Raw genomic sequence first — 112,404 nt, forward strand, 5'->3', positions numbered from 1 at the left:
GCCTGCGGCACCACCGGGCAACCGGCGGCTCCGAAAGCACCGCGAGAGTCGTGGTCAATGCGTCGCTGGAAGTCCGGGGCCCCATCGTTTACGCAACGCTGATCATCGTGGCCGCCACGGTTCCGATCTTCTTCCTTGACGGGCTCACGGGCGCGTTCTTCCGGCCGCTGGCCACCGCCTACACACTGGCGGTCTTCGCGTCCATGCTCGTGGCGCTGACCGTCACCCCCGCCTTGGCCTACATCTTCCTCCGGAATGCCAAGCTGGAGGACAGGGATCCGCCCGTGGTCAGGGTCCTGAAGCGCTGGTACAGCAAGGCGCTCAGGCCAATCGTGCGCCGGCCTGTTCCCGGTTACCTCTCCTTGGCCGCGTTGGGCGTGGTGGGCATAGTGGCGGCGCCGCTGCTGGGCCAGTCGCTGCTCCCGTCCTTCAAGGAGCGCGATTTCCTGATGCACTGGCTCACGCAGCCCGGCACGTCCAACGCCGAAGAGGTCCGCGTCAGCCAGCTGGCCTGCAAGGAACTCATGACCATCCAGGGCGTGAACAACTGCGGGTCCCACACGGGGCAGGCGTTCAACGCCGATGAGGTGGTGGGCGTCTACTTCGGTGAGAACTGGATCAGTGTAGACCCAGGCGTGGACTACGACGCCACGCTGAAATCCGTGGAGTCGGTGGTTGCAGGCTACCCAGGCATCCAGCGCGACGTGCAGACCTACCTCAAGGAACGCATCCGTGAGGTACTCACCGGAACCGGCTATGCCGTCGTCGTCCGTGTCTATGGCGACGACCTTTCAATACTTCGCCAGGAAGCCGACAAGATCAAAGAGATCCTCGGCGGCATTGACGGAGCCATCGGTGCCAAGGTTGCGCTTCAGGCCAACATTCCGCAGATCGACGTGGAAGTGAACCTGGAGGCAGCCAACCGCTACGGCCTGAAGCCGGGCGACGTCCGTCGCGCAGCGGCCACCATGGTGGCCGGCGAAGAAGTGGGCGACATCTACCGGGACGGTAAGGCCTACGACGTCCAGGTGTGGAGCCCGCCGGAGGTCCGGACGAGTGTCACCAGCATAGAGAACCTCGTGCTGGACACGCCGTCGGGGCAGAAGATCCGGCTGGCCGATGTAGCGGCGGTTTCGGTCAAGCCCACGCCCAACGTGATTGAGCGTTCCGAGGGATCGAGGCGCATTGATGTCAGCGCCAACGTCAAGGAAGGCGACCTGGCCAAGGTAGTGGAGAAGCTGCAGAACGGCATGGAATCAATCCAGTTCCCGGTCGGCTACAGCGCAGTTGTCCTGGGTGAATATGCCGAACGGCAGGCCGCATCCCAGCGCCTGCTGCTGTACTCCATCGTCGCGGTCATTGTGGTCTACCTTCTGCTGCAGGCTGCTTTCCGGAGTTGGCGGTTGGCCACCCTGGCCATCCTGACCCTGCCGGTGGCGCTCGTGGGCGGGATTATCGCGGCACACCTCAGCGGTGGAGTCCTGTCCTTGGGTTCCCTGGTCGGCTTCCTCACCCTCATGGGGATCGCGGCCCGCAACGGCATCCTGCTCATCAACCATTGCCAGCACCTTGAACAGTTCGAGGGCGTCCCCTTCGGACCGGAGCTGGTGCTCCGCGGGGCTGCAGAGCGGTTGTCGCCGATCCTGATGACCACGCTGGCCACCGCGCTGGCCCTGGTGCCGCTCGTGGTGATGGGAAACATCCCCGGCCACGAGATCGAGCATCCCATGGCAGTGGTGATCCTGGGCGGCCTGGTCACGTCAACGCTGGTCAACCTGTTCATCGTCCCCTCGCTGTACCTGCGTTTCGCCAAGAATGGCCGCGGACGGCGCAGGACCACCGAACTGCAACCGGCCCCTGCGGTGTAATCCGTTTCCAACCAGCATGAAAGGCACTGAGATGACGCTTCTGGCACGCCGGCTCACAGCATACGGGTCCGCGCTGCTGCTGGCCTTCGGGACGCTGACAGTGATGTCAGCACCATCAACGGCGGCAGCGCCGGCCGAAGAGCTCTGTGGTCCGGGGTCTGCGATCAATTTCGACCGGTCCGCTTTCCCGGAATCTCCGCGGATCGACAACAAGTGGTTCCCGCTCAAGCCGGGCATGCAGTACACCACACTGGGCACCGTGACCTCCGCTGACGGCGTCCACGAGCACAAGGTGGTCCACACGGTCACCGGACTGACGAAGGTGATCGACGGCGTCACCACCCGCGTGATGTGGGACCGTGACTATGCGGACGGCGAACTGGTCGAATCCGAACTCGCCTTCTTCGCGCAGACCCGCGGTGGGACTGTCTGGCTGTTCGGCGAATACCCGGAGGAATACGAAAACGGCGAGTTCGTGGGTGCCCCGAGCACCTTCATCAGCGGACTGGCCAAGGCGCAGGCGGGCATCGCCATGCCCGCGAGGCCCAAGACCGACACGCCGTCCTACGTCCAGGCATACGCACCCAAGGTCGATTTCCTCGACTGCGGGACGGTGTTCCAGAAAAACCAGGAAGTCTGCGTCCCCACCGGATGCTACGACGACGTCCTGGTGATCGACGAATACAACCCCCTGGAACCGCCTGAGGCCGGACACCAGCAGAAGTTCTATTCAGCCGGAACAGGGCTGATAAAAGTGACTGCCGTGGGAGGTGCGGACCAGGAGTTCATGGATCTGGTCAAAGTGCGGAGACTGAATGCCGAGCAGTTCGCGGCCGTCAACGAGCAGGCACTGGAACTGGACGAACGGGGCTATGAGGTCAGCCGGAGCGTCTACGCCAAGACGCCGCGGGCCGAACTCGACGACTGAGGTAAAGCACACGTCCCTCGCCGGTACATGAAGCGGGGATACAAAGAAGGAGGGCGGCACCCCTGCCGCCCTCCTTCTTTACTGTCCGGTCTCCGGTAACGGCGTCTTAGCGCACGTCCTCGTCAACCCAGTCCATGGACTTGGTGACGGCCTTCTTCCAGAGCCTCATCTGGCGGTCCTGCTCCGCCTGGTCCAGCTGCGGTTCCCAGCGCTTGTCCTCGGACCAGTTGGCCGAGCACTCCCCCAGGTCCTTCCAGAAACCTACCGCAAGCCCGGCCGCATAGGCCGCACCCAGGGCGGTGGTTTCCACGACCTTTGGCCGGATGACGGGGACGCCCAGGATGTCCGCCTGGAACTGCATCAGCGCGTCGTTGGCCACCATGCCGCCGTCGACTTTCAGCTCGGTCAGCGGAACGCCGGAGTCCGCATTGACGGCGTCCAGCACTTCCCGCGTCTGGAAGGCGGTGGCCTCCAGCGCGGCGCGGGCGATGTGGTTCCGGTTCACGAACCTGGTCAGCCCCACGATGGCGCCGCGGGCATCCGACCGCCAGTAGGGCGCGAAGAGGCCGGAGAAGGCCGGAACGATATACACGCCGCCGTTGTCCTTCACGGACGCCGCCAGCGTTTCCACCTCGGGTGCGCTGCTGATCATGCCCAGGTTGTCACGCAGCCACTGGATGAGCGAGCCGGTGACGGCGATGGAACCTTCCAGGGCGTAGTGCGGCGCCGCGTCGCCGAGCTTGTAGCCCACGGTGGTGAGCAGCCCGTTCTTGGAGTGGACGATCTCCTCACCGGTGTTGAAGATCAGGAAGCAGCCGGTGCCATACGTGTTCTTGGCCTCCCCCGCCTCGAAGGCCGCCTGGCCGAACGTGGCGGCCTGCTGGTCACCGAGGATGCCGGCTACGGGCACCTCGCGCAGGAGCTGGGAGGTGTGCACGGTGCCGTACACCTCCGAGGAGGACTTGATCTCTGGCATCATGGTCCGGGGAACACCAAAGATGCCAAGGATCTCGTCGTCCCACTGAAGGGTTTCCAGGTCCATGAACAGCGTGCGGGATGCGTTGGTGACATCCGTGACATGGGCTCCGCCGTCCACGCCGCCGGTCAGGTTCCACAGGACCCAGGAATCGGTGTTGCCGAACACCAGGTCACCGGCTTCGGCCCTGGCGCGGGCGCCGTCCACGTTATCGAGGATCCATTTGATCTTGGTCCCGGAGAAGTACGTGGCCAGCGGAAGGCCCACTTTTTGCTTGAAGCGGTCCGGCCCGCCGTCCCTGGCAAACTCGTCCACGATGTCCTGCGTGCGGGTGTCCTGCCAGACAATGGCGTTGTAGACGGCCTCACCGGTGGTCTTGTCCCACACGACGGCCGTCTCGCGCTGGTTGGTGATTCCGACGGCGGCAATGTCGTGCCTCGTCAGGTTCGCCTTCGAGAGGGCGGAAGCAATGACCTCACGGGTGTTGTTCCAGATTTCGGCAGGGTTGTGCTCCACCCAGCCGGCCTTCGGGAAGATCTGTTCGTGTTCCATCTGCCCGGAGGACACGATGCTCCCGCTGTGATCGAAGATGATGGCACGGGTGCTGGTGGTTCCCTGGTCGATGGCGATTACATACTGGTTCATGGTTGACGTCCTTGTCTGTAGTGGATTGGTGAGCAGTGGTGGGGTCAGGAGGCTGCGGTAACGATGATGGGGGCAACCCGGGCGACGAGGCCGCCCAGGGCGCCGCCGACCAGCGGGCCTACCACCGGAATCCAGGAGTAGCCCCAGTCACTCGAGCCCTTGCCCTTGATGGGCAGCAGGGCATGGGCAATGCGGGGACCGAGGTCGCGCGCGGGGTTGATGGCGTAACCGGTGGGGCCGCCCAGGGAGACGCCGATGCCGACGACGAGCAGCGCGACGGCCAGCGGGCCCAGCCCCGAGGGGGTCCCGCCCAAGGTGAGGATGACGAACACCAGGACAAAGGTGCCGATGATCTCAGTGGCCAGGTTCCAGGGGGTGGAGCGGATAGCCGGCCCGGTGGAGAAGACGCCGAGCTTGCTGGCAACTTCCTCTTCCGCGTCAAAGTGCTGCTTGTAGGCGAGCCAGCAGACCACCGCTCCAAGGAAGGCGCCGAGCATTTCGCCGCCGAAGTAGGTCAGGGTGGAGGCGACGTCGATCGGAACGTCAGGTGCATAGGGACGCTTGCCTTCGATCAGCAGACCCAGGGTCACGGCCGGATTCAGGTGCGCCCCGGACTTTGCGGCCACGAAGACGCCCGCGAAGACAGCGATGCCCCATCCCCAGGTGACCATCAGGAATCCGCCGCTGTTGCCCTTTGTCCCCCTCAGCGCAACGTTGGCGACGACGCCGCAACCCAGCAGGGTCAGCATCGCCGTTCCGAATACTTCGGAAAGGAAAACTATTCCAAGAGACATCTTTGACTCCTTTTATTTTTGATGGAGGTCCTTCGCGGGTTGAAGGACCGTGGGCCGGGGCGCGGTCCGCCCCGGCCGGCAGCCGGGCCTCAGGCGACCAGGCTGTGGGTTTCTACGCGGTGGAACCGCTGCAGGACATCCTGCGCATGCCTGATTTCTGCGGCCCGGGCTGCGGCGTTCCAGCCGAGTGGAGCCGACAAAACGTCTGCCACCTCATTGAGCAGCTCCCCCGTCACCAGGCCACGGAAGGCCAGGGAAGTCCGGCGGATGAGGACGTCCACCAGGTGTCCCACCTGCTCCTGTGCCGCCATGAACTCAAGTTCGCGGACGCTCAGTTCCCGGGTGGAATGCAGCATCCGGTCAGCGCCGGCGTCCAGGTACTCCATGACGGCTTCAGCCCGGGTGCCGTACCTGGTCAGCAGGCCCGCCGTACGGTCTGCATCACGGCCGGCGCCCATGTGGGCTTTGATCCATTTCTGGACTCCGGCCTCGTCGGCAGGGAACCCGGCGCCGCCGCCGATGGGCAGCTGCGCGGTGGAGACTTTGCGGTCCATTCCGATTTCGGCCAGGACATCGTTCGTCAGGTGTTCGGCCAACGCCCGGAATGTGGTCCATTTGCCGCCCACCAGGCTCAGTACTACAGCGCCCGTGCCGCTGTCTTTTCCGGGGCCGCGGCGCTCGATGCGGTAGTCGCGGGAAACAAAGCCGGGCTGGGTGGCATCGTGGCGGGGCAGGGGCCGCACTCCCGAGAACGTGTAAACGATCTGCTCGCGCGTGACCTCGATGTCGGGGAAAACGTGGCCGATCAGCTCAAAGAAGTACCCGATTTCCTCATCGGTGCAGACGGCATCCTCCGCCATGTCGGCGTCCACATCCGTGGTACCCACCAGGACCCGGTCCCCCATGGGATAGATCAGGACGATCCGGCCGTCGGTGTGCTCGAAGAAGATTTCCCGGCCCCGGCACGCTTCAAGCAGCCCAGGGTGGTCCAGGACGATGTGGGAACCCTTGGTGCCGCCCATGAAGGTGGAGGCCGCTCCCATTGCTTCGTTCGTGAGGTCCACCCAGGCGCCGGTGGTGTTGACGATGACGTCCGCGGTGAAGTCGAACTCCTCCCCCGTCAGTTCGTCCCGCAGCCGCACAGTGCTGCCCCGGCCGGTACCGGGATTGGGCTGTGCGGTCACGGACTGCAGCGAGACGTAGTTGCTGGCGCGTGCTGTGCTGCCCTGCCCGTTGCCTTCGCCTGTTGCGGCCAGGCCGGCCTTCTCCCCGTCCTGGAGGACGTCGAGCGTGAGCCGCTCCGGGTTGTGCACGGAAGCGTCGAAATAGGTTGCGGTGTATTTCACGTCGGGGCGGAGGCTGGGCAGTTCGGCAAGGGCACGCTTGCCAGTGAGGAACTGGTGGCGTGGGACGCTACCGCCGTCGCGGGAGAAGGAGTCGTACAGGCTGAGGCCGAGCTTGATGAGGAAGGCTCCACGTTCCTTGGGCCTGCCGTGCTGCTTGTGCGTCAGGAAGCGAAGGGGTGCCGAGAGGACCCCGGAGAAGGTGCTGAAAATCGGAATGGTGGTCTGCAGGGGCTTCACGTAATGCGGGGCGATACGGAGCAGCCGGTTGCGTTCCACCACTGATTCCTGGACCAGGCGGAATTCGCCGTTCTCCAGGTAGCGGATGCCGCCATGGATCATGTGCGAGGAGGCGCCGCTGGCCCCCTGGCAGTAGTCACCGCGCTCCACCAGGGCAACGTCCACGCCCTGCAGCGCGAGGTCCCGGAACGTGCCTACCCCGTTGATCCCGCCTCCCACCACCAGGACTTTCGCGTGCGGACGGCGCCGCAGGTGGTGCACGGAACTGCGCTCTACTCCTGGTTGCCCTGCTCCTGGCTTCGCCGCTGAAGCAAAAGGCTGGACGTTCAAATCCTTGGGTCCCAAAACAACTCCCTTGGGGCTTTGTGTGGCGCGGCCACACATGGGTTGGCCGCCGTTTCATAACTATTCTTTGGAGTAATGGAAAATGGAGTCAAGCACTATGCACAAACGTGCAGAAGGGAGCGGCAATGGACCCCTCACGTCACTCTGACGCACTGCGGGCTGCACAAATGTATTACCTCCAGGACCTCACCATGGACGCCATAGCACGGGAACTGAGGACGTCCCGGTCCACCGTTTCGCGGCTGTTGTCCTCCGCCCGTGAATCCGGCCTGGTCCAGATCCAGATCCGCAATCCCCTGGACACGGGCCCTGAGCTGGAAGGCAGGATCCGCCGCCGGTACGGCGTGGATGTCCACGTTGTCCCGGTCATGGAGATACTCAACGAGGCGGAGACGCTGGACCGCGTGGCCATGCAGGCGGCACGTACCATCGGACCGCTGGTGGACTCCAACGCGATCATCGGAGTGGCCTGGGGATCCACCCTGAGCGCGGTCAGCCGCCACCTCACCCGCAAGATCACCCATGACAGCGTCATCGTGCAGTTGAACGGCGCGGGCAACATGCACACCACCGGCATCACGTATGCCAGCGACATTATGCGGCGGTTCGGAAGTGCCTACGGAGCCAGGGTGGAACAGTTTCCGGTGCCGGCCTTCTTTGACCACGCAGCCACCAAGATTGCCATGTGGAATGAGCGCAGCGTGCAACGGATCCTCGAACTCCAGGCGAAGATGAGCATCGCAATTTTCGGCGTGGGCTCCGTGGACGCCGACTATCCCAGCCACGTCTACGCCGGCGGCTACCTCGACGAGGCTGACCTTAACACTTTGGCAACATCGGATGTGGTGGGCGACGTAGCCACCGTCTTCTTCCGCAGTGACGGGTCCTCCGACGGGATAGTCCTCAATGAACGGTCCACCGGACCGGCCCTCGCCGAGCTGCGGCAGGTCAGGCGAAGGATCTGCGTGGTGTCCGGCGTTTCCAAGATCAACGGGCTGCGCGGCGCCCTGGCGGCGGGCCTGGCCACGGACCTGATCCTCGACGAGGCCACCGCGCGCCGCCTGGTGGATTTTGAGGGCCTCGCCACCGCCGGTGGGTAGAGTCGTGGCTATGAGAACTTCACCGCGGCTCAGCCTGAACAACGGCGTGCTGATCCACCAGCTCGGATATGGGCTGTACAAGGTCCCGGCCCCCGACGCAGAATGCCTCGTCGCCACTGCCCTCGCGGCCGGATACCGCCACTTCGACACGGCGGCGATGTACGGCAACGAAACGGGCGTGGCGCGGGGCATCAGTTCGCAACTGGGCGGGGACCCGGGCAGCGGCGGCTCGGGCGAGCTGTTCCCATGGCTGTCCCGGGAAGATATCTTCCTCACCACCAAGGTGTGGAACAGCGACCACGGCTACGACGCCACGCTGCGTGCCTTTGACGAGTCCATGGTCAACCTCGGCCTGGACTACGTGGACATGTACCTCATCCACTGGCCCTGTGCCGCCCGCGGCCTTTTTCCAGAGACGTACCGTGCACTGGAAACCCTGTACCGGGAAGGGAAAGTCCGTGCCATCGGCGTCAGCAATTTCCAGCCCGCCCACCTCGACCGGCTGCTGCAGACAGCCGAGGTGGTCCCCGCCGTCAACCAGATTGAACTGCACCCGTGGCTGCAGCAGGCCGAACTCCGGGCAATGCACGACGGACTGGGCATCAGGACCGAAGCGTGGAGCCCCCTGGGCCGCGGCCAGGTCCTCGCCGACCCCGTCGTCCACGCCTGCGCCTCGGAACACGGCAAGACCCCGGCCCAGGTGATCCTCCGCTGGCACATCCAGCTGGGGAACATTGCCATCCCGAAGGCAAGCTCCGCGGCCCGGATCCGGGAGAACATGGACATCTTCGACTTCGAGCTCTCCGCCAGGGACATGGCGGCGCTCGCAGGGCTGGACCGCGGGTACCGCACGGGGTCCCACCCGGACAACGTCAACTAGGCAGGACACATGACTACAGCACAGCCCGGATCCGCCGCGCCTGCCTACTTCAGCGCCGACCTGGCGGCCCGCACCTCCGCCTCGACGATTGAGCTCGACGGCGGCAAGGTTGCCTACTGGACCTACGAGCCGCTGCCGGCTGGACCGGAAACGCGCACCATCCTGGTCATCCACGGCTTCCGCGGAGACCACCATGGGCTGCTGCGGGTGGCAGACCATCTTCCCGAGATGCGGATCATCATGCCGGACCTGCCCGCATTCGGGGATTCTGCAGCGTTCACGTCAGGGGCGCATTCCGTGGAGCGCTACGGCCGGTTCATCACGGCATTCATGGCCGCCCTGGGCCTCGGCCCGGACACGGTCCTCCTGGGCCACTCGTTCGGCTCCATCATTGCCGCACACTTTGTGGCCGACCACCCCGGAGCCGTGAACCCGCTCATTCTCATCAATCCCATCGCGGCACCGGCGCTGGAAGGGCCAAAGGGCGTCATGACCCGGCTGGCGATCCTGTATTACCGCCTTTCAGCCCGTCTCCCCCGCCCGGTGGGCCTTGCCCTGCTGCGGAATCCCCTGATTGTCCGGGTGATGAGTGAGACCATGGCCAAGACAGGCGACAGGGACCTCCGCCGGTTCATCCACGGTCAGCACCACGCCTACTTCAGCGCCTTCGCCAGCCGGGAGAGCCTCCTCGAGTCGTTTACCGCATCGGTCAGCAGCCATGTGGCAGAAGTGGCGGGCCGGCTGACGCTGCCAGTGTTGCTGATTGCGGGGGAAAAGGACGAGATCGCCGTCCTTGCCGACCAACACCGCCTGGCTGCCCTGCTGCCGGACGGGGAGCTGAAGGTGATTCCAGGCGTCGGCCATTTGATCCACTACGAAACGCCTGAACCGGCAGCAACTTTCATCCGCAGCTTCCTTAAGGACCATCCCGCGTGAAGATTGTCATCGACGCACGTTTTACCCGGACAGACCACCACGACGGCATCAGCCGCTACGGAGCCAGCCTGATCGCCGCCACGGCCAAAATCGCCGACGTCTCCATGCTGGTTTCCGACGTCCGGCAACTCGCCCTGCTCCCGGACGTTCCCTACACCCTCATTGGCAGCCCGCTCTCGCCGTCGGAAGTGTTTGTGGCTCGGACCATCAACAAACTGGGCGCCGACGTGGTGGTGTGCCCCATGCAGACGATGGGAACGTGGGGCCGCAAGTACGGACTGGTCCTGACCCTCCACGACCTGATCTACTATGAACACCCCGCCCCGCCCGGCTTCCTTCCGGCCCCGGTACGGGTGCTGTGGCGGCTGTACCACAAGGCGTTCTGGCCGCAGCGGCTCCTCCTCAACCGGGCAGATACCGTGGCCACCATCAGCAGGACCACCGAGGCGCTGATCGCGAAGTACCGCCTGACTCGCCGCCCTGTGCGGATCATCAGCAATGCCCCACAGCCGGAGCAGGAACCGCGGGAAGCCGGTGGGGGCGCTGAGCGGTCGCTGGTCTACATGGGGTCGTTCATGCCGTACAAGAACGTTGAAACCATGGTGGCCGGCATGGCTTCCCTGCCGGGCTACACGCTTCACCTGCTCAGCAGGATTACCCCGGAGCGCCGCGCCGAACTGGAAAAGCTCGTCCCGCCCGGGGCCCGTGTGGTGTTCCACAATGGCGTCACGGACGAGGAATATCACGCCCTCCTGCGCACCGCGACGGCACTGGTGAGCCTTTCCAGGGCTGAAGGCTACGGGCTTCCCTTGGTGGAGGCCATGTCCCTGGGCACGCCCGTCATTGCCAGCGACATCCCCATTTTCCGGGAAGTCGGCGGAGATGCTGCACTTTTTGTTGATCCTGGGTCCCCGGAGCAGTTTGCCGGCGCGGTCCACACCCTCCAGGACAACGGCCGCTGGGAGGACTTCTCACGGCGTTCGGTTGTCCGCGCCCGGGAGTTCAGCTGGGATGAGTCCGCCCGTCAGCTGGTGGACGTTGCCCACGACATCATGGTACGGCGGGGGCGCTAGCGGCCCCGCTAGAGGACGTCAACGCCGTCCAGCCGCAGCTGGAAGGGCTCAGCGGACCGCTTTGCCGCTGCCGCCGCCCTGGCGACCCGCAGTACACGGGTCACAGCGGCCGCCTGGCCATACGGGAAAAAGAGCAGTGTACGCACATCTTCCGCTGAACGGCGGGGCGACGGCGGCCCGTGGAGCACCAGGGGTGCCGGCCCGGCAGTCCGCAGTGTGATGCCTGCGGAGCCGAGCTCCGCGGCCACGGCAGCGGTGTATTGCTCGACAGCGGCCCTGGGCCCGGTCGCCGACGCGATGCGGACCGCAGGCGGAAGTTGCAGCTCGGTCCGCAGGGAGAGCTCCCGCTGCGCATACCCGGCAGGATCCCAGCGAAGCAGGGCGCCCACTGCGGCGGTGTCCGCAGCCGTCACCACCACCAGGCCGCCTTCCTGCGCAGGGCGCACCAGCGCAGCGGCGTTGAACCAGCGCCGGACGGTGTCCTCACCGGCCCGCAGGGTTTCGCGCCGCAGCAGCGAATCACCGTCCAACAGCAGGGCGGCCGCGTATCCGCCAGGTGCCACCGGCTCGGCACCCACGGTCGCGACCACCAGTGCATTGCCTGGACCCACTGCCGCTTTGACATGGTCGCCGGAAGACGTAATGACGGTTTTGCCCGGGAACGCGCGGCCAAGCTCCTCGGCAGTCCTGATGGCGCCGGTGGCGCCCTTGCGCAGCCGCCTGCCGCCGCAGTGCCCGCAGCGCCAGTCCGGTGCGGGGGTGGAGCACCACCGGCACTGGGGCATGGCTGAGGTGCCGGTGGCGCCCGCTACTGCCAAGGGTCCCTGGCAGTTGCCGCAGCGCGCCGGCTCACGGCACGTTTCACATGCCAGCGACGGCGCATAGCCGGCCCGGGCAACCTGCACCAGGACCGGCCCGCGTTCCAGCCCTTCCTTCGCGGCACGCCAGGCAGCGCCGGGAAGGCGGGCGATCCTGGCCAGCGGGTCCCGTTCCTGTTCGAAGCTGTCTGCCGTGTTGACCACCCGCGGAACCGTCCGCCGTACCTCGGGGCGGCCTGCCTCCACCGTCAGCGCCCAGCCTGCTTCCACCAGCCGTTGCGTTTCGGTGCTGCGGGCATGCCCCGCAAGGAGGCAGGCCGTGCCTTCCTGCTCGGCCCGCAGGAGCAGGACCTCGCGCGCATGCGCATAGGGGGCACGTTGCTCAATGTGGAGGTCGTCGCCGTCGTCCCAGCAGGCCACCAGGCCCAGGTCCTTGACGGGCGCAAAGGCGGCTGACCTGGTACCGATGGCCACCCGCGCGGTGCCCGCCAGAAGGTTCAGGAAGTTCCGGTACCTGGGGGTGGGGCCGTCGTCGGCGGTCAGCCGTGCTACCGCCCCCTCAGGCAGCAGGGGCAGCAGGGCATCCTCGAGGCGGTCCAGGTCGCGGTAGTCAGGCACCACCACCACCGCGCCCCGGCCGGCCGCGTAGGCAGCGGCAACCGCCTCCGCCAGCAGTTGCGGCCATCCCCCGGCACCAAATCCCTGGAGGGGATTCAGCACGGCCCTGGGCGAACCGCCGTCGGCAAGGTGCCGCAGGAAGGGCAGGCCGTTCCGGTAAGAGGCCCAGGCACTTGCCGCAGACCCGTCCGCCGCGGAACCGGAGGGCGGAACCGTACCTGCGGCCGGCCCCGCCGTGCCAACCGGCTCCGCAGCAGCAAACTCCTTTTCCAGCCGGGCCACGCGCGGTGGAACAGCGACCCGCAGGACATCGCTGGCCGTCCCCGCGTAGCGGGCCGCCACGGACATCACGAGTTCCCTGACAGCCGGGGTGAGGACAGGCACCGGGGAGACGATTTTCGCCAGCGGCACCAGGGTGTGTCCGGCGTCGGAGCCGGCCACGCGCTCCATGATGAACCCGCTGAGGTCCTGGCCGTTGAACTTGACCTTGACCCGGACGCCCGGCTTGGCGGATTCGTCCAGGGCCTCCGGAACGCCATAGTCGAAAAGCCTGTCCAGGTGCGGAAGGGAGGATTCCACCAGCACCTTGGCCACGGGCCTGTCCTTGGACAGCTGCGGCCCCGACGGCCGGGGCACGGAAGGAAAGCCCTGCAGGAGGGTAGGCTGCACAGCGCCCGGACGCACCGGGGAAGGCTGGAGGGCGCGTTCAGTAGCGATGGCGGTTACCTCCGTTCAGCTCCCTGGTGGACGTGCCCAGCCAACCACAGGGCAGCGACATTCCACGGAAGTCCATGATTCCGACGGCGAAGGAAGCAGGCCGGCCCGCCGGAGCCTAGGCGTTGAAGAACGCCTTCAGGTCATCAACGCGGTCCAGCCGCTCCCAGGTGAAGTCCGGCTCGTCGCGGCCGAAGTGGCCGTGCGCTGCGGTCTTGGCATAGATGGGACGCTTCAGGTCGAGTGCGTCGATGATGGCGCGGGGGCGCAGGTCGAAAATCTCGGCGATGGCCGCGCTGATCCTCGCGGGATCAACCGTTTCGGTGCCGAACGTTTCCACGTAGGTGCCCACGGGGCGGGCCTGGCCAATGGCGTAGGCAATCTGGATCTCGGCGCGTTTGGCCAGTCCGGCAGCCACCACGTTTTTGGCAACCCAGCGCATGGCGTAGGCAGCAGAGCGGTCCACCTTGGACGGGTCCTTGCCGGAGAAGGCGCCGCCGCCGTGCCGGGCCATGCCGCCGTAGGTGTCCACGATGATCTTGCGGCCGGTCAGGCCGGCGTCTCCCACGGGTCCGCCAATGACGAACTCACCGGCAGGGTTCAGGATATTGCGTACCCGGGACAGGTCCAGGTTGGCGCCTGCGAGCACCGGTTCGATGACGATCGATGCGAGATCGGCGCGGAGCTGGTCCAGGCTGGCGCCCTCGGCGTGCTGGCTTGAGATCACCACGGTTTCCACCGAGACCGGCACGTCCTTGTCGTATCCGACCGTCACCTGGGTCTTGCCGTCCGGACGGAGGTACGCCAGCTCCCCCGATTTGCGTACTTCGGTGAGGCGCTCGGACAACCGGTGCGCCAGCCAGATGGGCACGGGCATGTAGGAGGGGGTTTCATCGCTGGCATAGCCGAACATGAGGCCCTGGTCGCCTGCGCCCTGAAGGTCGTAATCGTCCTCCTGGCGCCCCTCGCGGGCCTCCAGGGAGTTGAACACGCCCCCGGCAATGTCGTTGGACTGCTGGCCGATGGACACGGACACTCCGCAGCGGGCGCCGTCGAATCCGTTGGCTGAGGAGTCGTAGCCGATGCCCAGGATGGTTTCGCGCACGATCTGCGGAATCTCCACGTAGGCGTCCGTGGTGACTTCGCCCGCTACGTGGACCAGGCCGGTGGTGGCCATCGTCTCCACCGCCACCCGGGATTCGGGGTCGGCAGCCAGCAGCGCGTCCAGGATGGCGTCACTGATCTGGTCGCAGATCTTGTCCGGGTGGCCCTCGGTAACCGACTCGGAGGTGAAGAGCCTGAGCGCGGTAGGCGTGGCCCCGGAAGTCTGGGGAAGGTGCAGCGGTAAAGTCACTCAACTACCTTACTGGTTGGAATGCGCGGGCCCCGCAGGAGACGCCGGGAGATGTCTCCGTACTAAGCAAACGTGGGCTGAAACACTCAAGCGCGGGGCGAAACGGCATTCAGTTCAAAGGCGATCCGGCTGATGATGGCCGCCGAAACCTCGGTCTTGGTTCCGGACGCCTCCTGCGGTTCGGAGCCGGACCGGGCAAGGATGACAACCGAATTCGTGTCCTGGCCAAAGACTTTGTCCGTACCCACATGGTTGACCACCAGCAGGTCGCAGCCCTTGCGCTGCAGCTTCGCTTCGGCGTAGGCCAGCACATCGCCATCGCTGTCGCCTGTCTCCGCCGCGAACCCGACAATCAGCTGGCGCTCCAGTGCCGCGCCCGTCCCATGGCTGCGGAGCTCCACGAGCTCATGCAGGATGTCCGGGTTGCGGACCAGCGTGATCACCGGATCGTCATGGTCGTCGCGCTTTTTGATTTTGGTGTTTGAGACCTCAGCCGGGCGGAAGTCCGCCACCGCCGCGGACATGATGACGACGTCGGAATCAGCGGACGCGGCCAGCGCCGCCTCACGCAGTTGCAGGGCCGTCTCCACCTGGACAACCTCGACGCCGGCCGGCGGCGGGACTTCCATGTGGGCTGCGAGCAACCGGACGGTTGCGCCCGCATTCCGCGCAGCTACGGCCAGGGCGACGCCCTGCTTGCCGGAGGACCTGTTGCCGAGGAACCGCACGGGATCCAGCGGCTCGCGGGTGCCGCCGGCGCTGATGGTGACGGTGCGGCCGGCCAGCGGGAGCTGGAAGTCCTGCTGCCCCTCCACCAGGGCCATGGCAGCGGCAAAAATGGCTTCCGGCTCGGGAAGCCTGCCGGGGCCCGAATCTGCGCCGGTAAGCCTTCCGGTGGCCGGCTCCAGGACAGCGGCTCCGCGCCCACGGAGGGTTTCCACGTTCGCGCGGGTGGCCGCGTGCTGCCACATTTCGGTGTGCATGGCGGGGGCGAACAGCACCGGGCCGTGGGCCATCAGCAGCGTGTTCGTGAGGAGGTCGCCGGCCTGTCCGGTGGCAGCCTTCGCGAGGAGGTCTGCCGTGGCCGGCGCGACCACCACAAGGTCAGCCTCGTGGCCAAGGCGGACGTGGTTGACCTGGTGAACGTCGTCGAAGACGCTGTTGCTGACCGGATTGCCCGACAGCGCCTCCCAGGTGGCGGTGCCCACGAACCGCGTGGACGCCTCCGTGGGGATCACGGTCACGTTGTGCCCGGCTTCAGTAAAAAGCCGGAGGAGCGACGCCACCTTGTAGGCGGCAATCCCTCCCCCGACTCCGAGGACTATGCGCACGTGACCTCCGTCAGCAGCACGTCAGGCGGCAGATTACTCTGCCGGCTGGATCGGCGTGGAAACCAGCTTGCCTTCGTTGATCTCGCGAAGCGCGATCGAGAGGGACTTCTCGTTCAGCTTGGTGTCAACCAGCGGGCCGACGTATTCGAAAAGGCCCTCGTGCAGCTGGGCGTAGTAAGCGTTGATCTGACGAGCACGCTTGGCACCGAAGATCACCAGGCCGTACTTGGAATCAGCCGCTTCGAGCAGCGAGTCGATCGGCGGGTTGATGATGCCTTCAAGGTTCGTGGACACGAATTCTCCAAAGTCTAGCGGGTTGACGGTTCCGGCAAACCGTGCGGATGCGGGGTCAGCCCCATGAGTGAAACAAGCTCGTCCGCTGCCCGGCGAACGTCGTCATTGATGACGGTATGGTCGAACTCCGGTTCAGCAGCAAGTTCCAGTTTAGCGGTTTCCAGGCGTCGCTGCTGTTCCTCGGGGGTTTCCGTGCCGCGGCCCACCAGCCGGCGGACCATTTCGTCCCAGCTGGGCGGGGCGAGGAACACGAACTGCGCGTCCGGGACAGCGGCCTTCACCTGGCGTGCACCCTGCAGATCGATTTCCAGGAGCACGGACCGGCCCTCGGCAATGGCCTGGTTCACCGTGCTCTTCAGGGTCCCGTAGGTGTTCTGTCCGTGGACCACTGCCCACTCCAGGAGTTCGCCGTCGGCGATGAGTTTTTCGAACTCTTCCTTGGATTTGAAAAAGTAGTGGACCCCGTCCTGCTCGCCGGGGCGGGGTGCCCGGGTGGTGGCCGATACGGACAGCCAGACCTCGGGATAGTTGTCCCGGATGTAAGTGGACACGGTGCCTTTGCCAACAGCCGTCGGACCAGCGAGGACTGTCAGTCCAGGTTTCTTGCTCACGTATTCCTTTGCCGGGGTTTGGGGTAAGGCAGGTTTTTTGGCCCGCCCTAGTTCTCGTCTATAAAATCTACCAGCGCCCGGCGCTGGTGGACGCCCAGGCCACGGACCCTGCGGGAAGTGGCAATCCCCAACTGGCCCATGATGGCCGCGGCCCGGACCTTGCCGATGCCCGGAAGGGCCTCAAGCAGTTCGGAAACCCTCATCCGGGCCAGCGCATCGTCCTGCTGAGCGGAGTCGATGATGTCCGCCGCGGATCTCTCGCCGTTCTTCAGGCTTTCCTTGGCCGCCGCGCGGGTGGCCCTGGCTGCTGCTGCCTTGTTCAGGGCGTCAGCCCGTTCCGATGCGGATAACGGTCGCAGGACCATGTGGACACCCCCGGATTCGGCGGACTTGGTCCAAGGGCGGCCGCCCTTGGACCTGTCCTGAAACTACCCTTTGGTGCTGTCCGAATCAATGCATCCGGTGAAACACGCCGCTATTCGCCGCGGAGGCCGTCCAGGGTCCGCTGCGCGGCGTCCCGCAGGCTGCGCAGGTCCGGCCCGGCGGACAGGATGTCCCGGCTCGACGTTCCGAGGACCTGCGGGTAGGCGGTACCGAAGGTGGCACGGAGGTCGGCGGGCGTGGCGCCCTGCGCCCCGAGTCCTGGCGCCAGGAGTGGACCCCGGACCGCGGCCAGGTCCAGGTCCAGTTCGGCGAGGGCCGAGCCCACGGTCGCGCCCACTACCAGGCCAACGGACCCCAAGTGTCCCCCGTAGCGCCGGTTTTCGGCAGCGGCGGCTTCCGTAATCCGGCGTGCCACCGAATCGGCTCCACCGACGTGCTGGACCGACGGGCCTTCGGGGTTGGACGTCAGTGCAAGGACAAAGACGCCGCGGCCGGTTTCGGCAGCGAGGTCCAGGGCGGGCCGCAGCGACTCAAAGCCGAGGTACGGGCTGAGCGTCACGGAATCGGCCGCCAGCGGGGATCCGTCCCGGAGCCAGGCGTCGGCATAGGCCGCCATGGTGGATCCGATATCCCCGCGCTTGGCGTCGGCGATGGTCAGCACCGACCCGTCCCGGGCCTCGGCGAGGAGCTCCTCCAGGACGGCCATGCCCGCGGAACCATGCCGCTCGTACAGTGCCACCTGCGGCTTGATGGCGGCAGCGAGCGAAGCCACCGCCTCCAATACCGTCAGGGAAAAGCGCCTCAGCCCGTCGGCGTCGTCGTCCAGTCCCCACGCCTTCAGCAGGGCAGGGTGCGGGTCGATGCCAACGCAGAGCGGGCCGCGCGCGGCCATGGCGGCGCCGAGCCGGGAGCCGAACGGCTCCCGGCCCTGCACTTCAGCGGATGCGGGTATCTGCTCAGGCATGCTGCAGGGCAGCCTTCTGGGACTCTGCCAGTGCGGCGGCATGTTCCTGCAGGCTGGTCACGGACCATTCGTAGGTCCGCATGGCCTCGATAGCCTGGACCGCGGCGTTGAACTCGGCCACCGTGGTGATGCAGGGGATGCCGATGGACGTGGCCGCGGCACGCAGTTCGTAGCCGTCGCTGCGGGCTTCGCCGCCCGAGGGCGTGTTGAAGACCATGTCGATCTCCCCGGCAATCACGAGGTCGGCGATGGTGCCTTCGCCTTCGGCGCTGCTGCCTTCAGCCACCTTGCGGACCGGGGTGGCCTGGATGCCATTGCGGCGCAGGACATCGGCGGTGCCGCCGGTGGAGACGATCTCGAAGCCGAGGTCGGAGAGCCGCTTGACGCCCATGATCACCGAGCGCTTGTCCCGGTTGGCCACCGAGACAAAGATCTTGCCCTCGGTGGGCAGTGCGTTGTTGGCGGCCGCCTGGCTCTTGGCGAACGCGGTGTCGAAGTGCTTGTCGATGCCCATGACCTCGCCGGTGGAGCGCATTTCCGGCCCGAGCAGGGAATCCACCACCTTGCCTTCGAGGGTACGGAACCGGCTGAACGGCAGGACAGCTTCCTTGACGGACACCGGGGCGTCCAGGGGAAGCGTGGAGCCGTCGCCCACCTCGGGCAGCATCTTGTAGGCGCTGCGGAGCTGGTTGATGGTCACGCCGGTGCCGATCAGCGCTGCCGCCTTGGCCATTTGCACACCGGTGGCCTTGGAGACGAACGGTACGGTGCGGGACGCACGCGGGTTGGCTTCCAGGACGTAGAGCACGTCCGAAGCGAGGGCGAACTGGATGTTGATCAGGCCGCGGACGCCCACGCCTTCGGCGATGGCGCGGGTTGCGGTGCGGACGCGTTCCAGGACGTTGGTGCCCAGCGTGATGGGCGGCAGGACGCAGGCGGAGTCGCCGGAGTGGATGCCGGCTTCCTCGATGTGCTCCATGATGCCGCCGAGGTACATGTCCGTGCCGTCGAAGAGCGCATCAACGTCGATTTCGACGGCGTCCTCCAGGAAGCGGTCGATCAGCACCGGGTGGTCCGGGGTGATTTCCGTGGCGTTGGCGATGTAGCGGGACAGGTTGGGTTCGTCGTAGACGATCTCCATGCCGCGGCCGCCCAACACGTAGGAAGGGCGGACCAGGACGGGGTAGCCGATCTCGTCGGCGATCTTCTTGGCGTCCTCGAAGGAGACAGCCGTGCCGTTCTTCGGGGAGATGAGTCCTGCCTTGTCCAGCACGCGGGAGAACATGCCGCGGTGCTCGGCGAGGTCGATCGCTTCCGGGGAGGTGCCGAGGATGGGGACACCGGCGTCGGCCAGCTGCTGGGCCAGCTTGAGGGGTGTCTGGCCGCCGAGCTGCACGAAGACGCCCATCACGCCGCCGGTGCGTTCCTCGGCCGCGATGACCTCCAGCACGTCCTCGAGCGTCAGCGGCTCGAAGTACAGCCGGGTGGAGATGTCATAGTCCGTGGAGACGGTCTCCGGGTTGCAGTTGACCATGACGGTCTCGTAGCCGGCCTTGCGCAGCGCCATGGAGGCGTGGACGCAGGAGTAGTCGAACTCGATGCCCTGGCCGATGCGGTTGGGGCCGGAGCCGAGGATCAGGATGGACGGCTTGGAGTGCAGCGCAACCTCGTCCTCCTCGTCATAGGCCGAGTAGTGGTACGGCGTGTACGCGGCGAACTCGGCGGCGCAGGTGTCCACGGTCTTATAGACGGGGCGGATGCCCAGGGCCTGGCGGACGCCGCGGACCACGGCCTCGGAGTTGTGGGTGAGGGCGCCGATCTGCTCATCGGAGAAGCCGTGGCGCTTGGCGCGCTTCAGCATGTCAACCGTGAGCGCTCCTGCCTGGCGGATTTCCCGGGAGATTTCGTTGAGGAGCTGGAGCTGGTCCAGGAACCAGGGGTCGATCTTGGTGGCTTCGAAGAGCTGTTCGACGGTGGCGCCGCCCAGGAGGGCGCGCTGCACCTGGTGCAGCCGGTCCGTCGTCGGGCGCTTTGCCTTTTCGATGAGCTCAGCCACTTCCCATTCCGGGACGGAACTGAAGTCCAGCTGCGAACCCTTCTGCTCCAGGGAGCGCAGCGCCTTCTGCAGGGCCTCGGTGAAGTTGCGGCCCATGGCCATGGCCTCGCCCACGGACTTCATGGTGGTGGTGAGGGTATTGTCCGCCGCCGGGAACTTCTCGAACGCGAAGCGCGGCACCTTGACCACAACGTAGTCGAGGGTGGGCTCAAAGGACGCGGGCGTCTTCTGCGTGATGTCGTTGGGGATCTCGTCCAGCGTGTAGCCGAGGGAGAGCTTGGTGGCGATCTTGGCGATCGCAAACCCCGTGGCCTTGGATGCCAGCGCCGAGGAGCGGGACACCCGGGGGTTCATCTCGATGACCACAACGCGGCCGGTGGCGGGGTCGATGGCGAACTGGATGTTGCAGCCGCCGGTGTCCACGCCAACCTCACGGATGACCGCGATGGAGATGTCGCGCAGCCGCTGGTATTCGCGGTCGGTGAGGGTGAGGGCGGGGGCCACGGTAATGGAGTCACCGGTGTGGACGCCTACGGGGTCGAAGTTCTCGATGGAGCACACCACCACGACGTTGTCGTTCTTGTCGCGCATCATCTCGAGCTCGTATTCCTTCCAGCCAAGGATGCTCTCTTCGAGCAGCACCTCGCTGGTGGGGCTGTACTGCAGGCCCTGGCCCACGATGCGGCGGAGGTCGTCCTCGTTGTAGGCGAGGCCCGAGCCCAGGCCGCCCATGGTGAAGGACGGCCGGACCACCATCGGGTAGCCAAGGTCATCCGCCGCCTTCAGTGCCTCGTCCATGCTGTGGATGATGTGGCTGCGGGCGGATTCGGCGCCGCAGCGCTCCACCACGCCCTTGAACTTTTCACGGTCCTCGCCGAGCTCGATGGCGGCGATGTTGGCGCCGATCAGCTCCACGTTGTACTTCTCCAGCACGCCGTTCTTGTCCAAGGCGATGGCCGTGTTCAGCGCGGTCTGGCCGCCCAGGGTGGGCAGTACGGCGTCGGGACGTTCCTTGGCGATGATCTTCTCCACCACCTCGGGGGTGATGGGCTCGACGTAGGTGGCATCGGCGAACTCGGGGTCCGTCATGATGGTGGCCGGGTTGGAGTTGACCAGGATGACCCGCAGGCCCTCCTCCTTCAGGACGCGCAGCGCCTGTGTGCCGGAGTAGTCGAACTCGGCGGCCTGGCCGATGACGATCGGGCCGGAACCAATGACGAGGACGCTTTTGAGGTCTGTACGTTTCGGCATTACTTCTTGTCCTCAGTCTTGTTGTCGTTTTTGTGTTCAGCGCCGGCGGAGTGTGCGGAGTCCACCGGGTCCTTGGACAGGTTGGCGGTGCGGCCGTCCCGGGTGCCTTCCATCAGGTCGATGAAGCGGTCGAAGAGGTAGGCGGCGTCGTGCGGTCCGGCCGCTGCTTCCGGGTGGTACTGCACGGAGAAAGCCGGGATATCCAGGCAGGCGAGGCCTTCCACGACGTCGTCGTTGAGGCTGACGTGGCTGACCTCCACCCGGCCGTACCGCGCCTCAGGGGCCTGGGTGGCGCCGTCGAGCGGTGCATCCACGGCAAAGCCGTGGTTCTGGGAGGTGATTTCCACCTTGCCGGTGCGGCGGTCCATCACGGGCTGGTTGATGCCGCGGTGGCCGTAGCGGAGCTTGTAGGTGCCGAAGCCCAAGGCGCGGCCCAGGATCTGGTTGCCGAAGCAGATGCCGAAGTAGGGCAGCTTTTCATCCAGGACGGAGCGGAGCAGTTTGACCTGGGCATCGGCGGTGGCGGGGTCGCCGGGGCCGTTGGACATAAAGAAGCCGTCCGGGTTGACGGCCTTGACGTCCGCCAGGGTGGCGGTGGCGGGCAGCACGTGGACGCGGACGCCGCGCTCGGCGAACCGGACGGGGGTCATGGCTTTGATGCCGAGGTCGACGGCGGCGATGCTGAAGCGGGGTTCGCCGTCCCAGCCGTGGTCCTTGGGTTCCACCACATAGGCTTCGTCCACACTGACTTCCTCGGCCAGCCGGGCACCTTCCATGGGGGCGCTGGCCAGCACGGCGTCGAGCAGTTCCTTGTCCGTGGCCTGCGCGGCGTCACCGGAGAAGATGCCGGCGCGCATGGTTTTGTGCTCGCGCAGGTGGCGGGTGATGGCGCGGGTGTCCACGCCCTGGATGCCAACGATGCCCTGGGTCACCAGCTCCTCGTCCAGCGAACGCTCGGAGCGCCAGTTGGAGGGGCGGCGGGCGGCGTCGCGGACGATGTAGCCGGCCACCCAGATGCGGCGGGACTCGGCGTCGTCATTGTTCACGCCGGTGTTGCCGATGTGCGGTGCGGTCTGCACCACCAGCTGGCGGGCGTAGGAGGGGTCCGTGATGGTTTCCTGGTAGCCGGTCATGCCGGTGGCGAAGACTGCTTCGCCCAGGGCCGTTCCGGTGGCGCCGTAGCTGCTTCCGCGGAAGATGCGGCCGTCTTCAAGCACCAGCGCAGCGGGAGCTGACACAGGAGCGGAAACTGGGGCGGATACTGCGGTGTTTGTTGTCACTGTCTTACTTTCCACTATTGGCATCAGCCGCGGGGGCCGAAGAAATCAATTCCTGAAGTGCCGGGATGAGCACGTTCCTGTCCTCTGCGCGCCTGGTCCGGAAGCCGGTGTCCAGCCTGTGGCTGCCGTGCGCCCACGCCAGCACCAGGAGGCCGTCCTTCTCCACGAACTTTCCGGCCATGCCGCTGTCCAGGCGGATGCCGGTCAGGGAGGCCGCCGGGATGTAGAGGGCCGGAGCCCCGGAACGGTCAAAGAGGACGCCGTGCTTGTAGACCTCGAGCGTGGCATTGGTGCGGATGCCCAGCGCATGCACGGCGATCCGGTCCAGCCAGTCACCGGCGGTGGTGGACGCGACATACTGGCCCTCGGCGGCGGCGAGCGGCTCCCCCGGCGCCTCCGGCACCACAGGCAACTGTTCGACGTCGGACTGGCGTCGAAGGCGGTTCCGCCAGCCCATCCAGATAAGGCCAAAGGCGATGGCGATGAGGCCCAGCGTGAGGACCAGAGAGAGCAGCCTGGTGTCCATCAGGCTGCGCCTGCCGCCGTGGCCGCCGCGTACGGGAACGGCGTGTTGAGCTTGCCGTTGAGGACGGTGGGGTGTCCCTTGAAGAACGTGGCCACCACCTTGCCGGGCAGCTCCATGCCCTTGAAGGGGGAGTTCCGTCCCATGGTGGCCATTTTGGCGGGCTCAACCGTCCAGCGCGCGGCCGGGTCCACCAGGGTGATGTTGGCGGGCTCCCCTGCCTCCAGCGGCCGGCCCTGGTCCTCGAGGCGGCCGATCGTGGCAGCCGCAGTGGAGGTGACCCGGGCGAAATCGGCCCAGGTGATGAGGCCGGTCTCGATCATGGTGTGCTGGACCACGGACAGGGCAGTTTCCAGCCCGGTCATTCCCATGGCCGCCTGCGCCCACTCGCACTCCTTGTGCTCGCTGGGGTGCGGGGCGTGGTCGGTGCCCACGACGTCGATGGTGCCGTCCGCGAGGCCGGCGCGCAGGGCCTGGACATCGGCGTCGGTGCGCAGCGGCGGGTTCACCTTGTAGACGGGGTCGTAGCTGCGGACCAGGTCGTCGGTCAGGAGCAGGTGGTGCGGGGTGACCTCCGCCGTGACGTTGATGCCGCGTTCCTTGGCCCAGCGGATGATTTCCACGGAGCCCGCAGTGGAGACGTGGCAGACGTGGAGCCGGGACCCAACGTGCCGGGCCAGCAGGACGTCGCGGGCAATGATGCTTTCCTCGGCCACCGCGGGCCAGCCGGCCAGCCCCAGCACGGCGGACACTTCGCCCTCGTTCATCTGGGCCCCGGCGGTGAGCCGAGGTTCCTGCGCGTGCTGGGCCACCACGCCGTCGAACGCCTTGACGTACTCCAGCGCACGGCGCATGAGGACGGGATCGTGGACGCAGATGCCGTCGTCCGAGAACATGCGGACCCGGGCACGGGAATCGGCCATGGCGCCCAGCTCGGCGAGCTGTTCCCCCGCCAGGCCCACGGTGACGGCGCCGACGGGCCGGACATCCACCCAGCCGGCAACCTGGCCGAGGGTGTAGACCTGCTCCACCACGCCGGCAGTGTCTGCCACGGGAGTGCTGTTGGCCATGGCATGGACAGCGGTGTAGCCGCCCAGCGCCGCGGCCCGTGTCCCGGTTTCGACGGTTTCGGCGTCCTCGCGGCCGGGTTCGCGGAGGTGGGTGTGGACGTCCACCATGCCGGGCAGGGCCACCAGGCCTGCAGCGTCAATGACGGTGGCACCGTCAGCGGACAGCTCCTTGCCCGTTTCGGCGATGAGCCCGCCGCGGATCAGCAGGTCCGCCGGTTCGCCGCCCAGGATCGAGGCGCCGCGGATCAGGTAGGTTCCGGTGTTGGCTGCCATCAGTTGCTCTCCTTGGTGGAATGGGTGCCGGCGTACGCCAGCGCGGGGGTGGCGGCTGGTCCGCGGGTGTCCCCGGAGAGCAGCAGGTAGAGTGCGGCCATCCGCACCGAGACGCCGTTGCGGACCTGGGCCAGCACGGTGGACCGCGGCGAGTCCGCGGCTGCCGCGGAAATTTCCAGGCCCCGGTTCATGGGGCCGGGGTGCATGATGATGGTGTCCTTCATGCCCAGTGTGTCCAGCGCCCGCAGGCGGTTGTCGTCAAACCCCCAGCGCCGGGAGTACTCACGGGTGCTGGGGAAGAAGGACGCGTTCATGCGTTCACCCTGGACGCGGAGCATCATGACGGCGTCAACGCCCTGCGCAAGGGTCTCATCCATGTTGTAGCTGACCTTGCAGGGCCACTTTTCGACGCCGATGGGCAGCAGGGTGGGCGGCGCCACGAGGGTGACGTCGGCACCAAGGGTACGCAGGAGCCAGACGTTGGAGCGCGCCACCCGGGAGTGGAGGACGTCCCCGGCGATGGCCACCCGCATGCCCTTGAGGTCGGCCCCCTCGGAGCCGGTGCCGGCCAGGCGGGTCCAGTGGCGGCGCATGGTGAAGGCGTCCAGCAGTGCCTGCGTGGGGTGTTCGTGGGTGCCGTCCCCGGCGTTGATGACGGCGGCGTCGATCCAGTCCGTCGCGGCCAGGCGGTGCGGCGCACCGGAGGCCCAGTGGCGGATGACGACGGCGTCCGCACCCATGGCGGATAGCGTCTGGGCGGTGTCCTTCAGGGACTCCCCCTTGGACACCGAGGATCCCTTGGCGGCGAAGTTGATAACGTCCGCAGAGAGCCGTTTGGCGGCGGCCTCGAAGGAGATCCGGGTGCGGGTGGAGTCCTCGAAGAACAGGTTCACCACGGTGCGGCCGCGGAGCGCCGGTAGCTTCTTGACCTCGCGGTCGCCCACCGCGGCCATTTCCTCGGCGGTATCGAGGATACGGATGGCGTTGGCAAGGCTGAGGTCCTCGGTGGAGAGCAGGTGCTTCATGAGCGGCCCTCGATGACTACTTCGTTCACAGGTGCGCCGCCGGGGGCGGTGTCCGTTTCCTCGAGCCGGACCCGTACCTTTTCCGCGGAAGACGTGGGCAGGTTCTTGCCGACGTGGTCCGCCCGGATGGGAAGCTCCCGGTGGCCCCGGTCGATCAGCACGGCAAGCCGGACAATGCGGGGACGGCCCAGGTCCACGAGGGCGTCCAGGGCGGCGCGGATGGTGCGGCCGGAGTAGAGGACGTCGTCGATCAGGACCACCACCTTGTTGTCGATGCCCGTGCGGGGCAGCTTGGTGGGATACGGGGGGCGGGTCCCCTGGTGGGAGAGGTCGTCACGGAACATGGTGACATCCAGTTGGCCGACGATGGCTGCGGCGTCCACAGTGGGATCCGCGGCGGCGATTTTGCCGGCGAGCCGTACAGCCAGCGGAAAACCGCGGCGCGGGATGCCCAACAGGACGAGGTCCTGGGATCCCTTGTTGGCCTCAAGGATCTCATGGGCGATACGAGTGAGGGCCCGGTCAATGTCCGCCTGGCTGAGGACAACCCTGGCTGGAACCGGTGCGCTGGTGACAGAAGTCAACGCTCGTCTCCCCTTTCCCCGCCTCACGGGACGGAATTAAAAAAGGATTATGTGCGCCTCAAAATTACCACAGCGGCTTCCGGAGGGTCGTGCCGGGAGGACGCGGTGATGGTCACACTCCGGCTGCCCATTCCGGCAGGCCCGCCGCGGTCCTAGGTGTCCGGGCCACTCGCACCTAGGCTTTCCGTTATGTCGATGCATCCGAGCCACCCTGCGTCCGGCCCGCCCGAAGATCCCTGGGAGCGGGGAACGGCGCCGCTGCCCAGCGAGGCCAATCCCAGCTGGATGGGGCACGTGCAGCCCGGGAACTACCGCCCGGCCCCCGGGCATCAGGGGGCACCCGTTGGGACTGTGGTGCCGCCGCAGGTCCAGCGAACCATGGTGAAGGCGGGCAGGTCCCGCAGCGGCCTGCTGGGTTTGACTGTCGGCGTCAGTGCCCTGGCCGCCCTGAGCCTTTTCCTGGTAGTGCCCTTCCTGCTGTCCAGCACAGGAGCGGCCGGGTTCGTTGTGGGGTTCCTGGCATCATTGATACCCCTGTCCGTGGTGCTGCTGGCCGTGCACATCATCGACAAGTGGGAGCCCGAGCCGAAGCGGCTCCTGTACTTCGCCTTCACCTGGGGTGCCGCAGTGTCCATTGCGGTGACCCTGCTCATCCAGCCGTTTTTTGTCCTGGCGTTCCAGTTTTCGGACGAGGCGGACCTTCAGGCCTACATGGCTACCGTGCAGGCTCCCATTGTGGAGGAGTTCGCCAAATCCCTGGGGCTGCTGGTGCTGCTCCTGCTGGCGAGGAAGCACTTTGACGGGCCGGTGGACGGCGTGGTCTTCGCGTTCACCATCGCCGGTGGCTTCGCCTTCACGGAGAACATCCTGTACTTCGGCCGGGCCATCGCGGAGTCGGCAGATCCCGCCGGGGACTTCGCCCAGGTCTTCTTCCTCCGCGGCGTCATGTCGCCCTTTGCCCACGCCATCTTCACGGGCACCACCGGACTGATCATGGGGTTCGCCGCACGGCGCTGGCATACCGGAGCCTCGGTGGCCGCTTTCGTGGTGGGGCTCCTGCCTGCGATGTTCCTGCACAACCGCTGGAACAGCATGGGCCAGGGCTTCCTGGTGGACTACATCCTGGTCCAGGTGCCCATCTTCTTCGTCGCGGTGGGCGGCATCGTCCTGCTGCGCGTCGCGGAGAAACGCCTGACCCGGCAGCGGCTGCTGGAGTACTCAGCGGCGGGCTGGTTTACTCCAGCGGAGGTGGAGCTCCTGGCCACGGTGGGCGGGCGGCGGACAGCATTGGACTGGGCCGGCCGCTATGGCAGGAAAAGGCAGATGAAGGAGTTCCTGAAAGCGGCAACCCATTTGGCGAACACCCGGCAGCGCATCCTGAGCGGCCGCGATGTCCAGCTGCACCAGGCAGAGGAGCGGCAGCAGCTGCAGCGCATCCTGGCCCTGCGGGCCGCCGTCGCAGGCTGACGCCCCCCGCCGCTCAGGAGGCCGCGCGCGCGGTGTCCTCCGCTGCCAGCGCCAGCGCCTCGTCCAGTACCTTCCCGAAGTTCGCCGCGTCGTGGGCAAAGCGGCCAAGGAAGAGCCCCGACGCCCCGTGGAGCCGGGGCAGGAGCCCGGGCTTCGCCGACCCGCCGTAAATGATTGGCAAGCCACCCGGCGGCCCGCCCGGTTCGGCGGCTTCCGCATCCAGCAGTGTGCGCAGGGACCGGAGGACGGCGGAAATGTATTCCGCCGCGGCCGGTTCTGCTGCCCCGATGGCCCAGACAGGTTCGTAGGCCACGATGAGCCGGGATGCCAGGCTCCAGTCACCGCCCACGGCGCCATGGATCTGGCGGTGGACAAAGGCGGCCGCAGCCATTGGTTCTTTTGACCCGTCCGGGGCTTCCTCCCCCACGCACAGCAGGGGCGTGATGCCCGCGTTGTCCGCGGCGCGGACCTTGCGGGCGATAACGGCGTTGTCCTCGCCGAAATGGCGCCGCCGCTCGGCGTGCCCGATCTCCACGAGGCCCACGCCCAGCTCTCCCAGGAGCGATGGCGACACCTCCCCTGTCCACGGTCCGTCCGCCCAGCCGCAGTTCTGGGCGCCGAGAAGGACGGCAGTCCCGTCGAGGATCCGGCTTGCGGCGGGCAATACCGGGAAGCTGGGGACCACAAACGGGACCACCCGTCCGGCCGCAAGGGCCGGACGGGTGTCCACTTCGTGCCGAATGCGGGCCAGCCACTCAAGGGAGTCGGCGTACCCCAGGTACATTTTGGTGCTGACGCCGACGTACACGGGCTCCGAGCCCTGCCGGCCGGCTGTGCTGCATTCAGGCATGGGATTCGATCACTTGTGGTCGAGCAGGTCGTCCGCCTTGTTGCGGAACCGCTTGGTGGCGTACATCATGATGGCGGCCAGGAATGGCAGGACGCCCAGCGCGTAGACCCCCATGGTGCCGGTGTCCGATGCCGTGACCTGGTTGACCGTGGTGCGCAGGATCGGTGCCACGAAGCCGCCCAGGTTTCCGAGTGAGTTGATCAGGCCGATGCCTGCGGCGGCTGCCGTTCCGGTGAGGAAGGCCGTGGGGTAGGACCAGGCGATGGGGCCGATGGACAGGAAGCTGCACACTGCAAGGGTGATGAAGAGGATGCCCAGGGCCGGAAGGTGGTTGGCGCCCGCCCAGGCGGAGCCGAAGATGCACAGGCCGGTGGAGAGGAACAAGCCGGTGCCCCAGACGCGGCGGCGGACGATGGTGTTGGCTGCCCTGCCGATGAAGTAGCAGGCGAAGATGCCGAAGAACCACGGGATCGCTGCCAGCAGGCCCACCATCAGGCCAACCTTCTGGCCCGTCAGCTGGGACACCTGCTGCGGCAGGTAGAACGTCACGCCGTACACAGCCACCTGGAGGCAGAAGTAGATGACCGTGAAGTACCAGACCTTGCGGTTCTTCATGGCCGCGAGGACGCCGCGGGGGCCGGTTTCTTCCTTGACGGTGTCCTCCAGCGCCATGACATCCAGCAGGGCCTGCTTTTCGCCGGGGTTCAGGAACTTGGCGTCCTGCGGGCTGTTGATCAGGAAGAAGTAGGCGGCGATGCCGGCGACAACGGCCAGCATGCCTTCAACGAAGAACATGACCTGCCAGCCGGCCACGCCGGGGACCTGGTCGCCGATGTTGATCAGCCAGCCGGACAATGGAGCACCCATCATCTGGGAGAACGGCTGCGCCAGGTAGAAGATGGCGAACATCTTCACGCGCACCTTGTTGGGGAACCAGGCAGCAAGGAACATAATGACGCCCGGGAACAGGCCTGCTTCGGTCACACCCAGCAGGAAGCGCAGGATGATGAAGGAAGTCTCGCCCTGGACGAAGGCGAAGCAGGCGGACACGATGCCCCAGGTGATGGCGATGCGGGCCAGCCACACCTTGGCACCGAACTTGGTCAGGAGCAGGTTGCTGGGGATCTCGAACAGTGCGTAGCCGATGAAGAAGATACCGGCGCCAAGGGCGTAGGCCCCAGCGGTGACCCCGCGGTCCACCCCGAGCGCTGCCTCGGCGAAGCCCACGTTGGTCCGGTCCAGGAACGCGACGATGTACAGGATGACGAGCATCGGCATGAGCCGGAAGGAGGCCTTGGAGATCGCCGATTTAAGGACCGGCGAGTCCAGGAGCTCCTTGGTGGATGCAGCTGTTAGGGACATCAAAACTCCTCTTTGAGTATGTAAGCGTGGAAAATCCGTGCGCGGTGGCGCGCCCGGTTACAGCGGGAAGGCGATGAGAACCACGCCCACCAGGCAGGCAAGCACGCCGATTGCCAGGTAGATCCGTCGTTCCTTGGTCCAGGCGCCCATGGGGGTCCTTTCCTAGTGCATGTAGAGGCCGCCGTCCACATTCAACGTCTGGCCGGAGATGTAGCCGGCGTCCTCGCTGATGAGGAAGGCGATGGCGGCTGCGACGTCGCGGGTGGATCCCACCCGGTTGACCACGAGGTCCCGGGTGAGTTCTTCCTTGCGTTCCTCGCTGAGGGTGCCGCCCATGATGTCGGTATCGATCGGGCCCGGGGAGATGGCGTTGACGGTAATGTCGTACTCCCCCAGTTCGCGGGCGGTGGAGCGGGTCAGTCCGATCACGCCTGCCTTCGCCACTGAGTAGGGCGTTTTGGAGAACGTTCCGCCGCCGCGCTGCGCGGACACCGAGGAGATGTTGACGATCCGCCCGATCCGGTTCCTGGCCATGGACTCGGCGACGCGGCGCGTGGCGTAGTGGACGCCGTTCAGGTTGATGGCCAGCACGCGGTCCCACTCGGCAGCGTCCAGGTCCAGGTAGGGGACAGGGGAGCTGACGCCGGCAATATTGGCCAGGGCCACCACCTGCGGCAGTTCGGCTTCGATGGAGTCGATGGCGGCACGGACGGACGCTTCGTCAGCAACGTTTGCACCGGCACCGTGGGTCTGCACGCCGTACTGGGCTGCGAGCTCCTTGGCGGTAGCCCTGCACAGGGCGTCGTCGAGATCGATGATGCCGATGTTCCAGCCCTGGGCCGCAAGGTAGTTGGCGGTAGCCCGGCCGATTCCGCGCTCGGAGACGGCCCCGGTGACGATGGCCGTGCGTTGCTCGGGGAAAGCACTCATGGTTGCTCCTGTGGGTGGGAGGAATGGTCAGCTGATGGGTGCCGGGCCGAGGTCTTCGAGGAGCTTCTGCATGGCCACGTAGGCCTTGTTGCGGTAAGCGATAAGCTCGGGCGTGCGCTCGGCCGGGACATTGAGGAAGCCGGCGCCCGTCTTGGTGCCGAGCTTTCCGGCCTCCACCAGGTCGCTGAGGATCTTCGGCGTGGCAAACCTCTCCGGGAAGTCCGTCTGCAGGGACTTGTAGCAGAAGTTGTACACGTCCAGCCCTGCCATGTCCGCGATGGCGAAGGGCCCAAAGAACGGCAGCCGGAAACCGAAAGTGGTGCGGACCAGGGTGTCCACGTCGTCCGCCGTGGCAATCCCCTGCTCCACCAGCTGCGCGGCTTCGTGGAACAGCGCATACTGCAGGCGGTTGAGCACGAAGCCGGTGACGTCCTTGACCACGGCCGTCTGTTTGCCGGCGGCGTGGACCAGTTCCTGGACCGCGCCAACGGTGGAGGGGGCGGTGCCTGCATGGGGGATGATTTCCACCCCGGGGATGAACGGTGACGGGTTGGAGAAGTGCACGCCCAGGAACCGCTCCGGGTTGATGACCGGCCCGGAGAGTTCGGCGATGGAAATAGTGGAGGTGTTGGAGCCGATGATGGCGTCCGGCCTTGCCGCTGCGCTGATCCGCGCCAGCGTCTGGTGCTTGATGGCGATGACCTCGGGGACGGCTTCTTCGATGAAGTCGGCGTCCGCCACAGCTTCCTCGATGTCCTTGGCGGCCCAGAGGTTCTGCTTCAGGATTTCGGTGGAGCCGGCCGGGAAAAGGCCGTCGGCAACGAACTGGTCCGATTCGGCCAGCAGGCGGTCGTAGTTGCTCTGAGCCACTTCGGCGGACACGTCCGCAAGTGCCACGCGCGCTCCGCCGAGCGCCAGGACCTGGGCGATGCCGCCGCCCATGTAGCCGGAGCCGACGACGGCGATCTTCCGTGCGCTGTTGGCGTCCGTTGGAGTCGGGGTGCTTGTACTTTCGGTCATTGTCAGACTGCCTTCGTGTAGTCGGGCTCGTAGGAGCAGATGGCATCCACCTTGGCGGCGGAGGCTGAAGTTTCATCGAAGCGGTAGTCGAGCCATTCGCCCACCAGCTTCTTGGCCAGTTCGAGGCCGATGACGCGCTGGCCCATTGTGAGGACCTGGGCGTTGTTGCTCAGGACCGAACGTTCCACGGAGTAGCCGTCGTGGGCCGTGACTGCGCGGATGCCGGGGACCTTGTTGGCCGCGATTGCCACACCCAGCCCCGTGCCGCAGATCAGCAGGGCGCGGTCGGCCTCCCCCTCGGCCACTTTGCGGGCGGCGTCCACGGCAACGTGCGGGTACGCGGTCGAGTCGTTCGCGCCTACCCCAATATCGACGACGGACGCCACGCGGCTGTCTGCCTCGAGCAGGGCCTTCAAGGCGTTCTTGTACTCGACGCCGGCTTCATCGTTGCCGATGACAATGCGCCATCCTGCCGCCGCGCCTTGCCCCGGGTCCTGCGTGGTGGTCTGTCCTGCGCTCATTCTTGTGCTCCATTTCCGGCCGCGGAAGCGGCCAGCCGGGAATCGGTCAGTGGGTTGTCTGCTGCGCCGGAGTCGGCATAGCGTGAGATCCGGGCGGCGATGAGGCCGAAGGAAACAGCACCCGGATCCGGATGCCCCAGGCTCTTCTCGGCGAGGGGCCGGGCACGGCCCTTGAGCGGCCGGAGGGAAGCAGTGGCGTCGGCCGCCTCCTGGGCAGCCACCGCAGCCGCCGCAAGCGCGCCCCTTACTTCCGTGCCGCCGTCGAACGCTGACCGGAAAGCTTCCTTGAAGGGAAGCAGCGCGTCCACCATGGTCTTGTCCCCCGGCTCAGCCCGGCCCAGTTCGGTGATGGCGTCGACGAACGCGCTAACGGCGGCGGCCGCGTCGGCGCCGCGGTAGGAGTCCTTGTTGCCGAGCGCGAGCCCCGCCGCAATCACGGCCGATCCCCACAAGGCCCCGGAGGTACCGCCGGCGCGCTCGCTCCAGGCCTCCCCCGCCGCCGTCAAGACGCGCTCCACGGAAGCTCCGGCAGCTGCGGCTTCAGCTGCGGCCGCCGCTGCGGCGTCCACGCCGCGGCGCATGCCGATGCCGTGGTCGCCGTCGCCGGCAATCGCGTCCAGCCTGCCAAGTTCCTCTTCATGGTCGACGACGACGGCCTGCACCTGTGCGAGCACGTCGGTTGCCAGCCGGCCCATGGCAGCCGCTGCCGCCGTCGCGTCTTCCACGTCGCGGGCAGCCTCATCCTCGGCTGCGGCGAGGTGCCTGCGGGCACGCGGCGCCAGGTTTCCCTTCCGGAAGGCGGGGGTGTCGGCCGGCGCGGCCCAGTACCGCTCCAGCTCGTCGTCCAGCCAGAGCAGTGTGAGGGAGAGCCCGGACATGTCCAGGCTGGTGACCAGTTCGCCGCACTCGGGCTCTACCACGGCCAGGCCGGCGGCTCCGAGGAGCTTCTCGATCTTGCCGTAGAGCAGGAACAGTTCCTCGTATTTCACGGTGCCCAGGCCGTTGACGATGGCAACCACCCGGTTTCCTGCGTCGTCAGGTTTGTCCGTCAGCAGCCTGGAGACGAGGAGTTCGGCGAGCTCCGACGCCGTGGGCATGGGGTGCTCGGAGATGCCCGGTTCGCCGTGGATCCCCAGGCCCAGCGACATCTGGCCCTCGGGAACGTGGAACAGCGGCTCCTCCGCGCCGGGCAGCGTGCAGCCGTCAAAGGCCACGCCCAGCGAACGGGTGCGGTAGTTGGTCCGGATGGCAAGCCGTTCGACCGCGTCAAGGTCCAGTCCCGCTTCGGCGGCGGCGCCGGCGATCTTGAAGACCGTGAGGTCGCCGGCGATGCCGCGGCGCTTCTCGATCTGGTCCAGCGGCGCACTTGCGATGTCGTCCGTGACAAGGACGGTGCGGGTCTCGATGCCCTCGGCATTAAGGCGGAGCTGGGCCTGCCCGAAGTGGAGCACGTCCCCGGCGTAGTTGCCGTAGCTCAGCAGGACGCCGCCGCCGGCGTTCGCGGCCTTGGCCACCCGGTAAACCTGTCCGGCGGCCGGAGAAGCGAACATGTTGCCGCAGGCGGCGCCGGCGGCAAGGCCCGGTCCCACCAGCCCGGCGAAGGCCGGGTAGTGGCCGGAGCCGCCGCCCACCACCAGGGCGACCTGGCCTGCAGGCATCTCAGTGGAGCGGACCACGCCGCCGTCCACCCGGGCCACGTACCCGCGGTTGGCTGCGGCAAAGCCGTCCAGCGCCTCATCCGCGAAGTCTGCGGGATTGTCGAAGATCTGGGTCATGGTTTCCTCATTGAATCCGTAAAAGGAATGGCTTGGGTGTGGAAGCCGGCTGCAGTCAGACGCTGGTGAGCTGAACCGCGGACGGCTGCTGGCGCCCCTGGGCCACCTGGCTTGTACCCAGCGCGTATCCGTCGGTCTTGGGGAGGACGTGGCGGCGGAGGTACGCCTGGTTGCTGGCGGTTACGCTCAGCCCGTCGCCCCCGTAGTGCTCGGTGCAGAGAATTCCCTGGAAGCCCACGGACAGTGCCACCTTGAACGCCTCGCGGTAGTTGATGAGGCCGCTTTCCATCGGTGCCGGCATGGCGACGTACATGTCGCGGGCCTTGTCCTCGTCCCGGATGTAGTTCTTCATGTGCCAGTAGTTGGAGTACGGCAGGGTCTTGGCCACCATCTCGCGCCAGTCCTCGATGGGCCGGTGCAGCCGGATGAGGTTGCCGAGGTCCGGGTTGAGGCCGACGTTGGCCAGTCCGATGTCCTGGACCAGCTTCACGGAGGAGTCGGCCGTGCCCAGGTACGTGTCTTCGTACATTTCCAGGGACAGCAGGACGCCGACCTCGGCTGCGTGGCGGCCCAGTTCGCGGAGTCGCGTCACTGCGTTGTTCCAGGCTTCCTTGTTTCCTTCCGGGTCCTTGTAGCCATCCACCGTCCAGAACCACAGGTGCTTCTGCTGCTCTGCCGTGATGGCCTGGTGGAGCCCGAAGGAGACGACCTCGCAGCCCAGCGCTGCTGCGGCGTCAATGGTCCGGTGGCTGTAGGCAAGGTTTTCTTCCCACTTGCCTTCCTCGATGACGCTGCGGCGGATGGCCGAAATGACCGGGACACCGATTCCAACAGCGTCCGCGGTCTGCTTGAACTCGGCCAGCCGCGACTGGCTCAGGTCGCCGGGACGCACCCAGCTGTCCGTGAGGTCGGCATTGGCGAAACCGGCTTCCTTCACCTCGGACAGGACGTCCGCCCACACGGAGGGTTCGGCGTCATTCACGTGGACTCCCCGGGCGTCTGTTCCCGGAAACTGCAGCAAGGCTGCGGTGATGGGCCAGTTGTCGGCTGTGTACGCCATGGTGTAGCTCCCTTGCTAGATCATCTTTCCTATAGGATTTACGATGAAAGCGATGTTGTCAAGCTCACACCCCCTCGACGTGCACCCAACTAGGTAGCGCTAAGTGTCGTTTTGGGGGGTCAAAACGACACTTAGCGCTACCTACTTGGGCGGGAGGGCTGGACTACCCGGCCGCGGCGTCAGCCATGGCACGCGCGCGGACGTGCCGGATATGCTCGGCCATTGCAGCCTCCGCCTCGCCGGCGTTGCCCGATGAGAGCGCCTTGAGGACAGCCTGGTGCTCGGCGATTGCACTGTCGGCGTCGGTAATGCCCACTCCCCCGAAGAGCCTGAACCGCTGGATCTGGCCGCCCAGGGATGCATAGGCAGCTTCCATGAACTGATTGCCGGTGTGCCGGGCGATGAGCTGGTGAAAGCGCTCGTCCGCTTCCAGGTAGTCCTTGAACTCGGCGAAGGACGGACCCCTCGGAGCCGCTTTCAGGTCCTCCACGGCCCTTTCCAGCTCAGCAAGGCCATTCGGGCCGATGCGTTCGCAGGCGAGCTTCGCATTCACGGGCTCGATGGCCAACCGTGCCTCCATGAGCTCGGCAAAGTCCTCCCGTGTGAAGACCGGGGCCACCCGGTATCCCTTGAGGGCTACCCTCCGCACCATGCCCGTGTGCTCGAGCCGGGCCAGGGCCTCGCGGACGGGAGTGGGCGAAACGTCCAGCTCCCGGGCGGTGCCGTCGATGCTGACCACAGCGCCCGGGGCCAGCCGGCCGTCCATGAGGGAGGCCAGGAGTTCCGCGTAGACGTGGTCGGCAAGCACCTGGCGGCTGACGGCGCGGCCGGGCTGGCGGGCCTTGCCCATGTCCTGCCGGGGCTCGTTGTCCTCGGGGGCGTTTTGCATGTTCGAATCCTATAGGGTTTGCACGGTCCAGGACCTGCCGACGGGCCGCGGTTCCGAGGCACCGGGCGCAAGGGGAACCCGGACACCGGAAAGCCCCGCCCGGGCTGTGCCGGACGGGGCTTTCGGTGTGGCTACGCCAGCAGGGAAGGCTTCAGCTGCTGCAGGCGGCCCAGGAGGCCATTGATGAACTGGGGCGACTCGTCCGTGGAAAGCGTCTTGGCCAATGCCACCGCTTCGCTCACTGCCACGCCGTCCGGGATGTCGTCGTTGTACAGGAGTTCCCAGGTGCCGATGCGCAGGATAATGCGGTCCACCGACGGCATCCGCTCAAGGCTCCAGCCCTGCGAGTATGTCTCCAGGAACTCATCGATGGCGGTTTGCTGGGACAGCACACCCTCGACGATCTCGATGGTGTACGGGTTGACCACCTGGTCAGTCTTTTCCCGCCGGGAGCGGATCACATCAAAAGCCGAAACCGAGCGCTGCTCAGCTTCAAAAAGAACGTCCAGTGCCCTGTTACGGGCTTTACCGCGTGCGCTCACTACTCAGTGACCCGGCCCAGGTAGCTGCCGTCACGGGTGTCCACCTTGACCTTGGTGTTGTTCTCGATGAACAGCGGAACCTGGATTTCGTACCCGGTTTCCAGGGTTGCAGGCTTGGTGCCTGCGGAGGAGCGGTCGCCCTGCAGGCCCGGCTCGGTGTAGGTGATTTCCAGCACGACGCTCGGCGGGAGTTCGATGTACAGCGGGGTGCCCTCGTGGATGGCGATGTTGACCATCTGGTTCTCAAGCATGAAGTTGGTGGCGTCGCCTACCGTAGCGCCGGAGACGGTGATCTGGTCGTAGTCCGAGGTGTCCATGAACACGAAGTCGGCGCCGTCCTGGTACAGGTACTGGTAGTCACGGCGGTCCACCGTTGCGGTTTCGATCTTGAGCCCGGCGTTGAACGTCTTGTCCACGACCTTGCCGGACATCACGTTGCGCATCTTGGTGCGCACGAACGCACCGCCCTTGCCCGGCTTGACGTGCTGGAATTCGATGATGTTCCAGAGCTGGCCCTCGAGCTTCAGGACCGTTCCGTTCTTGATGTCGTTAGTGGTTGCCACTGTTTCCTCTGGTTTCTCTGTCTGGTCGCGTTGTCAGACGTTGTATGCCGGGGCAGGCAGGCCTTTCGGCGAGCCATCCCGTGTTTGTCAAAGATCGGGTGCTGAAAAATCCAAAGACCATTCTACCGGTAAACCGGCAGTGCCCCCTGTCGGATGCCCGGCGTCGGGCCTCGCGCGGTGTCAGCAGGCCAGGTCAAGGACATCCCGGGCACGCTGCAGTGCCACGGTGGACGAGTAGATCTGGGCCGCGTCGGCGGACTGCGCCACCCGCAGGTCGAGTGCGCGTGCGAACGATTCAACAGCTGCGGACATCTGGCCGGCACTGTACTGGGTCTTGCCCAGGAACTGCCACACCAGGGCCTCGCGCGGTGTTCCCTGCACTTCGGCCAGCAGCTGGCGGAACAGCTCCACGGCGCGGTCCAGGCGGTTTGAAACCCGCAGCACCTCGGCCTCGAAGGTGCGCAGCCGGAAGGATTCGGGGTCCTTGAACCGGGCTTCGGCGAGCAGTTCGGCGGCTTCGGAGGCGTGTCCTTCCACCAGGAGGACAAAAATGTGGTCAGCAGGATCGGTGGATACCGCCAGCGCCTCGCGGCAGGCGTCCCCGTTCACGATCTCCGGCAGCAGGGATTCCGGGTTGATCCGGACACCCGGGAACCCGGCCTCCGGCCAGTCTGCAGTTCCTTCCATGTCCCCCTGCATCAGGAAGCAATTTCCTGGTAGGCGGCAAACAGCAGCGAGGTGTCCGGAACGTCAAGGATCCCCGGTTTTCCCACACCGTCAAGGACAACAAAGCGCAGCAGGTCGCCGCGGGACTTCTTGTCCCGCCGCATCCCGTCAAGGAGGCCCTGCCACCGGTCCCGGCGGTAGGTGACCGGAAGCCCCAGGCTCTCAAGGATGCTGCGGTGCCTGTCGGCGTCGGCATCGCTGAGGCGCCCCACGCTGCGTGCCAGCTCGGCAGCGAACATCATGCCAACGGAAACAGCGGCGCCGTGGCGCCACGAATAGCGCTCCACCAGTTCGATGGCGTGCCCCAGGGTGTGCCCGTAGTTGAGGATTTCCCGCAGGCCGGATTCCTTGAGGTCCTCGGAGACCACCTTGGCCTTCACGGCGATGGCCCGCTCGATCAGCTCCCGGAGGACGTCCGACTGCGGATCCACCACAGTGGCCGGGTCCTTTTCCACGAGGTCGAGGATGGCGGGATCGGCGATGAACCCGCACTTGATGACTTCCGCCATGCCGGAAACCATTTCATTCCGGGGCAGCGTGTTGAGGGTGTCCAGGTCCGCCAGGACGGCAGCCGGAGGATGGAAGGCCCCCACCAGGTTCTTGCCCTCGGCCGTGTTGATCCCGGTCTTTCCGCCCACCGATGCGTCCACCATGGCGAGCAGGCTGGTGGGCATGTGGATGACCTTGACACCGCGCAGCCACGTGGCCGCGACGAAGCCGGCAACATCCGTGACCGCGCCTCCCCCAACGGCGACGATGGCGTCGGACCGGGTGAAATCGTTCTGCCCCAGGACCTGCCAGCAAAAGGCAGCCACCTGGATGTGTTTGCCCTCCTCGGCGTCCGGGATTTCAGCCGTCAGGGAGGTGAACCCTGCGGCGGCCAGCTCGTCGCGGACAGTATCGCCCGTAAGCCGCAGGGCGCGGGGATGGATGACCAGCACACGCCGCACCCGCTCCCCCAGCAGGCCCGGAAGGTCACCCAGCAGTCCCCGCCCAACGACGACGTCGTAGTTCTCGGCGGCGGAACTGCCCGTGACACTGATGACTGTGGATTCGGTGTTCACTTTTCAACTTCCTGTTTGGCAGCTGCGTAGTCCCGCAGTGCTGCTTCGAGCCGGGCGCCGAGCTCGGAAACCGAGCCGTGGCGCACGTCCAGGGTGATGTCTGCCAGCCGCTCATAAACCGGCCTGCGGGTGGCGAACATGGCCGTCCAGCGGCCCATGGCGTCCCCGGCCAGCAGCGGGCGCCCTGAGTTCCGGGCGATGCGGCCGGCGACTGTTTGTGCGTCACATTCGAGGTAGACCACGGTGCAGCGGCTGATCAGCTGCTGCGTACCGGAGTCCAGCACGGCGCCGCCGCCGAGGGAAATAACGGCGACCGTCCGGTCCGCCGCTTCGATGACGTCGGCTACCGTCCGTGCCTCGATCTCACGGAAGGCGTGTTCACCGCGCCCGGCAAAGATATCCGAAATGGATCCGTGCCCGGCCACGATCACGGCGTCGGTGTCCACGAAAGGCACGCCGAGCTGGTGGGCAAGCTGCTGCCCGATGGCCGACTTGCCGACGGCCATGGGCCCGATCAGGACAATGGGCCGCCCGGCAGGTCCGGTTTTGCTGCTGTGGGGCACTTACTGGCCGATCGAGTCCAGGGACGCCGGAATGTTGTCCAGGTAGCCCTTGATATTGCGCGCGGTCTCCGCCACGGAGTCACCGCCGAACTTTTCGGTGACGGCCTCGGCCAGGACCAGCGCAACCATCGCCTCTGCCACCACACCGGCGGCCGGAACAGCACAGACGTCCGACCGCTGGTGGTGTGCCTTGGCAGGCTCCCCCGTGCTGACGTCGATGGTCTTGAGGGCGCGCGGCACCGTGGCAATGGGCTTCATGGCGGCCCGGACGCGCAGGACGTCTCCGATGCTCATGCCGCCTTCGATTCCGCCGGCACGGTTGCTGGTCCGGACGATGCGGCCGTTTGCATCCCGCACGATTTCGTCGTGGGCGGCCGAACCGCGGCGCGCGGCCGTCAGGAAGCCGTCGCCGACTTCCACGCCCTTGATGGCCTGGATGCCCATCAGGGCGGCGGCAAGGCGGGAATCAAGCCGCCGGTCCCAGTGCACGTAGCTGCCCAGTCCCGGCGGTAGGCCATAGGCGAGGACCTCCACCACACCGCCCAGGGTTTCGCCTTCCTTGTGGGCGGCGTCCACCTCGGCCACCATGGCGTCGGAGGTCTCGCGGTCGAAGCAGCGGAGCGGGTCGGCGTCGAGCGCAATGACGTCCGCCGGTACCGGAAGCGGACGCCCCTCCGGGACCGTGACGCTGGCGATGCTGACTGTGTGGCTGACCAACTCGATGCCCAGGTGCTTCAGGAACTGGGCCGCAACGGTGCCCATGGCTACCCGGGTTGCGGTCTCGCGGGCGCTTGCCCGTTCCAGGACAGGGCGTGCCTCGGCGAAGCCGTACTTCTGCATTCCGGTGAAATCGGCGTGGCCGGGCCGGGGGCGGGTCAACGGGGCGTTGCGCGCCTGGTCCGCCAGCAGCTCCGGGTCCACGGGGTCCGCGGACATGATCTGTTCCCACTTGGGCCACTCCGTGTTGCCCACCTGGATGGCCACCGGGCCACCCTGCGTGAGCCCGTGGCGGACACCGCCGAGGATGGTCACCACGTCCTGCTCAAACTTCATGCGTGCGCCGCGGCCGTAACCCAGGCGGCGGCGGGCCAGTGAATCAGCGATGTGCCCGCTGGTGATCTCCACACCGGCGGGGACGCCCTCAATAATTCCCATCAGGGCCGGACCATGGGATTCACCGGCAGTCAACCAACGCAACATATATTCCATCCTGCCACGTATGGCGGTCACAACGCCCGTCGGGGAAGGCCGACTGCGTCACACATCACATCTATGACAGATGCGTTAACTTCCTTCTCCAGGCGGCTGAACAGGCGCACCTGTTCCACCGCCTGGTACAGGAGCATTTCGAGGCCGGGAACCACGGTTCCGCCGCCCGCCTGCCACACGGAGGCGATGAGGCTGGGCCACGGATCGTACGCAACGTCCAGCAAAACGCCGGGCATGGCCGTCTTCAGGGCGGCCATTTCAGCGGCAATTCCGTCCGCCGCACGCGGCGGGAGGGTGGAAATCACGACGTCGGCGCCCGCGGCGGGGCGGGCAGCGTCGGCAAGGCTTCGGATCACCAGGTCCACGTCCAGGCTCTCAGCTGCCGCGCAGACCTCTGCGGTCCGGGACGTGTCCCGGACGAAGACCTCGGCCCGGGCGGCGCCCAGCTCCTTGAGCGCCGCGACAGCTGATGCCGCAGTCCCGCCCCCGCCAAGCACAACAGCCGACGGCGCAATCCCTGTGCCTGCGTGCCGCAGGGCATTCACGATCCCGGCCACATCCGTGTTGGAGCCGATGGCCCGGGTGCCGTTGCCGTGCTCCTCGAAGGACACGGTATTCACCACGCCCAGGATCCCGGCGACGCCCCGGACCTCGTCAACCTGCCCCAGCATCGCTGTCTTCAGGGGCATCGTGACGGACAGCCCGCGCCAGCCCGGCTGGTCGCGGATCTGCCGCATCAGCCCCGGAAGCAGCTGCTCCGTGACGTCGATTGCCGTGTAGCTGATGCCGATGCCCAGCCTGCCGTAGGCAGCCAGATGCAGTGCGGGCGACTTCGAGTGGCTGATCGGGTGGCCCAGGACGGCTGCCCGAAGGCTCATGTGCAGCGTCCGGCGTTCGCCGCGCACCAGGCGTTGTACTGGTCGACGTAGCCGTTGTGCTCGGCCAGCGTCTTGGAGAACTTGGTCTCCTTGGTGTCCAGGTTGATGGTGACCCAGTACAGGTAGTCATTGGTCTTGGGCCTGGCGGCAGCATCAATGGCCGTCTTTCCCGGGGAACCGATGGGTCCCGGGGGAAGTCCCGGATTCGCGTAGGTGTTGTACGGGTTGGACTTGTCCTGGCGCTGTTCGTCGGTGAAGTTGTAGCTCTTGGTGCCCAGGCCGTAGGTCACTGCCGAGTCCACCTGGAGGAAACCGTTGGTCTGGTCGTTGGGCTTGAGCCGGTTGTAGATGGCTCCCGCCACGTCGCCGTACTCCGCCTGGCCGCCTTCCGCCTGGACGATGCTGGCCACAATGACGGCCTCATACTGCTTGGCCGGGTCCGTGATCCCCTGCGACACAAGCTCGTCGACCGTGATCTTGACCAGGGCCTGGAGGATGTCCTTTGCCGGGGTGCCAAGGGGGAAGCGGTGTTCCCCCGGGGCCAGGTAGCCTTCGAGGTTCTTGGCGTTGGCCGGCAGCCCGAACTGGGCCGGCTGGTTGCTCAGGGCCTGCAGGTCCTGGATGGAAATTCCAGAGCCCTGCGAGATCGCCTGCAGGGACTCGCCCACGCGCAGCCCTGCACTGAGGGCGAAGTAGATGACCTTCGTTTGGTCCTTGCCCAGCAGGACGTTCACGGCGTCGGAATTCTTCATCTCGGACTTGAACGTGTATTCCCCGGGGGAAAGGGTTCCGCCGGACGCGGCGAAGCTCTGCAGGAACGTGTCCGCGTTCGCCACGACGCGTTCGCTTTCCAGCTTGGAAGCCACGGAGCGGGTGCCCTCGCCGTTTTCTACAGTCACCACCACCTCGCCTGTCCCCGGGCCCGGAAAGTCGCCGGGCTTGTCGTTGCCAAGCAGCGGCTTCAGGAACTGCGCGCCGACTGCCACGGCCGTGACGAAGACGGCGAGGGTCAGGAACAGCGCCAGCATCCGACGGCGGCGGCGCACCTTTTTGGACGGCTTGGCCACTACCGCTGCCGCCGAGGAGGCAGGAAGGAATTCGTGATGGTGCGCGGCGTCGTCGTGCCCCTCCGCATAATGGGCGTCACCGTAGTGCTCCTGGTCATAGTGGCCATCGTGGTAGTGCTCTCCGTGGGGTGCTGCAGCATAGTCAGCCCCATCCGCGTAGTGCGGCTCCTCGTAGTGCGTTCCCGCCGCGTTCTGGTGCGTGCCGAGGGCGGACGCCCCCGAGAAAGCCGGCGCGTCGTGGGCGTGAAGCCCATCATGCGGGGCGGCTTCGTCGTGGCCGGCGTCTGCATGGGTCTGCTCCTGCTGCCGCGCGTCTTCCTGGGGAATGTCCTGGATGGACGGCGGGGTGAGGGGTGCGGCAGGAACGGGCTGTTCAACCGGTGTTTCCTGCGGTGCTGTGTCTTCGCGCAATGCTTCGTCCTGGTGCAGGGGGTGCGGCTCATGGGCCACGGGAGGTTCCGCAGGCTGGGGCGGGATGTCGTGGCCGGTCTCGTAGGCCTGCTCGGGAACCGCGTCCTGGCCACCGGTGTTGGAGGTCTTTTCCCGTGCCCGGAGCTCTTTGCGGGTCAGCGGTCTTGCTGCTCCGGCGTCCAGGGGGCTGGAAGCGTCGTCAATGTTGGCAGGGCTCACTGTTGCCTTCCATTATCTGAAGATCGGGCCGTATCGCCGGGGGCGGCGCGCACAGGGTCATCCTGCCCGCTGCCTCCCAGGTCCACGGAAGGGGGCGGCGTCACGCGTGAGCCGACGTCCGCTCCCCTGGCTTTCTGCATGTCGATGGCGTGCTGAAGGATACCTGCCGCCGCGACCTGATCAACTACTTTACGGTGATTCCGGCTGCTCATGCCAGCTTCATGCAGGTTGCGGTGCGCGGTCACGCTGCTCAACCGTTCGTCCACGAGGTTCACCGGCACCGCCAATGCACGGGCTGCAAGCTCGCCGGCCAGCAGCTGGGCGTAGTCCACGGCCATCTTGGCTGACGCCCGTTCCTCACCCTTCAGGGTGCGGGGCAACCCGACAATCACCTGTACGGCGCCCAGCTCCTCGACCAGGTTCGCGATGACCCGCACGTCGGAGTTTTTCTTGGCGTTGCGGTCCAGTGTCTTGTAGGGCGTTGCCAGGATCGAGTCGCGGTCGCAGATGGCAACCCCCACCCGGACAGTGCCGACGTCCACCCCCAGTTTGATGCCCTGGGGGTAGGCGCCGGCAGTTGCAGGACTGGTCATTGGAGGGTTAGCGCCGCGTAATGGCGTCAACGACTGCGGCAAGGGCCTGGCCCACCTTGCCGGCGTCGGTTCCGCCGCCCTGTGCGACGTCGTCCTTGCCGCCGCCGCCGCCGCCGAGGATACCCGCGGCAAGCCGGACCAGCGCACCCGCCTTGACCCCGGCTTCCCTGGCGGCTTCGTTGGTGGCCACCAGGATCATGGGGCGGTCGTTCGCGACGCCGGCAACTGCCACAGTTGCCGCTGCCGAGCCGAGGCGGTTGCGCAGGTCCAGGGCAAGGCCGCGAAGATCGTCAGCACCGCTGACCTGGCCGGCGTCGTGCGCGATGACGCTCACGCCGGCGGCGTCCTTGGCGCTGCCCGCCAGCTGGGCGGCCGAGGCCGCCAGCTGCTCCTTGCGGAGGCGGTCCAGCTCCTTCTCGGTGGCCTTGAGCTTGGCGAGGGTGGCGGAAATCCGGTCGGCCAGCTGGCCGGAGGGCACTTTGAGGAGCTCGGTCAGCTCTGTGACCAGGGCGCGTTCGGCTGCAAGGTGGCGGAACGCATCCATGCCGACGAACGCCTCCACGCGGCGGTTTCCGGATCCCACGGACTGCTCGCCCAGCAGGGAAAGGCTGCCGATCAGGGAGGTGTTGGGCACGTGGGTGCCGCCGCACAGCTCGCGGGACCACGCGCCGTCGATCTCCACGACCCGGACTTCGCTGCCATAGTTCTCGCCGAAGAGGGCCATGGCGCCGAGTGCCTTGGCCTCCGCCAGGCCCATGACCTTGGTCTCCACGCGGAAGTTGTTGCGGATGGCCAGGTTGGAGACCTCCTCGATCTCGGACCGGGTGGCCGTGCTCAGCCCTTCGCCCCAGGCGAAGTCGAAGCGCAGGTAGCCGGCCTTGTTGAAGGAACCGCGCTGGGTGGCTTCGGGGCCGAGGATCTGGTGGAGTGCGGCGTGCACGATGTGCGTGCCGGTGTGCGCCTGCTCGGCGGCGTGCCGGCGTTCACGGTCGACGGCGGCGCGGACCAGCGAGTCCGACCCGATTTCGCCTTCGCGGACGATCGCCTTGTGCACGCTCAGGCCCTTCAGGGGCCGCTGGACGTCAAGGACCTCGACGACGAAGCCGTCACCGGTGATGAGGCCGGTGTCTGCGGCCTGGCCGCCTGCTTCGGCGTAGAACGGGGTTTCGGAAAGAACCAGTTCGATTTCTTCGCCGGTGGAGGCCTGCTGGACCGGGCGGCCGCCCGTGAGGATGCCGCGGACGCGGGACTCGCCGTCGAGCTCGGTGTAGCCGGTGAAGACGGTCTCGCCCTGGGCCAGGATGTCCTGGAACGCGCTGAGGTCGGCGTGGCCGCCCTTCTTGCCCTTGGCATCCGCCTGGGCGCGCTGGCGCTGTTCCTGCATGAGGCTGCGGAAGGCTGCCTCATCCACCTTGAGCCCGGCTTCTTCAGCCATTTCCAGGGTCAGGTCGATGGGGAACCCGTAGGTGTCGTGCAAGGTAAAGGCATCCTCGCCGGACAGCGGCCTGTTGGCGGCCTTGGACACCTTGACGGCGTCCTCGAGCCGGGCGGTGCCGGACGCGATGGTGCGCAGGAAGGCCTTCTCCTCCGCGTAGGCAATGCGGCTGATCCGGGCAAAGTCGGTCTCGACGACCGGGTAGACGCCCTTCATGGCGTCGCGCGAGGCCGGAAGGAGCTCGGGCAGGCAGGCCTGTTCGACGCCGAGCAGGCGCATGGAGCGGACGGCACGGCGGATAAGCCGGCGCAGGACGTAGCCGCGCCCCTCGTTGGAGGGGGTCACGCCGTCGGAAATGAGCATCAGCGCCGAGCGGATGTGGTCGGCCACCACGCGCATGCGCACGTCATCGGTGTGGTGCGGGTCGTCGTCGGACTCCGCGGACGTGTACTCCCTGCCGGAAAGTTCGGCGGCCTTGTCGATGACGGGGCGGACCTGGTCGGTCTCGTACATGTTCTCGACGCCCTGCAGGATCATGGCCAGGCGCTCCATGCCGAGGCCGGTGTCGATGTTGCGCTTCGGCAGCTCGCCCAGGACATCAAAGTCTTCCTTTGAGCGGACGTTGTCGATCTGGTACTGCATGAACACGAGGTTCCAGATCTCGATGTAGCGGGTTTCGTCCGCCAGCGGACCGCCCTCGACGCCGTAGGCGGGGCCGCGGTCGTAGTAGATTTCGGAGCAGGGACCCGCCGGGCCGGGCTGCCCGGTGTGCCAGTAGTTGTCCGCCTTGCCCATCTTCTGGATGCGCCCGGCAGGGACTCCGGTGTTCTTGAGCCACAGTTCCTTGGCTTCGTCGTCCTCTTCGTAGACGGTCACCCAGAGACGTTCCGGGTCAAGCCCGTAGCCGCCGTCGTCAACGCCCTTGGTCAGCAGTTCCCAGGCGAACTTGATGGCGTCTTCCTTGAAGTAGTCGCCGAAGGAGAAGTTGCCGCACATCTGGAAGAAAGTCCCGTGGCGCGCGGTCTTGCCCACTTCTTCGATGTCGCCGGTGCGGATGCATTTCTGCACGCTGACGGCACGGGAGTAGGGTGCTTCCTCCCTGGCCGTCAGGTAGGGAATGAACGGCACCATGCCGGCAACCGTGAACAGCAGGGAGGGGTCGCTGGAAACCAACGATGCGGAGGGAACCGCGGTGTGGCCCTTGCTGACAAAAAAGTCCACCCAGCGCTTTGTGATCTCCTGCGACTTCATGAGCTGTTACGTACCCTTCTTGCTCCGCGCACTGTCCGGCGCGGAGGTTCTTTCGCGTGGCGGTCTCCGTAGGTATACGGTTCCCGCCGGTGTAGTTATAACGTGTGGTGCCGCCGCATCGTGCGGCTGCAGGTGCAGGCGGGCATGGCACCGGCCTGCGGAATGTGGTCAGCGGCGGACCAGGTCTTCCGATTCGACGCCGAGGGCGGCCCGGAGATCGGTCTCCCGCTCACGCATCCCGGCGCGCACGGCGTCGGCAAAGTCGTAGACGCCGTCCGCGAGCCGGTTCACCGCGCGGTTGAGGCCCTCCGGGCCAAGCGTGGACTGCATGCTGGCCTGTGCTTCGGTCACCTTGCGGAAAGCGATCACTCCGATCGCAACGCCGATTCCCATCCAGACAAGTCGTTTCATTTTAGGTTCTCCGGAGTTCAGCGGCTGCGGCGGCCGGCAGCGGGTTTCTTGCGGTTGGCCAACGCCGTGCGGACACCGTAGCTGAAGGCCGCCACCTTGATGAGCGGCGAGCCAACAGTGGCGGCCACAAGTGAGGACAGCGCCGACAGGTTGGCCGAGGCGTCGGAAACGTTGGACGAGATGCCGTCCACTTTCTTCAGCTGCTGGTTGGTGGTGGAGACGGTTGCCGTGACTTCGTCCATCAGGGGCGTGGCGCCGTCGCTCAGGGACCGAATGGAGGTACGCACCTCGTCCAGGACCCGGCCCAGCTTAAGGATGGGCACGGCCAGCAGCAGCACCAGGAGTGCGAACACCCCGGCAGCGATCAGGCCGGCAATATCGCCACCAGACATAGACGTTTCAACTCCTCGAAATTCTGTGGTTCGTGTCATCGGCGGATGCGTCAGGAAACGCATTTCCGCAGATGTCCCCCAAGTACCTTACATACAAAGAAGCCCGCGGCGCTTGCCACGGGCTTCTTTGGATACGCTGCTGGAATTTAGCGTGCGTAGAATTCGACGACGAGCTGCTCTTCGCAGGTCACGGGGACCTCGGAGCGCTTGGGGCGGCGGACCAGGCGTGCCTGCAGGGCCTCCAGCTTGACGTCCAGGTAGGCCGGAACGGCGGGCAGGACGTCGCGGTGGGCACCGGCTGCTGCAACCTGGAGCGGGACCATGGTCTCGCTGCGGCTGTGGACGTGGACCAGCTGGCCCTCGCCAACGCGGAACGACGGACGGTCAACGCGGACGCCGTCAACCATGATGTGGCGGTGCACAACCAGCTGGCGTGCCTGGGCAATGGTGCGGGCGAAGCCGGCACGGAGGACCAGGGCGTCGAGGCGCATTTCGAGCAGTTCGATGAGGTTTTCACCGGTCAGGCCCTTGGTGCGGCGGGCCTCTTCGAAGGCACGGGTCATCTGTGCTTCGCGGATGCCGTACTGGGCGCGCAGGCGCTGCTTTTCGCGCAGGCGTACGGCGTAGTCGGAGTCCTGCTTCTTGCGGGCACGGCCATGCTCACCGGGGCCGTACGGGCGGCGCTCCATGTACTTGGCGGCCTTGGGGGTCAGAGCGATGCCGAGGGACCGCGAGAGGCGGGCCTGACGGCGAGCACGAGTGTTGTTAGCCACTTGTGTCCTTCCAATATCTGCGGTGTGTCAGTGTTACTGGCCTCCAGAAGGGAGAGCATCGGCCAACCGCTGCCTTTTGCTACTGGGCACAGGGCATAACCTTCTCAACATAACACTGGGGAGATTGTGCGCCGGGCCTTGCCAGACAAACATCTATCCTACCACGGCGGCTACTTGCCCCGGACGATCTTCCGCAGCCGCTCCAGCCGCACCGCGATGTCACGTTCCGCGCCGTTGGCCGTGGGCTGGTAGTAGTCCCTCCCCACGAGGTCGTCCGGCGGGTACTGCTGGGTGGCCACACCATGCGGGGCATCGTGGGCGTACTTGTACCCCAGCCCGTGGCCCAGCTGCTTGGAACCCGGATAGTGCGAGTCCCGAAGGTGCGCGGGAATTCCGTTCCCCAGGCCTGCCCGGACGTCGGCGATGGCCCTGTTGATACCCATGTAGGCGGCGTTGGACTTTGGCGCGGTGGCCAGGTGCACCACCGCCTCGGCGAGGATGATGCGGCCCTCCGGCATCCCGATCAGCTGCACGGCCTGGGCTGCTGCCACTGCCGTCTGCAGCGCGGTGGGATCGGCCATCCCCACATCCTCCGCCGCCGAGATCACGATCCTTCGCGCCACGAAGCGCGGGTCCTCCCCAGCTTCCAGCATCCGCGCCAGGTAGTGGAGGGCGGCGTCCACATCGGAGCCCCGGATGGATTTGATGAAGGCGCTGGCAACGTCATAGTGCTGGTCACCCGCCCGGTCGTAGCGGACGGCGGCAACGTCGAGGGCGCGCTCAGTGTGCTTCAGCATCACTTCCACGGGGCCTTCGGCGGCGTCGTCCGCGTCACCGAAAGCCACACCGGCCGCCGCTTCCAGGGCAGTCAGGGCCCGCCGGGCATCACCTCCGGAGAGCCGCACAAGGTGTGCCAACGCCTCGTCGTCGAGCTCAACCTTGCCGCCCAGCCCGCGCGTGTCCGCCACCGCCCTCTTCAGCAGCCCCTCGATATCCGAGTCGGTCAGTGGCTTGAGGGTCAGCAGCAGTGAACGGGACAAGAGCGGCGAGACCACGGAAAACGAGGGGTTCTCCGTGGTGGCCGCCACCAGCACCACCCACCGGTTCTCGACGCCGGGCAGCAGGGCGTCCTGCTGGGCTTTGTTGAAGCGGTGGATCTCGTCAAGGAACAGGACGGTAGTGGTTTTGTACAGGTCCCTCGCGGTGAGGGCGTCGTCCATTACCCGCCGGACGTCCTTGACGCCGGCAGTGATGGCGGACAGCTCCACGAACTTCCGGCCGGGTCCCCTGGCAATCACGTGCGCCAGGGTGGTCTTGCCGGTTCCGGGAGGGCCCCACAGGATCAGCGAACTGGGCCCCGCCGGTCCGGCGGCATCCGCGCCTGCCGCGAGTTGCCGCAGCGGCGAACCCTGCCCCAGGAGGTGCTGCTGGCCCACCACTTCATCGAGGGTGCGGGGCCGCATCCGCACGGCCAGGGGGCTCCGCGGCTGGGCGCTTCCGCCTTGCTTGGTGCTGGCGGAGGCGACGGGACCGGCCTCGTCGCCGTCGTCGTCGTTGCCGGGACCATGCCCGAAGAGATCTTCCACATAGATAGGCTACTTCCAGTTCACCTCCCGGTTCCGCCGGGAGCCATGCCAGCCAGCGAAGGGTCGCCGCATATGTCCGTGCATGCCACTGGCGCAGCCAGGCCGCCGTCCGTGCGGACCGCTTTTGTATCCGGCGCCCGGCTGGCCGGATGGGCAGGGCGGTTTGGTGCGGCGCACGGCGGGTACTGGCTGGAGGATGGCGACGACGGACTGCGGCTGATTGCCGCAGACGGCGCCGAAGCGTTGCTGCAGCCGCCGTGGCCGGTTGACGGCCGGCCCGGCCGTGGGACGGATGCCCTTGAGCGGCTCGCCTCCCTCGCATCACAGCCGCGCAGGCTTGGCCTCCTGCTGGTCCGCCGTGGAGGATACGGCGTGGCCGTGGTGGGTGAGGGCGCGGTCCTGGCCTCCAAGGTGGGCTCCACCTATGTGCAGTCCCGGTCCGCAGCGGGCGGCCAGTCGCAGCAGCGGTTCGCACGCCGGCGGGGCAACCAGGCGGATGCTCTCGTTGGTGTTGTGGCAGAGCATGCCGGCCGGGTGTTCAGCAGCGCGTCCTTTGAATACGTGGTTCCCGGGGGCGACAGGGTCCTGTCCGGCCTTGTCCTTGAGCATCCGTCCCTGAGGGGCTATGCCGCCTTGCCCCGGCTCGCGTACCTCGATGTCCCGGATCCGAAGGCCGCTGTGCTGAAGAAGGCGGCAGCGGACGCGTGCGCGGTCCGGATCCAGGTAACAGACCCTTCCTGAGTTCAGCAGCCGCTAAGTGCGCGCCGTGGCCGCTGCTGGCGATAGATGTACCGGCCCGACTCCGTAAATCCTGCCTGGCTGTACAACTGCCGGGCAGCATGGTTCGCGGCTGTGACCAGCAGCCAGGAACTGTCCACTCCGCGCGCGCCTCCTTCGGCGAGAAGCGCCTGGAGCACCGTCGCCGCATAGCCGCGTCGGCGTGCCGATGGGGACGTGGCCATGCAGTAGATTCCTCCGGTTCCATGCACCATAGCGAGGCGGCCGACGGCGGCGGGGACGCCGTCGTCGTCCCTCGCAAGGGCATACAGCGAAGGGCACCCGGCCAGGATGCCGCGCGCCGTTTCCCGCTCCGCCTCTCCGCCGCGGCCGTCCACGCTCCACCAGAGATCCAGCCATTCCGCGTCCGGCCCGTCGAGAACCTCCACGCCCGCACCCGCGGCGCCCCTGAAGCCGTTCCCCGAAGGCCGGGACATGATCAGCGTCTCGGACTGCCGGGTGAAGCCCTGCGCGTCCAGGACCTGGTTCAGCCCGGTATTGGCGGGGGAATCCGTCACCTGGAAGATGAGCGGCAAACGCCGCTCCCGGTACCACTGCATCGCCTCGCGCAATGCGTCCACAGGATCCTCCGCGGCGTCCCGGGGCCACACCGAATTTGCCCGCTGGGTAACCCCGGCAGCGGCACGGAGCACCCACTCCCCCGTGTCCCGGCGCTCAAGGGCAGGCCAGGCAGCATCCATGAGCACGTCGTAGGCGGGGGCCTGCCGGCCCGGGAAGATGAGGACCACTAGGGGCTTCCTGTCTGCGGATAAGCCTGGAGGCCCTCCCTGCGGGAGAGCCTCCGGGCCAAACGGGGTAACGCCCTACTTGCCTTCTGCAGGCTTGGCTTCCGGTTTGAAGTCCACGCCGGCTTCCTTGCGCTGCTGGGGCGTGATCGGCGCGGGGGCCGCGGTCAGCGGGTCATAGCCGTTGCCGGTCTTGGGGAAGGCGATGACGTCGCGGATGGACTCAACCCCTGCAAGCAGTGCCACCACGCGGTCCCAGCCAAAGGCGATGCCGCCGTGCGGAGGGGCACCGTATTTGAAGCCCTCCAGCAGGAAACCGAACTTGGTCTGGGCATCTTCCCGGTCGAGGCCCATCAGTTCGAACACCCGCTCCTGGACATCGCGCTCGTGGATACGGATGGAACCGCCGCCGATTTCGTTGCCGTTGCAGACGATGTCATAGGCGTAGGACAGCGCTGATTCCGGGTCCTTGTCAAAGGTCTCCAGGAACTCCGGCTTGGGCGAGGTGAAGGCGTGGTGCACGGCGGTCCACTTGCCGGCCCCCACGGCCACGTCACCAGAAGCGACGGCCGCGGCGGCAGGCTCGAACATGGGCGCGTCAACCACCCAGCAGAAGGCCCAGGCGCTGGGGTCGATCAGGCCGGTGCGGTGGCCGATTTCCACCCGGGCAGCACCGAGCAGTGCCCGTGCCGCAGGCTTCTCCCCGGCTGCGAAGAAGATGCAGTCACCGGGCTTGGCGCCAACGGCATCCGCCAGGCCTGCGCGCTCCGTGTCGGTCAGGTTCTTGGCCACCGGTCCGGCGAGCTCGCCGTCTTCCTTGAACAGGACGTAGGCAAGGCCCTTGTGGCCGCGCTGCTTGGCGAATTCCTGCCAGCCGTCCAAGGTGCGGCGCGGCTGGGAAGCACCGCCCGGCATCACCACGGCGCCGACGTAAGGCGCCTTGAACACGCCAAAGTTGGTGTCCTTGAAGAACCCGGTCAGTTCCGTGAGCTCCACGCCAAAGCGAAGGTCCGGCTTGTCCGAGCCATACCGGGCCATGGCGTCCGCGTAGGTGATCCGCTGGATCGGCGTGGGGATCTCGACGTCGATCAGCTTCCACAGTGCTTTGACGATGTTTTCGCCGAGGGCAATGATGTCGTCCTGGTCCACGAAACTGGCTTCGATGTCCAGCTGGGTGAACTCCGGCTGCCGGTCGGCGCGGAAGTCCTCATCACGGTAGCAGCGGGCAATCTGGTAATACTTCTCAAAGCCGCCCACCTGCAGCAACTGCTTGAACAACTGCGGGGACTGCGGAAGGGCGTACCAGGACCCCGGGGCCAGGCGGGCCGGGACCACGAAGTCGCGGGCGCCTTCAGGCGTTGACCGGGTCAGCGTGGGGGTCTCAACCTCCACGAAGCCGTCCTTGTGCAGCAGTTCGCGCGCCACACGGTTGGCTTCGGAACGCAGCCGGAGGTTGCGGGCGGGGCCAGGCCTGCGCAGGTCCAGGTAGCGGTGCTTCAGGCGTGCTTCCTCGCCCACTTCAACATGCTCGTCGATCTGGAACGGCAGCGGCTCGGAGGTGTTGAGGATGACCACCTTGTCCGCCATGACCTCGATCTCGCCGGTGGCCAGGGCCGGGTTCTCGTTGCCCTCGGGCCGCTTGGAGACGGCGCCGGTGACCTGCAGGACGTACTCGTTGCGCAGGCCGTGGAAGACTTCTTCCTCGCGGACCACAACCTGGGCCACGCCGGAAGCATCGCGCAGGTCCACGAAGGCCACACCACCGTGATCACGACGGCGGCCCACCCAGCCAGCCAGGGTTACGGTTTGTCCAATGTGCTCGGAACGAAGGGATCCGAGGTCATGTGTGCGCAGCACAGCACGCCTTTCTGCGGGGTAACAGCGGGAAGTCGATCGGGAAGTTCAATAGGATCGTTGCGGGAACGATTCCGTTCGAGTTTACCCGCTGCCAAGGGACTGTCACCGCATGAGCGCACACCAGCAACTTCAACGCAGGCTCAGCACGTTGGACGCCACCGCCATAGGGCTCGGCTCCATGCTGGGCGCCGGGGTGTTCGTGGTCTTCGCTCCGGCCGCGGCGCTGGCCGGCCAACTGCTGGCCTTGTCGGTGGTCATCGCCGGGGCCGTGGCCTACTGCAACGCGGTGGCATCCGCGGCCCTGGCCGCGAAGTACCCCACCAGTGGGGGGACGTACGTCTACGGGCGCGAACAGCTCGGTGAGTGGCCGGGGTTCCTGGCCGGCTGGGGTTTTGTTACGGGCAAGACTGCGTCCTGCGCCGCCATGGCGCTGACGTTCGGAAGCTACGCCTGGCCGCAGTACGCCGTGCCGGTGGCCGTGGCTGCGGTTGTTGCCCTGACTGGCGTGAACCTGCTGGGCATCACACGGACGGCGCTGCTCACAAAAATCCTGCTCTGCGTGGTCCTGGCCACCCTCAGCTTCGTGGCTGTTGCCGCTGCGGTGGGGCCACACCCGGCTCCGGGACCGGCCGGACCCGCGGGCATGGCTTCCCCGGGAGGAGTGCTGCCGGCAGCTGGGCTCATGTTCTTCGCCTTTGCCGGCTACGCCCGGATTGCCACCCTCGGCGAGGAGGTCAAGGATCCCGTCCGCGCCATCCCGCGTGCCATCCTTGCCGCCCTCGCGGGTGCCTTTGCCATTTACCTCGTCCTGGCGCTGCTCCTGCTGAACCACCTTCCCGGCGGGCAGCTCGCTTCAACCAGGACGCCGCTGCTCGACGCCGTGCTGCAGTCCGGCCTGGCAGCGGGGGCCCCGGCCGTCCAGGCCGGAGCCGCGGCCGCGTGCCTGGGCGCGCTCCTGGCACTCATCACCGGCGTCGGCCGCACCACCCTGGCCATGGCCAGGGAGCGCGACCTGCCCGGGTTCCTTGCGCGGGTGGGCGGAAGGCACACCGTGCCGTACGCCGCGGAACTCGCAGTTGCCGCCGTCGTGATCCTGCTGCTTGTCACCACGGACGTTATGACGGTGGTGGGCTTCTCCAGCTTCGGCGTACTGATCTACTACGCAGTGGCCAACGCGGCGGCGTACACGTTGCCCGTGCACCCGGGATATGCGCCGAAGTGGCTGAACGCCGCCGGTTTCCTGGCCTGCCTGCTGCTTGCCTTCACCTTGCCGCCGGCCCCGGTTCTCACCATGGCCGGGGTACTGGCAGCCGGCGTGGCGGGGCGGTGGCTGGTGCTCCGGCTGCGGCGCTAAAGAGCTGCGGCAGGCTCCGTCACCGTCGACACCTGGACGGCCAGGTCTTCCGACGGCGGCATCCAGGTTTCCGGGGCGGCCACCACCTGTTCACCGGTGCGGATGTCCTTGACCTGGTGCGTTCCGTCGTCGTCCGTGAACCACACAAAGGGAATGCCGCGCCGGTCGGCGAACTTGATCTGCTTGCCGAACTTCTCCGCTTTGGCTGCCACTTCAGTAGGGATGCCCCGGCTGCGCAGCTGGGCGGCCACGTCCTGGGCGGCATCCCAGCTTTCATCATGCGTGAGGGCCACCAGCACCGCGGTGGGAACCGAACGCGACGCCCTTGCCAGGTCCTGGCTCAGAATGCGGGACACCAGGCGGGTGACTCCGATCGAAAGCCCCACGCCCGGGAACTTCCGGTTCCCCTTCGAGGCCAGGGCGTCATACCGGCCGCCGGAGCAAATCGAGCCGAGCTGTTCATGTCCCACCAGGACGGTTTCCACAACGGTTCCCGTGTAGTAGTCCAGGCCGCGGGCGATGCTCAGATCCGCCACCACCTTGCCGGGGGCACGCTGCACTGCAGCCTCGATCACCTGCTCGAGTTCACTCAGGCCTTCGTCGAGGAGTTCATCGCTGACGCCCAGCGCCTGGACCTGTGCCACAAACGAGGTGTCCTCGGTGCGGATTCCAGCCAACTGCAGGGCCTTCCGGGCCTGCTCGTCGGTGGCACCCAGTTCAGTCTTCAGCAGTTCAGCCACCTTCGCGGCGCCGATCTTTTCGAGTTTGTCGATGCTCCGCAGCACCCCTGCGGTGTCATCCAGGCCGATTCCGCGGTAGAAGCCCTCGGCGAGCTTCCTGTTGTTGATGCGCAGGCGGAAGTCAGGGATGGGGAGGGCGCTGAGGGCCTCAGCGATCACCAGGGCGATCTCGACGTCGTAACGGAACGGCAGGTCGCCGTCGCCCACCACGTCAATGTCCGCCTGGGTGAACTCGCGGGCGCGGCCTTCCTGTGGGCGCTCGCCGCGCCATACCTTCTGGATCTGGTACCGCCGGAAGGGAAAGGCAAGGTAGCCGGCGTTTTCGACGACGTAGCGGGCAAAAGGAACAGTGAGGTCGAAATGCAGGGCAAGGGCATGCGGATCGGCCTTGCCCTCTTTAACGGGGTTGGCGCTTTCATCGTCCTGCAGCCGGCTGAGCCCGTAGACTTCCTTGTCGATTTCACCCTTGCGCAGCAGCTGGCCCACCGTCTCCACAGCGCGGGTCTCAATGGAGGAGAACCCGTGCAGTTCAAAAACGCGGCGGAGCGTATCCAGCACATGGAGCTCCACCAGCCGCTCCTCGGGAAGCCACTCGGGGAATCCGGACAGGGAGGCGGTGCGTGCCATGGTGGAGTTTCTCCTCTTGGTGAACGGCTGCCGGGACCTGCGTGGCAATCGGCCCGAAACGGGCTTGCGACGACAGCAGTCCAGCCAGTCATGCATAAACTATGTGCGGCAGTCAGTTTATGCGTCATCCGCCGCCATCTCTAATGCAGCGGAGCGGCAGGGCTCGGCCGCCAAACAACTGCTGACCGGGCCCCAAGCCGGGCCTGCAGCAGCCCGACAATAAGGAGGACCCTTGGCGGCCAATTCACGCAGTGCCCGCGAAACCAAACGGCGCATTCAGCAGATGGAAGCCAAGCGTGCCCTGCGGCGGGACCAGGAGGGCCGGCGCAAGCGTGACAACCTGGTCGCCGCCGGTGCCGGAGCGACCGCAGTGGTCCTCGCCGTCGTGCTCCAACTCACTGTCTTTGCCGGCAACCCGACCGAGGAGGAATTCGCCGCGGCGCAAGCGGACCTGGCCAGCCCGCCGGCCACCGCCAGCCCCTCGGCGACGCCGTCTGCGCAGGCAACGAATGGTCCCCACATTCCTGCGGCCGGCACCGCCGCAGGCAAGACGTTCACCGGCGAACTCGTGCTTAACGGCAGCCCGCTGGGTGTGGAACTGGACGGAACCAGCGCGCCGCAGGCCGCCGCCGTCTTCAAGTCCCTCAGCGACGAGGGCTACTACAACGGAAAGAACTGCCACCGGCTGACCACCGGCGAGGCCTTCGGCGTCCTCCAGTGCGGCTCGCCCACCGGCGACGGGCAGGGCGACCCGAATTACACGTGGGGGCCGCTCGAGAACACGCCGGCGGACAACACCTATCCGGCAGGAACCATCGCCGTCGCCCGGACGGGCAACAACGCCTATGGAAACGGCACCCAGTTCTTCATCGTCTACAAGGACACCGTGATTCCGGCCGACAGCGCAGGGGGCTACACGGTCGTGGGGAAGGTGACATCCGGGCTGGATGTAGTGTCCAGCGTGGCTGCTGCCGGGATCACCCCAGGCAGCAGCGTCACAGACGGCGCGCCCGTTGAACCAGTCACGATAGACTCGTTTTCTCTGAAGTAGGAAGCCCGGCCGGAGCGGCCGCGGTGCAGTACGTGAGTATTTCCCTCCAAGCGAAAGACTTTTAGCGGTGACAGACAGTCAGAAATCCGACGAAACAGCAACAGACCTGACCGAAGCGGCGGCCCCCGGGGCTTCCGGTGAGGCCCCTGAAGCGGCCGGCACCCCCGCTGCGGATGCAAGCGATACCGGGGCTGCTGCAGAAGAACCAGCCGCCGGCCAGGCTCCGGCGGGCGAAACGCCGGCCGAAGCTGCTCCCGCCCCTGCACCTGCGCCTGCCCCCTCGCCCCGGTCAGCAGCGCCGTCTCCGGCCGCTTTCGCTTCCCGTCCCAAGCCTGCCGCCGCGGCCCCGGCTGCAGCCGCGGTACCGGCCGCACCGGCCACCTCCCTGGCGGAGGCCTCAAAGTGGGGCCGGGTTGAAGGGGACGGACACGTCTTCCTGACCATTGACGGCAGCGAGCACGCCGTTGGACAGTACCCCGGCGTAAGCGACGACGAAGCCCTCGCCTACTTCGCCCGGAAATACGACGACGTGGCAGCGCAGATCGTGCTGCTTGAACAGCGCGTCACGTCCAAGGCCCCCAGCACCGATATGCAGAAGACCGTGACGCACCTGCGGGAGCAGCTTGCGGAGCGCAACATGGTGGGCGACCTGCGTTCTGCGGAGGCCCGGCTGGACAAGCTCTCCGAGCAGATCGTTGAGCTGGAGAAAGCAGAGAAGGCCGAGCACGACGCCGTCCGCGCGTCTGAGCTCGCGGCCCGCGAGGCGATCGTTGCGGAGGCCGAGCAGATCTCCGGCCAGGATCCGGCACAGACGCAGTGGAAGACCTCCAGCGCCAGGATGAACGAACTTTTTGAGACCTGGAAGGCAGCCCAGAAGAGCGGCATTCGCCTGGGCCGCAGCAACGAGGACGCATTGTGGAAGAGGTTCCGCGCCGCCCGCACGGTTTTCGACCGGCACCGCCGCGCCTACTTCTCCCAGCTGGACAGCAACAATTCCGCTGCCAAGTCGGCCAAGGAAAAGCTGATCGCTGAAGCCGAAGCGCTGTCCAGCTCCACCGACTGGGGTTTCGCCGCCGGCGAGTACCGTCGGCTGATGGATCAGTGGAAGGCATCGCCACGCGCCAGCCGTAAGGACGACGACGCGCTGTGGGCCCGTTTCCGCGCGGCGCAGGATGTATTCTTCACGAACCGCCAGGCCGCCAACGATGAAATCGACCAGGAATACGCCGCCAACCTCACCGTCAAGGAAGCGCTCCTGGCAGAGGCCAACGCCATCCTTCCGGTGAAGGACCTTGCGGCGGCCAAGAAGGCACTCCAGTCCGTCCGCGACCGCTGGGAAGAAGCGGGCAAGGTTCCACGCGCCGATATGGGACGCATTGAAGCCGGGCTGCGCAAGGTTGAGGACGCCGTCCGCCACGCCGAGGAAGAACAGTGGCAGCGCTCCAACCCGGAACGGAAGGCCCGCACCAACAGCGCCCTTTCCCAGCTGGAATCGGCGATCGCCGGCCTGCAGGAGGATCTCGCCAAGGCAGAGAAGACCGGCGACCAGCGCAAGATCAAGGCTGCCCAGGAAGCCCTCGAAGCACGCCAGGCCTGGCTGGACCAGATCCAGCGCTCGGCCAGCGAGCTTTCCTGATCCACCCTCGCTGACGCAGCAGGCCCGGTACCGGTTATCCACATAACCGGAACCGGGCCTGTGCCTGTTAACGGCTGCCGGTGCAGGATGGACGAATGGCGATTCCACCGGCCGCTCCGGGCCCCGATCATGCAACTGCGGCGGACGCTTTGGCGCCCCGTTTTCCGGAACTCTATTCCCCGGACATGCCCTTCGCCTGGCCCGAGCTGCAATCCCTCGCGGCGGATGGACTGCTGGACAGGATCCACCACCGCGGCTACACGCTTCCAGGGCTCCCTGCCTCTCCACAACTGCGGGCGCGGGCGGCGGCAGGGGCGGTGCCCGCTTCGGTCCGCCAAAGGGTGGTCGCGGGCCGGATGACGGCCGCTTGGATCTATGGCTGCGCCGGCGAGCCGGACAGGCTGGCGCTCCTTGTGGATGCCAAGCGGAGGGTTTCCAGCCTGCGGACCACCAGGGGGTGCACCCTGCACGAAGTGAGGCTCGGGCCGTTCGATGTTGTCAGCCTCGGCGGCCTGATGGTCTCAAGCCCTATGCGGACCGCCCTGGACATCGCCCTGCACGTGGACGCCGAGCGCGCCTTGCCCACCCTGGCAAGACTGCTGGCGCGTCCGCAGAACGACGTCCGCCTGCGCCTGCTGGTCCTTGCCATAGAAGCCACGCCGCGGGTGCCCCATAAGAAGGCTGCCCTGGAAAAACTCGCTGCCCTAGCTCCGGCGCTTGTTTCCAGTGGTCCGGTAGACGTCGAACACCCCGTCAATCCTGCGGACGGCGCTCAGGACGTGGCTCAAGTACTTGGGGTCGCCCATCTCAAAGGCAAACCTTGAGATGGCCACCCTGTCCGTGGACGTGTGCACACTGGCTGCCAGGATGTTCACGTGGTTCTCGGACAGGACCCGGGTGACGTCGGACAGGAGGGACTTGCGGTCCAGTGCCTCCACCTGGATCTCCACCAGGAAGACGCTGGACTGTGTCGGCGCCCAGTCCACGTCCACAATCCTGTCCGGCTGGTCCTTCAAGTCCGAGATGTTGGTGCAGTCGGTCCTGTGGACTGAGACGCCCGAGCCCCTTGTTACGAAGCCCAGGATGGGATCCGGCGGGACCGGTGTGCAGCAGCGGGCCAGCTTCACCCAGACATCGCCTACGCCGCGGACCACCACGCCCGAATCGGAGAAACGGGCTTTGGTGACCTGGGTTGGGATGCTGACTTCGGCAATGTCGTCGTCGGCGGTTTCATTGCCGCCGAGACTTTCGACCAGCTTCTCCATGACCGACTGCGCGGACGTATGGCCGTCCCCGACGCCGGCGTACAGGCCGGAGATATCAACGTACTTGAATTCCTCCGCCACCGCGGCGAGGGCCTCGTGGGTCATCAGCCGCTGCAGGGGAAGGTTCTGCTTGCGCATTGCACGGGTCAGCAGTTCCTTACCGCGGTCGATGGCTTCTTCGCGGCGCTCCTTGCTGAACCACTGGCGGATCTTGTTCCGTGCCCTGGCGCTCTTGACGAAATGCTGCCAGTCCTGGCTCGGCCCCGCCCCCTCGGCCTTGGAGGTGAAGATCTCAACCCAGTCGCCGTGGTTCAGTTCGCTGTTGAGCGGTACCAGTTTGCCGTTGACCCGGGCACCGATGGTCCGGTGGCCCACCTCGGTGTGCACGGCGTAGGCGAAGTCCACGGGGGTGGAGCCTGCGGGCAAAGCCATGACCTCGCCCTTGGGGGTGAAGACAAAGACCTCGCGGGCGTTGATCTCGAAGCGTAGCGAATCCAGGAACTCACCGGGATCGGAGGTTTCCTGCTGCCAGTCCACCAGGGAACGCAGCCAGCCCATGTCCCCGTCGCGTGGGCTTCCCGGGCCAACGGCCGTGCGGTTGGGCTGGTCCTTGTACTTCCAGTGCGCGGCGACGCCATACTCGGCCCGGCGGTGCATTTCATGCGTGCGGATCTGGATTTCCACCGGTTTGCCGCCAGGCCCGATCACCGTGGTGTGGAGCGACTGGTACATGTTGAACTTGGGCATCGCGATGTAGTCCTTGAACCTGCCGGGCAGCGGGTTCCAACGGGCGTGCATGGTGCCAAGGGCTGCATAACAGTCCCTGACGGAGTCCACCAGCACCCGCACACCCATGAGGTCGTTGATGTCGTCGAAGTCCTTATCGCGGACGATCATCTTCTGGTAGATGGAGTAATAGTGCTTGGGGCGGCCCGTGATGGTGGCCTTGATCTTGGCCGTGCGCAGGTCTTCGGTGATTTGGTCCCGGATGACGCTCAGGCTCTTCTCCCGCTCGGGGGTCCGGTCCCCCACCATGCGGACAATTTCTTCGTACACCTTGGGGTACAGCGCGGCGAAGGAAAGATCCTCCAGTTCCCACTTGATGGTGTTCATGCCCAGCCGGTGCGCAAGCGGGGCAAAAATTTCCAGGGTCTCGCGGGCCTTGCGGGCTGAGGACTCGGCGGACACGAAGCGCCAGGTCCGGGCGTTGTGCAGCCGGTCAGCCAATTTGATCATCAGCACGCGGATGTCCTTGGCCATCGCAACAACCATCTTGCGGACGGTCTCGGACTGTGCTGCCTCGCCGAAGCTGACTTTGTCCAGCTTCGTCACGCCGTCAACCAGCATGGCCACCTCCGGACCGAAGTCCCGCTTGAGGTCGGCCAGCGTGTAGGGGGTGTCCTCCACCGTGTCATGCAGCAGGGCGGCGGCAAGGGTTGTGCCGCTCAGGCCCAGTTCGGCAAGGATGGTGGCCACGGCCACAGGATGGGTGATGTACGGATCGCCACTTTTGCGCTTCTGCCCGCGGTGGCTCTGCTCAGCGACGTCGAACGCCCGCTGGATGAGTTCGAAGTCCTCTTTCGGGTTGTTGGCCCGGACGGTCCTGAGCAGCGGCTCAAGAATGGGAGAGTACGTGGCCGTGCTGCGACCGGTCAGCCGGGCGAGCCTGGAGCGGGTGCGCTCCCTGCGGCCTGGGAATGTGGGACGGGACCCGGAGTTGTCGACCGGAACGAGCGGCCCGGGGCGCGCGGAGGCGGCCACCCCGGTCTGCGTACCGTGGGCGGGACTATTGTCTCCTTGTGCCGTTGGCGCCGACGCCGAACGTTCTTCCAATGACGTACCCCTCACCACCGTTTTAATTACTTCAGTCTATTCCCCGCGGCGGTGAGTTTTATAACCGGACCCTTAAACGCGGACGGGCCGGACACTGCCGGGATTCTGGCGGTGTCCGGCCCGTGCTGAATGCTCAAGCCTGGGCAGGCTCCGCCGCGGCGTGCCGCTCGGCGGTGGCGCGCCTCTGCTCAACGCGCTTTGCCTGCCTGACGAGGTCCGGCTCGTTCTGGCGCAGCCACGCGTACATGGGGGCCGCCACGAAAATGGTGGCCGCCGTGCCGATGAGGATTCCGACGAACAGCGCCAAGGAAAGGTCGCGCAAGGTACCGGCGCCCAGCAGTCCGGCACCAATGAAGAGGATGGCCCCCACCGGCAGGATCGCCACCATCATGGTGTTGATGGAGCGGACCAGGGTCTGGTTGACGGCGAGGTTGACCTCTTCGGCGAACGTCCGGCGGGTGGAGGCATCCAGGTCCGCGGTGTTCTCGCGGATCTTGTCGAACACCACCACAGTGTCGTAGAGGGAGTAGCTGAGGACGGTCAGGAAGCCGATGATGGCCGAGGGTGTGACCTCGAAGTCGCTGAGGGCATAGACACCGGCGGTGATGAACATCGTCACTGCCATGCCCGCTATTGCCGAGAGCGACATCTTCCACGTGCGGAAGTACAGGGCCATCAGCACGGCGGCGAGGAGCACGAAGACCACCAGGCCAATGAGTGCCTGCTTGGTGACATCGGCGCCCCAGGTGGGACCGACGAACGTGGAGGTCACCTCATTGTCGGTGACGCCGTACGCCCCGGTGAGCCCCTCCTTGATGCGCAGCGTCTCATCATCGGTGAGTTTGTCCGTCTGGATCCGCATGGTGGTGCCAGCCACGTTCGCCACCCGGGGAACGCTGCCCGGAACCACATCGGTGACGGCCTGCTCCCCCACGCCGGCATCCGTGGTTTGCACGTTGGAGACCGTGAATTCGGATCCGCCGCGGAACTCGATGCCAAGGTTGAAACCGCCCTTGGCCACCGGAATTAGGATGGACAGGGCAACGGCCACCGCCGCAATGATGAACCAGATTTTCTTGGCACCGACGAAGTTGTAGGAGCGTTTGCCGGTGTAAAGCTCGTTGCCGAAGTTGGCGAAGCCTGACATTACTTGTTCTCCTTCGCTGAGGACTTCGAGGAGCCCGCAAGCTGCTCCTGCTTCTCCGCCAGGCGGCGTTCCGCAATGGTCATCCTGCGCTCGGCTTCTGCTGCGGCGCCGGCGTTCTTGGCACGGACCGCGGACGGTTTGGCGTCCGGAGTGCGGATGCGTCCGGCACCCCGGTAAAGCGGGACGGCGCCCAGGCGCTTCGGGTCGAGTCCGGACAGCCGGTGGCCCTCGCCGAAGAACCTTGTGCGGGCCAGGAGCTGGAGCGTGGGGTGGGTGAACATGAACACCACAATGAGGTCGGCGATGGCGGTCAGGCCCAGGGTGAAGGCAAAGCCGCGGACGTTGCCCACGGCCACGAAGTACAGGACCAGGGCGGCCAGCAGGTTGACGGCCTTCGAGGCCAGGACCGTCCGCTTGGCGCGCTTCCAGCCGTTTTCGACGGCGGAGACCAGGCCGCGGCCTTCACGGAGCTCATCGCGGATCCGCTCGAAGTAGACGATGAAGGAGTCCGCCGTCTGGCCGATGGCCACAATGATGCCCGCGACGCCCGCGAGGGACAGGCGGTAGTTCTCCGTCCATCCCAGGATGGCGATGGCGAGGTAGGTAAGGATCCCGGCCACCACCAGTGACGCGATGGTCACAAAGCCGAGCGCCCGGTACTGGAACAGGGAATAGACCACCACCAGCAGGAGGCCGATGAGGCCCGCGAGGAGGCCCATCCGCAGCTGTTCCCCGCCGAGGGTGGCGGAAATCTGCTGCTCGCTTTGGATTTCGAAACTGATGGGCAGTGCACCGAACCGGAGCTGGTCGGACAGGGCCTTTGCGCTCTGCTCGGTAAACCCGCCGGTGATCTGGGGACGGCCGTCGGTGATGACAGCGAGGGACCGGGGTGCGGAAATGACCTGGTCATCGAGCACAATGGCGAACTGCGCCTTGGGGTCGTTGCCTGCGTCACCGCCGGCGGCCACGTAGAACTGGTTCAGGCGTTCGGTGACCTCCTTGAACTTCGCAGTCCCCTCGTCGTCGAACTGGATGTTGACAGCCCAGTCATTGGTGACGGCGCCCTGTGCCCCCTGCTGGAGCTGGAACGAGGACGTGACGATGTTGCTGCCCTTGACCTCCACCGGGCCCAGGATGTACTTGATGGCAGGGGTGGTGTCCGTGGCAGGCTCGCATGTCACCAGCGGCTTGGCCGGGTCCGAGCGTTCCTGCTTGTCCTGGGCCGGGTTGTCGCAGTCCAGGGTTTCGAACTGGCGGTAGACCTCGGGGGTGATCCAGTTCGTGTCGCTGCTGTTGGCGGGTTCCGCCGTCGGCTTTGGCAACTGGTCCTCAGGCGCCCGCTGCTCCTCCGGTACCGGCGCACCTGCTCCGGCGAGCAGGACGGGACGGAAGTTCATGTCGGCGGAGGCCTGGATCAGGTCGCGGGTCTGGGTGGAGGGGGTGCCGGGCAGGCTGACCACCACGTTGCGCCCGGACTGGGTGCTGATCTCGGCCTCTGCAACACCTGAACCGTCAACACGCTGGCGGATGATCGCCACGGCCTGGTTGAGCTGTTCCTCGTTGATGTCCGAGCCGCCCTCTACCTTCGGCGCCAGGATCATCTGGGTGCCGCCTTCGAGGTCCAGGGCCAGTTTGGGTGCCCAGCTTGCCTGTCCGGCAAGGGTGCCCCCAGCCAGGACGGCAGTGAGGGCGGCGAGGATTACACCGAGCCAGACCAGGACCCTGAGGCCTGGTTTCTTGGGGCCAGTTCGTGCCATTGTCGATCTTTCTCTTATTCACGGAGGAACCGCCGGTGCCTGCCCATGCTTGCACCGGCGGTGGTCCGCAGCGGTAGAGGTTGTCAGGAAGCAGCGGGGACTAACTGTCCTTCTTGCCCTCGTCGTTGAGGCGCTGCGGTGCTTCGTCAGGTGTTTCCGCTGTTGCAGCCGTGCTGCCGCCTTCGGACGCCGTCAGCGAGGAGGCATCATCCGGCACGGCCGGTGAAGCAACTTCGGGCTCGGCTGCTGCTGCGGGTTCCACGATCTTGGTGACGGCCTGGCGGTGCACGGTGGCGAGGTTGCCCGGTGACAGTTCCAGGGTGACCTTGTTTTCCTCGTCGTCGATGGCAACGATGCGGCCGAACAGGCCGAAACTGGTCATGACGTCCACGCCCGGGCCGAATTTCGACTGGAGCTCCGCCTGCTGCTGCTGCGTCTTCTTGTTGCGGCGGAACATCATGAAGATGAATACGCCGAGCATGACGAACAGGAGAATTGACATTGGATCCAAGGGGAATTCCGTCCTTTATTTACATAGCTGATTTTCCAGCACCATCGGCTTCGCTCCGGCCGGGGCAGAACGGTCAGGCAGGCAGAGAGCCTGTCGGGTTCCTTCCCCAGCGACGCAGGAGGCCGGTGGCCGCCCACGAAACAAAGACCCGAACGTGCCGAGCGTCATACCAGTCTAAAGGGAAAAGCTGAACGCAGCCTGCCTATTGGTTCTCCGGGACCCAGCCGCCCGCGGGTTCCGTGTCCGCGGCCGGCTCGAACAGGTCCAGCTGCTCCTGCGCGAAGACTCCCGACGGGATGGCATAGCCGAGGTGCGTCCATGCGGGAGCCATGGCTATCCTGCCCCGGGGCGTGCGGCCCAGGAGCCCTTCCCGCACCAGGAAGGGCTCCGCCACCGTTTCCACGGTCTCGGTTTCTTCGCCGACGGCGATCGCCAGCGTGGACAGCCCCACGGGACCGCCGCCGAACTTGGTGATGAGTGCTTCAAGGACGGCGCGGTCCAGCCTGTCAAGGCCCTTCTTGTCCACCTCGTACATGTCCAGGGCTGCGGATGCCGCCCGCGCGTCAATCTGGTCAATGCCGTGCACCAGGGCCCAGTCCCGGACACGCCGCAGCAGCCGGTTCGCGATACGGGGGGTGCCGCGGGAGCGTCCCGCGATTTCGCTGAAACCGGCGGAGTTGACCTTGAGGTCCAGCAGGCCGGCAGAGCGGCGCAGCACCAGTTCGAGCTCCGGGACGGAGTAGAACTCCAGGTGGCCGGTGAACCCGAACCGGTCCCGAAGGGGCCCGGGCAGCAGGCCGGCCCGGGTGGTGGCGCCCACCAGGGTGAAGGGCGGCAGTTCGAGCGGAATCGCGGTTGCGCCCGCCCCCTTGCCCACCACGATGTCCACCCGGAAGTCCTCCATGGCCATATAGAGCATTTCCTCGGCCGGCCGGGACATCCGGTGGATCTCATCCAGGAACAGCACCTCGCCCTCCGAGAGGGAGGAGAGGATGGCTGCGAGGTCCCCGGCATGCTGGATGGCGGGACCGCTGCTGATCCGCAGCGGCGCACTCATTTCCGACGCGACGATCATGGCCAGGGTTGTCTTACCGAGTCCGGGCGGGCCGGAAAAGAGCACATGGTCCGCGCTGCGCCCGCGCATCCGGGATGCCTGGAGCACCAGGGACAACTGCTTGCGGACCCGGTGCTGGCCAACAAAGTCGTCCAGGTTCTTGGGCCGGAGCGCCGCCTCGATGGCGCGTTCCTCCGGCTCCTCCCCCGCGGCCACCAGTGACGGTTCAGCCACGGCTGCCTACGCGGTTTCCGGCCCGGGCGCCGTCCTGGCCCAGCCAGCGGAGCGTGGTCCGCAGGATCTCAGGCACGTTGCCGCGGAAGGAGACCTCGGGGTCATCCGCCAGGGCCTTGTCGATGCTGGACGACGCGTCCTTTTCAGACCAGCCCAGGCTGGTCATGGCCGCCACCACCTGCGGCTTCCAGGCGGCTTCTGCAGCTGTAGGCGCACCGGCAGTGCCTGCCGTACCGTGCGGCACCAGTTTGCCCGCAAGTTCGAGCACGATCCGCCCGGCCACTTTGGGACCAATGCCGGGCACCTTGGTGAAGGTCTTGCTGTCCCCGGTGTGGGCGGCCACCCGGATGGCCTCCGGCTCGTGCACCGCCAGGACAGCCAGGGCCAGCCGGGGGCCGACCCCGCTCACGCTGAGGAGGACATCGAAAACTTCACGCTCGTCGTCGGACGCGAAACCGAAGAGGGTGAGCGAATCCTCCCGCACAATCAGCGAGGTGAAGAGCTGGCCCTCTTCCCCCGTGCGCAGCCGGCTCAGGGTCTGGGGGGTGGCGTTGACGCTCATGCCCGCACCGTTGAGGTCAATGACAGCCGTGGAGAGACCCACGTGCGCTACCGTCCCGCGTAGGAAACTGATCAAGGCCGGGCTCCTGGTGTTTTGCCGGGGTTGCCACCCGGGAGGGAGCAGGACCGGCTATCCGAACATATCTACGAATACCTTAGCAAGGTGCCAGGACAATCAGCGTGCGCGGCGCGCCTTCGCTTCTGCCTCCGCCCAGGCCCGCTGGGCGGGAGTCAGGGATGAACTGCCGGGCCCGGTGGTCGCCACGGCTGCCCCACTGCCGGCCCGCCAGGCGTGGGTGATGGCCAGCGCCAGTGCGTCGGCAGCATCGGCAGGCCGTGGCGGCGCATCCAGGCGCAGGATCTTGGTGACCAGCTTGGTCACGGCATCCTTGTTGGAGGAACCGCTGCCGGTAACCGCCGCCTTGACCTCCGACGGCGTATGCAGCGCCACCGGGATCCCGCGCCGGGCGGCGGCGGCGATCACCACGCCGGATGCCTGGGCCACGCCCATCACCGTGCTGACGTTCAGTTGGGAGAAGACGCGCTCGACGGCGAGGACCGCGGGTTCGTAGCGGTCCAGCCACTCGTCGATCGAGGAGGCGATGACCAGGAGCCGCTGGTCGAGGGTTTCGTCGGGCGAGGTGCCCACCACCCCCACGGCAACCATGGTGGCCCGCCGGTTCCGTTCCACGTCCACCACGCCGATCCCGCAGCGTGTCAGGCCCGGGTCCACCCCGAGGACGCGCAGCGTCACGGGTGGAAGGGTGCGGCGGGCGGGCGGAAGGTCACTCAGATTCCAGGGCGGCCTGGACGTCGTCGCTGAGGTCGGCGTTGCTGTAGACGTTCTGGACGTCGTCGAGGTCCTCCAGCGCGTCAACAAGCTTCATGAACTTCCTGGCAGCTTCCAGGTCCAGCGGAACTTCCATGGACGGAACGAACTCAGCCTCATCGGTGTCGTACTCGATGCCGGCCTCCTTCAGGGCATCACGGACGGCCTGGAGGTCCTTGGGGTCCGAATGGATCTCGAAGGTTTCGCCGTTGTCCTTGACTTCCTCGGCCCCGGCGTCCAGGACCGCCATCAGGACGTCGTCCTCGGTCAGGTCCTTCTTAGGGAGGGTGACCACGCCCTTGCGGCTGAACAGGTAGCTCACGGAGCCGGGATCGGCGATGGTGCCGCCGTTGCGGGAGATGGCGAGGCGGACCTCGGAGGCGGCACGGTTCTTGTTGTCCGTGAGGCATTCGATCAGCAGGGCGGAACCCTGCGGCCCGCGGCATTCGTACATGATCTCGGTGTAGTCCACTACTTCACCGGTGAGCCCGGCGCCGCGCTTGATGGCGCGGTCGATGTTGTCTGCCGGGACAGACGTCTTCTTGGCTTTGGTGACGGCGAGTTCCAGGCCCGGGTTGCCGGAAAGGTCCGGCCCGCCCATGCGTGCAGCAACTTCAATGTTCTTGATCAGCTTGGCAAACGACTTGGCGCGGCGGCTATCGAGGATGGCCTTCTTGTGCTTGGTCGTTGCCCATTTGGAGTGGCCTGACATGCTTTTACGCTTCTCCTCTGATCATGCGGATAAAAAGTTCGTGTACGCGTTTCTCGCCAGTCACTTCCGGGTGGAAGGAGGTGGCCAGCAACTGGCCGGAACGCACTGCAACAATTCTAGCCGTCCCGGGCAGCGGGACCGCGTGGGACGCGTGTTCCGGGTCGGCCGGCTCAACCTGGGCAAGGATTTCGACGCCGGGGCCCACCCTCTCCACCCAGGGCCCCCGGATGAACACGGCATGGACGGGCGGCACGCCGTCTTCCGTTGCGCTGAACTCCAGTCCCTTGAACTCAAGGTCCGTCTCGAAGGACTCCCGCTGCCGGCCGAAGGCGTTGCGGCGGACGGTGATGTCCAGGCCGCCGAAGGTCTGCTGCGGAGCCCCGGCCAGGTCCGTGGCGGGATCGGCGATGTCGGAGGCCAGCAGGATCATGCCGGCGCAGGAGCCGTAGACAGGCAGGCCCCCGGCGATCCGTTCCTTGAGCGGCTCCGCCAGGTCGAAGGCACGGGCCAGCTTGTCGATGGCGGTGGATTCACCGCCCGGAATGACCAGCCCGTCCAGCCCGTCCAACTCCTCCGGGCGGCGGATGCCAACGGCCTGGGCGCCCGTCAGTTCGATCGCGCGGAGGTGCTCGCGGAAGTCGCCCTGGAGCGCCAGCACACCGATTCGAAGGCCGGCGCCCGGGCACGCAGGATCAGCTGAAAGGGAATTTGCCATCCAACCAGCATAAGCGCCCGCGCCGTTCCGCCTGCCTCACGGCGGGCCCGGGCGGGAGGTCGCATGCCGTTGCTGGGATATATTCAAAACATGCTCTCCTTCAGTGTTCCGCTCGGCAAGCTGGTCCGCCGCGTGTCCCGGCTCCGGGGCGGCGGGTCCGCCCTGCCCGGGCTGGTGGTTGAAAAAATCGACCCCGGCTTCATGCGGCGGACGCTCACCACGCTCCCCCACGGCGTCGCCGTTGTCAGCGGCACCAACGGCAAGACAACCACCACCAAAATGGTGGTTGAGCTGCTGGAAAGCCAGGGCCTGAAGGTCTTCACCAACCGCACGGGCAGCAACTTCACCCGCGGTGTGGCCGCAGCCCTGCTGGGCGAGGTGGACTGGCGCGGCCGGCTCGACGCCGACGTCGCGGTCCTGGAACTGGATGAAGCCCACGCCGTGCACTTCGTGAACAGCGTGCCGCCCCGCTACTGCCTCCTGCTGAACGTCCTCCGGGACCAGCTGGACCGCTTCGGCGAGATCGACAAGACCGCCCAGCTGCTGCAGCACATCGCCGCCAAGACCACCGGAACCGTAGTGCTCAACCGGGAGGACCCCAGGGTTGCCCGGATCGCGGAGACCCTCACCGGCCAGGACGTCAAGTATTTCGGGCTGGACGATTCGCTCCTGAGCACCTTCCCAAACGACGATGACATGCGCGCTGCTCCCGGAAGTCCCGCTCCGGCGGGCCTGCCGGAGAAGCCTGCTGCCGACGTCGTACTCCGCAAAGTGGGCACGGACACGGCCGAATTCGAGTACGACGGCGTCACCGTCACCACGGGCATGAAGCTTCGGGGTGTCTACAACATCTTTAACGCGGCCGCTGCGCTGGCGCTGGCGCGGAGCATCTGCGGCAGCGGCGCCGCCGCCGCCAACCACGAAACCCTGCTGGAGGCGCTGTCCCACGTGGCACCGGCGTTCGGACGCGGGGAAAGCCTGACCGTGGACGGCCAGCCCCTGGACCTGGTCCTGGTCAAGAACCCGAGCGGGTTCCGGCTCGGCCTGAAGTCCTTCCCCGCCGGCGGCTACGCCACCATGATCGCCATCAACGACAACTATGCCGACGGCCGGGACATGTCCTGGCTGTGGGACGTGGAATTCGATTCCCTGCGCGAAGGCGGCGTGGACCAGCTGACCGGGTCCCGGGCCTATGACATGGCCCTCCGGCTGCAGTATGACGAGGTCCCCATCGGCAGTGTGCAGACGGACATCGCGCCGGCCCTCTCCGCCTTCATCCGGGAAGCCCAGGGAAAGCCCAAGCGTATCTTCTGCACGTACACCGCCATGCTTGCCATCCGCCGTGAACTGTCCAAAATCACCACTGTGGAGGTTGTCTCTTGAGCCAGGCAGACGCGGATCACGCACGGGAGAACCCTGACAGCAAAGGCACCATCCGCGTGGTGCAGCTCTACCCGCGGGACATGAACATCTACGGCGACTGGGGCAACGCCCTGGTCCTCAAGCGCCGGATCAGCTGGCACGGCTACACTCCGGAGCTGGTCGAGTACAACGTGGGTGACCCCTTCCCGGACGGCGTGGATATCATCGTTGGCGGCGGCGGGCAGGACAGCGGCCAGCTGGTCATCCAGGACGACCTGCAGGCGCGGGCCGGAATGCTGAAGGACCTGGCTGAGGACGGTGCACCGATGCTGGTGATCTGCGGGCTCTACCAGCTTTTCGGCAAGTTCTTCAAGACCCGGACCGGAGCCGTGATTCCCGGCATCGGCGTCCTGGACGTGGAAACCCACGGCACGGACGAGCGCCTGATCGGCAACGTCAAGGTGTCCACGCCGGAGTTCGGCGAAGTGCTGGGCTACGAAAACCACAGCGGGCAGACCACGCTGGGCAGCGGAGTCCGTCCGTTGGGCACCGTGGCCAAGGGCACCGGAAACAACAGCAATGACGGCCACGAGGGCGCCCGCTACCGCAACATCGTGGCCAGCTACCTGCACGGGTCCCTGCTGCCCAAAAACCCTGCCATCGCGGACTTCCTGATTCGAACCGCCGCTGAACGCAAGTTCGGCACGTTCGTCCCGGGCCACCCTGACGACCACTACGCGGAACTCGCCAGGGAACACGCGGCGCGGCGGCCGCGCTAAGCGCACCGGCGTTCACGCCGAACCGCGGCCCGGTGCCCTCAACGCCAGTGGAAGTACTCGCGGTGGATGTTGGCGGCACGCACGCCTGCGGCCCGGAACGCCCGCCGGAATTGGCGGAGCATCCGGTCCGGGCCGCCCATGAAGACCGATACGCCGGCCGGGTCGCCGCCCGCGGTGTCCAGCACCTGCTGCGGAGTCAGGCGGCTGCCTGCCTGGGTGTCGATGAGATGGACGGTCAGTCCTGGTTGCTGTGCGGCGATGGTTTCGATCTCGTCAGTAAACGGCGACCGGCCAGCCGATGTGACGAAGAGGTGGACCGTTTCCTGGAGTTCCCCGTCGAGGGAGCGAAGCCAGCTGAGGAATGGCGTGATGCCCACGCCGGCAGCAATCCACACCTGGCGCGGCGTGCCGGCCAGCCGGTCGAACCCGCCGTAAGGCCCGCTGACCACTGCGGGCATGCCCGGCTCCACCAGATCGGGAAGCTTGGCGGTGTGGTCACCGAGTGCTTTCACTGTGATGCGGATGCCTTGGTCCGCCGGTGATCCCGAGATGGAGAACGGATGCCGCTGCCAGCCCTCCTTTGTCTCCAGGTAGATCATGGCAAACTGGCCCGCCCTGAAATCCAGCTGCTTCCCCAGGGGCTTGAGATGCACGTCCACCAGTCCTGGTGCTACGGTCCGGACCTCGTCCACTTGGTAGTCGTGATGCGGCAGGAAGTACCGTGCCACCAGCTCCCGGTAGGCGTAGAACCCCAGCCCCACGCCGCCAACCACCACGTAAGTCCAGCGCAGCACCGGTTCGGAATCGAAGATGGTGGCATCCAGGAGTCCGTGGAAGAAGCCTGCGGCAACAAATAGGCCGGTCAACCGGTGGAATCCCCGCCATCGTTCGTAGCCGCCGAGGACACGGGTGACCATTTTCACCGGCCAGGAATCACGTAGATGAAGTACCGGACCATGCATGGCAGCCGGAAGAAGGGTACGCCACCTCGGCAGCATGGCCCACGCCACCAAAGCCGCCAGCCCCACAGCGCCGGGCACCGCCATCGCCTTGCCCAGGTCGGTTGCCTGCGGATTGGAGGCAAGTTCCACATGCGGCAGCAATAGCAGTGTCCCAGTAATGGCGAGGCGGCGGTGCCAGATGGCGGCGTAATCAATACCGCCGAAAATCTGCTCGACCTGCGGGAGGGTGCTGATGAGGACGAGGGCGAGGGACATCAGCAGGATTGACTCTCCGCCCGAAAGTTGACCGAGGTGGCGTACCACTGGCTCCCCTTGCGGCCGCATCAGGAGCCACAGTGCCCCAAAAGCGACAGTGAGGGCGCCGATCGCCAGAGGGCCTATCAGCCGGAAGGGTACGCCCAGGACTGCCTGGCGCTTCTGCCGTCGTTCCATGTCTGCCATCTGTCACCGTTCCTTCGTGATGAGCAGTTCATGCGCGCCACCGGCCGCAGCGCCCCTTGACTCCACGACGCCAAGTGTCCGCTGCCTGGTGGCGGCGTCGGCTTCCGGCCCGGCGCAGGGGCCCTTCGGCGCATCCGCGGCCACTGAACACCAGCGGTAGGGATCACGGACCATCACCGATGGGGCCCACGCCAGGTCCGTGGTGGACCACCTGCCGGACGCCTCCTGGCCGAACTGCACCCGAACGAGCAGGCCCTCATTGTTGACCACGTACCACGGGGAAAGTTCCGTGATGCCGTTGCCCAGCCCGTAGGCGATCCAGGTGCCCTTGTAGTTTTCGATCGGCTGCACGGCATGCGCGTGGTGCCCATAGACCAGGTTGAACTGGCCGCTGTCCGCCAGGGCGTGCGCCACCTCTTGCTGCTGGGCGTTGGGCTCGCTGGAGTATTCGTCCCCCGCGTGCATGGCCGCCAGCACGATGTCCGCTCCCTCCGCCCGCGCTTTCTCCGCCTTGGCGATCATGGCGGGCGCGTCCAGCGTGTCCACCTGCCAAGGGTGGTCCGGAACCAAGCCGTTCAGCCCGTAGGTTGCCTGGACGACGGCGATCTTCGCGGCCGCAGTCTGCATGACGAGGATCCCCTGGGACTCGGTTTCTGTCCGGTAGGACCCCGTGTGCTTGAGGCCGGCGGCGTCCAGCGTGTCCAGGGTGCGCAGCAGTCCATCAGTACCGCGGTCGATCGTGTGGTTGCTGCCCGTGGTGCAGGCCTGGTATCCCACCACCTTTGCGGCGGTGATGATCTGCGGCGGAACGTTGAAGGAGGGATAGGCCGAGAACGGGCCGTCCGGACCGGCCACGGGGGTTTCCAGGTGGCAGATGGCAAGGTCGCTGTTGTTGATGTACCTGCGCTGGCCTTCCAGGAGCGGAACGAAGTCCATCCCCGGCTTGCCCGCGGCCGCCGCGTCCTGCTGTGCCTGCTGCCACAGCTGCGCGTGAACCAGCATGTCGCCGGTGACCAGGACGGACGTGCAGCGGAGCACGGGGCAGGCCGGCCCCTTCCCGGGGGTGGGGGTGGGCGTTGGCGTGGGCTGCGGAGTTGAAGTTGCGGCGGCTGCAGGGACCGAGCTGCTGTCGCCGCCCGTGCCAGGAAGCGCCCCGGTTGAAGCGGAGCTTCCTGGCCGGGCCGTGGATCCGTCCTGCTCCGCCACCAGGCCGCAGCCCGCCACGGCGCCGAACAGTAACAGTGCAACCGCCAAGGCCGAAGCGCAGGCGCGGATACGCACCGGCCCCCTGCCGGACATGGTCCCCATAGTTGCCATTCTAGGGATGGGGGCGTGGCGTGGCGCACATTGAGAAGCGTGGCCTGCTGTGAAAGGTTTTAGTTCATGACCAACCCCCTCCTGGCGCCGAGTCCCCTGCCGTACGGACTCCCGCCTTTCGCCGAGATCCAACCCGCCCATTACCAGGAAGCCATCGAAGCGGGCCTCGCCGGGCACCTGGCCGAAATCCAGGCCATCGTGGACAACCCCGATCCCGCCACCTTCGAGAACACGGCCCTGGCGATGGAGCGCTCCGGCCGGCTGCTGGAGAGGGCGGCAGCCTCCTTTTTCACACTTGTCTCAGCCGATGCCTCTGACGTGATTCGGGACCTCGAGACGAAACTCTCCCCACTCTTCTCCGCACACCAGGACGAGGTGTACCTGAACCGGGCATTGTTTGAGCGTTTCGCCGCGATTGACACTGCGGGGTGCGACGCCGAGTCCGTGCGCCTCGTGGAGGAGTACCTCAAGGAGTTCCGGCAGTCCGGCATCCAGCTTGACGGCCCGGGCCAGGACAGGCTCCGCGCCATCAATGCCGAACTCTCACGGCTGGGCACGGAGTTCGGCCAGCGGGTCAAGGAAGGCATGAAGTCTGCGGCCCTCCTGCTGGACCACGCCGGCGACCTCGCGGGCCTGCCGGCTGATGACATTGCCAGCGCCGCGGAGGCTGCCCGCGCGGCCGGTCATGAAGGGAAGTTCCTGCTGACGCTGATCCAGCCCAGCAACCAGCCAGCCCTGGCCGCCCTCGAAAACCGCGACATCCGCCGTCGGCTCTTCGAAGCCTCCGTAGCCCGGGGCAGCAGCGGCGGCAGCCTTGACGTGCTCGGACTCGCCACCTCCATGGCAGGACTTCGCGCCGAGAAGGCGTCGCTGCTCGGCTTTGCCAATTACGCCGAGCTGGTGGTGGACCGCCAGACTGCTCCGGACTTCGAATCTGTCCAGTCCATGCTTAGCCGCATGGCGCCGGCAGCAGTGCGGAACGCAGACGCAGAGGCGGCGGCGCTGGCCGAGGCTGCTGGCCATCCGCTGGAGGCCTGGGACTGGGCCTTCTACTCGGCCAGGGTCCGCCGCGAGAAGTACGCGGTGGACGAACAGGAGCTGCGACCCTATTTTGAACTTGACCGGGTCCTGGCCGACGGGGTCTTCTTCGCCGCCACATCCCTGTACGGCATTACCTTCCACGAGCGGAAGGACCTGTCCGGCTACCACCCCGATGTGCGCGTGTGGGAGGTCCGCGGCGAGGACGGGGAGGGACTGGGGCTGTTCCTGGGTGACTACTACACACGCGAGTCCAAGCGTGGCGGCGCCTGGATGAATTCACTGGTTGAGCAGGCGGGACTGCTGGGAACCAGGCCGGTTGTCATCAACAACCTGAACATCTCCAAGCCGCCGGCAGGCGAACCGACCCTGCTGACCCTGGATGAGCTGCGGACCACGTTCCACGAATTTGGCCATGCCCTGCACGGGCTCTTTTCCAACGTTACGTACCCGCGCTTTTCCGGCACGGCGGTGCCCCGCGACTTTGTGGAATACCCGTCCCAGGTCAACGAGATGTGGATCATGTGGCCCGCGGTACTGGCCAACTATGCCCGCCACCACGCCACCGGCGAACCCCTTCCGGCAGGTGTCGTTGAAAAGCTGAACGAATCCCGGCTGTGGGGCGAAGGCTTCGCCACCACCGAGTACTTGGGCGCTGCCTTATTGGACCTGGCCTGGCATGTCCTCGCGGCCGGCGATGTTCCCGACGACGCCGCGGCTTTCGAGGACAAGGCGCTCGCTGCCGCCGGCATCGCCCACGCCTTGATTCCGCCGCGCTACCGGACGGGCTACTTCCAGCACGTCTTCGCAGGCGCAGGGTACGCGGCGGGCTACTACTCGTACATCTGGAGCGAGGTCCTGGACGCCGAGACCGTCGACTGGTTCACCGAAAACGGCGGCCTCACCCGCGCCAACGGCCAGCGTTTCCGCGAGGAGCTGCTGTCACGGGGAAACAGCCGTGACCCGCTGGAATCCTTCCGCACCCTCCGCGGCCGCGACGCCCGGCTCGAGCCCCTCCTCAAGCGCCGCGGCCTCGAGTAACGTACCGGCTCCCAACTGGGTAGCGCCAAGTGTCGTTCTGAGCCCTCAAAACGACACTTAGCGCTACTCAGTTGGGTTAAATGGACGACGCCGGTCCCCCACCAGAGAAAGGTGAGGAACCGGCGTCGTCAGTTACAACACGCAGCAAGGCGACGGGCGGCGCGGTCCGGCAGCGTGCGTAAGAGGGGCCCCGCGTCCCGGCTCGCCGCGAAGCGGCCTTAGCGGGACGCGGGGAATAGCGCGCAGAGGATCAGCGCCGCCAGGCGCGAACCAGAAAAATTACCAGCCGCGCTCGGCGAGGCGGTGCGGCTGGGGGATCTCGTCAACGTTGATACCCACCATGGCTTCGCCCAGGCCGCGGGAGGCCTTGGCGATGACGTCGGGGTCGTCGAAGAAGGTGGTGGCCTTCACGACGGCGGCGGCGCGCTGGGCGGGGTTGCCGGACTTGAAGATGCCGGAGCCGACAAACACGCCGTCGGCGCCGAGCTGCATCATCATGGCGGCGTCGGCCGGGGTGGCGATGCCGCCGGCGGTGAACAGGACCACGGGAAGCTTGCCGGCAGCGGCAACTTCCTTGACCAGCTCGTACGGTGCCTGGAGCTCCTTGGCCGCGACGTACAGCTCATCCTCGGGCAGGGCGGCGAGCTTGGCGATTTCGGCGCGGATCTGGCGCATGTGGCCGGTGGCGTTGGAGACGTCGCCGGTGCCGGCCTCGCCCTTGGAGCGGATCATCGCCGCACCCTCGTTGATGCGGCGCAGCGCCTCACCAAGGTTTGTCGCACCGCAGACGAAGGGGACCTTGAACTTCCACTTGTCGATGTGGTTGACGTAGTCGGCCGGGGTGAGGACCTCGGACTCGTCGATGTAGTCCACGCCGAGGGACTGCAGGACCTGCGCCTCCACGAAGTGGCCGATCCGGGCCTTCGCCATGACGGGGATGGATACGGCGTCGATGATCTGGTCGATCATGTCCGGATCCGACATGCGGGACACGCCGCCCTGGGCGCGGATATCGGCCGGAACGCGTTCCAGCGCCATCACAGCAACGGCACCGGCGTCTTCGGCGATGCGGGCCTGTTCGACGTTGACGACGTCCATGATGACGCCGCCCTTGAGCATCTCAGCCATGCCGCGCTTGACGCGGTTGCTGCCCGTGACGCTGTTCGCGGACGAACCGGCTTCGCTGCTTACATCAGGTGTAGACACAAAAACCCCTATGGGTAGATAGATGACCTTCGCCGGGGTGCAGGGCGGCACGGAGATGCCGATGTACACGCACCGGGTTGCCGGATCCATTGACCGGGCAGTCCTAATACTAGTCTCACCGCGGCCAGCGGGCTTAATTCGCGTTAATCAGCAGGCGACGGCTCTGCGAGGGACTGGCGGCGGACGGACAGCACGCGCTGGACCACCGTGATGAAGCTGGCCACGGCAAGCAGCAGAAGCGTCACCAGCAGCACCACCTCCGGGAGGCCCAGCCCGGTGAAACCGGTAACAACCAGCACCGAGACCAGGCGTTCTGCCCGTTCCGCGATGCCGGTGTTGGCCGTAAAGCCCAGCGATTCGGCCTTGGCCCGGGCATACGACACCACCATGCCCAGGACCAGGCAGACCATGGCTGCCACCGCGATGGGAATGTTCGCCCCGCCGGTGAAAAACCAGACGGCCAGTCCGGCGAACAGGGCGCCGTCCGCGATCCGGTCAAGCGTGGAGTCGAGGAAGTTGCCCCACCGGCTGCCTACCTCCCGCATCCTGGCCATGATGCCGTCCAGGACGTCGGAGAAGATAAACGCGGTGATGAACAGGGTTCCCCACCAAAGCTGGCCGAGCGGATAAAAGACCAGGGCTCCCACTACGACGCCGGCGGTGCCGATGACCGTTACTGCATCCGGTGAAACACCGATCTTGAGGAGCCAGCGGGCAAGCGGGGTGAACAGCGCGGTGAAAAAGCCGCGGGCGTGCCTATTCAGCATCCGTCTCCCCTGGCCAGGCGTCGGCCACCTGCTGGCGGACCTCGTCCAGGGTCTGCGTGATGGCCTTGGTCTGGGCGATGATCGGGAAGAAGTTTCCGTCACCGCCCCAGCGGGGAACGATGTGCTGGTGCAGGTGCGCCGCGATCCCGGCACCGCCCACCACGCCCTGGTTCATGCCGAGGTTGAAGCCGCCCGGGTTGGCCACTTTCCGCAGGACCCGCATGGCTGTCTGCGTGAGCTCCGCGAACTCGGCGGTCTCATCGAGGGTCAGGTCCGTGTAGTCGGGTATGTGGCGGTACGGGCAGACCAGGAGGTGCCCGGGATTGTAGGGAAAGAGGTTCAGCACCACGTAGCAGGTCTTTCCGCGGTGGACGATGAGGGCTTCCTCGTCAGTCCGTCCGGGTCCTACGCAGAAGGGGCAGTCATTTTCGTTCTTGAACTGGTGCTGCCCGCCCTTGATATAGGCCATGCGGTGCGGAGTCCACAGGCGCTGGAAGGCGTCCGGGACACCGGCGAGGTCAAAGTCGTCGGTAACGCCGGCATCGCCTGGATACCCTGCGCCTGTGTTCTCCTGCACGGTGCTGTTCCGTTTCCGCTAGCTGGTCCGGTTACGGACGGCTTCGGTGATCCGCTTGACTGCCTCTGCCACGGGCACGCCGTTGTCCTGGCTTCCGTCGCGGAAGCGGAACGAGACCGCGCCGGCCTCTGCGTCATCCCCGCCGGCGATCAGCACGAACGGGATCTTGTCCTTGCTGGCGGTGCGGATCTTCTTCGGGAACCGGTCCGAGGAGGTGTCCACCTCGGCACGGATGCCCGCAGCCTTGAGCTGGTCGACGACGTCGAACATGTACTCGTTGAACGTTTCGGCAACCGGGATGCCCACCACCTGCACGGGGGCCAGCCACGCGGGGAAGGCGCCGGCGTAATGCTCGGTGAGCACGCCCATGAAGCGCTCGATCGATCCGAACAATGCCCGGTGGATCATGACGGGCCGCTGGCGGGTGCCGTCTGCGGCCTGGAATTCGAGTTCGAACCGCTCCGGCAGGTTGAAGTCCAGCTGGATGGTGGACATCTGCCAGGTGCGGCCCAGGGCGTCCTTAGCCTGCACGGAGATCTTAGGGCCGTAGAACGCGGCTCCGCCCGGATCGGGGACAAGCTCAAGCCCGGATTCCTGGGCCACTTCCGAAAGTGTCCGCGTGGCCTCTTCCCAGGCGGCATCCTCGCCAACGTACTTCTCAGGATCCTTGGTGGAGAGTTCCAGGTAGAAGTCGTTCAGACCGTAGTCCTTGAGGAGGCCAAGGACGAAGTTCAGTGTTTTGGTGAGCTCGTCCTTCATCTGCTCGCGGGTGCAGTAGATGTGGGCGTCGTCCTGTGTCATGCCCCGGACCCGGGTCAGGCCGTGCACCACGCCGGACTTCTCGTACCGGTACACGGACCCGAATTCGAACAGCCGCAAGGGCAGCTCACGGTACGAGCGTCCGCGCGCCCGGAAGATCAGGTTGTGCATGGGGCAGTTCATCGGCTTGAGGTAGTAGTCCTGGCCGGGTTTGCGGACGGTACCGTCCTCGTTGAGTTCGGCGTCCACGTGCATGGCCGGGAACATGCCGTCCTTGTACCAGTCCAGGTGGCCGGAGACCTCGTACAGGTGGCCCTTGGTGATGTGCGGCGTGTAGACGAACTCGTAGCCGGCCTCGACATGCCGCTGGCGGGAGTAGTCCTCCATCTCCTTGCGGATGATGCCGCCCTTGGGGTGGAAGACGGGAAGGCCCGAGCCGAGTTCGTCCGGGAAGGAGAACAAGTCAAGTTCGGAGCCGAGTTTGCGGTGGTCGCGGCGTTCGGCCTCGGCGATGCGCTCCTGGTAGGCCTTGAGTGCGTCCTTGGTGGGCCAGGCCGTGCCGTATATCCGCTGGAGCTGCTGGTTCTTCTGGTTGCCCAGCCAGTAGGCGGAGGACGAGCGGGTGAGGGCGAAGGCGTTGGAGATCAGCTTGGTGTTGGGCAGGTGCGGGCCGCGGCAGAGATCACACCAGACGGTGGTCCCTTCCTTCCGCTCAACGTTGTCGTAGATGGTGATGTCACCGGCGCCGACTTCGACGTTGACGCCTTCGCCGGCTTCCGCGGCCTCGTTTTTCTTGCCCAGGAGTTCAAGCTTGTAGGGCTCGTTCTTCATCGCTTCACGGGCCTGGTCCTCGGAGACCACGCGGCGGACGAACTTCTGGTTCTGGTTGATGATCTTCTGCATCATCTTTTCGAGGGTTTTGAGGTCCTCGGGAGTGAACGGTTCGGCAACATCGAAATCGAAGTAGAAACCGTCGGTGATGTACGGACCGATGCCCAGCTTGGCGTCCGGGCGCAGCTGCTGGACGGCCTGCGCCATGACGTGGGCGGTGGAGTGACGGAGGACGTTCAGCCCGTCGGGGGAATCGATGGTGACGCCCTCGACGTCGGCGCCCTCGGGCAGTTCCTGGTCCAGGTCCTTCAGCTCGCCGTTGACGCGGGCTACTACAACATCACGGCGCTCAAAGAAGAGTTCCGCACCGGTTGTCCCGGTAGTCACCTTGGTCTCTTCGCCATCGACGAGAAGGGTGATCTGCTGGGCATCTGACACGGGTGTCTCCTATTCAAAGTTAAGGCTTCATAGCTTGTGGCATACGGGGACCACAGCCAGCCATCGTCAATGCTATCGGTTCCGCTGAGGCCCGACCAACGCGGCGCACGGGAGGATCAGCCGCCGAATCCCGTGATGGCGAGGGTCCTGGTGATTCCGTCCAAGGGGTGTTGCGCCTCCGGTTCCTGCGCTGTGGACTCCTGGAACGGCAAGGTTTCGGTGCGGCTCAGGTCCCAGGCCATGCTTGCGCTCAGGCTGATCCCCCGCGGGCCGGTCCGCCTGGTAGTGCCACGGATCAGGAGCAGGCGGGTTCCAAAGAGGAGCATTCCCGCCTTTTCCTGGGCTTCATGGAAGAAGACCGAATCGATGCAGCCGGTGCCGTCGTCGATACTGATGAACACCACCCTTCGGCCGCCCCGCATGGGCGGTGTCTGGGTTGCCACGCGCACCCCCGCCACCAATACCTCCGTCCCGTTCCGCAGGCCGAGGAGCTTGTCCGCCGTGACGACTCCCAGCCTGTTGAGCATCGGCCGGTGGCTGTCCATCAGGTGGCTGCTGACATCAACAGCCATGAGGTCGAGTTCGGCCCGGACGTTTTCCACCAGGGTAGGCGCCGGCAGACCCGGTTTGACGTTGCGCAGTTCAACATCCCCCAAAGGCAGGGACAGCTGCCCCTCAATCACCTCCACGCCTTTCCGTCCGCTGCTGGACACCTGGAGCTTCTGAAGGTGGTGGACAAGGTCCGCGCGGTTGGCGTTGCCGCCCGACTCCCGGTGAAGGGAATCAAAAGCGCCCAGCTGGGCCAGCCGCTTGATGCTGGGCTTGCTGACCCTGGAACGTGCCCGCAGGTCTGCGAGCGAGTCAAAGGGCTGGCCGGCGACGATCCGCTTCAGTTCTGTTGCGGACAGTCCGTAAATGCCGTTCAGGCTTAGCCTGATTCCCAGCTTTCCCGCATCCGGGCCTTCCTCCACCCGTTCCACCCGGTATTCTGCCTTGCTGCGGTTGATGTCCAACGGAAGGATCGGGATGCCCAGGCGCCGGGCTTCCGCAACCAGCAGCCTTTTGGGGTACATGCCGGGATCGTGTTCCCACAGGCCGGCCAGGAACGCTTCGGGATGGTGCGCCTTCAGCCAGGCCGACTGGTACGTGGGTACGGCGAAGGCCGCCCCGTGGGCTTTGCAGAAACCGAAGCTGGCAAAGGACTTCAGGGTTTCCCAGACTTTGTCCACGACATCGGGCTGGAAGCCCTTTGCCTTGGCATGCATTCGGAAATACTCCTCCACCCGGGACACCCCCGCCTCGCTGCTGAGTGCCCGGCGGAATTCATCGGCCTTGGCAAGGCCGCACCCGGTCATCACGTCCAGTGTCCGCAGGATCTGTTCGTGGAACACGGTCACCCCGTGGGTTTCCTGAAGTACCGGTTTCAGGAGGGGGTGCGGGTAGACCTCGGGCGCAAACCCGTGCCGGTGCTCAAGGAAGGGCCGCACCATGTCCGACTTCATGGGGCCGGGGCGGAACAGTGAAATATCAATGATCAGGTCGTTGAATTCCCGGGGTGCCATCTTGCCGATGAGCTCCCGCTGCCCGGGCGATTCGATCTGGAAGCAGCCCAGGGTGTGGGTGCTCCTGATCAGTTCAAAGGTTGCTTCATCATCCAGGGGTACGGCGTTGAGGTCGATGTGCCCGTTGTCAGCAATGTAGTCAGGACCGGTCCCGTCAGAACCGGATGAATGCTTTCCAGCTGCCACCACTTGTTCCTTGGAGGGGTGGATGCGGATGACTTCCCGCACGGCAAAAGCCATGGCGCTCTGCATCCGGACCCCCAGGACATCAAGCTTGAGCATGCCCATGGGATCCATGTCGTGCTTATCGAACTGGCTCATGGGCAGGCCAAGTCCGCTGGGTTGCACAGGAGTGCGGTCAAGCAGGGTTGCGTCGCCAAGGATCACGCCGCAGGGATGCATGGAGATATGGCGGGGCAGCCGGTCCAGGCGTTCCGTCAGGTCCACCAGCAGGTCAAGCTGCTGGTTTCCGTCCAGATCCCGCTGTTCCACCCGGCCGGCGAACTCCCGGAGTTCAGGTTTTTCCTGGAGCGCTTCACGGAAGTTCCGGGCAGAGAAGCGCCACAACTGTTTAGCGATCTCCCCCACTTCCCCGTCATCCATGCCCAGCGCCATTCCGGCATCCCTGACGGCGCCCCGGGCACGGTAGCCGTTCTGCATGCTCATCAGGGTTACCCGCTCGGCACCAAAGCGCTCGAAAATCCGGCGGTAGACGTTGTGCCGCTCCGCGCTTTCGACGTCGATATCAATGTCCGGAAGGGTTGCCCGGTCCTGCGAAAGGAAGCGTTCGAAAATCAGGTCGTGCTGCAGGGGGTTCACCTGGCTGACGTCGATCAGGTAATTGACCAGGCTTGAGGCGCCGGATCCCCGGGCTGCTGCCCGCACCCCCATTTCCTGGATCATGCGGGACACCTCCGCAACAGTCAGGAAGTAGGAGGAAAAACCGAGGTTCCGGATGATGCCAAGTTCATGCTCCAGCCGGGCATGCATCTCCGCCCCTTCAGCACCGGTGATTCCCGGGAACCGCCTGCTGATTCCAGCCTGGCACCGCTGGACCAGTTCAAGGTGCGGATCCTGGCTGATCCCGATGACTGAGGCCTCCGGCACCACCGGCTGCTTCCACCCCATGTCCGTGACCGGATCAATCCTGCAGAGGTCCGCGAGCGCCTCGGTCTGCGCCATCAGCTGCTTGAGGTCCGCTGCGCCATAACCTGCCGCTGAAATGATCTCCTGGCCCAGGCGGAGCATCTCCGCGGAGGATTTAAGCCACCCCTGGCCTGTTGGCTGCAGCAGGGGCTCTTCCGCGAGTTCCGGCAGGGATTTCAGGGTGCGGGCTGAGTCGAGCACATCGGCGGTGGGTGCTCCGTCTGCCGCGCAGTACCGGACGGCGTTGGTCAGGATGGCAGGAACATGGTGTTCCTCTGCCAGCTTGAGCATGCGGACCGCATGGGCGGTACTCAGGGGCTTTCCCGGTGCGCTGAGCTGGGAAACAATCTCGGCAACCAGCGTGCCTGCGGGCATGGCGTCCACCCATTGCTTGAACAGGGTGCGCGGACGAAGGTAGCGCCGTCCGCCCATGGCGCGTCCGACGTCGGAATCAGGCCCGATCAGGACAGTCAACACCGGTTTCAGGGTGTGGGGATCGAGGGTTCGGGAGGCGAGTTCGGCCCTAGTCACGGCGACTGGAACCGTGCCCCCGGATTTACCGGAGGTGCGGGCATGGGCATCCGAAATCAGCCTGCAGAGTGCGCGGTACCCCGCCCCGTTGTTGTTGCCCCGGGCCAGCACCACCACCCTGCCGGCAAGCTGCGTGCGGTGGTCGCCGTCGTCGTCAAAGACCGCAAGGTCAACCCCCACTATGGGATCGATGCCCGCTTCCATGCAGGCCTTGAGGTGTTTGATGGTTCCGTACAAACCGTCCCGGTCGGTGCAGGCAAGCGCTGTTGCATCGTCGGCAGCGGCGGCCTGCGCCAGTTCCTCCGGCCAGGAAACGCCATAGTGCGCGCTGAAGGCTGTGGAGACGTGAAGATGGGTGAAGCTCATGCTGTCCTGGGCCGGAGTGCGTCATGGATCCGCAGCAGCCGCCAGCGGCCGCTCTGGATATGCCGGGTGAGGTCGAGGGTCAAGGGCTCTTCCTGGCCTCCACCGACGGGGTGGTCAGGCAGCACCTGGACGCGCCAGATTTCGTGGTCCACCAGTCCGGGGCCGCTGCCAAGCGGCGCGCGGCTTTCCTCCGTCCACCATTGCCTGCGTTCATACCAGCGCACCGGCTCAGCGCACACGGCATAGGAAAGGCCCGCCCACAGGAGTCGCTGCGGTACGCCCTCGGCTGTGCACTCGACGTCCACGGATTGGCTGAACATGCCCATGGCGCCTCCCGGATCCAAACTGGTTTATTCGAATACTTGTTCGAACACTTCCAGTCTAGCGCGGGGGCGGGTCCTGTGCATAGAAAACCCTCCAGCCCCCTCCAGGGAGGTCCTGCCATCCCGACGCCGCTTTCCGTTTCCTACCCAAACGGGGGTGGACGGACCGAACGGCAGGGAGCAGGATTGTGCCATGAGTACCGATGACGCACTCCTCAAGCAGGCAATGATTCAGGCCCAGGACTCCACCCTCGTGGCAACGTTCGATATTGACGGAGCCATTCCGGGATCGGGCGCATACGTGGTGGGACTGGTCGGGGCCACTCCCGACTATTCAACACAACGGCGGCTATGCATTGAGTTCATGAATGGGGAGGCCATTGCGTTCTACTCGTTCAACCGGGAACAGGGCCTCGAAGAAAACTATGACCTTGCCGGGGTGACCCACTCGGAGAACAGGATCACGGGACAGTTTCCGCGCACGGCCATTAACGGCCTTGGCCAGGGGCATGTGATGTCAGCCTTCAGCGAGGCGGACGGCCGGGAATTCCAGTCCGGGGTTCCGGTGGAGGAAAACCTGTAAATTTCCAGGCTTGGGGCAGCTCAGCTGTTCCCTTTGTGGACCCGCATTTCGAGTTCGATGAAGCCGGAGATCATTGCCCGGTACGTGGACTCAACAATGTCCGGGTCTATGTCTTTTTTCTCCGCAGCCGAGCGGACATGCTCAATGATCCGTTCCACGCGGCCGGGGGCACGGACCTCGGCGTCATCGCCTTTGAGGGTTCCGGCGATCCGGATCAGCCGTTCGCGGCGGGCGATGAGGGTGACAATCTGGTCATCCACCTCGTCAACAGCAATCCGGACGGCAGCGAGCTGTTCCTTGTCGGCCAAAGCATCTCTATCGTTTCCTTGAATTGTCGCCATCGTCTGACAGTATCGAAGCATGCAGCCCAGAGTCGACTTCATCTCACTAGGTGTCCGCAGCGTTTCCGCTTCCCGTGCGTTCTATGTGGACGGCCTTGGTTGGCCGGTCCACCGCGAGCTTGCGGGGGATGTCGTGTTTATCCAGGTGAACCATGGTTTGGTGCTGTCCCTGTGGGACGTGCGCCAGATGCAGGCCGACGCCGGTGTGAGCCCGCCCGGGCCGGTCCCCTGCATCACGCTCAGCCACAACCTTCCCTCCACGGAGGACGTGGACCGGGTCATGGAAGAAGCCGCCGCAGCCGGGGCTGCCATCATCGCGGAGCCCATCACCCAGCCGTGGGGCGGGTACAGCGGATATTTCGCCGATCCTGACGGCTTCCGCTGGGAGGTTGCGTACAACCCCACGTGGAGAGTGGACGACGACGGCGCGGTCACCGTTTAGCGCCTGCCACCGGCCCGCGCCGGAGTGCTAGAGCCGGAGTGCTAGAAGAGTGCCTCCACGGGCCGGATGAGTTCCGGCCCGTTGTTCCGCACGTTGCCGACCTCTTTGCCCACCGAGTCCACGCGCCAGTCCGCCGCCACGTCCTTGACCCCCGCCCGCACCAGGTCCACCAGGCCGGCGGCGTCGTCGGCGGCGGGGTCAAGCCACGCCTGCATCGTTGCTTTGTCCATGGGAAGCGGCACGCGGTCGTGCAAGGCCGTCAGCTTCCCGAACACCGTTGACTCGCTGCCCGGCGGCGGGGTGTCAGCGGTGAGGATGGAGGTGGAAAGCATCCAGCCGCCCGGCTCCCCCGCCGGCCATGCAGGGTCCTTCCACCACTCGTAGAGCCCTGCGAAGACCAGCCCCTTCCCCTCGCCGGGATGCACGTAGTACGGCTGCTTGGACTTTCCCGGCCCCTGCTTCCATTCGTAGTATCCATCCGCCGGGACGGCACAGCGCCGCGACTGGACGGCCTTCCGGAACGCCGGCTTTTCAAGGACGGACTCACTGCGGGCGTTGATCATCCGCGAGCCGATGCCCGGGTCCTTGGCCCAGGACGGGACCAGCCCCCACCGGGCAACGTGGAGCTGGCGGACCTGCCTGGCCGCCGGCCCGTCATTCACCAGGCGTTCCAGGACGATGGGCACGTCATCGGTCGGCGCCACATTCCACGATGGCGGGATGCTCACCTCGTCCTCCAGCTCGGCGTCGAACTCGGCAAGCAGGTCCCCCACGGCACGTGCCATCACATAGCGTCCACACATGGCTCCAGCATGCCATCGGCACCAGGTGGTGTCATCCGAAGGACATGTGAAGGGCCTGCGGCCGGTGTTTGCCGGGGAATACAGGCCGCCACGTTACCGTTGACAGGAACGAACCCGTCATCGACACAGAGGAGAGCTCCGTGGATTTCACTCCCGACTCCGGCACCATCACCATGTTTTCCACCACCTGGTGCGGCTATTGCAACCGTTTGAAGAAGCAGCTGGATGCACAGGGCATCGGCTACACCGAGATCAACATCGAAGAAGTGGAAGGCACTGCCGAACTCGTGGAGCAGCTTAACGGCGGCAACCGCACGGTGCCCACCGTCCTCTTCCCGGACGGCACCGCGGCCACCAACCCTTCCGCAGCCGAGGTCAAGACCCGCCTCGCAGCGTAGGCCCTAAGCCATGGCGCGGGTCATGCCCCCAGGCCGCTGAAGGAAGCGGACTGCAGGACGGCGTGGCCCGCGTAGGTGGCAAGAAGCGCATCTTCCACTGCGGCAACGTCCACGCCGGGGACCAGGTCGTCCACCGCCCCCGCGGTTGAGGGATTCCAGTCCAGTCCCAGCGCGGCATAGCTGTCCGTCAGCACTTTGCGGATGGGCGCGGAATTTTCCACCACAATGACGGAACTGAACAGCCAGCCGCCGGCCACCACGCGCTGCGCCGTGCCCACCAGCTTGACCTGGTGGCGGCCGTCAGCCGGGTCTGTCCCGTGCACGCTGAACTCGCCGGGGCAGTATTCACCGGGAATCTCGCCTACCGCCGCTTGGACGCCGACGCTGCGCAGCACCTGGGCAAACAGGTCCCCGAAGTAGCTGAACCTGGTTTTTGAACCGGCTATGGCATCGGCGTCCGGTTCAAGATGGTCCACCACCAGGGTCCCCTCGTGGTAGGCGGCCGCCCGACCCCCGGCCCTGCGGACCAGGGGTTCGAAGCCATTGGCCCGGCACGCCTGCGCTGCCGCTTCAAACCCCGGCAACCGCGTGTCACGCTGGCCAAAGGCGACAGTGGGAGCGGGCCGGTAAAGCCTGAGCGTCGGGCCCAGGTCCCCCTCCTTGACCCTTGCGAGCAGTTCCAGGCCGAACTCCAGGTCACGGCCGGCGCCCAGCGACTTCTCCTGCCGCACAACGGTCAGCGTGCGGGGTCCCGGAGCGTCGTCGTTCATGTTGCTATGCTCCCCTATGGTCATATTGCAGTTCCTCGTGGTTGCCGCCGCCTTCGCGGCGCTTGACGCCGTCTGGCTCAAACTGATGAACCCCTTTTACCGCAGCCACATCGGCGAGCTGCTGGCGGACAAACCACACTTAGGTTACGCCGTGGCCTTCTATGCCATTTACATCGCCGGGATTGTGTTTTTCGCCCTTCGTCCCGCGCTCGACGGCGGCAGCTGGCTGACAGCCCTGGGTTATGGTGCGGCGTTGGGCGCCTTTGCCTACGCGACGTATGACCTCACCAACGCCGCCACTTTGAAGGTGTGGCCGCTGCAACTGATCGTGGTGGACATGCTGTGGGGCGCCCTGCTCACCGGACTGTCCACGGTTGCCGGCTGGCTTGTTTTCCAGGGACGCACCTGACGCCGTCACAGGCCGCGGCGGCCTGCCCAAAGCCCGTGCAGCAGCGGGACCACTGAACCGGCCATGAGGACGTTGCCCAGGACAAGGTCGTCTGCCCGCACCACGGCGCCGGCGACGAGCAGGGCAGCAAAAACAAGGGCCGACGCCGAGCGCCGGGCCCTGCGGTCCAGCCGGGCGAGCTGCCGCTCAAGGCGGGGATTGGCCACCGCGAGGGACCCTTCCTCGAGGCGGCTCGCCAGGGCGTCCAGGCGTTTCGGCAGGCGCAGGGCGATCGCCGCGGCCTCGACGGCCTGTTGGGCCGCGTCCTGCACAAGGTTGCCGCGCTCGTCACGCAGCAGCCGGGCCGCGTACGGTTCCACCGAGTCCCACAGGTTGAAACGTTCATCAAGCGAGCTGCAGACTCCGGACGTCAGAGACATCGCCCGGATGATCAGCAGGAAATTCTCCGGGAGCTGGAACGGCAGGGAGCGGACCACGTCACCGAACTCCACGGCGAAATCGCGGAATTCCTTGGGATCCACTTCACGGAGTTCAGCGAACCCCATCCCGCCGAAGCGGGCGAACAGGTGGATCATGGCCCTTTCCAGCTCCTGCCTGTCAGCCGACGGCACCAATACGCCGACGTCGTTGATCGCCGCCACCAGCCCCTTGCCGTCCCGGGCGGCGGCCGCAATCAGGAGCTTCCTCAATCCGCTGCGCGTGGAGGCGGTGACCTCGCCCATCATGCCGAAGTCGATGAACGTCAGTTTCCAGGGGTGTTCCCCGGAGCCGGTGGAAACCGGGGTGACGAAAATGTTGCCCGGGTGCGGGTCCGCGTGGAAGAAGCCGGTGGTAAACAGCTGGTCGAACATGACTGACGCGAACACCGGGGCCACTTCGGCCGGATCGATGCCGGCGGCACGGAGCGCCCTGGCCTCGGTGATCTTGATGGCCGTGACATCTTCGAGGGTAAGGACGCGCCGGGTTGTCCGCTCCCACGCGACGCGGGGCACGCTGACCCTGCCGTCACCGGCAAACCCGGCGTCGAAGCGCTCGGCATTTACCGCCTCGTGAAGGTAGTCGATCTCCTCGAAGCTTGTCTGAGCGAACTCCTCGACCAAGGCCGGGACGTCCGCCCGGCTGGAAACCATACGGATGCGGCTGAGCCATCCTCCCACCTTGCGCAGGGCCGCCAGGTCGACGTCGACAATGTCCTGGATGCCCGGGCGCTGCACCTTCAGCACCACATCGGCGAGTCCGGTATCGGCGGCGTCGGCAGGCAGGAGGCGGGCGCGGTGCGCCTGCCCCAGCGAGGCCGCCGCGACCGGTGTTTCCTCCACGAAGGCGAACACCTGCTCAAGCGGTGCCCCGAGTTCCTGCTCCGCAAGGGCGCGGATCGCGGGAAACGGAACCGGGGGAACCTCGTCCTGCAGGCCCTCAAGCTCCTTGGTGATCTCCGGCGGAAGGACGTCGAGCCTGGAGGACAGGAACTGTCCCACCTTGATCATCAGACCGCCCAGTTCCACCGCCAGCAGGCGGAATTTCCGGGCGAAGCCCTGCATCCGTTGCGAACGTGTCCGTCCGGCGATGCGGGCAAGTCCGATCCGCGGGAGGAAAAGCTCAAACCACCACGTCACCGCCAGGTTCCACGCGGCAAAGCGAAGGATACGGCGGTAGCGGGCACGGGTGTCTCCGGCGCCGGGTACCGGGGCGGGACGGTCCCGGTGGACAGGCGCCACCCGCGTCAGTCCTGGGCGAGGATCGAGTAGAGCCGGCGCCGTGCCTCGTCGAGCACTGCCACCGCCTGCCGCACCTGTTCCGGTGAACCCGTACGGCCAACCTGGGCGGCCGCCTGGGCCAGTTCCACGCCCGCCTTGGGCAGGGCAGCAAAACCGCCGGCCTGGGAGCCCACTGATTCCCAGGGGGCCGCCGCGGCATGGTCGTGCGCCACTTCCTCACGGCCGGCCTCGGTCAGCGAATAGATCTTGCGGCCGTTGGACTCCTCGGAACTGATGGTGCCCTCGTCCGCGAGCAGCTGCAGTGTGGGATAGACGGAGCCGGCGCTTGGCTTCCAGCTGCCGTTGCTGCGCTCCTCGATTTCGCGGATGATCTGGTAGCCGTGCATTGGCCGCTCCGCCAGCAGGGCCAGTACGGCAGCGCGGACCTCCCCTTTGCCGGCGCGGGTTCCCGCACGCTTTTCGAACCGCGAACGCAGTTCCTCGACGGCCTGCCACATGCCGTCAATATTGCTCCCCCCGAAGCCACCGGATGGATACGGACCACGCATGATGTTGCCCTCCTGTGAATCGTGAACGATATACAACGATACTCAACGACACAGGCCAAGAGCTAGGGGTACCCAGGATCCGTCCGCAGCCGGGGCGCCGGTCTGGGCGGCAGCGTCAGGTCCTGCGGATCGTGAGGATCTGCTCCGCACGCCCGAACGGACCCTTGAGGTCGTGCAGCACGGTGGACGTCAGGCCAATCCCGTCCCCGCCGAACGACACGGCGTTGTCCAGGCCCAGCCATTCCCCTTCGGGGCGGCGGTACATGTGGATCTGCAGGTCCAGGTTAGGGAAGGCGTAGCTGTCCTTGCCCGGGGGAACCCGCGCCGCGATGCCGTTGGCCGTGTCCACCATTCCCATCAGCCGGGCAAGGTCGCCGCTGTTGGCGCGGTCCGTCAGAGGGTGCTCCGTCCGGAGCCATACCTTCCCGGCACCCGGGCGGTGCCCTTCCGCCACCCGCATTTCGAGCGAGCGGATGTAGCCGCCCGGCCAGACGGACGCGCCGTCGTAGGGCTTGCAGTCCTCCGGACCGGGAATTGGGCTGTCCTCGATGGCCGCCACGCCCGTGGTATCGCTGGTGGCCAGCCGCCACGCGGTGGCGCGGATCGCCGTCCGCCCGCCCGCCACCAGTTCCGCCTGGAGGAGTTCGATGGTCTTCCCCGGCCGCAGGGTGGTGGTTTCGATGTGGAAGGCGCCGCCCGGGATGAGGCCCAGGATCTCGTAGCTGATCCGCGCCATCCGCATGTCATCCCGGGGCTCATGCCGTTCCAGGCTGTCCGCCATCAGGCCTGACGCAGGCGCCATGTGCTGTTCATGCACGTTCCAGGCGCCCTGGGCATGGATGGTGGAACAGAAGCGTCCCCCGCCCAGGTCCTGGTAGTAGAAGCTTCCCTCGGCCAGTTCAGGCAAGTCTGCAGTCAACGCGGGCCCCTCCGGTCATACTCAGTGAATTGGTCTTAACTCTATCTGCCGTCTGCCGGGGGCCGGTCTGGGCCACTCCACCGGTCGGCTGCGCGGGCCCCGCCGGAACCGCCGCACTGGACCACCGACCGGGGGGACTTCGCCGGACGCGGCGAAATGTTGGAGCCTGACAGGATTCATCCGACTAGACTCAGGAACTGGTCCTGTCAGCAACCCTCGGAAGAGGTGTTCCATGCGTGTCATCAGCTACAACCTCCGCAAGCACAAGGCGAGCGGTGAACTCCTCGCACTGGCGCGGAACCATGACATTGATGCGCTCTGCCTCCAGGAGGTGGATTCCAGCGACCTCCCCGAAACGCTGGGGCCGCTCCACCTGGCGGATGCCACGAAAGGTAACCGGCTGGGGCTCGCCATTTATTACCGCATGAGCCGCTTCACTGCCTTGGACACCCAGTCGTTCGCGCTCAAGAAGTCAATGCATGACCGGGTCCTGGCCCCGGCCCACGAACGCCTGATCGGCACCCGGGTGATGGACAACGAGACGCAGCATGAACTGGTCATCGGCTCGTTCCACGCCGCGCCCCTCACGGCGTCGAACTCGCTGCGGCGGAAGCAGATCCACGCCGCCCACGCTGAGCTGCTCAGCATGGGCAAGGGCCTGATGACCCTCATGGTGGGAGACTTCAACTATCCGTTCTTCACGAAGAACCTGGACATGCACATGAAGAATTCCGGCTATGCCCTGTCGCTCAGCAACAGGCGCACCTACACCCGGTACAAGGTGTTCAAGGGCCACTTCGATTTTGCGACGTCGCTGGGCCTGGACATCGAAAGCGTCGAAACGCTTCCCCGCGGAAACTCGGACCACCTCCCCATCCTGGTCCACGCCGAGTACGGTCCGGACTACTAGGCTCCGAGCCGTTCGCGCAGGGCGGGCCAGGATGCCTCGAAACCCGGGTGCAGTTCCAGCGCTGCCACGTCGGGCAGGGGCACCCACCGCAATTCGAGGCTTTCCGGATCACTGATCACCGGGTCGAAGGGCTCCCTGACCTGGACCACCACCGTGGTGTAGGACCAATAACCGACGTCAAACAAGGACGTGAAGAGTACCTCGACATTGCCGGCGGGTACGGCGGCTTCCTCGAAGGCTTCCCGCAGCGCGCCGGTGACGGGTTCCTCGCCGTGATGGAGCCCCCCGCCGGGCAGCCCCCATGTGCCCCCGTTGTGGCTCCAGACAGCCCGGTGCTGCAGCAGCACACCCTTGTCCGGATCGTACGCCAGCACTCCGGCCGCACCGAACCGCCCCCAGTAGCGGCCGCGGTCCCCTTCGACCCAGGCGTCGCCGGGGTCCCGGGGACCGGTGCGGACGGGCGGGGCTGAGGACGCGGTGGAAGCCGAAAAATGATCCATCGCTCCAGTCTGACAGGTGCCGTGGATGCGGTGCACCTCCCAGGTCTGCCGTCAGCCACGCCTGCCCTCAGTCAGGCCTGGTTCGCATGCCCGCGTTCGACGGCGAAATCACCACCGGGATACATGATGGTTTCGTGTCCGTCATCAAAGCGGACCAGATAGGGCGGCGTACCGCCCTGGCCCCGCACCTCCAGGATCACCCCGTGCCGGTCCGTGGCTCCCACGGTCCTTCCATGGACGATGATGCGGTCGCCTTGCGTTGCCTCCATGGCAATCACCTCCCAGCCCCAGATTACGACTGCCTCCCCGGCGGGGAAAGTGCCCGCGCCATGGCAGGATCTTGGCCATGCCGTTGAACCTTGTGCTCGTTGCCGATACCCATGTCCCCAAGCGGGCCCGGACGCTCCCCGCCCAGCTGTGGTCCGCCGTCGAAAGCGCCGACGTGGTGTTTCACGCCGGCGACTGGGTGGCGGCATCCCTCCTGGCGGAATTCGAACAGCGGAGCCGCTCACTGCTGGGCGTTTACGGAAACAACGACGGCCCCGAACTGCGCCGGCAGCTCCCGGAAACCGCAACGGCCACCCTCGAGGGCGTCCGCTTTGCGATGGTCCACGAAACCGGCCAGGCAAAGGGACGTGAGGCACGCTGTGAAGTGCTGTACCCGGAAGCGGACGTCCTGGTCTTTGGCCACAGCCACATCCCCTGGGACACCACCACCCCTCGCGGCCTGCGGCTGCTGAACCCGGGCTCCCCCACCGACCGCCGCCGCCAGCCGGCGTGCACCTACATGACGGCCGTGGTGGATGCCGGCCGGCTGGCCGAGGTCCGGCTGGTGGAGGTTCCCCGCGGTTGAGGCGCATCGCAAGAGGGTCCGCGGGGAGCGGGTTGGCAGGGCACGCGCTATTGCCTAGGCTGGAACGGTAAGCATGCTTAGCTTTTCCTTCCGACCGAGCAACAGGAGGACCGCCATGACAGACCAGTACACCTTCCGCAATCCAGTGACCGCCTATGGGAAGATTTCGCCGCCCGAGCAGCACCAGCCCGAGCCGGGGCTGGATGCGGAGCTCACGCCCAAGGCCGATCTCGGCGAGGACACCTACCGCGGCACCGGCCGGCTGGAAGGGCGGAAGGCGATCATAACCGGCGCGGACTCCGGGATTGGCGCCGCAACCGCCATAGCTTTCGCCCGGGAGGGCGCCGACGTAGTGCTCTCCTACCTGCCCGAAGAGGAGGAGGATGCTGCCCGCATCGCCGGGATCATCGAGGCGGCCGGGCGCAAGGCCGTCAAGGTTCCCGGCGACCTGAAGGACCCCATCGTTTGCCGCGAGGTGGTGGACACCGCCGTGGCAGTCCTGGGCGGAGTGGACATACTGGTCAACAACGCAGGGAAGCAGGTGGCGCAGGAGGAGCTGACCGACATCAGCGACGAGCAGTTCGACCACACGCAGAAGACCAACGTGTACGCGATGTTCTGGCTGACGAAAGCCGCCCTCCCGCATATGCCAGCGGGATCCACCATCATCAACACCACCTCCATCCAGGCGTACAACCCATCCCCCACACTGCTGGACTACGCCACTACCAAAGCCAGCATCAACAACTTCACCAAGGGGCTGGCGCAGCAACTGGCCCCCAAGGGCATCCGCGTCAACGCCGTGGCCCCGGGGCCCATCTGGACCCCGCTGCAGGTGAGCAGCGGCCAGCCAAAGGAGGAACTGCCGGAATTCGGGCAGTCCACCCCGCTGGGCCGGGCAGGCCAGCCCGCCGAGCTCGCGCCGGCCTACGTCTTCCTCGCGTCACCGGAGTCCAGCTATGTGGTGGGCGAAACCCTGAACGTCAATGGCGGCAGCCCCACACCGTAGCGGTCAGTCCTGGTCCTGCTCCGCAAGCAGGGCGTCGGTGGCTTCGTCCGGCTGGCCGTCAAAGAACTGGGCAAGGACGGTCTTGAACACCGTTTCGCCGGGCGCCGCGCGGAGGAACAGGGTCATGGACGAGTGCAGCTTCCTGGCGTCGATGCCGCCCAGGATGTCCTCGGCGGTGCGCCCGGCGTGGTTGGTGAGCGCCAGGGCGCACTCCAGGAGCCGCGGGCCCAGGACCTCGTGTTCCAGGTACGCCCGGGCTTCGGCAAGCGATGTGATGGCATACTTCCGGGAGGTGGGGCTTTGCCCAAGGCCGGCGAGCTGCGGGAAGATGAACCACATCCAGTGGCCAGTCTTGTTGCCCACCTGCAACTCAGCCAATGCCTGCCCGAAGGTCCCGCCCTCCCCTGCGCCGCTGTCCTGGGCTGACACGAAGCGTTCCAGGTCATAGGGATCATTCATAGCTGTCTCCTTTGTGCGGGGTTTCAGGGCTGGATTGCTGCTCAATGAAGGCCGCAGCCCGGCGCAGCCGCTGGTCCGGATCCCGGCTCCACCTCGCAAGGACCACCCCTGCCCGCTGCCGGTCGCGTCCTGTCAGTCCAGCCAGTAGCGGCAACACTACGTCGGACAGCAGGGGATCCACCAACTCGGCGCTTCCGGCGGACCGGAGGAAGCCCTCGACCCGGGTCAGGTCGGAGTGCAGCAGGAGGCCGGCCCTCGACTGCAGGAGCACCACGGCCGCCAGCCGGCGCTCGAAAACCGGCCTGCCGCCGGGCTGGGGCCGGCCCCACAGCGCGGACGCCAGCAGGACCACGGCATCGTGGTCCAATTCCTTGAACTTCCGCAAGGCGTCCCGGATTGTTCCGCGCACAGCCCCCACGGAGGATCCGTAGGAGGCCAGCACCCCGCCCAGCCGGGCCTCGACGTCGTCCGCGCGGTACCAGGCGCCCTCATTTTGCAGGGTGCGGTCGATGAACCCCGCGGCGGCCGTGACCGAGTCCGGCGCGCCGCTCATCGCCCTCGTCCCGTGGCCGCGTGCTGGATGCAGAACGGTGTCCAGGGCCTGGCCTCCAGCCGTCCCTCGGCAATCGTTTCCCCGCAGACCGCGCAGATGCCGTACGTGCCGGCAGCTATCCGGTCCAGGGCGGCCTCCACCTGGTCAAGGCCGGCGGAGCTTTGCTTCAGCAGCGCAGCAGCCTGGGACAGCTCGAACGCAATGGTTGACCCCTCTGGATCGTGCTCGTCGTCAACGTTCGAATCCTGGCGCGCAGAGTTGGCCGAGGCAATGTCGGCGCGGAGCGCCGGGAGCAGAGCCACCTTCCGCTTCCGTTCCTCCTCGAGGAGGACGCGGAACCTTTCGAAATCAGGCATGGGAAAAGCCTAGCGCGGTGTCAGTACCAGTTCTTGGCTACGGAGTGGTTCCACGCCGAGCACGGGGAGCCGTACCGCTCGCGGATGTAACCCAGGCCCCACTCGATCTGCGTACGGTAGCTGGTCAGCCAGTCACTGCCGGCGCTGGAGTATTTGCCCGGCGGCAGCGCCTGTGGAATGCCGTAGGCCCCGGAGTACGGGTTGGTGGCCGTGGTCAGCCAGTTCGATTCCTTGGTCCACAGCTGGGCAAGGCAGAGGAACTGGTCCGATCCCCAGCCGTAGGCCCCCAGCCTGCCCGAGGCGTAGCTCTTGGCGCCGGCAGGATCGTTGACCGCACCTGCAGGAGCAGAGGGAACGACGACGGCGGGCGGGCTGGGCGGTGCGGCGGGCGGCGGAGCGGGGGCAGGCGGGGCAGGATTCGCCGGCGCAGGGTTACCGGCTGGAGGGTTTGGGGGTGCCGGCTGGGCAGGAGCCGGACGCGCCGGAGCGGGAGCGGCGGAAGGTTGCACCTTTGCCGCCGCGGCGGCTGCGGCCGCCCGTCGTCGCACGTCTTCCTCGGCCGCCGCCCGCTTCGCGTCCTGCGCCGCCTGGTATGTGGCCAGCGCAGCCTGGCCGCGCCGGAATTCGGCCTCAACGGCCGCCGTCGTGCCCTTCAGGGACGCCAATTGCCCGGTCAGTTCCTCGCTGCGCTGCTGCTCCTCGGCAAGCTGGCGGGCCATGGCTTCCTGGGCCGAGCGGGCCGCCGCAAGCTTCTCCGCCGCCTCGCCGGCCAGCCGTTCACGCTCGGCCCGGGCGGCCTTCTCCTGGTCGGCCAAAGAAGCGGTGATCCTCCCCGCGGCGGCGGCCTTGTCCACAAGCCCCGCCGTTTTGCCGCCCACCAGCTGGACCAGATTGAGCCCGTGGACGTTGTTGTTCTCGATCGCGTCCAGCGCCACGAAGAACCCCATGTTCGTGCCGCCGGTCTTGTAGGACTGGACGGCCAAGGCTCCGATGTCCCTATTGTGGCGGACGAATTCGGCGTTGGCCTGCCCCGCCTGTTCCGCCAGGGCCCCTACCCTTGCGGTGGACGCTGCCAGGACGGCGTCAGCCGCTGCGGACTCGGCGGCGGACACTACGGCTGCGGTGCCCAACGCCTCCGACTGCGCCTGCAGCCCGTCCAAAAGGCCGGTGATCCTACCGATCTCCGCTGCCGTACCGGCCTCGGTCAGCTTGGCCCGCTGCACGTCCTCCCACGAGGGGTAATCACCAGGCGGAAGGCCTTCTGCCGCGCCGGCGGGAGGCAGCCAAACACTGCCGGCGAGGGCGGCAGCCAACAGTACCCCCGGCAGGACGTGCCGGGCATGTGTAACGAAACGCGACATAGTTCCGAAGCTTACCGGCCTCAACCTTCACTTTAAGGATGAGCGGCCTGCATCGTTATACAGCGGAGACACTCCCCCATTACATCCGAGCTGAGCGCCCGGGCCGGCCACGAAGGGAACCTCCAAAGGCGGTCCACGGCAAGGTCATCCGCCCCACGGTTTATGACTCTGTGACGATTCCATCTTCCTTCGCGTACCGCCCGCATCTTCCGAGGTCAGCGCAGGAGCAAGGAAGAGTCGATTCGATGGCGTAAACCGAGAGGACAGCCTCGCATGTTACCCAAATGTGACAATCGGAGCCGGGCCGGGTTATGGTCTTCAGGTGTCCCTCCCACGCGGGACATTCCCCTCAGCTTGCCGAGCCCTGCCGCTGACCCGGGAACCAATCGCTTTCCAGCTGGCAGGGACGGGGGAACCAAGTTTCCACGGCCTCTTTGAGGCCTTGGGGTTAAGTCGCTAGCGCCTCCGTTCCTTTTCGGAGTTGCTCCCGGCCGGGTATCTCCAACCCGAACCCGACAGCTCACCCCGCAGGCATGGGAGAGGCGATCTACTGTGTCAAAAAATTCCACCACCGCCCGTCACCGCGCGACTCCGGCCCGCTCCATCATCCTCGAAGGACTGGCCGTTTCGGCCAAGTCCCAAGCCAGGACCCTGGGCCGCCCGGCACTCGCCGTGGCAGCCGCATCCGGCATTGCCTTCGGCGTCGGCGCCCCGGCGCACGCCGGTGTGACCGGTCCGGACACCACCGAGACCACTAACGTCCAGGCCTCGGCCGCGCCGGCAGCAGCAGTTGCTGCCCCCGCCGCCGCAGCCGGTACCGTCCACACGGTTGTATCCGGGGACACACTCGGCGCCATCTCGGCCGCCTACGGCGTCACCCTCAACGATGTCCTGGCCGCCAACGGACTGGCCATTTCTGCGGTCATCTACCCCGGCGACCAGATCCAGATCCCGGCTGCAGGCTACGCCCCGGCGGCTCCGGCCGCCGCACCGGCACCGGCTCCGGTCCAGACCGCTGCTGCCACCGCACCGGCCAACACGGGGATGAACCTGTCCTACGCGTCCGCCAGCACCGGCACGGGCACCGGCGCAGCTATCCTGGCCAACGCCTACAGCCAGGTGGGCCAGATCCAGGACTGCACCGCCATGGTTGAAGAGGCCCTGCGTTCTGTTGGCAAGTCCGTAGGCGACCTGGCCCCCGGCCAGTTCTACCAGTACGGCTCCACCGTGGGCTCCCCCGCCCCCGGTGACCTGGTGATCACCGCCGGCCATGTGGGCGTCTACGCCGGTGACGGCCAGGTTGTCAGCGGCGGCGTAAACGGCAACCAGACCGCTGTGCACTCCATCAGCTGGCTGAGCGGCGCATCCTTTGTCCGCGTAGCGTAACCAGCGGCAGCGGCACGTCCTGCTAGTAGCGGCATGTCCTGCTAGTAGCGGCAGGCCCGCCGTGCACACAGGGGCGGCAGCCGGGTTTACCGGCTGCCGCCCCTGTCCATTTCCGGTGAGGCCTCCTGGGCGTCCTGTTGCCCCGCAGCCGCTAGGTGCCGCAGAAGGTCAGGTATTTGCCGAAGTCCTCGGGCGGTCCCTCCGTGTAGCGTTCCAGCCCCTCGCGCTCCCGGAACGGGGACCTGACAGCCTCAAGCATCCGGTTGAACGGGCCAAGATCCCCCTCGGTGGCGGCGGCCAGCGCTTCCTCCACCAGGTGGTTCCTGGGGATGTAGGCGGGGTTCACGCTGTCCATGAGTTCGGCGTCGGGCTTCAACGCGGTCCAGCGTTCAGCCCAGGCGTCGAAAGCCGCGAGGTCCAGCACCATACCGCGGACAGTCCTGGAATTGCCCCGGGCCGCTTGGCCAAGGTTCCGGAAGAACCGCGTGTAATCAACCGGCCCATCTTTCAGCAGGCCGATCACGCCGTCCACCAGGTCCGACGCCGCGTCCCCTTCGGGCGTCCCGGCCAAGCCTGCCGGCAATCCAATCTTTGCCTTCATGCCGTTGAACCAGGCATCGCTGTACTGGCCGCGGAATTTGCCCAGGGCCTCCACGGCGGGGCCGACAGCCTGTTCCTGGTCTTCGTTGAAGAGCGGCAGCATGGCCTCCGCGAGCCGGGCCAGGTTCCACTCAGCAACCACGGGCTGGTTCGCGTAGGCATAGCGGCCGCCCACATCGATGGAACTGTACACGGCGGCGGGATCAAATGCGTCCATAAAAGCGCAGGGCCCGTAGTCGATGGTTTCCCCGGAGATGGTCATGTTGTCCGTGTTCATGACCCCGTGGACAAAGCCCACCAGCATCCACTTGGCCACCAGGTCTGCCTGGGCAGCCACCACTGCCTCGAACAGTGCAAGATAGGGGTGTTCGGAGCGGGCTGCCCCAGGGTGGTGCCTGCTGATGGCATGGTCCGCCAAGCGGCGCAGCAGGTCCATGTTCTCGGTGGCCCGGGCGTATTGGAAGCTGCCTACCCGGAGGTGGCTGCTGGCCACCCGGGCCAGGACTGCACCGGGCAGCATCGTGTCCCGCCGCACCGGCCGTCCCGTGGCCACGACAGCGAGGGCGCGCGTGGTGGGAATGGCCAGGGCATGCATGGCCTCACTGACCAGGTACTCCCGCAGCATGGGCCCGATGACGGCACGGCCGTCACCCGCACGGGCAAAAGGTGTGCGGCCGGAACCCTTCAGGTGCACATCCCGCAGGCGCCCGCCGTCGCCAACAAGTTCGCCCAGCAGCAGCGCCCGGCCGTCGCCGAGCAGTGGCGAGTAGCCGCCGAACTGGTGCCCTGCGTATGCCTGCGCAACGGGGGTGGCGCCCGGCGGAACGTAGTTGCCCAGCAGGAGGCGCACACCTTCCGGCGTCCGCAGATAGTCGGGCGCCAGCCCCAGCTCCTCGGCCAGGGAGTCATTGAGGACCAGCAGCTCGGGATCCGGCGCTTCCTCCGCCTGCCACGGAACGGCCAGCTCGGTTAGTTCGCGGGCAAAACGGCCTTCGAAGGCGACAGTTGATTCTGCTGCAGCAGTCATGGGTTAACCCTATCTCCGCCGTCTGTCCGGCGGTGGACGGCAGAACCGGCGACGACGGACGCCGGCAGGCCAGGCACACGGGTGAGGGTGGGTTCCTTGCCGTGGGCGGTGACACCGGGCAGTTCGTCGGAAGCGGCGTTCATGGGTGACCTCCAGGGGTTGTTGAATGGCGTGGCCCTGGTGCAGCGGAGGGTTCCGGTGCAGTGGACCGTTCACGCGCGGTGGACTGTTCAGGCGCAGTGGAGCGGGTCCCGGGCCAGGTGCGCCGCCGGGGAAAGGGCACGCGCTGCAGGTCCTGCGCGGCGATGACGGTGGTGTCCCCCGCGCGGGCCCTGGCCTGGGCCGCCAGCGGTCCGGCGTCGTCGCCGTACCGCGCGGAAAAATGCGTCAGCACGAGGGTCCCAGCGCCCGCCCCCGCAGCAAGTTCCCCTGCCTGCCCGGCGGTGAGGTGGCGGTACTGGCGCGCCAGCCCGGCGTCGTCATCGCTGAAGGTGGCCTCCGCAACAAGGAGGTCGGCGCCGTCGGCCAGCTCTTCGGCGCCCGGGCAGGGCGCTGTGTCCATCACGAAAGCGAAGCGCTGGCCTGGCCGCGGAATACTGACGTCGTTGAGGCGGACACCGGCAAGGTTGCCTTCGCGCTGCAGGCGGCCGATCGCGGGGCCCGCTATTCCTGCTGTGGCGAGGCGCTCCGGCAGGAGGGTGCGGCCGTCCGGTTCCGCCAGCCGGTAGCCGTAGGTCTCGATGCGGTGCTTCAGCGGCCGGACGTCCAGGCCTTCGGACACCGCACCGCTTCCGCCGTGGGGCTGCAGCCTGAGGTCGATTCCCGGTGAACTGACGGACACGAGGGCGCGGACCACGTCCTCGCCGGATGACGGGTAGTGGAGGTGGACGGGGTGCGCCACGCCGTCCAGGGCCATACGGGACAACACTCCCGGCAGCCCAAAACAGTGGTCTCCATGGACGTGGGTAAGGCAGATGCGGGTGATCTGGCTGGCCGGGACGCCCGCATGGATCATTTGGCGCTGTGTTCCCTCGCCCGGGTCAAAGAGGAAGCCCTCCCCGTCCCAGCGCAGAAGGTAGCCGTTGTGGTTCCTGGTCCGGGTGGGGACCTGGGAGGCCGTACCCAGGATGGTGAGTTCACGCATGGCAGATGGGACCAAAAAGCAGGTTCCGGACGAGTCCGGGACCTGCTTTTTATGGTTGCCGGACGGCCTAGCGCCGCCGGAGCATCCCCATGATTTTGCCGGCCACGCCACCGGGCCTGGCTCCTGCGGCCCCCGTTGTGCCGGCCGCCCGGCCCGTGGCGTTCAGTCCGGTCCGGCGCGGTGTTCCGGCGGTCCCGGTCCTGCCGGAGAATCGTCCAGCGGCATTCCTGATCATGCTTCCCAAGTTCATGTGAAAACTCCTTCAGTGTTGATCCTGCCAACCGATATTCATCAGCCTGCTTATCATTTTAGCGCAGTTTGGCTGAAGCCGGAGGAAGCAGCGGAAGAGCCTTGGGGAATGGTGCTGGCTCAGTGGAGGAGCCACGATCCGTCCTGCGGCGGACCAGGCTTCCGGCGCAATTTGCGGACCAGGTAGAGGAAGGGCCAGGCCAAAAGCCGCAGCAGGCCCGCCGTAACCAGCAACGCGAGCACCAGGACAATAACCGGCGAATACAGGAGGAATACCCCTACTGCTGCCGCAAAATAACCTCCGATGAAGGCCAGGACGGCCCCTGTATCCATTGAAACTCCTCCCAATTTGGATCTTGGGCCTCGTCGCAGGGATGCCCAGCAGCGGAGGTGCCAGGTGCGGGGGGACCGGTAGCCCGTGGGAAAGGACAACGGATTTAGGCGGCCACCGCACACCCCTCCGGGATGCTGGAGATGTCATCCAATCTGCTGTGGCGGCCGCATGCTTCCTAACGGTCATCCAAGGCTACTCTCCCCGCACGAACGGGGAAAGCCGAAGCCCCGACGCCGGGCAGCCCGCTCGTCGGGGGAGATCCCGGGCCGGAACAAGGGGCAATTGCCCCTACCAGCGGCAGTGGGGTGGTCTCTTCAACGCCGTGCACCTGGCGCGTGGGACGATCTGGCGCACCTGGCGGGTGGCCGAGTGTCCAGGAGACGGACGACGTCGTCACTTTCGCCGTGGAGCGTGTTGATGAGAGGGAGGTGAAGCCTTCCCTGCCCGGGCTGTACGTCACCATCAGGATGCTTATGAAGGACGGGGTCCACCAGCCCCCGGCAGTACAGCCCTACGCCTGCCAACGACGGCAGGCACCGCCCCTTCGCTGTCAAGCAGGTGCACGGGCAGGGGGCGCCTGACGGCGAAATGTCCAACCTCCTCCACAACGACGTGAAGGTGGGCGACGAAGTGGGTGCGGAGGGGCCTCATCGCCCGGCGCGTTCCGCCCAAGGACATCCAGCATGAAGAGTTCGGTCCCGACGATTGGCTGGCCGGCTTCCAGTAAAGGAAAGCCATCATTTCGTAACGGGCGGCTACTTCCTCGTGGACGGGCGGTCTGGCGTGCAGGCATGCTGCCCAGGCTTACCGCTTGAGTCGGCGGACGAAGGGGGCTTTGCCCAGTGGGGTCCGTTCCAGCTGGTCCACCACTGACACGGATACCGGGGTACTCGTGACTCCGGCCGCTGTCAGGGCTCCGGCCACCGACTCCTGGATGCCCGCCGGAGTGCTTCCCGCCGCCAACCCTGCGATGAGTACCCGCAGACCGCTGCGTTCCTGAACCACCTGCCAACCCGAGGCCGCAGCCTGGTCCAGGACGTGGTGGAACACGATCGGGTGAATGCTGACGATGCCCGCCCTGCCTGGCAGTTCCAGCACGTCCTCCAGCCGGCCTTCAATGTCCTCCATCCGGATGAACGAACGGCCGCAGGGGCAGCCCCGCTGGCCCAATGCCACGCTGTCGGACAGTTCGTATCGGATCAGCGGCAGCGTCCGCGAGAACAGGACGGTGACCAGGAGCTTCGCGCCCGCTGTCCCGGGAGGCACCGGAACCCCTTCCCGGTCCACTGGCTCGATGATGAGCAGGTCCTCGTAGACATGCCGGTTCCGGTAGGCGCACGGCGATGCGATACCAGCCGTCTCCGTGGCGGCGTAGACATCGAAGGGTGCGCTCCCCCAGGCCTGTTCCAGTTCCTGGGCCGCGTGCGGAGTGAGCACCTCCGAGGCCGACATCACGGCCTCGGGAGAGATCTTCAGGCGTCCGGACAACTGTTCAGCCGCCAGTGGGAGGAGCGCTGAGGCGTAGCCCACCAGCACCCGGGGCTGGAACCCGTTCAGTGCCGCCACCGTTTCATCCAGGGGCGCGGTCACGTCCAGCCGGAGGGTGGGGACCAGGCCCGATCGCAGGGAAGCTCCAACGACGGCGGACTGGTGGGTGGGGACGCGCGAGCTTACCAGCGCCATTTTCAGCGGCCGGGTGGGGCCCGCCGCTATTCCGGCCCAGTCATTGGCGCGGGCATAGGAGGCCAGCACCTGCGCCCATTCCGGACGGCTCCACGCGAATATTCCGCGCGGACCGGCGGTCCCGGCCGTCGCCGCGGCCCACCAGCGGCCCCTCCAGGGCAAGCCCGGATCGCCGCCCTCCGATGCCAGGGTCCGGAGGCGCTGTTCCAGCTCCGCCAGGCTCAGGTCACGTGCGGTCAGGGCCTCGTCGAAGTGGCCCATCAGGTCAGCCTTGGTCACAGGCGGTAACTGGGCAAGCGGAGCGCCATGCAGCCCTGAGTGATGGCGCCGGTAGAACCCGGACCCGGCATAAGCCGCCGTCCGGAGTTGACGCAGGGCGCGTTCCTGGTGCGCGGCGATCCGGGCGGGGCTCCAGCGGTCCCGTCGCCGCATGGCGGCCCGGAGGAAGAGCACACGGGCTACGAGCTGCACATCCATGGATCCGGCCGTGGAAAACCGGGCACGGCGGCTGGTCAGGCCCCGCGGGCGCGGCGGAGTGCCGCGAGGCGGGCCGAATATTCCGTCTCGTCTATTTCACCGCGGGCAAACCGCTCGGCCAGCAGTTGCTCCGCACTGCCGGTACTGTGGGCTCCGCCGCCATCCCTGCGATTGTTGACCGACATGGAGCGCGCAAAAACGACGATGGCGGCGATGATTGCACCCCAGAACAAGATGAAGCTCACCACCATCAGGATGTAGCCCCAGGCGCCCATGTTGCCGTCCCAAAACATCATCCCTGCCTCCTCACCTCATGCGGCCCCGCCCTGCTCCTGCTTCGAGGATCCATCCCGCGCGGCCGCGCCGCCAGAGTCTTTCGTCCCAAGGATGAACGCGCGGTCAGGGCCGCACACCTCAACGCTCCAGGTCGTCAGGCTCGAACTCGCTGAGCGGGGACCCGCCAAAGTTCTCCGTGTCGTCGCTGCCCTCAGACTCAGGCCCGCCCGGATTCTCCCCGAAGTCGACGTCCGCAACGGCCTCGTCCAAGGTGGGCGTCACCGGAACATCCTGGCGGTCATCGGCTGCGTACCGTGCCTGGGCTGAGTCGTCCCGGAATGCCTGCTCGCTAATGAAATCTTCTTCTTCCCCGGAGACCGCCTCGTCCTGGAGCAGAGGATCCTCCTGCCAGCGGTCCGGATTGTTTTCCGCCGCACCCGGGTAGCTGTCCGGCGCGCCCTTAACAGGGTCGAGTTCAAAGGACGCAGCCGCGCCGGGAGTCTCATCAAGAAGCACGTCGTCATCCCGGACAACCTCAAGGTTGTCGTCAGGGAGGTTCTGTTCCGTCATGGTGATGCCTTTCTCTTGAACAGCCAACGTCGCGTGGACAGGCTAAGCGGACAATAGTAAGCATACTGACGAAACAGTGGGGGCGCTAACCTCCCTGGCTTCCCTTGCCCCGGACCTGGACTATGCGCAACCGGCTCAGATGCAGGGCTCCGAGGACCAGGAACAGCAGCGACAATGCCAGCCAGGACCAGAAGGCTGCGGGGTCGAACCGTGCGCCGAACAGCGGCTTGGCGGGCTCCGCCGCAGCAAGGGACAGGATCAGGGCAAAGCCGAGCACATAGGCGGCCGGCAGCAGCAGCACCCCAGGCGTCCTCCCCCGGAAGGCCGCAACTGCGAGGATGAGGAAGGCCGGCATGATGAAGCAGAGATCCAGGATAAAGACCGAGTAGATGGTTTCAATCTTCTGCCGGGCTGCCATGAGCGGTACCAGCATGCCGATCCACAACGGATAGAACATCAGCGGTTGCAGGAGCGCCCCCGCCGCTGACGCAAGCCGTACGCGTTTGGGCAGGTGCACCCGGGCCGTCCCGCGGCACAAGGCGGCCACCTGGTACACCAGTGCCCAGAAGGCGATTGAGAAGATGGCCATGTAGACCAGGTAGAGCCAGTTATAGACGCGTTCAATGATGTAGATGCCGTAGGCATAGGCGAGGTAGCCAAGCAGGCCCAGGACAATGATCTCCAGCTTTGGGCTGGATCCCCCGGCCGCCCAGGCAAGGGCCAGCAGCGCCAGTGCGGCGCCAAGGGACATGGCGTCCTGCGAGAACGCTCCGGGAAGGTAAGGCTCCTCGATGAGGCCGCTGTAGATCCCCGGGGAGGCGATTCCGGCACCGGATGCCAGAAGCGTCAGCACTGCCGTGAGCACCCAGGCAACCCGCCGCTGGATGTTCCTCTCCCGGCTCATGGGTTCCCGGGCGGGCGCGGATGGCGTACCTGCTGCTGCTTTATTCAACTTGCGGCTCCTTTGGGTTTATGTGAAGGCTCCCATGGGCGCGTTGCGGCGGCGAAGTGGCTAAGGTCCCCCTGTGGCCACCCGCGCGACTTGCCATGACCTTTGGCCCTATATCTCCTGCCGGCACAGAGCCAGTCTTGAACTGGACACCGCCCGAGAAAGACAGGGAGCCCTGCCATGACAACCCGTAAACCGATCGCAGTCGCCACCAACGACTCCCCGCAGAGCCAGGCGGCCGTGCTCTGGGCTGCCCGCCGGGCCGAGCGCTCCGGCCTGCCACTGGTGATCCTCCACGTCGTGGACGACCGGTGGATGGCTGAACCGTATCCGTGGATCGGCGTCCTCGAGGAGGCGGGCGACAAGCTCCTGCAGACTGCCGCCGGACGTATCCGGGGGGCTTTCCCCATTGGCGTTACCACCCGGCTGCTCACCGGAAGCGTAGGGGGCTCGCTGGCGAAGTACTCCGGCAAAGCATCCATGGTGGTGGTGGGCTCGGGCACCGGCCACCTTGGCGGTTCCCTCGCAGACCGGGCCCTCCAGGTTGCGGCCTCGTCCAAGGTCCCTGTTGCGGTGGTGGGAACCCAGGAGCTGGAGGGCCGGTCCGGCGTGGTGGTGGGCGTCGACGGCTCCAAGGAAGCGACCCAGGCTGTGGCCTTTGCCGCTGCGGAGGCTGACAGGGAGGGGGACGACCTCACTGTGGTGTATGCCATCAACGCTCCCGACCGGGTAACGGACGCCGGCCTGTTGTCCACCAGCCTGGCTGACCTCATTACCGAGGAGGAGCGCATTGTCTTGTCCGAGACAGTGGCGGGGCTCAACGAGGACTACCCAAGCCTGCGGGTGCATCGGGTGCTGGAAACAGAAAGGGGCCCGGTGGAATCACTGGTTGATGCTGCTGCCGGGGCCAGGATGCTGGTGGTGGGCAGCCGAGGGAGGGGCGGAATCAAACGGCTTCTTCTCGGTTCCACAGCGCATGGGGTCCTCAAGCACCTGCCGTGCCCTACCGTGATTACCCGGATCCAGGCAATCAAGAACAAGACCTAGGCCGCACCGGCGGCGCCGCCGCCCGCGCACCGTGCTCCCACGCACAAACTGTCCCATTTCCCTACATTCCGGGTTCGGCATCATGAAAAAGACCGCTGCAATAATCATGCTCATCCTGGGGATCCTCATCTCGATCGTCGGGGCCACCATCCTGGCCGGGGGTGCCGTGGCGTCAGTGGTGGGATCCGCCCAAGGCGACGGATACCTCACCACTCGCACGGAACGCCTTTCGGTGGGTTCCCACGCCCTGACCTCGCCGAGGCTTGACGCGGTGGGCGAGGGCGTACCGCCCCGCCTTCCTTTCGACGTCGGAACGCTGAGGCTGCGTGCTTCTTCCGTGGACCCCGGCAAGGAAATCTTCATGGGCGTCGCCCCGCAGGCCGACGTCGAGCGATACCTTTCAGGCGTGCATCACTCGGAGCTGCTTAAAGTCGACAGCCGGCCCTTCAGGGCCGAATACCGCGACATTCCTGGCACCAGCACTCCGGCACCGCCAGGAGAGCAAACGTTCTGGAGCGCCTCGGCCTCCGGGTCCGGCCAACAGGATCTCACGTGGGATCTTGCCGCCGGCAACTGGGCGATTGTCATCATGAACGCCGACGCCAGCCCCGGTGTCAATGCCGAGGTGCAGGCAGGTTTTCGCTCTGACCTGATCCGGCCGGCGGCAACGGGCCTGCTGGTGGGTGGTGCAGTTGCGCTGGCAATCGGGATTCCGTTGCTGATCCTGGGGGCCGTTGGACTCGGCCGGCATACGGGGCCCCACTCCGGCGGGCCGGCCGGGCCACCACCCGGCTACGGGCCACCCCCCGGTTATGCGCCACCCCCACCCGGGTACGGCCAGCCCCCGGGGTATGCGCCGCCACCCGGCTACGCAGGTGCACCGGGAACGGAGGGCGCCCCGGGAGGTCCCGGAAATCCCGGCACACCGGGAGCCCCGCCGCTGCCCCAGCCTGGCCAAGGGGACCGGGCGGAACGTGCTCCCTACCCGGCCCGGCTCTTCGGCGATCTTGACCCGGCCCTGTCGCGCGCGATGTGGCTGGTCAAGTGGTTCCTTGCCATCCCGCACTTCATCGTGCTGTTTTTCCTGTGGTTTGCGTTCGTCGTGACCACCATCGTGGCGTGGTTCGCCATCCTTTTTACCGGCCGCTACCCCCGGTCCCTGTTCGACTTCAACGTGGGCGTCCTGCGCTGGAACTGGCGGGTCGCTTTCTACGCTTACGCCGCGGCAGGAACGGACCTCTACCCGCCGTTCACCCTGGCACGAACCAACTATCCTGCCGACTTCGAGGTTGACTACCCGGAGCGCCTATCCCGCGGGCTGGTCCTGGTGAAATCGTGGCTCCTCGCCATCCCCCATCTGCTCATCGTTGCAGCCCTCTCCGGCACCAACTGGACCTGGCGGGCGGAAACCGATGACTTGGGAACCACCTACCAACGGAGCACAGGCGTGTCGCTGCTGGGCCTGCTGGTCCTGATTGCAGTTGTGGCCCTGCTGTTCACCGGCCGCTACCAGCGCCCGCTGTTCGACCTGATCCTCGGCATCAACCGCTGGATCTACAGGGTCCTTGCATACGCCGCCCTTATGCGGGACGAATACCCCCCGTTCCGCCTGGACCAGGGGGCCCGTGAAGTACCGCCGGCCCTGGCGGGACCGCCATACCAGGGAGCGGCCCGCCCCTCGAATGACGGCCTGCTTTGACGCAGCAGCAGCGTCGAACGGCCCCAGGTTTGCCTCTATTTTTGGATAGAAGCCCGCCCTAAACTGACTCTGCAATCATCGGCTGCATACAAGAGGGAGAAGGCCATGGCGGTCATCGAGCAGGTGCGCGAAGGAATGCACGTCGTAGCGTCGGACGGAAAGAAAATCGGCAAGGTCGAGGACCTTAAAATGGGTGATCCGGAGGCGGTGACCTCTGACGGCCAGACGGACCCTGAAACCGGAGGCCTCGTCAATACTTCGATCCATGGGTTTGCCGCGTCGTCCAGGTTGCCCCACCACACCGCAGAGAGGCTGTTGCGGATCGGCTATGTGAAAGTGGACAGGTCCGGTTTATTGACTGGTCACGCCTACTTTGCATCGGATGAGCTGGACCGGGTTGAGGGCGATACGTTGTGGCTCAAAGAGGGGTCCCACACCGGCTAGGTGGGAATGTCCGCTGCCACCCGACCTCAACCCCCTCGTCGCTGCCGCCTGGAGTGACTTTCGGCCCTACCTTTGCGGGAGCCCGCCGGGACACCATTGCCAGTGTGGCCGCACGGGCCGCATGAGGAGCTGAGATGAATACTTCCGGAGCACCGTTCTCGCGGATACTGGTAGGGGTCGACGGATCGGAGGCTTCCATTGAGGCCCTGCGGCAGGCCCAGCGGCTGGCGGTCCCGCTCGGCGCGAAGGTCCTGGCCAATGCCTACTGGGATTATCCGCGGGTCTACACGGGCTACGTGATGATGGGCATTGAGGGCTTCGAGGAACGCGCCGGGGACATCCTGGCGGAGGCAGTCAAGGCCGCCTTCGGTGACGAAACGCCGTCGAACGTCATCTCCAGCCTGGTCCGCGGCCATCCCAGGGAATCACTGATTGAAGCCAGCCGCGAAGCGGACATGGTAGTGGTGGGAAGGCGGGGGCACGGCGGCTTCGGCGGGCTGCTGCTGGGCTCAGTCAGTTCCGCGCTGGTGGCCCATGCCCATTGTCCCGTGCTGGTGGTCCACACACCGGAAAGCCACACGGCGTCCCCTTAGGGCAGGGCGGCTTGGGCAGGAACACACCAGGTAGTGACCGTTGACAATAATGCAGCAGGGCGGACGACGGCGGGTGGTCGCCGTGGCGGTGGCGCTCGCCCTGCTGGCGCTCGCCATAGTCCTGGCGCTGGTGCTCAGGGCGCCGGCAGGAGGGCCGCCGTCCGCCGGTCCGTCAGGCTCCGCGAGTGCCTCCGCAAGCCCGGAAGCGCCAAGCCCGGGCCCCAGCCCCACTCCTGGTGCCGCCAGCGCATCTCCCCCGGCGTCGGAGCCGGCGGAAGCCTCAACGGAAACACCCGAGGCGGGCCAAACTCCCGTCCAGCCGCCGGTCATCGTGCCTCCCGTCCCCGCCGCTCCGCCCTCCGGGCCCGACGCCGGCCCCGGCCCGGTTGCGCCGGCCGCGCCGTTCCCTGCCCCGCTCCGTGGCCAGGACCTCACGGTCATCCCGGGCGCCGGGCAAGTGGTGGCGCTGACTTTCGATGCGGGAGCCAACGCTGCGGGGCTGCCAAAGATCCTCGCAACCCTGTCCGCAAAGGGGGTTGCCGCCACGTTCTTCCTGACCGGGAACTGGGCCGGTGCGAACCCCGGCGGAGTGGGGCAGATCGTTTCCGCGGGGCACCGGGTGGCCAACCACTCCATGACCCATCCTGGTTTCACGGGGCTTACCGCCACCGGCATTGCTCAGCAGGTCCTCGGGGCGGAGCAGGCCATCCTGGCCGCCGGCGCGGACCCCCGGCCGCTGTTCCGCTTTCCCTTCGGCGAACGCGATGGCCGGACCATTACCGCCGTCAACGACCTCGGCTACGTTGCAGTCCGGTGGACGGTGGACACCCTGGGATGGAAAGGCACCAGCGGCGGCGTCACCATGCAGATCGTCGCTGACCGCACCCTGGCGGAGCTGCAGCCAGGCGAAATCGTCCTGATGCACATCGGTTCCAATCCCAACGACGGCACCACGCTGGACGCCGATGCCCTACCGCAGATCATCGACCGGATCAGTGCCGCGGGGTATGGCTTCGTCACCCTCGACGCACTGCTGGCCCCATAGGCAGGGCCGGACCCATGGCGAAGGCCAGGCAGGCAGGACCCGGCGGCAGGAAGTCCGCCCCGGCCACGAACGGCGTCCAGGACCGGGCCCACCACGGCCTCCCCCTTCACGAAGTTGTGCTGCTGCTGGAGACGGACCACGTGCAGGGCCTCGATTCCGGGGAGGTGGCACGCCGGCAGGCCCAGTTCGGCGCCAACGTGCTGCCCCGTTCACGAAGCGGGGGCATTGCCCGCAAGCTTGCCCGCCAGTTCAACAATCCGCTGGTTTACGTCCTGCTGGCCGCGGCCGCCGTCACCCTCCTCCTGGGCGAGTACCTGGACTCGGCCGTCATCCTCGCCGTGGTCCTGGTGAATACGGTCATCGGCTTTGTCCAGGAGGTCCGCGCGGAGGCTGCCCTGGATGCCCTCCATTCCCTCGTCCGGACCCGCGCCGTAGTGACACGGGGCGGGCAAAGGCATGAGGTTCCCTCCGAGGACCTGGTCCCGGGAGACCTCGTCCTGCTGGAAGCCGGCGACAAGGTGCCGGCGGACCTCCGGCTGGTACGGCTGTCCGGCCTGCGCGCGGACGAGTCGGCACTGACCGGCGAATCCGACGCCGTGGCCAAGGACGAGGTGGTACTGCCCACCGCCACCCCCGTGGCGGACCGCAGGAACATGGTCTACAGCGGCACCCTGGTGACCGCGGGCACCGGCGCGGGCATCGTCGTCGCCATCGGCGGCGAGACGGAACTTGGCGAGATCCACCGGCTCATGGGTGCTGTGCAGCCGGTGGCCACACCGCTGACGCAGAAACTGTCCCGCTTCAGCATGACGCTCACGGTGGCCATCCTTGCCTTGGCCGCGGTGGCGTTCCTCGCCGGCGTGGCACGGGGCCAGCAACCGGCAGAGATGTTCACTGCCGCCGTCGCGCTGGCAGTGGGGGCCATTCCGGAAGGGCTGCCGGCCGCCGTCACTGTCACGCTCGCCATCGGGGTCCGCCGGATGGCCCGGCGCCGGGCCGTGGTCCGCCGGCTCCCGGTGGTTGAGACGCTGGGCAGCACCACGGTGATCTGCTCGGACAAGACCGGCACATTCACGGAAAACCAGATGACGGTGCGTGCGCTCTGGACTCCGTCCGCCAGGTACGAGGTGACGGGTTCCGGTTACGCCCCGGAAGGGCACGTCCTTCCTGCCGGGGCCGGCCTCCCTGCGGCCGGGACCGGAGCAGGGCGGACGACGGCGGCACGGGACGAGGGACTGTACTGGTCCCTGCTGGCGGGCGGT

The 112,404-nt window shown here is 66.3% G+C and carries 108 protein-coding genes, 1 pseudogene and 1 riboswitch (2 of these 110 only partly in view); of the genes and pseudogenes, 30 read left to right on the plus strand and 79 right to left on the minus strand.

Features of this window, described 5'->3' with window-relative positions:
* Both KTR40_RS09665 and KTR40_RS09670 read left to right on the plus strand, forming a co-directional pair.
* Positions 1 to 1,868 carry the 3' portion of an efflux RND transporter permease subunit gene (locus KTR40_RS09665; protein WP_139029251.1) on the plus strand. 1,273 nt of this gene lie to the left of the window's left edge, so only the last 1,868 of its 3,141 coding nucleotides appear in the window; its start codon lies beyond the left edge, outside the window; its stop codon occupies positions 1,866 to 1,868.
* A gap of 31 nt (positions 1,869 to 1,899) precedes the next feature.
* A complete protein-coding gene (locus tag KTR40_RS09670; protein ID WP_228403503.1) occupies positions 1,900 to 2,796 on the plus strand; it encodes a hypothetical protein in 897 nt (298 codons plus the stop codon).
* Between the two features lie 106 nt (positions 2,797 to 2,902).
* Here KTR40_RS09670 and glpK read toward each other — a convergent pair whose 3' ends face one another.
* The 3 genes from glpK to KTR40_RS09685 form a co-directional block, all read right to left on the minus strand.
* Positions 2,903 to 4,417 (minus strand): glycerol kinase GlpK, encoded by a 1,515-nt coding sequence (glpK, locus tag KTR40_RS09675; protein ID WP_139029253.1) that lies wholly within the window; start codon positions 4,415 to 4,417, stop codon positions 2,903 to 2,905.
* A gap of 44 nt (positions 4,418 to 4,461) precedes the next feature.
* A complete protein-coding gene (locus tag KTR40_RS09680; protein ID WP_139029254.1) occupies positions 4,462 to 5,211 on the minus strand; it encodes an MIP/aquaporin family protein in 750 nt (249 codons plus the stop codon).
* 89 nt (positions 5,212 to 5,300) lie between these two features.
* The gene (locus KTR40_RS09685) at positions 5,301 to 7,178 is read right to left on the minus strand and encodes a glycerol-3-phosphate dehydrogenase/oxidase (RefSeq protein ID WP_139029255.1); all 1,878 of its coding nucleotides are present in this window, start codon (positions 7,176 to 7,178) and stop codon (positions 5,301 to 5,303) included.
* An 86-nt stretch (positions 7,179 to 7,264) separates the two neighbouring features.
* On the opposite strand from KTR40_RS09685, the gene KTR40_RS09690 reads away from it, so the two are divergent.
* From KTR40_RS09690 to KTR40_RS09705, 4 genes are read left to right on the plus strand one after another with little or no spacing between them, the layout of a single operon-like run.
* Complete coding sequence (locus KTR40_RS09690) at positions 7,265 to 8,239, plus strand: sugar-binding transcriptional regulator (protein ID WP_139029256.1); 975 nt, start codon at positions 7,265 to 7,267, stop codon at positions 8,237 to 8,239.
* Positions 8,240 to 8,249: 10 nt separating this feature from the next.
* Positions 8,250 to 9,119: an aldo/keto reductase gene (locus tag KTR40_RS09695; protein WP_228403504.1), complete on the plus strand. Its 870-nt coding sequence runs from the start codon at positions 8,250 to 8,252 to the stop codon at positions 9,117 to 9,119.
* A gap of 9 nt (positions 9,120 to 9,128) precedes the next feature.
* Positions 9,129 to 10,055, plus strand: coding sequence for an alpha/beta fold hydrolase (locus tag KTR40_RS09700; protein WP_139029258.1), 927 nt, complete (start codon positions 9,129 to 9,131; stop codon positions 10,053 to 10,055).
* A complete protein-coding gene (locus tag KTR40_RS09705; protein WP_228403505.1) occupies positions 10,052 to 11,128 on the plus strand; it encodes a glycosyltransferase family 1 protein in 1,077 nt (358 codons plus the stop codon). The genes KTR40_RS09700 and KTR40_RS09705 overlap by 4 nt, the downstream gene beginning before the upstream one ends.
* Positions 11,129 to 11,136: 8 nt before the next feature.
* On the opposite strand, the gene KTR40_RS09710 is transcribed toward KTR40_RS09705, so the two are convergent.
* The 13 genes from KTR40_RS09710 to pyrR all read right to left on the minus strand — a co-directional run bounded on the left by KTR40_RS09710 (position 11,137) and on the right by pyrR (position 26,278).
* Positions 11,137 to 13,248: a primosomal protein N' gene (locus KTR40_RS09710; RefSeq protein WP_228403506.1), complete on the minus strand. Its 2,112-nt coding sequence runs from the start codon at positions 13,246 to 13,248 to the stop codon at positions 11,137 to 11,139.
* Between the two features lie 148 nt (positions 13,249 to 13,396).
* On the minus strand, positions 13,397 to 14,632 hold the full coding sequence (gene metK / locus KTR40_RS09715) for a methionine adenosyltransferase (protein ID WP_228403507.1): 1,236 nt from the start codon (positions 14,630 to 14,632) through the stop codon (positions 13,397 to 13,399).
* An 86-nt stretch (positions 14,633 to 14,718) separates the two neighbouring features.
* Positions 14,719 to 15,963 carry a bifunctional phosphopantothenoylcysteine decarboxylase/phosphopantothenate--cysteine ligase CoaBC gene (gene coaBC, locus KTR40_RS09720; RefSeq protein WP_139029261.1) on the minus strand — a complete coding sequence of 415 codons (1,245 nt, stop codon included), beginning with the start codon at positions 15,961 to 15,963 and terminating at the stop codon, positions 14,719 to 14,721.
* 33 nt (positions 15,964 to 15,996) lie between these two features.
* Positions 15,997 to 16,257 (minus strand): DNA-directed RNA polymerase subunit omega, encoded by a 261-nt coding sequence (rpoZ, locus tag KTR40_RS09725; protein ID WP_139029262.1) that lies wholly within the window; start codon positions 16,255 to 16,257, stop codon positions 15,997 to 15,999.
* Between the two features lie 14 nt (positions 16,258 to 16,271).
* The gene (gene gmk, locus KTR40_RS09730; protein WP_139029263.1) at positions 16,272 to 16,868 is read right to left on the minus strand and encodes a guanylate kinase; all 597 of its coding nucleotides are present in this window, start codon (positions 16,866 to 16,868) and stop codon (positions 16,272 to 16,274) included.
* Positions 16,869 to 16,915: 47 nt separating this feature from the next.
* A complete protein-coding gene (gene mihF / locus KTR40_RS09735) occupies positions 16,916 to 17,233 on the minus strand; it encodes an integration host factor, actinobacterial type (protein ID WP_139029265.1) in 318 nt (105 codons plus the stop codon).
* A gap of 110 nt (positions 17,234 to 17,343) precedes the next feature.
* Positions 17,344 to 18,216, minus strand: a complete 873-nt coding sequence (gene pyrF, locus KTR40_RS09740; RefSeq protein WP_228403508.1) for an orotidine-5'-phosphate decarboxylase — start codon at positions 18,214 to 18,216, stop codon at positions 17,344 to 17,346.
* Positions 18,209 to 21,523 (minus strand): carbamoyl-phosphate synthase large subunit, encoded by a 3,315-nt coding sequence (gene carB / locus KTR40_RS09745; protein ID WP_228403509.1) that lies wholly within the window; start codon positions 21,521 to 21,523, stop codon positions 18,209 to 18,211. Before carB ends, pyrF begins: the two co-directional genes overlap by 8 nt.
* Positions 21,523 to 22,827, minus strand: a complete 1,305-nt coding sequence (gene carA / locus KTR40_RS09750) for a glutamine-hydrolyzing carbamoyl-phosphate synthase small subunit (protein ID WP_228403510.1) — start codon at positions 22,825 to 22,827, stop codon at positions 21,523 to 21,525. The genes carB and carA overlap by 1 nt, the downstream gene beginning before the upstream one ends.
* The gene (locus KTR40_RS09755) at positions 22,808 to 23,329 is read right to left on the minus strand and encodes a hypothetical protein (protein ID WP_139029271.1); all 522 of its coding nucleotides are present in this window, start codon (positions 23,327 to 23,329) and stop codon (positions 22,808 to 22,810) included. Before KTR40_RS09755 ends, carA begins: the two co-directional genes overlap by 20 nt.
* The gene (locus tag KTR40_RS09760; protein WP_139029272.1) at positions 23,329 to 24,669 is read right to left on the minus strand and encodes a dihydroorotase; all 1,341 of its coding nucleotides are present in this window, start codon (positions 24,667 to 24,669) and stop codon (positions 23,329 to 23,331) included. The genes KTR40_RS09755 and KTR40_RS09760 overlap by 1 nt, the downstream gene beginning before the upstream one ends.
* Positions 24,669 to 25,694, minus strand: coding sequence for an aspartate carbamoyltransferase catalytic subunit (locus KTR40_RS09765; RefSeq protein WP_139029273.1), 1,026 nt, complete (start codon positions 25,692 to 25,694; stop codon positions 24,669 to 24,671). The genes KTR40_RS09760 and KTR40_RS09765 overlap by 1 nt, the downstream gene beginning before the upstream one ends.
* The gene (pyrR, locus tag KTR40_RS09770) at positions 25,691 to 26,278 is read right to left on the minus strand and encodes a bifunctional pyr operon transcriptional regulator/uracil phosphoribosyltransferase PyrR (RefSeq protein ID WP_139029275.1); all 588 of its coding nucleotides are present in this window, start codon (positions 26,276 to 26,278) and stop codon (positions 25,691 to 25,693) included. Before pyrR ends, KTR40_RS09765 begins: the two co-directional genes overlap by 4 nt.
* A gap of 189 nt (positions 26,279 to 26,467) precedes the next feature.
* Here pyrR and KTR40_RS09775 point away from each other — a divergent pair, with 189 nt between their 5' ends.
* Positions 26,468 to 27,745, plus strand: coding sequence for a PrsW family intramembrane metalloprotease (locus tag KTR40_RS09775; RefSeq protein ID WP_139029277.1), 1,278 nt, complete (start codon positions 26,468 to 26,470; stop codon positions 27,743 to 27,745).
* 13 nt (positions 27,746 to 27,758) lie between these two features.
* On the opposite strand, the gene KTR40_RS09780 is transcribed toward KTR40_RS09775, so the two are convergent.
* The 22 genes from KTR40_RS09780 to KTR40_RS09885 form a co-directional block, all read right to left on the minus strand.
* Entirely contained in the window at positions 27,759 to 28,595 is an 837-nt protein-coding gene (locus KTR40_RS09780; RefSeq protein WP_228403511.1) for a triose-phosphate isomerase family protein, read from the minus strand.
* Between the two features lie 9 nt (positions 28,596 to 28,604).
* Positions 28,605 to 29,957: an MFS transporter gene (locus KTR40_RS09785; RefSeq protein ID WP_139029280.1), complete on the minus strand. Its 1,353-nt coding sequence runs from the start codon at positions 29,955 to 29,957 to the stop codon at positions 28,605 to 28,607.
* A 162-nt stretch (positions 29,958 to 30,119) separates the two neighbouring features.
* On the minus strand, positions 30,120 to 30,887 hold the full coding sequence (locus tag KTR40_RS09790; RefSeq protein ID WP_228403512.1) for an SDR family NAD(P)-dependent oxidoreductase: 768 nt from the start codon (positions 30,885 to 30,887) through the stop codon (positions 30,120 to 30,122).
* Between the two features lie 27 nt (positions 30,888 to 30,914).
* Positions 30,915 to 31,907 carry a 3-hydroxyacyl-CoA dehydrogenase family protein gene (locus KTR40_RS09795; RefSeq protein WP_228403513.1) on the minus strand — a complete coding sequence of 331 codons (993 nt, stop codon included), beginning with the start codon at positions 31,905 to 31,907 and terminating at the stop codon, positions 30,915 to 30,917.
* 2 nt (positions 31,908 to 31,909) lie between these two features.
* The gene (locus tag KTR40_RS09800; RefSeq protein WP_139029284.1) at positions 31,910 to 32,428 is read right to left on the minus strand and encodes a ribose-5-phosphate isomerase; all 519 of its coding nucleotides are present in this window, start codon (positions 32,426 to 32,428) and stop codon (positions 31,910 to 31,912) included.
* A complete protein-coding gene (gene dhaL / locus KTR40_RS09805) occupies positions 32,425 to 34,203 on the minus strand; it encodes a dihydroxyacetone kinase subunit DhaL (RefSeq protein WP_228403514.1) in 1,779 nt (592 codons plus the stop codon). The genes KTR40_RS09800 and dhaL overlap by 4 nt, the downstream gene beginning before the upstream one ends.
* A gap of 55 nt (positions 34,204 to 34,258) precedes the next feature.
* On the minus strand, positions 34,259 to 35,263 hold the full coding sequence (locus KTR40_RS09810; protein WP_228403515.1) for a sugar phosphate isomerase/epimerase: 1,005 nt from the start codon (positions 35,261 to 35,263) through the stop codon (positions 34,259 to 34,261).
* 163 nt (positions 35,264 to 35,426) lie between these two features.
* The gene (locus tag KTR40_RS09815) at positions 35,427 to 36,152 is read right to left on the minus strand and encodes a GntR family transcriptional regulator (RefSeq protein ID WP_370633121.1); all 726 of its coding nucleotides are present in this window, start codon (positions 36,150 to 36,152) and stop codon (positions 35,427 to 35,429) included.
* A gap of 131 nt (positions 36,153 to 36,283) precedes the next feature.
* Entirely contained in the window at positions 36,284 to 36,694 is a 411-nt protein-coding gene (gene nusB, locus KTR40_RS09820; RefSeq protein ID WP_139029288.1) for a transcription antitermination factor NusB, read from the minus strand.
* Positions 36,694 to 37,257, minus strand: coding sequence for an elongation factor P (efp, locus tag KTR40_RS09825; RefSeq protein ID WP_050054941.1), 564 nt, complete (start codon positions 37,255 to 37,257; stop codon positions 36,694 to 36,696). Before efp ends, nusB begins: the two co-directional genes overlap by 1 nt.
* A gap of 180 nt (positions 37,258 to 37,437) precedes the next feature.
* Complete coding sequence (locus tag KTR40_RS09830; RefSeq protein WP_228403516.1) at positions 37,438 to 37,956, minus strand: tetratricopeptide repeat protein; 519 nt, start codon at positions 37,954 to 37,956, stop codon at positions 37,438 to 37,440.
* Positions 37,956 to 39,047, minus strand: coding sequence for a 3-dehydroquinate synthase (aroB, locus tag KTR40_RS09835; RefSeq protein ID WP_228403517.1), 1,092 nt, complete (start codon positions 39,045 to 39,047; stop codon positions 37,956 to 37,958). The genes KTR40_RS09830 and aroB overlap by 1 nt, the downstream gene beginning before the upstream one ends.
* Entirely contained in the window at positions 39,044 to 39,610 is a 567-nt protein-coding gene (locus KTR40_RS09840) for a shikimate kinase (RefSeq protein ID WP_228403518.1), read from the minus strand. The genes aroB and KTR40_RS09840 overlap by 4 nt, the downstream gene beginning before the upstream one ends.
* Positions 39,611 to 40,810, minus strand: coding sequence for a chorismate synthase (gene aroC, locus KTR40_RS09845; protein ID WP_228403519.1), 1,200 nt, complete (start codon positions 40,808 to 40,810; stop codon positions 39,611 to 39,613).
* A 26-nt stretch (positions 40,811 to 40,836) separates the two neighbouring features.
* A complete protein-coding gene (locus KTR40_RS09850) occupies positions 40,837 to 41,697 on the minus strand; it encodes a shikimate dehydrogenase (RefSeq protein ID WP_228403520.1) in 861 nt (286 codons plus the stop codon).
* Positions 41,694 to 43,394 (minus strand): endolytic transglycosylase MltG, encoded by a 1,701-nt coding sequence (gene mltG / locus KTR40_RS09855; protein ID WP_228403521.1) that lies wholly within the window; start codon positions 43,392 to 43,394, stop codon positions 41,694 to 41,696. The genes KTR40_RS09850 and mltG overlap by 4 nt, the downstream gene beginning before the upstream one ends.
* The gene (ruvX, locus tag KTR40_RS09860) at positions 43,391 to 43,987 is read right to left on the minus strand and encodes a Holliday junction resolvase RuvX (RefSeq protein ID WP_139029298.1); all 597 of its coding nucleotides are present in this window, start codon (positions 43,985 to 43,987) and stop codon (positions 43,391 to 43,393) included. Before ruvX ends, mltG begins: the two co-directional genes overlap by 4 nt.
* Positions 43,988 to 43,994: 7 nt before the next feature.
* Positions 43,995 to 46,673, minus strand: coding sequence for an alanine--tRNA ligase (gene alaS / locus KTR40_RS09865; protein ID WP_139029300.1), 2,679 nt, complete (start codon positions 46,671 to 46,673; stop codon positions 43,995 to 43,997).
* A gap of 168 nt (positions 46,674 to 46,841) precedes the next feature.
* Positions 46,842 to 47,084 carry a hypothetical protein gene (locus KTR40_RS09870; RefSeq protein ID WP_228403522.1) on the minus strand — a complete coding sequence of 81 codons (243 nt, stop codon included), beginning with the start codon at positions 47,082 to 47,084 and terminating at the stop codon, positions 46,842 to 46,844.
* 17 nt (positions 47,085 to 47,101) lie between these two features.
* Positions 47,102 to 47,476, minus strand: a complete 375-nt coding sequence (locus KTR40_RS09875) for a DUF948 domain-containing protein (RefSeq protein WP_139029301.1) — start codon at positions 47,474 to 47,476, stop codon at positions 47,102 to 47,104.
* A 146-nt stretch (positions 47,477 to 47,622) separates the two neighbouring features.
* Positions 47,623 to 48,249, minus strand: coding sequence for a 30S ribosomal protein S4 (rpsD, locus tag KTR40_RS09880; RefSeq protein WP_066276228.1), 627 nt, complete (start codon positions 48,247 to 48,249; stop codon positions 47,623 to 47,625).
* A gap of 170 nt (positions 48,250 to 48,419) precedes the next feature.
* On the minus strand, positions 48,420 to 49,835 hold the full coding sequence (locus KTR40_RS09885; RefSeq protein WP_139029303.1) for a replication-associated recombination protein A: 1,416 nt from the start codon (positions 49,833 to 49,835) through the stop codon (positions 48,420 to 48,422).
* A 45-nt stretch (positions 49,836 to 49,880) separates the two neighbouring features.
* On the opposite strand from KTR40_RS09885, the gene KTR40_RS09890 reads away from it, so the two are divergent.
* Positions 49,881 to 50,576, plus strand: a complete 696-nt coding sequence (locus KTR40_RS09890; protein WP_370633122.1) for an acVLRF1 family peptidyl-tRNA hydrolase — start codon at positions 49,881 to 49,883, stop codon at positions 50,574 to 50,576.
* 2 nt (positions 50,577 to 50,578) lie between these two features.
* On the opposite strand, the gene KTR40_RS09895 is transcribed toward KTR40_RS09890, so the two are convergent.
* Together KTR40_RS09895 and aspS are read right to left on the minus strand one after the other, a co-directional pair.
* Entirely contained in the window at positions 50,579 to 51,313 is a 735-nt protein-coding gene (locus tag KTR40_RS09895) for a GNAT family N-acetyltransferase (RefSeq protein WP_228406093.1), read from the minus strand.
* 123 nt (positions 51,314 to 51,436) lie between these two features.
* On the minus strand, positions 51,437 to 53,215 hold the full coding sequence (aspS, locus tag KTR40_RS09900) for an aspartate--tRNA ligase (RefSeq protein WP_228403523.1): 1,779 nt from the start codon (positions 53,213 to 53,215) through the stop codon (positions 51,437 to 51,439).
* A 109-nt stretch (positions 53,216 to 53,324) separates the two neighbouring features.
* On the opposite strand from aspS, the gene KTR40_RS09905 reads away from it, so the two are divergent.
* Complete coding sequence (locus KTR40_RS09905; protein ID WP_228403524.1) at positions 53,325 to 54,569, plus strand: APC family permease; 1,245 nt, start codon at positions 53,325 to 53,327, stop codon at positions 54,567 to 54,569.
* Here the strand turns inward: KTR40_RS09905 and hisS are convergent.
* Entirely contained in the window at positions 54,566 to 55,936 is a 1,371-nt protein-coding gene (gene hisS, locus KTR40_RS09910) for a histidine--tRNA ligase (RefSeq protein ID WP_228403525.1), read from the minus strand. The genes KTR40_RS09905 and hisS overlap by 4 nt on opposite strands.
* Before the next feature lie 232 nt (positions 55,937 to 56,168).
* On the opposite strand from hisS, the gene KTR40_RS09915 reads away from it, so the two are divergent.
* From KTR40_RS09915 to KTR40_RS09925, 3 genes are all read left to right on the plus strand, one after another.
* Positions 56,169 to 56,987 (plus strand): peptidylprolyl isomerase, encoded by an 819-nt coding sequence (locus tag KTR40_RS09915; RefSeq protein ID WP_228403526.1) that lies wholly within the window; start codon positions 56,169 to 56,171, stop codon positions 56,985 to 56,987.
* Between the two features lie 67 nt (positions 56,988 to 57,054).
* Positions 57,055 to 58,623, plus strand: a complete 1,569-nt coding sequence (locus KTR40_RS09920; protein WP_228403527.1) for a DUF349 domain-containing protein — start codon at positions 57,055 to 57,057, stop codon at positions 58,621 to 58,623.
* Positions 58,624 to 58,718: 95 nt separating this feature from the next.
* Entirely contained in the window at positions 58,719 to 59,447 is a 729-nt protein-coding gene (locus KTR40_RS09925) for a type IV toxin-antitoxin system AbiEi family antitoxin (RefSeq protein ID WP_228403528.1), read from the plus strand.
* Here KTR40_RS09925 and KTR40_RS09930 read toward each other — a convergent pair.
* The 9 genes from KTR40_RS09930 to pdxT form a co-directional block, all read right to left on the minus strand.
* Positions 59,328 to 61,721, minus strand: coding sequence for a bifunctional (p)ppGpp synthetase/guanosine-3',5'-bis(diphosphate) 3'-pyrophosphohydrolase (locus KTR40_RS09930; RefSeq protein ID WP_139029312.1), 2,394 nt, complete (start codon positions 61,719 to 61,721; stop codon positions 59,328 to 59,330). The two genes, KTR40_RS09925 and KTR40_RS09930, sit on opposite strands and share 120 nt — an antisense overlap.
* A 133-nt stretch (positions 61,722 to 61,854) precedes the next feature.
* Positions 61,855 to 62,868: a protein translocase subunit SecF gene (gene secF / locus KTR40_RS09935; protein WP_139029313.1), complete on the minus strand. Its 1,014-nt coding sequence runs from the start codon at positions 62,866 to 62,868 to the stop codon at positions 61,855 to 61,857.
* Positions 62,868 to 64,625, minus strand: a complete 1,758-nt coding sequence (gene secD, locus KTR40_RS09940; protein WP_139029314.1) for a protein translocase subunit SecD — start codon at positions 64,623 to 64,625, stop codon at positions 62,868 to 62,870. The genes secF and secD overlap by 1 nt, the downstream gene beginning before the upstream one ends.
* Before the next feature lie 100 nt (positions 64,626 to 64,725).
* Positions 64,726 to 65,127 carry a preprotein translocase subunit YajC gene (gene yajC / locus KTR40_RS09945; RefSeq protein ID WP_139029317.1) on the minus strand — a complete coding sequence of 134 codons (402 nt, stop codon included), beginning with the start codon at positions 65,125 to 65,127 and terminating at the stop codon, positions 64,726 to 64,728.
* A 211-nt stretch (positions 65,128 to 65,338) separates the two neighbouring features.
* Entirely contained in the window at positions 65,339 to 66,424 is a 1,086-nt protein-coding gene (ruvB, locus tag KTR40_RS09950) for a Holliday junction branch migration DNA helicase RuvB (protein ID WP_228403529.1), read from the minus strand.
* Positions 66,417 to 67,061, minus strand: a complete 645-nt coding sequence (gene ruvA / locus KTR40_RS09955; RefSeq protein WP_139029321.1) for a Holliday junction branch migration protein RuvA — start codon at positions 67,059 to 67,061, stop codon at positions 66,417 to 66,419. The genes ruvB and ruvA overlap by 8 nt, the downstream gene beginning before the upstream one ends.
* A 99-nt stretch (positions 67,062 to 67,160) precedes the next feature.
* Positions 67,161 to 67,739, minus strand: a complete 579-nt coding sequence (ruvC, locus tag KTR40_RS09960) for a crossover junction endodeoxyribonuclease RuvC (RefSeq protein ID WP_139029323.1) — start codon at positions 67,737 to 67,739, stop codon at positions 67,161 to 67,163.
* A 31-nt stretch (positions 67,740 to 67,770) separates the two neighbouring features.
* Positions 67,771 to 68,526: a YebC/PmpR family DNA-binding transcriptional regulator gene (locus KTR40_RS09965; RefSeq protein ID WP_139029324.1), complete on the minus strand. Its 756-nt coding sequence runs from the start codon at positions 68,524 to 68,526 to the stop codon at positions 67,771 to 67,773.
* Between the two features lie 4 nt (positions 68,527 to 68,530).
* Positions 68,531 to 69,241: a pyridoxal 5'-phosphate synthase glutaminase subunit PdxT gene (gene pdxT, locus KTR40_RS09970; RefSeq protein ID WP_139029325.1), complete on the minus strand. Its 711-nt coding sequence runs from the start codon at positions 69,239 to 69,241 to the stop codon at positions 68,531 to 68,533.
* A 90-nt stretch (positions 69,242 to 69,331) separates the two neighbouring features.
* Between pdxT and KTR40_RS09975 the strand changes: the two genes are divergently transcribed.
* Together KTR40_RS09975 and KTR40_RS09980 are read left to right on the plus strand one after the other, a co-directional pair.
* On the plus strand, positions 69,332 to 70,624 hold the full coding sequence (locus tag KTR40_RS09975; protein WP_171058993.1) for a Mur ligase family protein: 1,293 nt from the start codon (positions 69,332 to 69,334) through the stop codon (positions 70,622 to 70,624).
* Positions 70,625 to 70,704: 80 nt separating this feature from the next.
* Positions 70,705 to 71,382 carry a type 1 glutamine amidotransferase gene (locus KTR40_RS09980; RefSeq protein WP_240793687.1) on the plus strand — a complete coding sequence of 226 codons (678 nt, stop codon included), beginning with the start codon at positions 70,705 to 70,707 and terminating at the stop codon, positions 71,380 to 71,382.
* Between the two features lie 38 nt (positions 71,383 to 71,420).
* On the opposite strand, the gene KTR40_RS09985 is transcribed toward KTR40_RS09980, so the two are convergent.
* Both KTR40_RS09985 and KTR40_RS09990 read right to left on the minus strand, forming a co-directional pair.
* The gene (locus tag KTR40_RS09985; RefSeq protein WP_139029331.1) at positions 71,421 to 72,785 is read right to left on the minus strand and encodes a hypothetical protein; all 1,365 of its coding nucleotides are present in this window, start codon (positions 72,783 to 72,785) and stop codon (positions 71,421 to 71,423) included.
* A 3-nt stretch (positions 72,786 to 72,788) separates the two neighbouring features.
* Positions 72,789 to 74,093 carry a CapA family protein gene (locus KTR40_RS09990; protein WP_228403530.1) on the minus strand — a complete coding sequence of 435 codons (1,305 nt, stop codon included), beginning with the start codon at positions 74,091 to 74,093 and terminating at the stop codon, positions 72,789 to 72,791.
* A 75-nt stretch (positions 74,094 to 74,168) separates the two neighbouring features.
* Between KTR40_RS09990 and KTR40_RS09995 the strand changes: the two genes are divergently transcribed.
* Positions 74,169 to 76,181, plus strand: coding sequence for a M3 family metallopeptidase (locus tag KTR40_RS09995; RefSeq protein ID WP_228403531.1), 2,013 nt, complete (start codon positions 74,169 to 74,171; stop codon positions 76,179 to 76,181).
* A 279-nt stretch (positions 76,182 to 76,460) separates the two neighbouring features.
* Here the strand turns inward: KTR40_RS09995 and pdxS are convergent, their stop codons facing one another.
* The 6 genes from pdxS to KTR40_RS10025 form a co-directional block, all read right to left on the minus strand.
* Positions 76,461 to 77,387 carry a pyridoxal 5'-phosphate synthase lyase subunit PdxS gene (gene pdxS / locus KTR40_RS10000; protein WP_139029467.1) on the minus strand — a complete coding sequence of 309 codons (927 nt, stop codon included), beginning with the start codon at positions 77,385 to 77,387 and terminating at the stop codon, positions 76,461 to 76,463.
* 143 nt (positions 77,388 to 77,530) lie between these two features.
* Positions 77,531 to 78,154, minus strand: a complete 624-nt coding sequence (gene pgsA, locus KTR40_RS10005) for a phosphatidylinositol phosphate synthase (RefSeq protein WP_228403532.1) — start codon at positions 78,152 to 78,154, stop codon at positions 77,531 to 77,533.
* On the minus strand, positions 78,144 to 78,731 hold the full coding sequence (locus KTR40_RS10010) for an HIT domain-containing protein (protein WP_139029336.1): 588 nt from the start codon (positions 78,729 to 78,731) through the stop codon (positions 78,144 to 78,146). Before KTR40_RS10010 ends, pgsA begins: the two co-directional genes overlap by 11 nt.
* An 18-nt stretch (positions 78,732 to 78,749) precedes the next feature.
* Entirely contained in the window at positions 78,750 to 80,759 is a 2,010-nt protein-coding gene (gene thrS / locus KTR40_RS10015) for a threonine--tRNA ligase (protein WP_139029337.1), read from the minus strand.
* Positions 80,760 to 80,875: 116 nt separating this feature from the next.
* On the minus strand, positions 80,876 to 84,364 hold the full coding sequence (locus KTR40_RS10020; RefSeq protein ID WP_228403533.1) for a DNA polymerase III subunit alpha: 3,489 nt from the start codon (positions 84,362 to 84,364) through the stop codon (positions 80,876 to 80,878).
* Complete coding sequence (locus KTR40_RS10025; protein WP_228403534.1) at positions 84,361 to 84,690, minus strand: DUF6504 family protein; 330 nt, start codon at positions 84,688 to 84,690, stop codon at positions 84,361 to 84,363. The genes KTR40_RS10020 and KTR40_RS10025 overlap by 4 nt, the downstream gene beginning before the upstream one ends.
* 190 nt (positions 84,691 to 84,880) lie before the next feature.
* Between KTR40_RS10025 and KTR40_RS10030 the strand changes: the two genes are divergently transcribed.
* Complete coding sequence (locus KTR40_RS10030; protein ID WP_139029340.1) at positions 84,881 to 85,270, plus strand: hypothetical protein; 390 nt, start codon at positions 84,881 to 84,883, stop codon at positions 85,268 to 85,270.
* 20 nt (positions 85,271 to 85,290) lie between these two features.
* Here the strand turns inward: KTR40_RS10030 and KTR40_RS10035 are convergent, their stop codons facing one another.
* Complete coding sequence (locus KTR40_RS10035) at positions 85,291 to 85,611, minus strand: chorismate mutase (protein WP_104998094.1); 321 nt, start codon at positions 85,609 to 85,611, stop codon at positions 85,291 to 85,293.
* A 19-nt stretch (positions 85,612 to 85,630) separates the two neighbouring features.
* Between KTR40_RS10035 and KTR40_RS10040 the strand changes: the two genes are divergently transcribed.
* Complete coding sequence (locus KTR40_RS10040; protein ID WP_228403535.1) at positions 85,631 to 86,053, plus strand: VOC family protein; 423 nt, start codon at positions 85,631 to 85,633, stop codon at positions 86,051 to 86,053.
* Between the two features lie 41 nt (positions 86,054 to 86,094).
* Here the strand turns inward: KTR40_RS10040 and KTR40_RS10045 are convergent, their stop codons facing one another.
* A complete protein-coding gene (locus tag KTR40_RS10045; protein WP_255708893.1) occupies positions 86,095 to 86,838 on the minus strand; it encodes an SOS response-associated peptidase in 744 nt (247 codons plus the stop codon).
* 158 nt (positions 86,839 to 86,996) lie between these two features.
* Between KTR40_RS10045 and KTR40_RS10050 the strand changes: the two genes are divergently transcribed.
* Entirely contained in the window at positions 86,997 to 87,254 is a 258-nt protein-coding gene (locus tag KTR40_RS10050) for a mycoredoxin (RefSeq protein WP_104998100.1), read from the plus strand.
* Positions 87,255 to 87,274: 20 nt separating this feature from the next.
* Here KTR40_RS10050 and KTR40_RS10055 read toward each other — a convergent pair whose 3' ends face one another.
* A complete protein-coding gene (locus KTR40_RS10055; protein ID WP_228403537.1) occupies positions 87,275 to 88,024 on the minus strand; it encodes a lipoate--protein ligase family protein in 750 nt (249 codons plus the stop codon).
* Between the two features lie 16 nt (positions 88,025 to 88,040).
* On the opposite strand from KTR40_RS10055, the gene KTR40_RS10060 reads away from it, so the two are divergent.
* Positions 88,041 to 88,433 carry a DUF2177 family protein gene (locus KTR40_RS10060; protein ID WP_139029349.1) on the plus strand — a complete coding sequence of 131 codons (393 nt, stop codon included), beginning with the start codon at positions 88,041 to 88,043 and terminating at the stop codon, positions 88,431 to 88,433.
* 5 nt (positions 88,434 to 88,438) lie between these two features.
* On the opposite strand, the gene KTR40_RS10065 is transcribed toward KTR40_RS10060, so the two are convergent.
* The 3 genes from KTR40_RS10065 to KTR40_RS10075 all read right to left on the minus strand — a co-directional run bounded on the left by KTR40_RS10065 (position 88,439) and on the right by KTR40_RS10075 (position 91,618).
* Positions 88,439 to 90,151, minus strand: coding sequence for an AarF/ABC1/UbiB kinase family protein (locus tag KTR40_RS10065; protein ID WP_228403538.1), 1,713 nt, complete (start codon positions 90,149 to 90,151; stop codon positions 88,439 to 88,441).
* Positions 90,152 to 90,156: 5 nt separating this feature from the next.
* A complete protein-coding gene (locus KTR40_RS10070; protein ID WP_139029351.1) occupies positions 90,157 to 90,699 on the minus strand; it encodes a PadR family transcriptional regulator in 543 nt (180 codons plus the stop codon).
* A 115-nt stretch (positions 90,700 to 90,814) separates the two neighbouring features.
* Positions 90,815 to 91,618 (minus strand): thioesterase family protein, encoded by an 804-nt coding sequence (locus KTR40_RS10075; protein WP_228403539.1) that lies wholly within the window; start codon positions 91,616 to 91,618, stop codon positions 90,815 to 90,817.
* A gap of 232 nt (positions 91,619 to 91,850) precedes the next feature.
* On the opposite strand from KTR40_RS10075, the gene KTR40_RS10080 reads away from it, so the two are divergent.
* Complete coding sequence (locus tag KTR40_RS10080; protein WP_139029353.1) at positions 91,851 to 92,528, plus strand: endonuclease/exonuclease/phosphatase family protein; 678 nt, start codon at positions 91,851 to 91,853, stop codon at positions 92,526 to 92,528.
* On the opposite strand, the gene KTR40_RS10085 is transcribed toward KTR40_RS10080, so the two are convergent.
* Both KTR40_RS10085 and KTR40_RS10090 read right to left on the minus strand, forming a co-directional pair.
* Entirely contained in the window at positions 92,525 to 93,028 is a 504-nt protein-coding gene (locus KTR40_RS10085) for an NUDIX domain-containing protein (RefSeq protein WP_228403540.1), read from the minus strand. The two genes, KTR40_RS10080 and KTR40_RS10085, sit on opposite strands and share 4 nt — an antisense overlap.
* A gap of 71 nt (positions 93,029 to 93,099) precedes the next feature.
* On the minus strand, positions 93,100 to 93,297 hold the full coding sequence (locus KTR40_RS10090; protein WP_104999751.1) for a DUF1918 domain-containing protein: 198 nt from the start codon (positions 93,295 to 93,297) through the stop codon (positions 93,100 to 93,102).
* Positions 93,298 to 93,374: 77 nt separating this feature from the next.
* Between KTR40_RS10090 and KTR40_RS10095 the strand changes: the two genes are divergently transcribed.
* Complete coding sequence (locus KTR40_RS10095; protein WP_171058994.1) at positions 93,375 to 93,881, plus strand: metallophosphoesterase; 507 nt, start codon at positions 93,375 to 93,377, stop codon at positions 93,879 to 93,881.
* Between the two features lie 115 nt (positions 93,882 to 93,996).
* A complete protein-coding gene (locus KTR40_RS10100; RefSeq protein WP_139029355.1) occupies positions 93,997 to 94,890 on the plus strand; it encodes a glucose 1-dehydrogenase in 894 nt (297 codons plus the stop codon).
* A gap of 3 nt (positions 94,891 to 94,893) precedes the next feature.
* Here the strand turns inward: KTR40_RS10100 and KTR40_RS10105 are convergent, their stop codons facing one another.
* Genes KTR40_RS10105 through KTR40_RS10120 form a run of 4 tightly spaced genes read right to left on the minus strand, consistent with a single transcriptional unit; the run spans position 94,894 to position 97,619 of the window.
* On the minus strand, positions 94,894 to 95,349 hold the full coding sequence (locus KTR40_RS10105; protein ID WP_139029356.1) for a DUF1810 domain-containing protein: 456 nt from the start codon (positions 95,347 to 95,349) through the stop codon (positions 94,894 to 94,896).
* Entirely contained in the window at positions 95,342 to 95,902 is a 561-nt protein-coding gene (locus KTR40_RS10110) for a DNA alkylation repair protein (protein WP_139029357.1), read from the minus strand. Before KTR40_RS10110 ends, KTR40_RS10105 begins: the two co-directional genes overlap by 8 nt.
* Positions 95,899 to 96,258, minus strand: a complete 360-nt coding sequence (locus KTR40_RS10115; RefSeq protein WP_228403541.1) for a TraR/DksA C4-type zinc finger protein — start codon at positions 96,256 to 96,258, stop codon at positions 95,899 to 95,901. Before KTR40_RS10115 ends, KTR40_RS10110 begins: the two co-directional genes overlap by 4 nt.
* Positions 96,259 to 96,278: 20 nt before the next feature.
* Positions 96,279 to 97,619, minus strand: coding sequence for a lytic transglycosylase domain-containing protein (locus KTR40_RS10120; protein ID WP_228403542.1), 1,341 nt, complete (start codon positions 97,617 to 97,619; stop codon positions 96,279 to 96,281).
* A 355-nt stretch (positions 97,620 to 97,974) separates the two neighbouring features.
* Positions 97,975 to 98,168, plus strand: a riboswitch (cyclic di-AMP (ydaO/yuaA leader).
* Positions 98,169 to 98,171: 3 nt separating this feature from the next.
* Here KTR40_RS10120 and KTR40_RS10125 point away from each other — a divergent pair.
* Positions 98,172 to 99,005, plus strand: coding sequence for a LysM peptidoglycan-binding domain-containing protein (locus tag KTR40_RS10125; RefSeq protein WP_228403543.1), 834 nt, complete (start codon positions 98,172 to 98,174; stop codon positions 99,003 to 99,005).
* Between the two features lie 151 nt (positions 99,006 to 99,156).
* Here the strand turns inward: KTR40_RS10125 and KTR40_RS10130 are convergent, their stop codons facing one another.
* The 5 genes from KTR40_RS10130 to KTR40_RS10150 form a co-directional block, all read right to left on the minus strand.
* Positions 99,157 to 100,632: a YdiU family protein gene (locus KTR40_RS10130; protein ID WP_228403544.1), complete on the minus strand. Its 1,476-nt coding sequence runs from the start codon at positions 100,630 to 100,632 to the stop codon at positions 99,157 to 99,159.
* Entirely contained in the window at positions 100,629 to 100,775 is a 147-nt protein-coding gene (locus tag KTR40_RS10135; protein WP_228403545.1) for a hypothetical protein, read from the minus strand. The genes KTR40_RS10130 and KTR40_RS10135 overlap by 4 nt, the downstream gene beginning before the upstream one ends.
* Complete coding sequence (locus KTR40_RS10140) at positions 100,772 to 101,776, minus strand: ribonuclease Z (protein WP_228403546.1); 1,005 nt, start codon at positions 101,774 to 101,776, stop codon at positions 100,772 to 100,774. The genes KTR40_RS10135 and KTR40_RS10140 overlap by 4 nt, the downstream gene beginning before the upstream one ends.
* A gap of 67 nt (positions 101,777 to 101,843) precedes the next feature.
* Complete coding sequence (locus tag KTR40_RS10145) at positions 101,844 to 102,026, minus strand: hypothetical protein (protein ID WP_139029363.1); 183 nt, start codon at positions 102,024 to 102,026, stop codon at positions 101,844 to 101,846.
* A gap of 119 nt (positions 102,027 to 102,145) precedes the next feature.
* Positions 102,146 to 102,358, minus strand: coding sequence for a hypothetical protein (locus tag KTR40_RS10150; RefSeq protein ID WP_228403547.1), 213 nt, complete (start codon positions 102,356 to 102,358; stop codon positions 102,146 to 102,148).
* Between the two features lie 544 nt (positions 102,359 to 102,902).
* Here KTR40_RS10150 and KTR40_RS10155 point away from each other — a divergent pair.
* Positions 102,903 to 103,046: pseudogene (locus tag KTR40_RS10155) on the plus strand (hypothetical protein); the annotation flags it as partial.
* 117 nt (positions 103,047 to 103,163) lie between these two features.
* Here KTR40_RS10155 and KTR40_RS10160 read toward each other — a convergent pair.
* The 4 genes from KTR40_RS10160 to KTR40_RS10175 form a co-directional block, all read right to left on the minus strand.
* Entirely contained in the window at positions 103,164 to 104,519 is a 1,356-nt protein-coding gene (locus KTR40_RS10160; RefSeq protein ID WP_228403548.1) for a phenylacetate--CoA ligase family protein, read from the minus strand.
* A gap of 35 nt (positions 104,520 to 104,554) precedes the next feature.
* A complete protein-coding gene (locus KTR40_RS10165) occupies positions 104,555 to 104,815 on the minus strand; it encodes an SHOCT domain-containing protein (RefSeq protein ID WP_228403549.1) in 261 nt (86 codons plus the stop codon).
* A gap of 118 nt (positions 104,816 to 104,933) precedes the next feature.
* Positions 104,934 to 105,365, minus strand: a complete 432-nt coding sequence (locus KTR40_RS10170; RefSeq protein WP_228403550.1) for a hypothetical protein — start codon at positions 105,363 to 105,365, stop codon at positions 104,934 to 104,936.
* Between the two features lie 85 nt (positions 105,366 to 105,450).
* Positions 105,451 to 106,317, minus strand: a complete 867-nt coding sequence (locus KTR40_RS10175) for a hypothetical protein (protein WP_228403551.1) — start codon at positions 106,315 to 106,317, stop codon at positions 105,451 to 105,453.
* A gap of 177 nt (positions 106,318 to 106,494) precedes the next feature.
* Here KTR40_RS10175 and KTR40_RS10180 point away from each other — a divergent pair, with 177 nt between their 5' ends.
* From KTR40_RS10180 to KTR40_RS10205, 6 genes are all read left to right on the plus strand, one after another.
* Complete coding sequence (locus tag KTR40_RS10180) at positions 106,495 to 107,361, plus strand: universal stress protein (protein ID WP_139029368.1); 867 nt, start codon at positions 106,495 to 106,497, stop codon at positions 107,359 to 107,361.
* Between the two features lie 82 nt (positions 107,362 to 107,443).
* Positions 107,444 to 109,060, plus strand: coding sequence for a DUF4389 domain-containing protein (locus KTR40_RS10185; RefSeq protein WP_228403552.1), 1,617 nt, complete (start codon positions 107,444 to 107,446; stop codon positions 109,058 to 109,060).
* A gap of 105 nt (positions 109,061 to 109,165) precedes the next feature.
* Positions 109,166 to 109,504, plus strand: a complete 339-nt coding sequence (locus KTR40_RS10190; RefSeq protein ID WP_139029370.1) for a hypothetical protein — start codon at positions 109,166 to 109,168, stop codon at positions 109,502 to 109,504.
* A gap of 134 nt (positions 109,505 to 109,638) precedes the next feature.
* The gene (locus tag KTR40_RS10195) at positions 109,639 to 110,097 is read left to right on the plus strand and encodes a universal stress protein (protein ID WP_228403553.1); all 459 of its coding nucleotides are present in this window, start codon (positions 109,639 to 109,641) and stop codon (positions 110,095 to 110,097) included.
* A 49-nt stretch (positions 110,098 to 110,146) separates the two neighbouring features.
* Positions 110,147 to 111,142 carry a polysaccharide deacetylase family protein gene (locus KTR40_RS10200; protein WP_228406097.1) on the plus strand — a complete coding sequence of 332 codons (996 nt, stop codon included), beginning with the start codon at positions 110,147 to 110,149 and terminating at the stop codon, positions 111,140 to 111,142.
* Positions 111,143 to 111,156: 14 nt separating this feature from the next.
* A protein-coding gene (locus tag KTR40_RS10205) for an HAD-IC family P-type ATPase (protein WP_228403554.1) crosses the window boundary here: on the plus strand, positions 111,157 to 112,404 show its 5' end (the start). The gene runs 1,545 nt beyond the window's last position; only the first 1,248 of its 2,793 coding nucleotides appear in the window; its start codon is at positions 111,157 to 111,159; the stop codon falls past the right edge of the window.

The sequence above is a fragment of the Pseudarthrobacter sp. L1SW genome, from assembly GCF_020809045.1.
Classification (GTDB): domain Bacteria; phylum Actinomycetota; class Actinomycetes; order Actinomycetales; family Micrococcaceae; genus Arthrobacter.

Excerpts from the sequence above, each read along its gene's own strand:
- KTR40_RS09670 (WP_228403503.1), top strand. The coding sequence starts at position 1,900 with ATGACGCTTCTGGCACGCCGGCTCACAGCATACGGGTCCGCGCTGCTG.
- glpK (WP_139029253.1), bottom strand. The coding sequence starts at position 4,417 with ATGAACCAGTATGTAATCGCCATCGACCAGGGAACCACCAGCACCCGT.
- KTR40_RS09680 (WP_139029254.1), bottom strand. The coding sequence starts at position 5,211 with ATGTCTCTTGGAATAGTTTTCCTTTCCGAAGTATTCGGAACGGCGATG.
- KTR40_RS09685 (WP_139029255.1), bottom strand. The coding sequence starts at position 7,178 with ATGTGTGGCCGCGCCACACAAAGCCCCAAGGGAGTTGTTTTGGGACCC.
- KTR40_RS09690 (WP_139029256.1), top strand. The coding sequence starts at position 7,265 with ATGGACCCCTCACGTCACTCTGACGCACTGCGGGCTGCACAAATGTAT.
- KTR40_RS09695 (WP_228403504.1), top strand. The coding sequence starts at position 8,250 with ATGAGAACTTCACCGCGGCTCAGCCTGAACAACGGCGTGCTGATCCAC.
- KTR40_RS09700 (WP_139029258.1), top strand. The coding sequence starts at position 9,129 with ATGACTACAGCACAGCCCGGATCCGCCGCGCCTGCCTACTTCAGCGCC.
- mihF (WP_139029265.1), bottom strand. The coding sequence starts at position 17,233 with ATGGTCCTGCGACCGTTATCCGCATCGGAACGGGCTGACGCCCTGAAC.
- pyrF (WP_228403508.1), bottom strand. The coding sequence starts at position 18,216 with ATGCCTGAGCAGATACCCGCATCCGCTGAAGTGCAGGGCCGGGAGCCG.
- carB (WP_228403509.1), bottom strand. The coding sequence starts at position 21,523 with ATGCCGAAACGTACAGACCTCAAAAGCGTCCTCGTCATTGGTTCCGGC.
- carA (WP_228403510.1), bottom strand. The coding sequence starts at position 22,827 with ATGCCAATAGTGGAAAGTAAGACAGTGACAACAAACACCGCAGTATCC.
- KTR40_RS09755 (WP_139029271.1), bottom strand. The coding sequence starts at position 23,329 with ATGGACACCAGGCTGCTCTCTCTGGTCCTCACGCTGGGCCTCATCGCC.
- KTR40_RS09760 (WP_139029272.1), bottom strand. The coding sequence starts at position 24,669 with ATGGCAGCCAACACCGGAACCTACCTGATCCGCGGCGCCTCGATCCTG.
- KTR40_RS09765 (WP_139029273.1), bottom strand. The coding sequence starts at position 25,694 with ATGAAGCACCTGCTCTCCACCGAGGACCTCAGCCTTGCCAACGCCATC.
- KTR40_RS09775 (WP_139029277.1), top strand. The coding sequence starts at position 26,468 with ATGTCGATGCATCCGAGCCACCCTGCGTCCGGCCCGCCCGAAGATCCC.
- KTR40_RS09780 (WP_228403511.1), bottom strand. The coding sequence starts at position 28,595 with ATGCCTGAATGCAGCACAGCCGGCCGGCAGGGCTCGGAGCCCGTGTAC.
- KTR40_RS09785 (WP_139029280.1), bottom strand. The coding sequence starts at position 29,957 with ATGTCCCTAACAGCTGCATCCACCAAGGAGCTCCTGGACTCGCCGGTC.
- KTR40_RS09790 (WP_228403512.1), bottom strand. The coding sequence starts at position 30,887 with ATGAGTGCTTTCCCCGAGCAACGCACGGCCATCGTCACCGGGGCCGTC.
- KTR40_RS09795 (WP_228403513.1), bottom strand. The coding sequence starts at position 31,907 with ATGACCGAAAGTACAAGCACCCCGACTCCAACGGACGCCAACAGCGCA.
- KTR40_RS09800 (WP_139029284.1), bottom strand. The coding sequence starts at position 32,428 with ATGAGCGCAGGACAGACCACCACGCAGGACCCGGGGCAAGGCGCGGCG.
- dhaL (WP_228403514.1), bottom strand. The coding sequence starts at position 34,203 with ATGACCCAGATCTTCGACAATCCCGCAGACTTCGCGGATGAGGCGCTG.
- KTR40_RS09810 (WP_228403515.1), bottom strand. The coding sequence starts at position 35,263 with ATGGCGTACACAGCCGACAACTGGCCCATCACCGCAGCCTTGCTGCAG.
- KTR40_RS09815 (WP_370633121.1), bottom strand. The coding sequence starts at position 36,152 with ATGCAAAACGCCCCCGAGGACAACGAGCCCCGGCAGGACATGGGCAAG.
- KTR40_RS09830 (WP_228403516.1), bottom strand. The coding sequence starts at position 37,956 with ATGCAGGGGGACATGGAAGGAACTGCAGACTGGCCGGAGGCCGGGTTC.
- aroC (WP_228403519.1), bottom strand. The coding sequence starts at position 40,810 with ATGTTGCGTTGGTTGACTGCCGGTGAATCCCATGGTCCGGCCCTGATG.
- KTR40_RS09850 (WP_228403520.1), bottom strand. The coding sequence starts at position 41,697 with ATGAGCCTTCGGGCAGCCGTCCTGGGCCACCCGATCAGCCACTCGAAG.
- ruvX (WP_139029298.1), bottom strand. The coding sequence starts at position 43,987 with ATGACCAGTCCTGCAACTGCCGGCGCCTACCCCCAGGGCATCAAACTG.
- alaS (WP_139029300.1), bottom strand. The coding sequence starts at position 46,673 with ATGAAGTCGCAGGAGATCACAAAGCGCTGGGTGGACTTTTTTGTCAGC.
- KTR40_RS09870 (WP_228403522.1), bottom strand. The coding sequence starts at position 47,084 with ATGAAACGACTTGTCTGGATGGGAATCGGCGTTGCGATCGGAGTGATC.
- KTR40_RS09875 (WP_139029301.1), bottom strand. The coding sequence starts at position 47,476 with ATGTCTGGTGGCGATATTGCCGGCCTGATCGCTGCCGGGGTGTTCGCA.
- KTR40_RS09890 (WP_370633122.1), top strand. The coding sequence starts at position 49,881 with ATGCCAGCCAGCGAAGGGTCGCCGCATATGTCCGTGCATGCCACTGGC.
- KTR40_RS09895 (WP_228406093.1), bottom strand. The coding sequence starts at position 51,313 with ATGGATGCTGCCTGGCCTGCCCTTGAGCGCCGGGACACGGGGGAGTGG.
- KTR40_RS09905 (WP_228403524.1), top strand. The coding sequence starts at position 53,325 with ATGAGCGCACACCAGCAACTTCAACGCAGGCTCAGCACGTTGGACGCC.
- hisS (WP_228403525.1), bottom strand. The coding sequence starts at position 55,936 with ATGGCACGCACCGCCTCCCTGTCCGGATTCCCCGAGTGGCTTCCCGAG.
- KTR40_RS09925 (WP_228403528.1), top strand. The coding sequence starts at position 58,719 with ATGGCGATTCCACCGGCCGCTCCGGGCCCCGATCATGCAACTGCGGCG.
- secF (WP_139029313.1), bottom strand. The coding sequence starts at position 62,868 with ATGTCAGGCTTCGCCAACTTCGGCAACGAGCTTTACACCGGCAAACGC.
- secD (WP_139029314.1), bottom strand. The coding sequence starts at position 64,625 with ATGGCACGAACTGGCCCCAAGAAACCAGGCCTCAGGGTCCTGGTCTGG.
- yajC (WP_139029317.1), bottom strand. The coding sequence starts at position 65,127 with ATGTCAATTCTCCTGTTCGTCATGCTCGGCGTATTCATCTTCATGATG.
- KTR40_RS09965 (WP_139029324.1), bottom strand. The coding sequence starts at position 68,526 with ATGTCAGGCCACTCCAAATGGGCAACGACCAAGCACAAGAAGGCCATC.
- pdxT (WP_139029325.1), bottom strand. The coding sequence starts at position 69,241 with ATGGCAAATTCCCTTTCAGCTGATCCTGCGTGCCCGGGCGCCGGCCTT.
- KTR40_RS09975 (WP_171058993.1), top strand. The coding sequence starts at position 69,332 with ATGCTCTCCTTCAGTGTTCCGCTCGGCAAGCTGGTCCGCCGCGTGTCC.
- KTR40_RS09980 (WP_240793687.1), top strand. The coding sequence starts at position 70,705 with ATGAACATCTACGGCGACTGGGGCAACGCCCTGGTCCTCAAGCGCCGG.
- KTR40_RS09985 (WP_139029331.1), bottom strand. The coding sequence starts at position 72,785 with ATGGCAGACATGGAACGACGGCAGAAGCGCCAGGCAGTCCTGGGCGTA.
- KTR40_RS09990 (WP_228403530.1), bottom strand. The coding sequence starts at position 74,093 with ATGGGGACCATGTCCGGCAGGGGGCCGGTGCGTATCCGCGCCTGCGCT.
- KTR40_RS09995 (WP_228403531.1), top strand. The coding sequence starts at position 74,169 with ATGACCAACCCCCTCCTGGCGCCGAGTCCCCTGCCGTACGGACTCCCG.
- pgsA (WP_228403532.1), bottom strand. The coding sequence starts at position 78,154 with ATGCTGAATAGGCACGCCCGCGGCTTTTTCACCGCGCTGTTCACCCCG.
- KTR40_RS10020 (WP_228403533.1), bottom strand. The coding sequence starts at position 84,364 with ATGAGCTTCACCCATCTTCACGTCTCCACAGCCTTCAGCGCGCACTAT.
- KTR40_RS10025 (WP_228403534.1), bottom strand. The coding sequence starts at position 84,690 with ATGGGCATGTTCAGCCAATCCGTGGACGTCGAGTGCACAGCCGAGGGC.
- KTR40_RS10030 (WP_139029340.1), top strand. The coding sequence starts at position 84,881 with ATGAGTACCGATGACGCACTCCTCAAGCAGGCAATGATTCAGGCCCAG.
- KTR40_RS10035 (WP_104998094.1), bottom strand. The coding sequence starts at position 85,611 with ATGGCGACAATTCAAGGAAACGATAGAGATGCTTTGGCCGACAAGGAA.
- KTR40_RS10040 (WP_228403535.1), top strand. The coding sequence starts at position 85,631 with ATGCAGCCCAGAGTCGACTTCATCTCACTAGGTGTCCGCAGCGTTTCC.
- KTR40_RS10045 (WP_255708893.1), bottom strand. The coding sequence starts at position 86,838 with ATGGCACGTGCCGTGGGGGACCTGCTTGCCGAGTTCGACGCCGAGCTG.
- KTR40_RS10055 (WP_228403537.1), bottom strand. The coding sequence starts at position 88,024 with ATGAACGACGACGCTCCGGGACCCCGCACGCTGACCGTTGTGCGGCAG.
- KTR40_RS10060 (WP_139029349.1), top strand. The coding sequence starts at position 88,041 with ATGGTCATATTGCAGTTCCTCGTGGTTGCCGCCGCCTTCGCGGCGCTT.
- KTR40_RS10070 (WP_139029351.1), bottom strand. The coding sequence starts at position 90,699 with ATGCGTGGTCCGTATCCATCCGGTGGCTTCGGGGGGAGCAATATTGAC.
- KTR40_RS10080 (WP_139029353.1), top strand. The coding sequence starts at position 91,851 with ATGCGTGTCATCAGCTACAACCTCCGCAAGCACAAGGCGAGCGGTGAA.
- KTR40_RS10085 (WP_228403540.1), bottom strand. The coding sequence starts at position 93,028 with ATGGATCATTTTTCGGCTTCCACCGCGTCCTCAGCCCCGCCCGTCCGC.
- KTR40_RS10090 (WP_104999751.1), bottom strand. The coding sequence starts at position 93,297 with ATGGAGGCAACGCAAGGCGACCGCATCATCGTCCATGGAAGGACCGTG.
- KTR40_RS10095 (WP_171058994.1), top strand. The coding sequence starts at position 93,375 with ATGCCGTTGAACCTTGTGCTCGTTGCCGATACCCATGTCCCCAAGCGG.
- KTR40_RS10100 (WP_139029355.1), top strand. The coding sequence starts at position 93,997 with ATGACAGACCAGTACACCTTCCGCAATCCAGTGACCGCCTATGGGAAG.
- KTR40_RS10105 (WP_139029356.1), bottom strand. The coding sequence starts at position 95,349 with ATGAATGATCCCTATGACCTGGAACGCTTCGTGTCAGCCCAGGACAGC.
- KTR40_RS10110 (WP_139029357.1), bottom strand. The coding sequence starts at position 95,902 with ATGAGCGGCGCGCCGGACTCGGTCACGGCCGCCGCGGGGTTCATCGAC.
- KTR40_RS10115 (WP_228403541.1), bottom strand. The coding sequence starts at position 96,258 with ATGCCTGATTTCGAAAGGTTCCGCGTCCTCCTCGAGGAGGAACGGAAG.
- KTR40_RS10120 (WP_228403542.1), bottom strand. The coding sequence starts at position 97,619 with ATGTCGCGTTTCGTTACACATGCCCGGCACGTCCTGCCGGGGGTACTG.
- KTR40_RS10130 (WP_228403544.1), bottom strand. The coding sequence starts at position 100,632 with ATGACTGCTGCAGCAGAATCAACTGTCGCCTTCGAAGGCCGTTTTGCC.
- KTR40_RS10135 (WP_228403545.1), bottom strand. The coding sequence starts at position 100,775 with ATGAACGCCGCTTCCGACGAACTGCCCGGTGTCACCGCCCACGGCAAG.
- KTR40_RS10140 (WP_228403546.1), bottom strand. The coding sequence starts at position 101,776 with ATGCGTGAACTCACCATCCTGGGTACGGCCTCCCAGGTCCCCACCCGG.
- KTR40_RS10145 (WP_139029363.1), bottom strand. The coding sequence starts at position 102,026 with ATGAACTTGGGAAGCATGATCAGGAATGCCGCTGGACGATTCTCCGGC.
- KTR40_RS10150 (WP_228403547.1), bottom strand. The coding sequence starts at position 102,358 with ATGGATACAGGGGCCGTCCTGGCCTTCATCGGAGGTTATTTTGCGGCA.
- KTR40_RS10160 (WP_228403548.1), bottom strand. The coding sequence starts at position 104,519 with ATGGATGTGCAGCTCGTAGCCCGTGTGCTCTTCCTCCGGGCCGCCATG.
- KTR40_RS10165 (WP_228403549.1), bottom strand. The coding sequence starts at position 104,815 with ATGATGTTTTGGGACGGCAACATGGGCGCCTGGGGCTACATCCTGATG.
- KTR40_RS10170 (WP_228403550.1), bottom strand. The coding sequence starts at position 105,365 with ATGACGGAACAGAACCTCCCTGACGACAACCTTGAGGTTGTCCGGGAT.
- KTR40_RS10180 (WP_139029368.1), top strand. The coding sequence starts at position 106,495 with ATGACAACCCGTAAACCGATCGCAGTCGCCACCAACGACTCCCCGCAG.
- KTR40_RS10185 (WP_228403552.1), top strand. The coding sequence starts at position 107,444 with ATGAAAAAGACCGCTGCAATAATCATGCTCATCCTGGGGATCCTCATC.
- KTR40_RS10190 (WP_139029370.1), top strand. The coding sequence starts at position 109,166 with ATGGCGGTCATCGAGCAGGTGCGCGAAGGAATGCACGTCGTAGCGTCG.
- KTR40_RS10195 (WP_228403553.1), top strand. The coding sequence starts at position 109,639 with ATGAATACTTCCGGAGCACCGTTCTCGCGGATACTGGTAGGGGTCGAC.
- KTR40_RS10200 (WP_228406097.1), top strand. The coding sequence starts at position 110,147 with ATGCAGCAGGGCGGACGACGGCGGGTGGTCGCCGTGGCGGTGGCGCTC.